This is a genomic window from Streptomyces sp. NPDC086023 (genome assembly GCF_044540325.1).
Lineage (GTDB): Bacteria > Actinomycetota > Actinomycetes > Streptomycetales > Streptomycetaceae > Streptomyces.
In genome coordinates, this window is sequence record NZ_JBITRX010000003.1 from 172,472 (window position 1) to 285,640 (window position 113,169).

Sequence of the window (113,169 nt, forward strand, 5' to 3'; positions counted from 1 at the left end):
CCCTCGTGCACCCTTCGCGTCCACCCCAACTCCCGCTGGTCAGCGCCTTCGGCGCGGCGCGAGCGCGCCCGGCCGGACACGGTGAGTGAGCTATGTTTGAACTCCCAGTGGGTCGAAAGGGAGGCGGACGGTGGCATCGGGCCAGCAGGAACGCGCACAGGCTGCCGCGATCACTCCCGGAGGCCAGCCCGTGGACGTCGAGCGCGCTCCGGCGGAACGCGTGCGCGGCCTCTTCGACGGCCGGCGGCTCTCCCCGGGCCAGCGGCGGATCGCCCAATACCTCATCGACCACCTCACCGAGGCGGCCTTCCTCTCGATCACCGAGCTGGCCGAGCGGGTCGGCGTCAGCCAGCCCTCGGTCACCCGCTTCGCCACGTCCCTCGGCTTCAGCGGCTACCCCGCCCTGCGTGACGCGCTCCAGCCGATCGCGCTCAAGGCGGTCGCCGGTGCGCCCGAGGGTGACGAGAACCGCCGCAACGAACTCCAGGCGGCCGTGGACGCCGAGATCGAGAACCTGGAGAACGTCCGCAGGCTGCTCGCCGACACCGACCAGGTGCTCGGCATCGGCCGCGACCTCGCCCGGTCCGTCCCGCTGACCGTGCTGGGCCTGCGCATCTCCGTCTCGCTCGCCGAGTACTTCGCGTACGCGGCCCGCCGCATCCACCCCGACGTGCGCCTGGTCACCCGCGGCGGCAGCGTCGCGTACGACGCCCTGCTCCAGTCGCGTGCGGCCGGTGGCACCTGGGTGCTGGCCTTCGCGATGCCCCGGCACGCCAAGGAGACCCTCGCCGCGATGCGCGCCGCGCGGAGCGCCGGGCTGCGGATCGCGCTGATCACCGACCTGACCCTCGGCCCGCTGGTGGACGAGGCCGACGTCGCCCTCACGGCCGGAACCGGATCCCGGCTCGTCTTCGACTCGTACGCGGCGCCCGGCGTGCTCGCCGCCGCCCTCCTGCAGGCCATGGCCGATGCCGACCCGGAGCGGACGCAGGCGCGGCTGGAAGGTTACGAGCAGGTGGCCGAGCAGCACAATTTCTTCCTGTAGGACCCGTTTCGCGGCGATTTTGCGGTCGGATTTTCATGCCTCGATGTCGCATGAAATTTTTCATGCCCTTGCGTACTCGACGGTATATATATTTACTCGGTACTGCGCTCGGGTCGTTCACCCGATGCCAGGGAGGACGATCCCCTACGTCCTCCTGGAACGCCGACGTTCCGACGCTCCCTCCTCGCGCCGGGCCGAGGCGTCCCTTACGGGCTCGCATCCCGCAGAGCGCCACCGGCGGCCCCGGTCACCCCTTAGACCGGGGCCGCCGTTCCGAGTCCCGCACCCTTGGAAGCAGCGACGAGTATGTCTATGTCGGCCACCATCACGCTCAGCCCCGACTGGCCCTGTCAGGTCAAGTCCCCCGGCAGTCACGACTGGGAGCGCACGGCGACCCGCTGGCTGCGGGACCTCCTCCCCGCGCGCTACGCGGGCTACTCGACGCTCACCCGGCACCACGTCCTCCTCGCCCGCCACGCGCAGCTCCAGATCCAGCACGAGATGCGCGCGGTGCGCGTCGCGCTGGAGACCAGCCGGGTCGAGCTGCCCGCGCTCGGCGTCGTCGACGCGGTCATAGAGAACACGATCAGGATGTACGCGATCGAGCTGGAGCAGCTCGGCCGCCTGGCCCGCGGCGTCCGCCTCGTCTCCGACGCCCTGCTGGCCGCCCAGCGCCGCCGCTGACCCCGCGCCGCGGGCCCGTCCCGCCGCAGGGTGCACAATCGTCCGGTGACCGACGACGACGCGTACCTGTGGCTGGAAGACGTGACCGGCGAAGCCGCCCTGGACTGGGTCCGGGCCCGCAACGCCGAGACCGCGGAGGCGCTGACCCGTAACCCCCTTTTCGACGGCCTCACCCGCGAGGTCCGCGAGGTGCTCGACGCCGCGGACCGCATCCCGTACACCCGCCGCAGGGGACCCCACCTCTACAACTTCTGGCAGGACGCCGAGCACGTGCGCGGCCTCTGGCGGCGCACCACGCTGGAGGAGTACCGCACGGAGCGGCCCGACTGGGAGGTGCTCCTCGACCTCGACGCCCTCGCGGCGGAAGAGGGGGAGGAGTGGGTCTGGGCCGGCGCGCAGACCCTCCGCCCGGACCACGACCGGGCCCTCGTCGAGCTCTCCCGGGACGGCGCCGACGCCGTCGTCGTGCGCGAGTACGACCTCGTGACGCGTGAGTTCACGCCCGGCGGCTTCGAGGTCCCCGAGGCGAAGACCACGATCGGGTGGATCGACCGCGACCACGTGTACGTCGGCACCGACTTCGGCCCCGGATCGATGACCGCGTCCGGCTACCCCCGGGAGGTCCGCCGCTGGCGCCGCGGCACCCCGCTCTCCGAGGCGGAGCCGGTGTACGCGGCGGACGCCGACGACCTGTCGGCCGGCGGCTGGTACGACCGCACGCCCGGCTTCGAGCGGCACTTCCTCTCCCGGCAGCGGGACTTCTGGCACCGCGAGCTGTTCCTGCTCGACGGCGCGGGCCCCGACGGCGGCGGCACGCCGCGCCGGATCGACGTACCGGAGGACGCGGCCGCGTACGCGCACCGCCAGTGGCTCGTCGTCACCACCAAGTCCCCCTGGCTGGGCCACCCCGCGGGCACCCTCCTCGCCTTCGGCTTCGAGGAGTTCCTCGCCGGCGGGCGGGACGCGACCGTGCTGTTCACGCCGGACGGCAACACCGCGCTCGCCGGCCACAGCTGGACCCGCGACCACCTCATCCTGCACACCCTGGCGGACGTCAGCGCCCGGCTGGAGGTGCTCACCCCGGCCGACGGCTGGCGCCGGGAGCCCCTGGCCGACGTACCGCCGCACGCCACGGCCACCGTCACCGACACCGACCCGGACACCGGGAACGAGTACTTCCTGGTGGTCAGCGGCTTCCTCCAGCCGGCCACCCTGTACCGCGGGGAGATCGGGGCCGGCAGCGAGACCCTCAGGCGCTCGCCGGCCCGGTTCGCGGCCGAAGGCCTGGCCGTGGCACAGCACTTCGCCGAATCCGCCGACGGCACCCGCGTCCCCTACTTCGTCATCGGACCCGAGGGCGGCCCGCAGCACCCCGCCGCCCCCGCACCCACCCTGCTCTACGGCTACGGCGGCTTCGAGGTCTCCCAGCTCCCCTACTACAGCCCGGTACGCGGCCGCGCCTGGCTGGCCCGTGGCGGCACGTACGTGGTCGCCAACATCCGCGGCGGCCGGGAGTACGGCCCGGCCTGGCACCGGGCGGCACTGAAGGCCGACCGCCCCCGCGCCTTCGAGGACTTCGCGGCCGTCGCCCGGGACCTCGTCGACCGGGGCTACACCACACCGGAGCTCCTCGGCATCGAGGGCGGCAGCAACGGCGGCCTCCTGATGGGCGCGATGCTCACCCGCTACCCCGAACTGTTCGGGGCGGTCGTCGCCACCGTCCCCCTGCTGGACATGCTGCGCTTCCACAAGCTGCTCGCCGGGGCCAGCTGGACCGCCGAGTACGGCGACCCGGACGACCCCGCGGACCGCCCGCACCTGGCGGACCTCTCCCCGTACCACCGCGCGCAGGCCGACCGCCCGTACCCGCCACTGCTCCTGCTCACCTCCACCCGCGACGACCGCGTCCACCCCGGGCACGCCCGCAAGATGGCCGCCCGGCTGCGGGACCTCGGCCACCGGGTGCACTTCCACGAGCACCTCGGCGGCGGCCACGCCACGTCGACCAACCACGACCAGACCGCCTGGAACGAGGCCCTGATCCACACCTTCCTGTGGCACCGGCTCACGGAAGGGTGAAAGGCCCCCGCACCGGCTCCGGTTCCGGTTCCTGAGAGGCTGTGGCTCCGTCAGCGGGGATCTACGGATGAGGGACGTTGCGATGCAGCCTCTGGGGGCCGACGACCCGCGCGCGGTGGGACCTGAGGCGGATGGTGCGCCGGCGCTCGGTCAGTGTCCCCGGGGCGCGTACATGATGACCGCCATGCCCGCCAGGCAGATCAACGCACCCGTGACGTCCCAGCGGTCCGGGCGGTAGCCGTCCGCGATCATGCCCCAGGCCAGCGAGCCGGCGACGAAGACGCCGCCGTACGCGGCCAGGATGCGGCCGAAGTTCGCGTCGCTCTGGAACGTGGCGACGACGCCGTACAAGCCCAGGGCCACGACCCCCGCCCCGATCCACGCCCAGCCGCGGTGCTCGCGCACCCCCTGCCAGACCAGCCACGCACCCCCGATCTCCAGCAGCGCGGCGAGGAGGAACAGGGCGGCGGAGCGGGCGACGTACAAGGGCCTGACTTTCTGGACGCGGGGGCGGCGGGGGACCGGGCGAGGGCCCGGCCCCCTCAGCCTAGGCGCGCGCGACGCCCGGCTCAGTACAGCGAGACCTTGTACTTCGCCAGGGCCTCCTTCACCGGCTGGTAGAAGGTGGTGCCGCCGGACGAGCAGTTGCCGCTGCCGCCCGAGGTGATGCCCAGCGCCTTCGTGCCGTCGTACAGGGCGCCGCCCGAATCGCCGGGCTCCGCGCAGACGTTGGTCTGGATCATGCCGCGGACCGTGCCGCCGCCGCTGTAGTGGACGGTCACGTCGAGGCCCGTCACGGTGCCGCTCCGGGTGCCGGTGGTGGAGCCGCTGCGCTTGACCGGCTCGCCGACGTACGGGTCGGCCGCGGTGTAGCCGCCGGGGTGGCTCAGGCCGGCGTTGTCGTACCGGACCAGCGCGTAGTCGTTGCCCGGGAAGCTGGACCCGACGGTGGGTCCGGCGAGCGTGCTCTGAGCGGAGTTGGTGTACCAGGTCTTGACGACGTTGCCGCAGTGGCCGGCCGTCAGGAAGTAGTACGTGCCCCCGCTGACGGCGTTGAAGGCGACCGAACAGCGGTACCCGCTGCCGTAGATGGCGTCACCCGGTCCCAGGAGCGGCGTGAAGGTGCCCGCCGCCCGCTCGACGCGGAGCGCGCCGGCGTCGGCGCCCGCGGTCCGCCGGATGTGCGCGAGTTCGGCGGCCGAAACCGTGCTGTCGGCGGTCACGACCACCGTGCCGGTGGCCCGGTCCACCCGCCACGCGGTGCCGCCGACGTCGGCGCGCAGGACGGCCTGGTCCAGCCTGGAGAGCTGTGCCGCGTCCGCGGCCGGGGCCGCGGCGGTGGCCGTCGGCGTGCCGAGTGCCGCGGCCGCCAGCAGGGCGGTCGCGGCGGCGGCGAGCGCGGCGGTCCGCGCCGTGCGCGTGCGCGTGCGTGTGGGGGTGGAGGTGGGGGCGGGGGTGGAAGCGTTGCGCGTGATCCTCACGGGTCTCCTCCTCGGAGCATCGGGGCCCCCTGGGTGGTGGGGCCCTGTGAGGCGCGTTCAGGAATGGCGTGTTCCTGACAAGCGCTGCCCGGTGAGTATGGCGAGGCGTCCGGGACGGGACAAGACCGCGTACGGCCGCCCGTACGGCCGCCTGCTCGGCCACCCGGGCCGGAACCGCGCGGGCGTGTCGGGCCCTCCCGGGCGGGGCAGCCGTAAGACGGGGGCGCCCGACGGGCCCCGCAGCCGGTGCACCACACTGGGGGACGGTTGTGACCAGACGGGGCCACGGGGGCCTCCGGTGAGAGGGATGACGTGATGAGCGAGAAGGCCCGCAAGCTGTTCGACGCGCTCGACCTGAACGCGGACGGACTCCTCACCCGCGCGGAGGTGATATCCGCCCTGCGCGACAAGGGGCCGACCCTCGCCGCCGGTGGTGACCTGCCGTTCTGGGGCCTGGGCGACGCGGACGCCTCCTCGGCGCTCTTCGACGCGGCCGACAAGAACGGTGACTCGGTGCTCACCTACGAGGAGTTCGCGCAGGAGGTGGACCGCCGATTCGGCTGGTAGCCGGTCAGCCGGTCAGCCGGTCGGTCGCCATGGAGGCCGGTGCGCCGTTGCGGACGCCCCGCCCCGCGCGGGCGGGGCGTCCGCCGTCAGCCGCCTACCGCTCCTGCGAGAGCCGGTACAGCTCGGCGAACGTGCCGTCCAGGGCCACCAGTTCGGCGAAGGAGCCCTGTTCCGTGATCCGGCCCGCCTCCAGGACCAGGATCCGGTCCGCCAGGCGGCAGTTCTCCATCCGGTGTGTGACGATCAGGGTGATCCGCTCGTCCTTCATCGCCTGCAGCCCGCTGAAGATCCGGTGCTCGCCCCGCGCGTCCATCGCCGAGGTCGGCTCGTCCATGATCAGCAGAGTGGGCCTGCGGTGGAAGGCCCGTCCGCACGCCAGCCGCTGCCACTGTCCGCCCGAGGGCTCGTGCCCGCCCCACAGCGAGCGCGCCAGCAGGGTGTCGAGGCCGTTCGGGAAGTCCTCGACGGCCTTCCGCATCCCCACCGCGTCCAGCGCCTCCCAGACCGCGGCCTCGCCCCGCTCCTCGTCCGGCTGCCCGAGCGTGATGTTCTCGCGTGCGGTGAAGGGCCAGTACGCGAACGACTGCGCCACGAGCCCGACGTGGGCCCAGAGGCTCTCCTGGTCGGCGTCCCGGGTCGGCACCCCGTCCCAGTACACCTCGCCCTCGCCGGGCAGCGTCAGCCCGGTCAGCAGCCGGATCAGGGTGGACTTCCCGGCGCCGTTCTCGCCCACCACCGCGATGATCTCGCCGCGCGACAGGGACAGGCTCACCGGGCCGAGTGCCGGTGCGTCCTTGCCGGGGTACGTGTACGCCGCCTCCTCCAGCACCAGCTTGGCCGGCGGCCCCGCCACCGCCTGGCCGCGCCGGCCCGACATCGACGCCGCCAGCTCCAGGAAGCCGCGGTAGTCCTCCAGGTAGAGCGCGTGCTGGAACATGTACGCCCCGTACACCACCAGCGAGGACAGCGCCGTGGCCGACGTGCGCATCGCCACGATCGCCGTGCCGGCGGCGGCCAGCGCCATGTACCCGCCCAGCACCAGTCCGGCGAGCGCCGCCCACGTACCCGCCTGGAACAGGCCGCCGAGCGCCGCAGCGACGAGGGACACGCGCAGGAACCGCGGCGCCGAGCCGATCAGCTTGGCGTCGATGCGCTCGCAGACCGTCGCGTACCAGTGGTGCGCGTACGGGCGCATCGAGTTGCACCGCAGCTCGTCGGCGAGCTTGTGGGTGGTGAGGTACCAGCGCATCATCCCGCGGATGTTGCGCGAGGCGTTGGTCTCGTTGTGCAGGGAGTAGTCCAGCCGGGCCGCGATCAGCGCGCCCAGGCCGCGCGGCACCACCGAGAGCAGCAGCAGGGGCAGCAGCGCGGGGTGGACCACGGTGAGCACCCCGGCCACGGCGACCAGGTTGACCAGCCCGTTGGTGAAGGCCATGGCGTCCTTCACCAGCATCGTGGACCGCGCGGCCCCGATCCCGGCGGCCTCGGAGCGGTCGGTGAAGCCCGGCTGGTCGTACGCGCCGACCTCCACGTCCATGTGCGCGTCCACCATCGCCAGGTCGGCCAGCGTGGCCAGGCGGGGGGTGAGCCGGCGCGCGGCGCTGCCCGACACGATCTGGGCCACCGTGCCGGTCGCGGCCGTCAGCGCGGCGGTGACCAGCGGTGCGGCCGCGGCCTCGATGCGGGACCCCGCGTCGCCGCCGGTGAGCAGCGGGCCCATCGCGTCGGACACCGCCGCGAGGGTGGCCGCCGTACAGATCCCGGCCGTGATCTGACCGGCGACCAGCCAGACCAGGGAGCGGGGGTCGGTCTGCCAGGCCATCCGCGCGGTCTGCCCGAGCGCGGACGGCAGCCGGGCGGCCATCCGGCGCAGGGAGAGCGACTCCATGACCTTGCTGTGCGTGCCGGCGGAGTAGCTGAACTCGGGCGGGTCGGCAGGCTTTTGCCGCTCCTCCCGGCCGGTCCGCTGCGCCTGTTGCCCCGGCTGTTCCTGTTGCCCCTGCCGCGCGTGCTGCGTCTGCGGTGTTCGTGACGCTTCCATCGGCTCCATCGGCTGCTCCTCACGCCTCGGTCCTCGGACGGCACCGGCCCCCGGGGCGCGTGCGGGCACGCCGGACCGCCCCGGTCCGCGGGTGTGCGGAACCGGGGGCGGGAGCCCCTGGGATCGGTGGAGTGGCGAGTACAGCGGAGCCGTGGGGGAGGAGCAGCGAGAACCGGCCGACCTGGCCGGCCGGGCGGGCCCGGGGCCCGGGGCGGGCACCCGTACCGGGGGCGCGGGCCGGCGGGGGCGAGAACGGCCGGATACCGACCCAGGGCGGAGGAAACCCCTTGCGCCGCGCTCGGGGCGCCCGGGAGCGTGTCGGCCGGGTCCGCGGAGAGCGACCCCGGCGGGTCCGAACGGCGCACCTCCGGATGTGCCGTCCCCGGACCGCCGCTCTACTGGTTCTGGGCCCCGCCGCGGGGCCCCGAGGAGGTGGAAGCCCCATGGCCGTGGTGATGTCGCTGCGCTGGGACGGGGTGCAGCCGGAGCAGTACGACGCGGTCCGCACCCGGGTGGGGTGGGAGGACGAGGTGCCGGACGGGGCGGTGCTGCACGTGGCCTGGTTCGAGGGCGGCGCGCTGCACGTCACCGATGTCTGGGAGTCCCCGGCGCAGTTCGAGGAGTTCTTCGGCAACCGCATCCTGCCCGCCGTGGAGGAGGCCGGCCTGCCCGGCGAGCCCGACGTGCTCCTCACCCCGCTGCACCGGCGGTTCGTCGCTCCGAAGGTGAACGGCGCCGCGTGAGGCGCGGTGAGTGAGGCGCGGTGAGTGAGGCACGGTGAGTGAGGCACGGCGCGTGAGCCGCGGGAGGCCGGCCCGGTCCGGGAAGCCGAAGGGCCCCCGCCGGGAGGCGGAGGCCCTTCGGATCGTGCCGGGGTCCGGCTGTGGCCGGATCAGTGGCAGGTGGTGTAGCCGCGGCCGTTCGCCCGCCAGGAGCAGCTGTCCTTCTTGGTGCCGGCCGGCGTGTACAGGTTCACCGAACCGCTGGAGTTGTTGAACCAGTAGTTGTCCTTCTTCCGGTAGACCGTGTACGCGGTGTTGGTGCCCTGGCCGTTGCGCAGGCGGACGGTCTTGCCCGCGCCCAGGGTGAAGGACCCGAACGTGTACACGTACCCGGACGCCGTCTTCACCTTGTAGTTCCGGAGCTGCACCGAGCGGCTGGTGTTGTTGTGCAGGTCGACGTACTCGGCGTTGAGCTTGGCGTTGGTGCGCGGCAGATCCGCACCGGGCCCGTCGAACTGGAGCGCGCCGAAGTGCAGTCCGCCCTGGTGGGTGGCGGCGGTGGCCTGCGGGACGGTGAACGCGGTGGCGGCCATGGCGGCGGCCGCGACGAGGACGGCGGTCTTCCTCATTGGGTGGGTCCCCCCTGCTGGTTGAAGGCTGCAACAAATCGGCAGCGGTCAACGTATACAGGATGATGATCTGAAGATTCGGTGGATCCGGTGATGTGCCAGGATCCGCCACCCCCGGCGCGACGTCAGACCACCGCCCGTCAGACCACCGCCAGCGGCACGATGAGCGCGTACGCGTAGCCCGCCTCGACCGCGTAGCCGTACATCGAGGGGTGCTGGACCGGCGCCGTCAGCAGCACCACGCTCTGCGCCGCGGTGGCGGCCGCCACCCACTCCTCCGTCGCGCCGAGCGACCCCTGGTACCAGGTCGCGCACAGCCCGGGACCGCTCACCACCAGCATGTCGTCCTCGCGCCGGTAGGCGGCGCCCCAGGACTCGGCCGGGACCGCCCAGCCGTCGTAGTCCGTGAAGGCGTACCAGCCGCCCTGCCGGATCGCCTCGTGGAACGGCCAGCGGCCCAGACCCTCCGGGGTGAGCGCGACCTCCTGGTCGTCGGTGGTGAAGTGCACCATCGGCAGCGGGTCGGGCCCCTCGCCCGTGCCGGCCCAGGCGTAGAGCGGGGAGAGGGCGGGCGGCTCCTGCCCGGCGGCTTCGTCGGCGTACTCCTGGGCGTACCCCTCGTCGTACTCCTGCTCCTGTCCGTGGTGCAGGCCCTGCTCCTGCCCGTACGCCGCGCCGCCGAACTCCTGCCCGTGCTGCGCCCCGTACCCCTGTGCGTCTCCCGGCCGCCCGTACTCCGGCTGCGGGTACCCGGGTTCGTACGCCGACGGGTACCCGGGCCCGTGGTCCGGCGGCGACTGGTCCATGTGGGGGAGGTGAGCGGTCATGCCCCGATTGTGGTCCATGGCCGTCAGGGCGCCGTAAACGCCCCCCTTCGGCCGGGTTCGGCCGCGCCGGAGCGCCGGGACGACGGCCCGTCAGGCGGCGGTTCGGTACGGGCCGTCCGGGCGCTCGGACGGCCGGGGGCCGGGCGGTACGGCCCTCAGCTTCCGTGGCTGCCGTGGTCCCCGAGGCCCCCGAAGCTCCCGTGCCGCCCCGCCCCCGCGGCGAACCGGTCGGCACCCGCCTGCGTCTCCCCGGCACCCAACGGCACCAGGCCGTGCCGGTATTCGTTTGCCAGCGCCTCCGGCTCGGGCAGCCCGTGCTGCTCCCGCACCGACAGCCGGTCGTGGCGCAGGCAGAGCTGCGGGAAGGCGGCGATCTGCCGGGCCAGTTCCTCGGCCTCCTCGCGCGCCCGCCCGGGCGGCACGAGGCGGTTGGCGAGCCCCATCGCGTATGCCTCGGCGGCCGGTACGGGCCGCCCGGTGAGGATCATGTCCATGGCGCGGCTCTCGCCCACGAGCCGGGGCAGCCGCACCGTACCGCCATCGATGAGCGGCACGCCCCACCGGCGGCAGAACACCCCGAACACCGCGTCCTCCTCGGCCACCCGCAGGTCGCACCAGAGCGCCAGTTCCAGTCCGCCCGCGACCGCGTGTCCGGCCACGGCGGCCACGACCGGCTTGCCCAGCCGCATCCGGGTGGGCCCCATCGGCCCGTCGCCCGTGGCCGCGACCGTGTTCCCGCGCTCCGTGCCCACGGCCTTGAGGTCGGCGCCCGCGCAGAACGTGCCGCCCTCGCCCCAGAGCACGGCGACGGCCGCGTCCTCGTCGGCCTCGAACGCCCGGAACGCCGCGGCCAGCGCTCCGGCGGTCGGCCCGTCCACGGCGTTGCGCGCCTCGGGCCTGCTCAGGATCACGGTGAACACCGGCCCGTCCTGCTCCACCCGTACCGCGGCCGTCTGCGCCGTCCCGTCCACCCCGTCCATCGTCCCCGCCCCTTTCGGTCGTCCGGGCCGTCGGCCGGCCCGCCGCCCGCCCGCCGGTACGGCCCCGTGGAGGATGCCGGCCCGGACGCCGGCCGGACCCCATTGTGCGGGGCGCCGGCCGGGCCGGGCTCGGCGGACAGCCGGATCAGTACGGCCCGTCGGCCGAATGCCGCAGCACGGCCAGGACCTGGTCGGCGATCGCCGTCTCGTTCTCCTCGAAGGCGGGGCCGGTGAGTTCGGCCGGATCGGCCGGCAGACCGGTCAGCACCGGGGTGTGCAGGTGGCCGCCCGGCAGGCCCGGGTCGAGCTCCAGGCGCAGCCGGTTGGAGCGGTACGCCACCTCGTTGGAGAGGTAACCGCCGCCCCCGCCCGCCACCGCGCGCGAGCCGGGAGTGGGGCCGTCGGGGCGGTCCGCCGGCCGGGTCTCCCCGGCCGGGATCTCGGTGACGGCGCTGTTCAGCCGTACCGGGAACGGCGCCTGCACGGCCGTCATCGGCCCGGTGGGCAGACTGGTCCGGATGAACTCGGCGCCGGGGCCCACCCCGGCGGGGACCACCGGGCGCTCGCGGGTGCCGCCGGACAGGGCGCGGGCGTTGTCCGGATACGGGTCGGCCGACCGGGCCCGGGCAGCCCACTCCTCCAGCGTGAACAACCCCGGGTAGCCCTGGCTGATGCTGGTGATCTGGTCGGCCGAGCGGGGTCCGGGGGCCATCCGCGGGCCGTACGCGCGCTCCACGATGCCCCGGTCGAAGTCGCCGTAGCGTACCGGCAGCACGACGGCGCGGATCTCGGCCCGGGTGCCGTCGGCGAGGGTGACGCGGCGGCCGTTGAGGCGGAGCGCCGCCGAGCCGGAAGGGTTGGCCCGGCGCAGCTCGGCGTCGAGGCCGAAGGGGTCGAAACCGCTGACGAACAGGCGCCGGACGCCCGGCGTGCCGCGGAAGGCGTTGCCGGTCAGGCCCCGGGAGGCGTCCTCGAAGGAGGTGCGCAGCGCGTCCCGGTCCACCGGGAACTCCGGCTGCCAGCGGGCCAGTCCGACGGTCATCGCCAGGCGGGCCCAGTACAGCGGGCGGTCGTCGCCCGGCGCCAGGTCGCCGCCGGGCCGCTGGCCCTGGGCCCGAGCCACCGAGGCCGCGAACAGGGCCTCGCCCCAGACCCGGACCAGCCCGTCGGCCCCGGCGGCGTCACGGGCGGTGCACAGCGCGGCGGGGAAGCGGCGTACGAAGGCGTCGAGGTCCCCGCGCTCGACCAGGGCCGCGGTACGCGGATCCGCGAGGCGGGCCTGCTCCGCGTCCGGCACCACGGCGGGGTCGGTGCGGCACGGGGAAGCGGCGGGCGCGTCGCCGGGCAGGGCGGCGCCGGCGGCGAGAGCGGGGCCGGCGGGAAGGGCGGCGGCGAGGGCGCCGAGGAGGGCGGCCGCGAGCGCGGCACGACGTAAGACCATCATGCGATGTGACATTACACAGGGTGGTCAACTCCTGTCAGGGGCGCCCGAGTCGGGCCGGCGGTGCCGCGCGGGCGGGAACGGGGCACCCGCGCGGCTCGCCTCCCGGCCGGCGGCCGGACCCCGGCTCAGTCGAGCTTGATGGAGCTCACGCGGTCGTTCCAGCCGGAGCGGAGCGCGCCTTCCTGGGCCCAGGGCGCGGTGTTGCCCGGGTACCAGTAGCCCACGCCGTCGTTGTGCTCGGCGAGGTGCGAGTAGCAGGCGCCGACCTTGTACGAGGACATCTGGTCGTTGAAGCCCCAGCCGCCCAGGTTCTGCCAGTAGCCGCGGTCGTAGAAGACCAGCCGGCGGCCGCCGTACCAGCCGTGCTCGAACAGCTCCAGCGGCGAGGAGCAGGCCGCCAGCGCCCCGGAGCCGGACCGCGCCCCCGCGCTCGCCGCGCGGGCGGCGAGCTTGGCCTCGACGGCCCGCAGTTCGCCCGGCGTCCGGAAGCACTCGACCGTGCCCGCCGCCCGCCAGACCAGGCAGGCCTTCGCCGCACCCCAGTCACCGGCCATGTCGAGGGTCCCGCCCTCGAAGGCGGCGATGGTGGAACCGGGAGCCGAGGGTAAGCCGGCCGGGTCCGCCTGTGCGGTCCCGGTGGCCAGGGTGGCGGTCAGGGCCGCCGCTGCCGCCGCGGCGGCCGTCCAGGTGCGCGTGCGGGATCCCGGTCCTCGAACGTTTCGCATCACGGTGCTCTCCTTGCGCGTCGGGCCGGCCCCACGGGTCGGGGCCGGTCTGCGCTCAGCACCATAGGAGGCCGCGGTGTGGCCCCTGGGTCGGCAGGGGCGTGCGGGGCGCGGAGTGCGGCGCGGGGCGGTCCCGGACCCGCGGGGCGGCTGTCCCGGACGCGGAACGCCCGCCGGCCGGAGGTCGAACGGAGTCCGGCTGGACGGGCGGTGGACGTCCGCTGTACCTGCGGTGGCGGGGGCGTGGGTGGGATGTGCGTGGGATACGGGTGGGATGCGGGCGCAGGGGCCGGACCCTGCCGCGCCACCGGGCGGGCCGGCGGGCAGCGCACTCCCGCGGCTCGGCGGCCGGCCACGCGGGGCCCTCGTATACAGGAACGGGCCTATCAGCGCCCGGCGGACCGGCACCCCGGCCGGCAGCGGGGTCGCTGCCTCCGGATCCGCGTGTCCTCGTGGCCGCCGGGCCGCCTGCTCGCATGACGGCGCCGCGCTCCGGACGTAGGCGGGTACGTCCCCTCGCGCGGGGGCCGCGGGCGGCCCCCGGCAGCCCCGGGGCGGGCCGTCGCATCCCCGGGACCCGGCTAAGTTGATGGTCACTCACCCCGCGGGGCGGGGAAGGCCACGGAGGAGGGGGAGGGCGATGAAGCTCGCGGTGTTCGGAGCGACCGGAGGGGTCGGCCAGGAGATCGTCCGCCAGGCACTGGCGGCGGGGCACGACGTGACGGCCGTGGTGCGGGATCCGTCCCGGCTTCAGGTGCAGGGCGCGGGCCTCGCCGTGCACCGTTCCGGCCTCGACGATCCAGCCGCGCTCGCCGGGGCCCTCGCCGGGCACGACGCGGTGCTCTCCGGGCTGGGCGCACGCAGCCGGGCCGACGCGGCCGGCGGCATCGCGGCCGCCCTCACCCGGGCCGTGCTCGCCGCCATGGAACCCGCGGGGGTCCGCCGGCTGCTGGTGGTCAGCGCCGCCCCGCTCGGCACGCCCCCGCCCGGCGAGCCGCTGGTGGACCGGATGGTGGGGGCACTGGTGAAGACCGTGTTCGCACCCGTCTACGCCGACCTCGCCGTGATGGAGTCGGAACTGGCCCGCAGCGGCACGGACTGGACCGCGGTCCGCCCCCCGATGCTGAAGAACCGCCCCGCGACCGGCCGTTACCGCACCGCCCTGGACGGCAACCCGCGCAGCGCCCGCACGATCGGCCGCGCGGACGTCGCCCACGCGATGCTGTCCCTGGTCAACGCTCCCGACACGCACCGCCGCGCCGTCGGGGTCGCGTACTGAGTCGACGGCGCGAGCGTCCTGAGGGGCCGGGCCCTGGGACGCCGACGGCCGCGGATCAGGCGGGGGCGGGGAGGAGTCCGGCCAGGAGTTCCCTGACGCGCCGCTCGGTCTCGACGCGGATCGGCCGGACCGCCGCGACCCCCTGCCCGGCGGGGTCGTCGAGCGGCCAGTCGAGGTAACGGCGTGCCGGGGAACCAGGAGCAGGCGTCGCCGCAGCCCATGGTGATCACCACGTCCGAGGACCGCACTGCCCCACTCCCGCCCCGGTGGTGAGGACCTTGGGGGTTTCGGCGGAGGTGTCGATGCCCGCCTCCGCACGGCCTCCACCACGGCCGGGTTCACGGTGGCGGCGGGAGCGGACCCGGCCGAGCGGACCTGGACCCGGCCCGCGCCGAGGCGGTCGAGGAAGGCGGCGGCCGTCTGGGAGCGGCCTGCGCTGTGCACGCGGACGCACAGCGCGCCACGCCGCGACGGCCCGCCCGAAGGGGGGCCGGGCCGGCGACGTCGGAGGAGAACGACACCGCCTGGTGCTGCGCCCCGCAGGACCAGGTGTGGTGACCGGCCCCGGCGGGGAGCCGTGGCAGGTCTACGTCGTCAGGGCCGATGCCGACCGGCTGGGCAAGGCCCCCGCCGCCGGCGGCGACGCCTGCTGTGCGGGGCGGGAGGAAGGCGCCCCGGCCGCCTGACCCCGGCCCCGCGGCCGGCGGCGAAGGGCGGCACGGGCACCGGCAGCCGAGCGCGACGCACGCCATCGTCCGCCCCGTCCGGCACTCACCCCGGGCCGGGGCGGACCGGTTCCGCGGCGAAGATCGCGGCTATCCTGCACCTCGGCCCGTGAACGCCACGCGGTCACCCGACACACACGCAAGACGATGCCGGCCCGCAGCGCGGCACGGCAGGAGACGGAGCCACGGTGGACGTGCAGCACTTCGAGCGGATCACCGCCTTCATCGAGGCCCGCCTCACCCCGGTCTTCGACCCGGCCGACGGCAACGACCACGGCTGGGGCATGGACGACACCTCCCGCGCCCTGCGCGCCCTCCGCAACACCGTCCTCGGCGCCTCCGCCATCAAGGGCATCATCGAACAGCGCGCCACCGCCGACCCGAAGATGCGCGGCATCATCGACCAGTCCCTGGAGCACAACTGGGACGTCCTGCGCGGCGTCGCCCGCCAGTGGGAGGACCACCCCGACTTCCGGCGCGAGTTCAAGCGCCACGCCTGGGAGCTCGAAGAGCTCGACGCCGCTCCCGCCCCGCAGGGCTGACACCCGGTCAGGAGCGGCTCCGATGGCCGAGTCCCGGCTGACCACGCCCTCGTACCTCGTGCTCGGCATCGTCGAGAAGCTGGGCGAGGCCAGCCCGTACGACGTGAAGGTCGAGGCGGCCCGCACCGTGGCCCCCTTCTGGTCCATGCCCCATGCCCAGGTCTACGCCCAGTGCGACCGGCTCGTGGCGGCCGGCCTGCTGTCCGAGTCGCGGCAGACCGGCGGGCGCAACCGGCGGCTGATGACCCTCACCGAGGCCGGCCGCACCGCCCTCGCGTCGTGGCTGGCGGACCCGGAGTTCGTCCCGGTCGAGGCCCGCGAACGCGGCATCCTCAAACTCTGGTTCGGGGCCCGGCCCGAGGTCCTCTCCCCGGTCCAGCTCGACGAGCACCACAAGACCCTCGCGGACTACGAGCAGCTGGCCGAGAGCGTGGGCGCCCTGCTCACGCCCGGCCAGCGCGAGGCCCTGGAGTTCGGCATCCGCTACGAGCGCATGATGGTCGAGTTCTGGCAGTGGGTCGCGGGCCGCGCACGCGAAGGCGACCGCGGCGAGGCGGCCGGGCACGCGAGCGAGAGCGGCGACGCACCCGGGCGGGACGAAGGCGACCGCGGCGGCACGACCGGACACTGAGGCCCGGCCGCACCGTTGACCCCGGACCGGGCTCCCCCTTACCTTCCCCATAGTCCAGAGAGGACTATCGAGGGGGAGTCGCCGTGCACCGACCGGGGAACGTCACCTGGGGCCGGGTGGCCGTGGTCACCGTCGTGGCCGTCTGCCTCGCCTACGCCCCCGTGGCCGCCACCGAACTGTGGCCCTACGCCCGCGCCGGCGCCCCCGCCCTCGGGGAACGCCTGCTCGCGGAGACGGTCTCGCCCGAGTACGTCGCCGAGGCCGTCGCGGACCGCACCGGCCCGTACGGCCGCAGCCTGCTGCCGCTGGTCCTCCACTCGGTGCTGGGCGGACTGCTGATGGTCCTCGGACCGGTGCAGCTGCTCTCCGCGCTCCGCCGCCGCCCCCGCCTGCACCGCGCCGCGGGCGTGCTCTTCGCGGTCACCGTGTACGCGTCCATGGCGGGCGCCGCGCTCTACCTCGCCAGGACCGCACCCGAGGACGCCTTCGGCGGCGCCGCGTTCTGGATCGTGCTGGCCACCATCCTGGTCGGCACCGTGCTCAGCGTGACCTACGGGATCATCGCCGCCCTGGGCCGCCACCCCGACCTGCACCAGCGCTGGATGCTGCTCTGCTACGGCTTCCTGATGACCGCGCCGCTGCTGCGCCTGGAGTGGGGCGCGCTGCCCCGCCTGATGCCGGGCCTGTCGATGGAGCAGGTCAACCAGGTCGCCGTCATGCACCTCGGCTCGGTCGTCGCCTTCGGGGCCCTGGCCGCCTCCCGTGCCCTGGACCGGCGCGCCGAGGTGCCGGGCGTCACCGGGAGCTGGGTGCCGGGACGGGTCCTGCTGGTGGCGCACCTGGCCGCGCTGCCCGCCCTGGTCTGGATCGGCGCCGCGTTCCTGGAGTGGGGTGCCGCCGGCCGCCGGCTGCTGCTGGGGTTCCTGCTGCCGTACGCCGCCACGTACGCGGTGATGGTCCTGCGCCAGCGCCGCGCGCACCGGCTGGGCCGCGGCTGGGCGCGCGAGGAGTGGCGCGTGCACCTGGTCGCCCTGCTGCTGGCGCCCGTGTTCTCCGGCGGTGCCGCCCTGCCCCTGGAGCGGCTGCTGGGCCTGGACCGGCCCACCGCGCTGTCCGCGGCCGTCGCCATCGGCTGCGGCGTCCTGGCCACCGCCGCCACCACCGTGGTGAGCCTGCGCGTGATGTACGCCCGGGAGCTCCTCAAGCGGACGCCCACACCCCAGTCCGGCGCCAGGACCCCGGCCCCGGCCGCGTAACCCCCCGGCACCACCCCACGGCACGGCCCGCCCCACCTCCACCGCAGCGCCGACCAGGGAGCCCCCGATGAGCGAGACAGCCGGAACCGGCACAGGCACCCCCACCGCAGGCCCCACCTCCGGGTCCACCCCCGCGCAGACGATCGGTGGCGGCGGCCGCGAACTCGCCCCCGCCGTGGCCCTGCTGGCCGTGACGGTCGCCGTCACCAGCTCCCTCACCGGCCTCCTCATGACCGTCGGCGCACTCGCCGGCCAGGTGTCAGGCCCCTGGACCTCACCCTCACCGGTCGGCCCGGGCCTGGTCGGCGCCGCCATGCTCGGCACCGCGCCCGGCCTCCTCGCCATCGCCCGCGCCCGGGTCTGGGAGGAGGCCCGCACCCTGGTGTTCCCGCTGGTCACGGTGCTGGTCGGCCTTTTCGCGGTCGGCATCACCAACGCCGGCCTGCTCCAGGCGGCCGAGGGCGGACCGCTGTTCCTGGCCCTGTTCAGCCTCGGCTGGGTCGGGGTGCTCGGCCTGCTCGCCTCGGCCGCCGTCCTCTGCGTGGCACGCCAGTACACCCGGCGCGCCACGCCCCTCCAGGGCCCGGCGGTACCGCCGCCCGCGTGGTCCAGGCCGCCCCTGGCGGTACTGGGCTCGTCCTGGCTCGGGATCGGCGCGGGTCTGCTGTTCCTGCCGGGCTTCTGGGCGCAGTTCGTCCCCTGGGAGGTGAACCGCGCCGACGCCCAGTCCCTCGGCGTCTGGGCCCTGGCCCTCGGCATCGGCGTCCTGGGCACGCTCGCCGAGGACGACCTCCGCCGCGTCCGCCCCGCCCTGATCTCCGTACCGGGCGTCGCACTCGCCGCCGGCGCCGTGCTCGCCGTACGCGCCGGAGACGTCGACTGGACCTCGGGCGGCGCCCTCTCGCTCGCCGCGCTCCTCCTGGGCCTCCTGGCCTCGGGCCTGACGGGCCACCGCCTGGCCGCCCGCGCGGACGCCGCATGACCGTGTAAATCGGCCCGGCCCACCGACCACACGGCGCCACCCACCTCACAGCCCACCCACCACACGGCGCCACCCCGTACCGGTCAGCTCTCCAGTTCCCGCTCCCACAGCCGTTCCGTCAGCCGCTTCACGCCCGCGGCCAGGTGGCGGCGGTACGTCGACATCGGGAGGTGCAGCAGGTCCGCCGCGCGCTGCTGGGTGCCGGCGGGCTGGAGGTACGTGTGGTGCAGCGCCCGGTACGCCCGGCGGTCCCGCGGTGCCGCCTCCAGCTCAGCGGCAGCCTCCCGCAGGGCGCCCGCCAGCACCGCGGCCCGCTCGTCCGGCCCGGCCTCCGGCCCCGCCCGGTCCGCCACCAGCCGGGAGCACAGCAGTGCGCATTCCCGCAGACCCCCGGCCCGGCCCAGCCCGCGCAGCGCCTCCCGCACCCCCTCGGCGAACGCGTCGTGGTCCAGCACCCGCAGCGGCACCGGTGGCGCCGGCGGGCCCACGGCGAGGGGGTCGGGCGCGGACTCCCGCTCGGTCAGCAGGCCCAGCCAGGCCAGCGGGGGAGTGACCCGCCAGTCGTGGACGAACATCCCGTACCCCCGGCCGCCCACCGAGAAGTCCGCCTCCGGCACCCGCCGGAAGTCGGTGTACGCGCACCCCGCCGCCCAGAACCCGGCATCCGCGAACGGCAGCAGCGTCACCGCCGGCCGCTGGTCCGTGAGGTAGTGATGGGTCAGCCGCAGGGTGATCAGGGTCTGGACGGGCGACACGTCCTGGTATCCGTCCCGCGCCAGCCAGCTCCGCACGAGCAGCGCCCGCTCCCCGGCCCGCAGCGCACCCTCGCCCGCCAGCCAGCCCCGGGCCGCCCGCACCGCCGGGTCCCCGGCGGTGCCCGGCTCCGCCGCCCCCTCCGGGCCGGTGTCGCCGAGGGCGAGCAGCAGGTAGAACCCCACCGGGCCCTCCCCGTCCGCGCTGACCGTCCCCCACGAGGCGGCCGGATGCCCCCACCAGCGGGCCAGCAGCCGCGCCGACTCCGCGCCCTCGTGCGCCTCCGCCATCGCCAGCAGGGCCGGCAGCTCGGCCTCCCGCGTGGGCGCGATGGACAGCGCGTCGAGCCGCGCCGCACCGGCCGCACCGCCGGTGACCGGCGCCAGCAGGGGCCCCACCAGCGGACTGTCCCGGTGCAGGTAGGCGAAGTCGGCCAGCACCGTCCGCTGCCGCGCCCGGTCCCCGTCCGTGAACAGCTGCTGGTAGTACGCACCGGCCCGCCGCCGCAGCTCCGCCCGCCGGCCGGGGTGCCGCCAGCGCAACTCGGCGTCCAGCACGGACCGGGCCAGGTCGTGCGGGTGGATGCCCCGGCTGCCGTACTCGGTGATTGACAGGGTGCACAGCCAGTCGAACAGGTCCCGCGCGTCCGGCACCCCGGTCAGTGCCGCCAGCAGCGGCTCACTGGTGACCAGCACCTGGGCGCCGGCCTCCAGCGCCGCCCGGTGCGCGGGGCTCGGCACGGCGTCCAGCAGCGCCTCCAGCAGGGTGGCCACCACCCAGGCCGGCTGGCCCGGACCCGGATCCTTCCCGGCCCCCTGCGCCCGTACGTCGGCGATCAGCGCCAGGGCCAGGGGATGCCCGTGGGCGAACTCCAGGGCCCGGCCGTGCTCCTCGTCCGGCACGCCACGGCGGCGCAGCAGCTCGCGGCTCTCCTCCGGCGGCAGCGGCCCCAGCCGCAGCGTGTGCAGCAGCCCCTGCCAGGCCGGATCGGTACGCCAGGCCAGCGGCGGCGCCTCCCGCCCGGCCAGGACGAGCACCGTGTCCGCCGGCACCTCCTCCAGCAGCCGCTCCGTGAGCGCCTCGGCTCCCTCCGCGTCGACCACCACCACCGCGCCCGGCCCCACGCGCAGGCCCTCCGCGTCCGCGCCGCCCACGGACACCACCGGCCGCCCCGCCCGGCCCGCGAGCCAGGCGAACCGGTGCAGCAGCGTGGTCTTGCCGATCCCCGCCGGGCCGTGCACGTGGACCACCGCCCCCAGCCCGGACGCCAGGATCCGCTCGAAGACGACGGTCTCCGCGGACCGCCCGACGAACCCCCGCGCCCGCGCCTCGGCGAACCGGTCGGCCAGCCGTGTCGTGGTCATCCCCTCGCCTCCCCCTCCGGTGATACCACCGCTTGGACCGGAAACGGACCCGATGGCCAGGTATTGAGCGGGAGTTGACCCCTTTTCGGCGTGTCGGACGGGCAGCGGCCGCTCCTACCGTGAGCAGTGCCGGGCGGAACCGGCCAGGACCCCGGCCACCACCTCCCACCAGGAAGGACACCCGAAATGAACACCACCGCGACGAAGAGGTCCGTGCTCGGGAGCGCCGCACTGAAGCGGTCGGCCTTCGCCACCGGCTTCGCGGCCGCGTGCGCCGCCGTCCTGCTGAGCACCGCAGGGCCGGCCGCCGCCAGCCAGTTCTACGGCGGCACCCTGCACCCGGGCGAGCAGCGCTGCGTCCAGCAGTACGCCGGGTACCAGGTGCGCGCGGACGGCCGGGCCACCGGCCAGGGCGCCAAGTTCAAGCTCCAGTACAACGGGGTCACCGTCGCCGGCTCCCCGGGCCTGGTCACCGCCTGGGCCGCGGAACTCCGCTCCTCCTGGGGCAACTTCCCCGGCGCCGGCTACTACACGGCCTGCGTGACCAACAACGGCACCGCGGACACCAACGTCCGCCTGGAGCTGAAGACCGACGGGGAGATCTGACCCGGCCCACGGGGGTACCCCTTCCCCGGGAACGCCGGAGCCCCGGCGGCGGTGCGCAACCGTCGCCGGGGCTCCGCCGGACGCCGCCCGTTGCCGGGTCCGGGACAGCCGTTCGTCAGCTGTTGACGGCGCCGTTGCCGGCCAGCACCGACAGGTCGTTCGCGATGTGCGAGATCGGCTCGTCGCCCTTGGCCTGGGTGGAGTTCTCGGCGCACTGCTGGGTCTGCGGCGCGGACAGGACCGGGATGTCCTGGACACCGACGTTGGCGATGATCGCCACCAGGGACTGCGCGTTGACCTTCGCGGGCACGCCGAGGCAGAGCTTGTTCGCGGTGCCCTGGATCAGGGCGGCCTGCGGGCTCATGAGGCCCTCGGTGGCCTGGTTGCCGTAGACCTGCTCCGCGCCGTTGCCGTTGACGGTCTTCACGCCGTCGTCGTTGCCGATGGCCATCGCGGGAGCGGCCACGGCGGCGCCCGTGCCGACCACCGCGGCGGTCGCAACGGCGGTGAGCATGATCTTCTTGAACATTTTGGGTCTTTCTCCTCGTCACGGGCCCCGTTCCTGGGGCGCCGTGACCAACGACGCGGACCCGCCGTGGTTCCGCCGCTTCACCCGCACAGCCCGGACAGACCGGACGGACCGGCACACGTACACACACCGCGGCGGGCGCGGGTACGACCACCGCGCCGGGCACGCGTACGACCACCGAGCCGGGCACGGGTGCGGCTCCCCGCGGCCGGCGTGCGCCGCGGGGAGCCGTACCGCCCGAGGACGACGGTCAGAGCGTCCTGAAGTCACAGGTCGTGGTGACCGTGCAGGGGAAGAGGGCGCTGTCGGACTCCTCCTCCTGAAGCCACTGCAGGGCCTCCACACCGACCTCCAGGTCGAGCTGCTCCATGGTGTTCACCTCCCTCCCTCGCTCGTCGGACGGGTGTCACCGCACCGCCGGCGGCCCGGAGCCGCGGACGGTGCGGGGCTCAGAGGGCCGCGTCCGGCAGCCACAGGCGCCGGCCGCCGTGCCGCAGCCGCAGCAGGAAGGCCAGGACGCCGCTCAGCCCGGTGCCGTAGTCGGCCACGACCGCCGCGCCGGTCTCGTCGGGCGCCACCGCACGGCCGTCGCGCAGGGCGTGCCGCGCCCGCAGGAACGCGGCCAGCTCGCGGGCCCGCTCCCGGTGCGACTCCTCGCCGGTGGCGTCGGCCAGGTCGAGCAGGAAGTCCCCGTCGCCGGCCAGGCCGTGGCACTGCGCGGGCGAGGCGTGGCGACGGGTGCGGTACGAGGCTTCGGCCGCCCGGCGCGCCAGGGACAGCAGCGTGCCGTCACCGTTCGCGACGCCCGCCCTCAGCAGGAAGGTGCCGATGCCGGAGGACCCGCTGCACCAGTGGGTCCGGTGCGCCGCCCGGGTGTCGTCGGCGGGCCAGTACGCCGCGCCGCCCTCCACCCGGACCGCACCGGCCAGGGTGCGCGCCGCGGCTCCGGCGAGCCGCAGGTAACGCTCTTCCCCGGTGCTACGCCCGGCCGCCAGCAGGAAGGTGCCGCAGCCCGCCACCCCGTGGGCGAACCCGTAGTGGCTGACCCCCGCGAGCGCCGAGTCGAAATCGGCCGGCACCGTCCAGCGGACCCCGCCGTCCACCTCCCCGGCGGCGGCCGCCACCGCGTCGGCGGCCTCCCGGGCCCGCGCCAGGAACCGCTCGTCCCCGGTCGCCTCCCAGAACCGCAGCTGGGTCAGGCCCGCCCCGGACGTGCCGTGGCAGACGTCCGGGTTCGGGGACACGACCGGCACCCGGAGGGCCAGTTCGAGGGCCAGCGCCTCCGTCGCCGGGTCGCCGAGCAGCCGGCCGGCCTCCAGCAGGGCCCACGCGGTGCCGGACCGGCCGAAGTACAGGCCGGGAAGGGCCCGTGGCTCGCGGTGCACGTGCCGCCCGATCCAGCCGGCCGTCGTGGCGACGGCCTCGCGCAGCGCCGGATCGACGGCGGCTGTTCCGGTGTGTGTGCCGGCGCCGGTGCCGGCAGCGGTGGCGGTCGCCGCGCGGACGAGCACGCCCAGGACACCGGCGGCACCGTGCTGGACCGTGAACGGGTCGGCCCGGCCGGCGAACGGGCCGGTCGGCCAGAGCCGGTCGGCGTTCGCCGGGTCCATCGTGGCCAGCAGGTGCTCCAGCGCGTCGGTGACCGCCCGCTTCAGCTCGTCCTCGCCGAAGCCCCCGGGTGCCGCTGCCGTGTCCGCCCGTCCCTCCTCCGCCCGTGCCGTGTCGGCCGGTTCCGCGCCGGCTCGTTCGCCCTTCGCCGGTACACCCCGCGCCCGTAGCGCGTCCAGCCGTGCCCGTACCGCGTCCAGCCGTGCCCGTACCGCGTCCGGGTCGGGGCGCCGCGCCGGGGCGTCGTCCAGCAGGGCGAGGAGCAGCGGCCCGAGCGCGCGGGCCGCGGCGTTGCCGGGGGCCAGCAGCTCCAGCCACCCGCCGATCCGCTCCCGGACCGGCCGCAGCTCGGGTTCGTCGGCCGGCAGCACCGGGTCCAGGCCGGTGGCCAGGCAGAAGAGGGTGGCACCCAGACCGTACAGGTCAGCCGCAGGGCCCGGCGCCGGGCCGAACGCGGGTGCCCCCCGCAGCTCCGGCGCGAGGTAGCCGGGCGTGCCCGAGCCCACCACCGGGTCTCCCGGCCGGGCCGCCAGCTCCAGGTCGATCAGCCGGGCCGAGCCCTCCGGGGTGACCATCACGTTGGACGGGGTCAGGTCCCGCAGCACCAGCCCCGCCGCGTGCACGGACGCCACGGCCGCGGTCAGGTCCCGGGCGAGCCGCACCGCGGATCCGGCATCGGGCCCCCAACACCCGCGGTCCGGACGCGCGTTGTCGGCCGCCCAGCGCCGCAGGGTGGTCCCGGGCACCGCCTCCTGCACGAGGAACAGGTCGCCCTGCTGCTCGAAGAGCCCCAGCGGGCGCGCCGTCACCCCGGTGTGCGCGAGCAGCTCCATCATCCGGGCCTCGTGCCGCCGCGCGTCCCGGGCATCACGGCCCGTCAGGTCCGCGGCAGCGTGCGCGCGGCCCTGCTTGACGATGACGTCGGCGCCGCTCGTGCGGTCCACGGCCCGGTAGACCCCGCCCTGGAAGGAGTGCCGCACCACGTTCCGCACCTCGTACCGTCCGTCGAGCAGCACCGCCCCGGCCCGCGGCCGCCGTACGCCGGCCCCGTCCCCGGCGGCGAAGGGGTCGCGCGGCGCCCAGGCGGGCGGCGCGTACCAGGCCTCCCGCGGATCGGGGGCCAGGGTCCCGTCGGGGGCGAGGAGCGCCGCCTCGTACGTCCCGTCGTTCCCGAGCACCGGCACGCCGGTGAACGCCCCGTACCGGTAGTGCACCAGGCTGCCGGGGCGGTACGGCCGGTCGGAGAGGATCCCGGGGCCCGGCAGCCCCTCGGTCGCGGCGTGCAGCTCCGCCGCCAGGCCTCGCAGCCGCGCCTCGTCCCCCTCGGGGTAGACGGTGAGGAACTTGCCGCCGCCCCCGCGCGGCGCGTGCCGGGACACCAGTTCCCGTACGCCGTCCACGGTCGCGGCGAACTTGAAGGCGCAGCCGTGCCCGATCAGCACCCGAGCCGCGCGGCCCAGCACCTCGGGCGCCGAGAGCGGGGTGGCGGACAGGTGCAGCTTCCAGCCCTGTACGCGGTGCCGGTGGCGCGGTGGGCTCACCCGGCACCAGAACCCGCCGGTCTCCACCCGCCAGCCGGTCGCACCGGCCCGGTTCAGCCGGGCGCGCACCGCGTCGGCGAGCGGGCCGTCGAGCGCGTCGGCCGGTGGGCCGTCGTTCGTGCCGGCAGGGATCGTGTCCATCGTGGCCCCCGCCGGTCAGGCGCGCGGGGCCGCGAACAGCGGGCGGCGCGCGATGCGGTCGAGGTCCTCGGGCGCGGCGAAGCGCTGGTCGAGCGCGCGGGCGGCCCGCGCCCAGCCGGCCATGGTGGCGACGGGGGAGAGGGTCTCGACCACGAAGGGGTCGCTCCAGCGCGCGACGGCGCGCCGCCACAGCTCGGCCGGCGGATCGGTCAGCAGGCTGCCGACGGTCCCCTCGTAGATGGGCATCGCCCGCACCGCGCCGTCGGGCTCGACCTGGAGGGCGTGGAACCCGCCGCCCGGGCCGGTCGCGACGTCGTACATCCACAGGAAGGAGTTGTCGGTGGTGCGGATCCGGAGGGTGTCGGGCACCAGGGCCTGGCAGCGGGCGGCCCGTGCGCCGTCGGCGAGTTCGGCGGCCTGGGCGTCGGAGATCAGCTCGTGCTCCTGGAAGCCGGCCCGGCTGGCCAGGCCGGCGGGCACGGCGGCACCGAAGAAGACGAAGCCGAGTTCGGGGAAGCGGCCGGAGACCGTGGAGCAGAGCTCCTCCAGCTGGTGGAAGTTGCTCCGCACGACCACGTAGTCGATGCCCAGCCAGGGTTCGCGCTCGCCGCTGCCGCGCCGCTCGCGGGCGGCGGCGTCCAGCAGGCCGAGGGCCTTCATGGCCCGGTCGAAGGAGCCGGCGCGGCCCCGTATCCGGTCGTGCACCTCGGCGGTCGCCCCGTCGAGGCTCACGCTGACGCGGGAGAACAGCCGGGAGATGGGGTCGGTCATCCAGGGGGAGAGCGACCAGCCGCCGGTGTAGAGGATCACCTCGATGCCGGCGCCGGCGAGCCGCTCCGCCACCTCGAACACCCCCTTGACCAGGAGGGGTTCGCCGCCCGCCAGCGCGATGCTGGCCGGGCCCAGCTCGATCAGGCCCTCGGCCACGCGCAGCAGCTCCACGCGGTCCAGCTGGCGCGAGGGCCGTCTGCCGGACTCCGAGTAGCAGTGTGTGCAGCGCAGGGGACAGGAGTAGGTGATGTCCCAGACGATCTGCGCCGGGCCGGTGGACGTGGCCGTCATGTCGATCCCCCCACGAGGTCGTGCGCCGCCGGTGGACCCCGACGGCCGGCCCACCTTCGCAGCGGCGCCGTCCCGGGCACATGGGGCAGGCGTCCCGACCATCCGGGACGCCTGCCGGGGGAGGACTCAGCCGAGGAAGTCCGCGAGGGCCGCACGGAACCGTGCCGGGTCGTCGAGCCACGGGAAGTGGCCGCCGCCCGGGAGCACGGTGAACTCCGCGGCCGGGAACAGGGCGGCGTACTCGGCGACGACGGCGGGCGGCGCGGCCGGGTCGGCCTCCCCGGCGAGCAGCAGCACGGGCACGTCGAGGGCGGCGAGCGCCTTGCGCGTGGCGGCCGGGTCGAAGGCGCCCTCGGCGGTGTGCAGGGCGGCGGCCGCGCCGTTGCGCTGACCCTCCTCGGCGGCCCGGTGCGCCCGCGCCTCCTCGTCCCAACGGCCGTAGCGGAAGGGGGCGATGGCCCGCACCGCGTCGGGCGTGACCCGGCCGGCGACCAGCTCCTCCAGGGCCGCGAAGGCGTCCCCGAACCACGGCTCGTCCGCCCGCAGCCTGGCGGCCGCGAGGCGCTGCTCACCGGTGATGACCAGGCCGGTGGCGAACACGCTGGGCGTGATCAGGGCCAGCCGGCCCACGCGCTGGGGGTGGCGGGCGGCGTAGAGGGCGGCCAGGTTGGCCCCCGCGGAGTGTGCGAGGAGGTCGAGCGTGTCGAGGCCGAGGTGCTCGCGCAGCGCCTCCACGTCGTCCACGAGCCGGTCACAGCGGTACGTGGTGGTGTCCGCCGGCACGGCGGAGGCGCCGGTGCCCCGCAGGTCGGGCAGGACCAGCCGCCGCTGCGCCGCCAGCCCGCCGAGGTCCCCGAGGTAGGCGGAGGCCTGCATGGGCCCGCCGGGCAGGCACACGAGCGGCGCCCCGTCCCCCGAGAACCGGCAGGCGAGTCGGGTCCCGTCGTGGCCGGAAAAGAAATTGATCATGATCGCGAACATGTCACCCGCCCCCGCCCCCGGGCAACCGCATTCCCCGCGCGAGCAGGAGGCCGACGCCGCCCGGACACCCCGGACGACGAGGCTCCGCGCCGGCGTGCGGTCGCGGCGGGCGGGCCCGGGCGCCAAGGCGTGTCTTGGGATGAGCCCGGGCCCGGGCCGGGAGTGGTCAGGAGGCGAGGTCCGGGAGGACCGTGGCGCCGGGGAGCAGTGGCAGGGTGCGGCCCGGCAGGATGAGCTTGCCGCGCCGCCTGCCGCTGCCGACCAGGACGTACGGGGCCCCGGCCACGGCCGCGTCGACCAGCAGCGGCCATCCGACCGGCAGGCCGACCGGCGTGATCCCGCCGTACTCCATGCCGGTCTCGGCGACGGCGGTGTCCATGGGCGCGAAGGAGGCCTTGCGCGCCCCGAGGTGCCTGCGGACGGCCGAGTTCACGTCCAGCCGCGTGTCGGCACGGACCAGGCACGCGGCCAGCGTGGTCTCGCCGCCCCGCTTCGCCGCGACCACCACGCAGTTCGCGGAGGCCTCCAGCGGCACCTGGTAGGCCTCGGCGAAGACCGCGGTGTCGGCCTTCTCCGGGTCGGTCTCCACGTACAGCACCGACCGCGCGGCCCCCGGGTCCGCCCAGTCCTGCAGGGCCCGGGCCACCGGGCCGGCCAGCCGGTCGGCGACCTCCAGCGCCGGGTGGGCGGCGTCGAAGTTCCCGAAGGGCGGCTGCACGAGTGGGGTCATGCCCCGACCCTAGGCCGTGTCCGCGTCCCCCGAGGCCGGGGTACGCGCCAGCAGGACCGCCACGTCGTCGCCCGCGACCCCGGTCAGCAGCCGGCCGAGGATGCCGTCGCAGACCTCCTCCAGCGGTCGCTCCAGGTCGCGCAGCGCACGCGACAGCTGGAGCATGCCCTGGTCCAGGTCCCGGTCCCGGCTCTCGATCAGGCCGTCGGTGTACAGCACCAGCACGCTGCCGGGCGGCAGCCGGACCCGCTGGGTGCGGAAGTCCTGGCCGCCCGTGCCGAGCGGCGTCCCCGGCGGACCGTCCAGGAACGTCACCGCGCCGCCCGGCAGGGCCACGGCGGGCGGCGGATGGCCGGCCCGCGCGATCACGCACTCCCCGGTCGCCGGGTCGTGGACGGCGTACACGCAGGTGGCCATCTCGTCCTCGCCCAGGTCGGCCACCACCGCGTCCAGCGAGCGCAGCATCCGTTCCGGCGGGATGTCGTGCCGGGCCAGGGTGCGCACCGCCGTGCGGAGCTGGCCCATGACGGCGGCCGCGTGGATGCCGTGGCCCATCACGTCGCCGATGACCAGTCCGGTCCGGCCGCCGGGCAGGCCGATCACGTCGTACCAGTCGCCGCCCACGTCGTGGTCGCTGGCGGGCAGGTACCGGCCGGTGAGCTCCAGCCCGGTCACCTCCGGCAGGGCGCTGTTGGTGAGGCTGCGCTGGAGGGTCAGCGCGGCCTCGCGCTGGCTCATGTACATCCGGGCGTTGTCGATGTTGAGGGCCGCCCGCGCGACCAGCTCGTCCAGCAGCACGTAGTCCTGCTCGTCGAACGGCTCGCGCTCGACGACCCGGGTCACCGTCACGGCCCCCAGCACGCGGCCCCGGGCCACCAGCGGGATCAGCCGGGCCGCCCCGAGCCGCTCCATGAGGTAGTTCCGCAGCTCGTCGGCGCGCGGGTCCTTGATCAGTTCCCGTACGTCGGACCGGAACAGGTTGATCGGCCGGCCCTCGGCGATGCCCTCCTCGTAGACCGAGCCGATCGGGACCTGGAAGGTCTGGCCGGCGGCCAGCTTCGCGGTGGGCGCCGTGGGGTCGGGGAAGGACACCGCGAGCCGGCGCAGCAGGCCGGGGTTGGCGCCCGCGTCGTCGGGGTCGAGCACGGAGGCGAGCAGCAGGACGTCGGCGGAGTCGGCCAGCCTCGGCACCAGCACCTGGACCACCTCCTCGGCGGTCTGGCGAAGGTCCAGCGTGGTGCCGATCCGGGTGCCCGCCTCGGCGAGCAGCGCGAACCGGTGCCGGGCCCGCTCGGCCTCGACCAGCGCCCGCTGGCCCTCGGTGATGTCGATCAGCGAGGCGATCACGCCGAGCCGCCGCCCGGCGCCGTCGACCAGCGGCGCGTACGAGCAGGACCAGGTCCGGTCGTGGTCGGGGTCGGCCGGCGTGCGCCCGGTGCGCCGGGCGTCGACCACGGCCTCGCCCCGGTCCAGGGCGCGCTGCATCATCGCCTCCAGAGCGGCCGCGTTCACCCCGGGCACCACCTCGGTCAGCCGGCGCCCGAGGTGATCCTCGGCGGGGACGCCGTTCATCCGGGCCAAGGCGTCGTTGACCCGGAGGAACCGCAGGTCGGGGCCGAGCGTGGCCAGGCCGATGGGGGACTGGGTGAACAGGCTCTCCAGCGCGGCCAGCGAGTCCCGCATGCGCAGGACCTCGGAGGTCTCCACGGCGATCAGCAGGGTGCCGGGCCGGCCGCTGCGGTCCACGGCCGGGACGATCCACATCTCCATGGTCACGGGGTGGCCGTCGCGGTGGCGCACGGACAGGGTGCCGACCACCGTCTCGCCCGCGGTCACGCGGCGGGTCAGCTCCTCGGCGAGCTGCCAGTTCCCCTCCGGTACGAGCACCTCCGCGGCGGACCGCCCGAGCACGTCCTCGGGGCGGTGTCCGAGCAGGTCCTGGGCCGCCAGGGACCACTCCGCCACCCGCCCCTCGGCGTCCTCCCGCCACAGGGCGATGGGCAGCAGCTCGCGGAGCACGCCCGCGTAGCCGACCGCCGTCAGGGGCTGCTCCGGCACCTCGCTCGTCGACCGGTAAGTGTCCAATGCATCGACCTAACGCCGGAGGCGCACATCTCTCGAATCACCCTAGCCGAGCCGCGCTCGCGGGGCCCCCCCGAGCGCGGCGCCGGTCAGGTGGCGTGCCGCATCGGGGTGAGCTGCTCGATGTCGTACCGGATCCGCAGGTCCGCGATGGCCTCGTGGTCAAGGGGTCCGGGAGAGTTGAGGATGGCGAACAGCTCCTCGAAGTACCGTTCGTGGTCCGGCGGCGGCGAGGCCTGGAAGAACATCCGGGCCGGGGTGCCGGAGCGGTTGGCGAACGCGTGCGGGCAGCCGGGCGGGACCACGATGACGGTGCCCTCGCCGGCCGTCACGGGGCGCCGGCCGTCCGCCGAGTGCCAGGTCCGCCAGTCGGTCGACGTGCGCACCCGGGGTTCGAAGGCCATCACCTCCAGTTCGCCGTCGAGGATGTAGAAGAACTCCTCGCTGTGGGTGTGGACGTGGGCGCCCACGTCGAAGCCCGGCGGCACCACGACCTCGAAGCACGAGGCCACGTTCGAGTGCTCCCCGGTGACCTTGAAGGTGACCTCCTGCACGGCCGAACGCAGGTTCCGGCCGTGCCCAGGCGGCACCAGCAGCCCGGTCACCAGGCCACCGGCAGGGCCTCGGGGCCCCGGATCAGCGCTCCCGGACGCCAGCGCAGCTCGTCCTCCGGCACGGCCAGCCGGAGCCCGGGGAAGCGCTCCAGCAGGGCGGACACGATCAGCTCCTGCTCCAGCCGGGCCAGCATCGCGCCCGGGCAGAAGTGCGGCCCGTAGCCGAAGGCCACGTGCGGGTTCGGGGTGCGGTCCAGGACCAGCTCCTCGGGCCGCTCGAAGACCTCCGGGTCCCGGTTGGCGGCCAGGTAGGACACGTACACCGCCTCCCCGGCCCTGACCTGCTGTCCGGCCAGCACCAGGTCCTCGGTGGCGATCCGGGACAGGCCCACGGAATTGCGGTGCGGGATGTAGCGGAGCATCTCGTCGACGGCGGTCGGCCGCAGCTCCGGCTCGGCCCGCAGCCGGTCCCAGACCCCGGGCCGGCTCAGCAGGATGTACACCATGTTGCCGGTGTTGTTGGTGACCGCCTCGCCGCCGATCTGGAGCAGCAGGGCAAGTCCCACGGCCTCCGTCTCGGTGACCTCGCCCGCGGCGACCGCCGCCGCCAGGAGTGCGATGACGCCCTCCCGCGGGGTGTCGCCGGGCTCCCGCACCAGCCGTTCGAAGTAGTCGCACATGCTCCGTTTGGCCGCTTCGCTCGCCTCGGCGCCCGCGGTCGAGGACAGGATCAGCGCGGTCCACTCGTGGACCATCGCCCGGTCCCGCTCGGCCACGCCCATCAGCTCGCACACCACGGCGAGCGGGAAGGGGGCCAGCAGCCGTTCCGTGAGGTCGGCCGGCGGCCCGTCCGCGAGGATGCCGTCCACCAGCTCGTCGAGCATCTCCTGGGCGCGCGTGCGCAGGGTCTCCACGCCCCGGGTGGTGAAGGCGGGCGCGATGGCCCTGCGCAGCCGCGTGTGGTCGGGCGGGTCCGCGAAGCCGACCGCCCCCTCCGCGGGGATGAAGTGCGGGGCCAGCCGGGTGACGTCGGCCGCGACGACCGCCCTCCGGCTGAACCGGGGGTCGTTGGTCACCATCCGCACGTCCTCGTAGCGGGTGACCAGCCAGGCCCAGCCGCTGCCGTTGGGCAGCTGGATCCGGGTGATCGGCCCCTCGCGCATCAGCTCCGCCAGCACCGGGTCGAAGTCGACCCCGGTCAGGTGCTGCGCGGGCCACGAGCGCAACGGCACGGGCCCGGTCGGGGGAGCGGTCGCCTCCAGCATGTGTTCAGTTCCTTTGCGCTGCGAAGGTCGGGTCGGGGATCTGCCAGCGGCCCAGCGAGATCTCGGCGGTGATGCCCGGGCCGAAGCCCGCCATCAGACCGCGGGCCTGGTGCGCGGCGCCGCCCTCGTCGAACAGGCGGCGCAGGGCGTCCAGGACCACCGCGCTGGCGATGTTGCCGTACTCGGTGAGCGTGGCCCGGCTGAAGCGGAACGCCTCCGGGGCGACGCCGAGGTACTTGCTCAGGTCGTCCAGGATCCGCGGCCCGCCGGCGTGGATGATGTAGAAGTCCAGGTCGGCGGCGTCCCAGCCGTGCAGCCCTGCGAGTTCCTGCAGGGCCGGTGCGAGGGGCTCCATCGTTCCCGGCACCCGCTTGTCCAGCTTGAAGTGGAAGCCGGTCGAGCGGACGTCGTACGCGATCCAGTCCTCGGTGTGCGGGACCAGGTGGGAACCGTTGCGCTCCAGCCGGATGCCGTGACCGCCCTCGCCGCGTACCACCGCCGCCGCGAGTCCGTCCCCGAACAGGCCGTTGGAGAGCAGGTTCCCGACCGTGAGGTCCGTCGGCTGGTAGCACAGCGAGCAGAACTCGCAGGCCACGATGAGGGCGTTGGACCCCGGGTACGCCGTGCAGAAGTCGTGCGCCCGGTTGATCGCGGCCCCGCCTGCCGCACACCCCAGCTGGGCGATCGGCACCTGCCGGGTGTCGGTCCTGAAGCCCATCTCGTTGATCAGCCACGCGGTCAGCGACGGCATCATGAAGCCCGTGCAGGACACGTAGATGATCACGTCGATGTCGGCGGGTTCGAGTTCCGCGGAGCTCAGCGCCTCGCGGATGACCGCCGGAACCCTCGCCTTGGCCTGCGCCTCGTAGAGGGCGTTGCGCTCGTCCAGCCCCGGGTGGCGGAGGGTCTCCTCGATCGGCTGGAGGATGTGCCGTTTCTCCACGCCGGTGTTGCGGATCAGCCGCAGGGCCAGTTCCAGCTGCGGGTGGTCCTTGTGGACCTCCCGGGCCAGTTCGAGGGTCTGCTCCATGGTGATCACGTGCTCGGGCACGGACACCGCAGGTCTACACAGAGTGGCCATGGGGGTGCCTTTCTCTTGCTCCTCCCCACAGGCTCACCGACCTTCCGCATTCCCGCTCGTTGGAGAACTCCCCCCGGACCGGGGGCGATCCGCCGGTGCACCCGCCTGGCTCAGCCGGACGGGTGGGGTGCCGCCGGCGGTGGAATGCTCGAAGGCGCTCACCGCTCGTAACTGCAACCGTGGGAGCCCCACCCCATGACGACTTCCGAGACCGTCGACGGCGCCGTCGGCGAGAACGCGCACTTCTGGCCGCTGGAGGACCTCCAGGCGCTGGACTTCGACCCCTTCCTGAGCCGGCTGATGCGCGAGGAGCCCATCGCGCGCATCAGGCTCCCGTACGGCGACGGGGACGCGTGGCTGGTCACCCGCTACGCCGACGTCAAACTCGTGACCACCGACCCCAGGTTCAGCCGGAAGGCCCTGGTCGAGCGGGCGGTCACCAGCTCCTCGCCGCACGCCATCGCCTCCAAGCACGCCGCGCTCAACTACGCCGACCCGCCCGAGGTCAACCGCATGCGCCGGGTCGTCGCCCGGGCCTTCACCGGCCGCAGCATGCAGCGCCTGCAGCCCCTGGCCCAGCGGACGGCCGACCGGCTGCTCGATGCCATGGAGCAGCACGGATCGCCCGCCGACCTGGTGGAACACCTGCACGGCCCGTTCCCGCTGGCGGTGGTCGCGGACCTGCTCGGCATCCCCGAGGAGAACCGCAGGGAGATGACCGGCTGGGCCAACCTGATCATGTCTCCCGGGCCGGCGCCCGAGAGCAGCAAGAAGGCCATGGCCACCGTCCGCGCCGCCATCGTCGACCTGCTCGAACAGCGCCGCGCCCACCCCACCGGCGAGGACCTGGCGGGCGTCCTGGCCCACGCCACGCAGACGGGTGAACTGCGCGACCAGGAGGCCGTGTCGCTGGCCACCGCCATTCTGGTGAGCGGCGCCCACGCCGTGCGCAACAACAGCGCCAACATGGTGTACGTCCTGCTCACCCGTCCGGAGCAGCTGGCCCGGCTGCGCGCCGACCGGGAGCTGATCCCGCAGGCCGTAGACGAGCTGATCCGCTGGATCCCGCACCGCAGCGGCGTCGGCATCCCGCGCATCGCCGTCGCGGACGTGGAGGTCGGCGGGGTGCTGATCCGGGAGGGTGAAGCCGTCTACACCTCGTTCCTCGCGGCCAACCGCGACCCGGCCGTCTTCGACGACCCCGACACCCTCGACTTCGACCGGGGCCCCAGCGCCCACATGTCCTTCGGCAACGGCCCGCACCACTGCGTGGGTTCGATGCTGGCGCGCATGGAGTCGGAGCTCATGCTGGCCACGCTGCTCGACCGGTACCCGCGCCTCGCCCTGGCCGTACCGCCCGAGCAGCTCGAATGGCAGGAGGGCGCCCTGATCCGGGGGCCCAAGGCCCTGCCGGTGACCTGGTGATACCCGACGGCGACGCGCACGTACGCGTCGTTCGCGGGACACCCAGCGAGGCGGAGCTCGCCGCCCTGCTGCTGGCCCTGACCCTGCTCGCCCGTTCACGCGAGGCGTCCCGGCACCACCACCGGGGCGCCCGCGCCCACCACGCCCACCGGGCCCGCTGGGACACCCCCATGAGCGCCCCCTTCCACCCCTGCCACTCCTGGCGCTCAGGCCCCCACCACTGAACCGCGGCACGGGCCCGGGGCCTTTCTTTCGGAGTACGTGCGTCCGCTTTCCCGGTGTGCCTCCCCCGACCGGCCGGGCCTGACGGTCCACACTGACCGGGCCCCACACCCCCCACGTACGGGAGTAACTGTGCCGCGTCAGCATCGCGCGATCCGCACCACCCTGCCCGCCCTGGCCGCCTGCGTCGTCGTCACGGCGGCGCTCGCGGCGTCCCCGGCCCAGGCTGCCGCCGCCCTGCCCGCCCACTGGTGTTACGTCAACGGAGTCGAGGCGCCCCCCGGGAACGTCAACGGCACCTCCGGCCCGGACACCATTCTGTGCGAGGGCGACGTCGAGAACGTCATCATCTGGGGCGGCGCCGGCAACGACAACATCCGCATCAAGGGCCTCCTGGTCGACGGCGAAATGCTCGGCGGCGAAGGCGACGACACCCTCCAGGTGAACAACCTCTACCCGCGCAAGGGCGACTCGATGGTCCGCGGCGGCGCGGGCAACGACACCATCATCACGGCCCTCGTGGTCGGCACCGCCGACCACGGAGCCACCGTCCACGGCGACCACGGCGACGACAAGATCACCACCGGCAGCGTGCTCGGCCAGCCGGGCGAGTACCAGCGCGGCGGCGGCCAGGTCTTCGGCAACGACGGCGCCGACGTCATCCGCACCGGCAACGTCGACCTCGGCGGCCGCGTGCTCGGCGGCAGCGAGGACGACGTCATCGAGCCCAAGTCGGTCGGTGCCGAGTCCGCGGGCATCGTCCAGGGCGGCCCCGGCAAGGACACCATCCGCGGCGTGGCCGACACCGTCCTCACCATCGGCCCCGGCTACGGCCAGCTCGAGGGCGGCCCCGGCGCCGACACCTGCAAGTTCGCCCACGCCTCGACCGGTGAGCGCATCCGCAGCTCAGTCGCCGGCTGCCCCTGAGGCCGAGCGGCCCTGCCCGGGGCCGGAGGCGACTCCGGCCCCGGCGGGCCCCCGCCCCGGGCCGCCCGGCCCGTGCCCCTTCGGACGCATCACCAGACCGGCCGGCAGCAGCCACCAGACGGCGGCCGCCCCGAGGACGAAGATCCCGGCGGCCACTGCGTACCCCGTGTGGTACCCCGCCACGGCGGCCTCCGCGGCCAGCTCGCCGGTGGCCGGCCGGCCCCGCAGGTAGGCCGCCGCGGAACCGGCGGCGAGCGTGCTCATCAGCGCCGTGCCCACCGAGCCGCCCACCTGCCGCATCGTGTTGACCGCTGCGGAGCCGACCCCGGCGTCCCGCGGCTCGATCCCGGCGGTCCCCAGGTTCATCGAGGCCGACATGATCAGCCCCATCCCGAGCCCCATCACCACCAGCGGTGGCATGATCCGCGTCAGGTAGGGGCTGTCCACCTGCAGATGGGTCATGCCGGCCAGTCCCGCCGCGGCGAGCAGCATCCCCACCGGGATCCGCGGCCGGGCGCCCAGCCGGGTGAACACGCCCCGGTTGCTCCCCAGCGCGCTCAGCAGGATCGACACCGACATCGGCATGAAGGCCAGTCCGGTCCGCGCGGGCCCGTACCCGCGGATCTCCTGCAGGTAGTACGTGAGGAAGAGGAACACCCCGAACATCCCCACCCCGGTGACGAACACCGACAGCAGCGCCGCCCCGCGCACCCGGTCCAGCACCACCCGCGGCGGCAGCAGCGGGTGCGCCGCGCGGCGCTGCCACGCGGCGAACGCGCCCAGCAGCAGCACCCCGGCGGCCATCAGCAGCAGGGTGCGCGGCGCCGCCCAGCCGCCGGAGCCGGCCCGGCCCAGCCCCTCCACCAGGCAGAACACCCCGCACGAGGCCAGCGCCGCACCCCGCAGGTCGAGCGCGGGACGCGGGCCGGGCGGCCGGTGCCGGAGCAGCAGCAGACCCCCGGCGACACCGGCGGCGGCCAGCGGCAGGTTCACGTACAGGGTGGAGCGCCAGCTCAGGTGCTCGGTGAGGACGCCGCCCAGCAGCAGCCCCACCGCGCCACCGGACCCGGCCAGCGCCCCGAACACCCCGAAGGCCCTCCCGCGCTCGGTGGGTTCGGTGAACGTGGTGGTCAGCAGGGCCAGTGCGGCAGGGGCCAGCAACGCGGCGCACACGCCCTGGAGCGCCCGCGCGGTGACCAGGACCCCGAACCCGCCGGCCGCCCCGCCCAGCGCGGAGGCGAGGGCGAAGCCGCAGAGGCCGGTGAGGAAGGCCCGCCGGTGGCCGAAGAGGTCCGCGAGCCGGCCGCCCAGGAGCAGCAGGCTGCCGAAGGCCATGGCGTACGCGGTGACCACCCAGGGGCGCTGGGCGTCGGAGAAACCGAGGCCGGCCTGCGCGGAGGGGAGGGCGATGTTCACGATGGTCGCGTCCAGGACGACCATCAGCTGGCCGAGCCCGATCACCGCCAGGATCCACCAGCGGCGGGGGTCGGCGGGCGGTGCTTCGGCGCGGGCCGGGGGAGGGGGGCCGGGCCGCAGGGGGTGAGTCGCCATGGACATACTCCACAGCGCCCCGTCCCCGCGGCCCGGCCGCCACGCCACGATGCCGCCGTACGGACGAACGGACGTACGGTCCGGACCGCACCGACCGCACCGACCGGGTGCCGGTCCGGACCGGCGATCCGTGCGGCGGCACGCGGCCGCGCGGTGCTCCGGCGGCTCCCGGTGCGGCTACGGCTTGGGCAGCACGCAGCCGGGGCGGTTGAGGTCGAAGACGTTGCCGGGGCCGACGCAGGCGACGATGGTGTACGTCTGCTGGGCGTAGTTGATGCCCTGGCGGACCGTCACGTTCCCGCTCTCGTCTATCTCGCACGGGTTGTTCACCGTGCAGCTCTGGCCGTCCTCGTTGCCGGTGTTGTTGACGGCCACGACCTTGCCGGTGGTGGTGTCGACGACCGGGGAGCCGGAGGTGCCGCCGATGGTGTTGCAGGAGGAGGTGTAGCGGACCGAGTCCTTCCAGGTCCACTCCCCTTCCTTCATGCGGTACACGAAGCCGTCGATGTTGCAGCTGTAGATGCGCTTCCAGTAGCCCGACACCACCTTGATCGCGGTGCCCTGCACCGGGTGGGCGTCGTTGAGCGTGAGCGGGCTGATCCCGTACTGGCTCTGGATCTGCGCGTAGGTCTTGGTCAGCTGGTAGACGGAGATGTCCGTGTCCGTCATCGTGGCGTACGCGATCTTGCTGGCGCGCACGGTTCCGGCCCGTGCGCCGGACGCGGTGAGCAGCGTGAAGGAACGGTTCGACGCCCGGTCCTTGACCACCTCGCCGGCGGCCGGGAATCCGGTCTCCAGACAGTGGCCGTTGGAGAGGACGAGTGCGGGGTCGCCCGGCTGCGAGGCGGGCATGCGCACCAGGGATCCGGAGCAGTTGCTGAGCGCGACGGTGCCCGCGAAGTTGACCGCGACGGCCGCCGCTGCCGTGCCCCGGGCGGCCGGGGCTGCGGCGGACGCGCCGGTGCGGGGGGCCGCGTCCGCGGGCGCCGAGGCCACGGCCGGCGCCGCCGCCGCTCCCGTGAGGAGCAGGGCGAGCAGGGCGCTGGCGAGAGGCTTCTTCATGTGGGGGTTCCCCTCTGATGTCAGTCCAACCGGAGGTCCTCCGATTGTCATGTGCATTGTTGGGGCGTGCGTGCTCAACGAGCAAGACCGCATGTGGAGTTGGTGGTCGCGGTGGATCGGCAGGACCTCGGGGCTCCCGGGGGGAGGGGCCTGTGTGGTGGTCGAGGTCGAGGTCGGGATTGCGGCATGGCGACCTGGTTCTCGCCGATGCCCTCTGCGGTGAACCCGGTGACGGCGCCGGCCGCGTCGCCGGCTCGTCCACGCCAGTAGGCGAGGTTGTGTCGGGTGGTGAAGGTGTGGGGGTGGTCTGGCCCCAGCACCCGCAGCTGGTCGGTCAGTAGCTCGGAAAGCGCGATGCCGGCACCTGCCACGTCCCCGGCTCTGGCTCGCCATCGCGCGAGATTGTGGCGGGTCATGAGGGTGCTGGGGTGGTCCGGTCCCAGCACCCGCTCCCGATCGGTCAGCAGCTTGGCGAGTGCGGCGGCGGCGCCCGCCGCGTCCCCTGCCTCGCCCCGCCAGTACGCGGGGTTGTGGCCGGTGCTGAGGGTGTCGGGGTGGTGGGGGCCGAGGCGGCGCCTGCTTTCGGCCGTGACGCGGTGGAAGTGGGCGCGAGCTGCGGTGACCTGGCCGGACTCGCCGAGGCTTCGCCCGGTGCGGTGGAGCACGGCATGGAGATCCGGTCGGTACAGAGCGCCTTCGGAATGGCTGATGAGGGTGGTGGTATTGGCGCGGAGTGTCTGGGCCAGGCCGGTTGCGCGCTCGACCGGGGGCCAGACGGTGACCAGGGCGGTGGCGGCGGTTCGGGCGAGAGAGTCGCGCTGGTCGGTGTCGAGGGTGTCCCGCACGGCGCGCTGGGTGCGCTGGTGGACCCGGACGGCCTGGTGAGGGGTGTCGGGAGCGTGTTCGATCAGGTGGAGCCTGTGGAGGGCACGCAGGGCGGCGGTCGCCTCGGCTTGGGTTACCGGGGTGGGTGGGTCTTCCGGGGTGGGAGTTCGGTGGGTGGCGAGGTAGCTGAGGGCAGGGGTGCTGGTCAGGACGGACTGGGGGATTCCGTTGGGGTCGAGGTAGGCGGCGAGCTGGAGCATGGGGCGGGCAAGGCCACGGGGGCGCAGGGTGTCGGCGCGGTCCAGGGAGAGGGTGAGGGCGGCGGCGGTGGTTTGGTTCTGGTCGTCGGGCAGGGTGTCCGGGCGGTGTCCGCGAGTGCTGTGGCGCGGTTGGCCAGCAGAGTCCTGTACGTGCGGATGGTGATGCCGGCATCGGCGAGGTAGGCCGCTGCCTGAGACAGGGCCAGTGGCAGGTGCCCCAGGTCCGTGGCGAGGGCGGCGAGTTGATGTTCGGGCTCGGCGCGGTCGTGGACGGCCAGTGCGTCGGACAGGTACGTGACGGCCTCTGCGTGAGTGAACAGACCAACCTCCATGAGACGACGGCCGGCGCCGGTGAGGGCGGCGTCGCGGCGGCGCGTGGTGACCAGGATCCGCCCCAGCGGGCTGGCCGGCGGCCACAGCCCGCGCAGGTCGTCCGGGTCGGCGACATCGTCCAGCACCACCAGCCACCGGCACGGGATCGCGGCCTGCTTGGGCGCCAGCCACGCCAGGAACGACACGGCGGCCCGGTCCGGATCTTGAGGATCGGCCCGGCACAGCTCGACGCCGGCCTGCGCGTACTGGGTCACCACGGCCGAGCGGCTCGCGGCTCTGACCCACACCAGCACATCCACCGTGCCGTCCCGCGATGCCGTGAGCGCGTAGTCCGCGGCGAGTTGGGTCTTCCCCACCCACCCATCCCGGCGAGCACCTGGCACAGCACAGCCGTGCCCCCGTCTTGCAGCGTCGCAGGCAGCCGGTCGGCCTCGCCGCGGCGCTGGAAGGATTGTGCCCGGGGTGGGATCGCACCGACCTGGTGTGGCAAGGAGGCCGGTTCCTGTGGCCCGCGATGGTGCACGGTCAGGCTTCCGGTGACCGCCACCGCACCGGGCCCGATCGCAATCGCCGGCCCGGTGCCGACGACCTGCACGGACGACGGCGCACGGTCGCTGCAGGGGACGGGGCCCCGGTAACCGGACACCGCCTGCCCGCCGGCCGCGGCGTCCGCGCCTCCGGTGTCCCGCGCACTCACCCGGGCTCCGGCCGCCGGCAGACTGCTGGCGACCCCACCACGGTCGGCTGAGGAAGCGCCCGGGTCGTCAGGTGTACTCGACACCAGTGCTTGCCTGACTGCCGGCGCCATCTGCGCGCGCGTCCCCGGTCCGTTCGGCCGTCGCGGAGCCGCTTGCTTCCCCTCCGTGACGCCGTACCCCGGTCCCGGCACTGCCTCCACCGGAAGCCTCGGCCTTGCCGGTCGAAGCCGCCACATCCACCGGCCCCTGGGCGGGGGACGGATGCTGCACCAGCGCCCAAGCGAGAGAGACGATCGCCACCGCCGCCTGAACACAGGCCGCGGCTACCTGGCTGGTGTCCGGGCCGTCGAGCAACCAGAGCAACGGTGTCGAGACGATACCCACCATCGCCACCACCACGACCGTGATCTTCCAACGTCGTGTCAAAGGCCCTCCCCGGAACCGGCCACCACCGGATCCGGCGGCTCCTTCACTGATAGGAGCAGCGCAATTCCGAGACCACAGGTTTCCCGGATCGGGGATCTGGTCGCTTCACTCAGTGCCAGTCACTGTCACACTGCACCGCGGTGCCACACCGTGTGGTCACGGGCGGCGCGGCGGGCCGCCATGCGGCGGGCCACGATGCGGCGGCGGTGGAAGAAGGCGCCCAGCAGCGCGGCGGCTCCGGCCGCCGTCACGGGCCAGGCCAGACCTTCCGCCCCCTCGTCAGCCGGCTTGCCGGACGCGGCCTGCGGGCCCGCCGCTCCTCTCGTGCCGGGCGCGTCGGCCGGGTCCGGCAGGCGCTCCACCGCCCCGCGGGCGCGCGGAGCCGCCGCGAAGCCCCAGTCGAGCAGGGCGCGGCTCTCCTCGTACACGGCGTTGGAGCGGTTGCTCCTCGGTCGCAGGAGGGTGACCAGCACCGTCCGGCCGCCCCGGCGGGCGGCGGAGACCAGGGTGTTGCCGGCCCGGCTGGTGTAGCCGTTCTTGACCCCGATCAGGCCGGGGTACGGGGCCACGCCGTGGGAGCCCACGAGCAGCCGGTTGGTGTTGCGGATGCCGAAGGAGCGGGAGCCGCCGGCGGCGGGGAAGCGGGCGGCCGTGGTGGCCGCGTACGTCCGGAAGTCGGGGTTCCGCAGACCCGCGCGGGCGAAGAGCGTGAGGTCGTACGCCGACGAGGTCTGCCCCGGCGCGTCGTACCCGTCCGGGGACCTCACGACCGTCTCGCGCGCGCCGAGCCGCTCGGCGGTGGTCTGCATCTCGCGGATCGTGTGCCGCCAGCCGCCGTTGAGCCCCGCGAGGGTGCGCACCGCGTCGTTTCCCGAGCTCAGGAAGACCCCCCGCCAGAGGTCGGCCACCGTGTACGTGTGCCCCTCCCTGACGCCGACCACGCTGCTGCCGGGTGCCACGCCGGCCAGGTCCCCGTACGAGACGGTGTGCGCGAGGTCGCCGCGCAGCCGCGGCAGGACGGTGACGGCGAAGAGGGTCTTGAGCGTGCTGGCGGGCGGCAGCGGCCGGTGGGCGTCCCGGGCCGCCAGCACCGCCCCGCTCTCCGCGTCCGTCACCATCCACGCCGCCGCCGACACCTGGGGCGGCGCCGGCACCCCCGCGGCCGTGCGGACGGCGGGGTCGGGGGCGGCCTGCGCCGTGGGCGCGGCGCAGAGCAGGACCGCGCACGAGAGGGAAAGGGCCGTCCCCCTGCGCGCTCTGACGGTGTACCAGAGACCGATCGCCATGACCACACGCTAGGAACTCCCCGGCCGCCGCGCTCGCCGGGCTACGCCACCCGGAGGCGGTCTGTCAGGCCGGTGCCGGTACGACGGCCACCGGGCAGTGCGCGTGCAGCAGCGCCGCGTTGGTGACCGACCCCACGAGCAGGGAGTCGGCGCGGAGCCGGGAGCGGTGCCGGCCGACGACCAGTAGCGCGGCCGTCTCCGACTGGCCCACCAGCTGACCGGCCGCGTCGCCCGGTCCGACCAGCGTGTCCAGCACGACCTGCGGGTACCTCCGGGAGAACGGTTCCAGCCGCTCGTGCTGGGCCCGTTCGATCTCGCGGAGCAGCGGCGCGGTGTCCTCGGGCAGCCCGGCCATCGGGGCGCCGATCAGGGGCAGGGGCGCCACCGGGTCCCGGAAGGCGGTCAGTGCGGTGAGGGAGTGGGCGCCGGCCGCGGCCTGCCGGAAGGCGAAGTCGACGACCTCGTCCGGGGTCTCGGTGGGTTCGAGGCCGAGGAGGACCCGGTTCGTCCCGGCCGCGCCGGCGTCCTTCTCGCCGGCGGGCTCCGGCCGTGCCACGCGGGCCGCGTGGGGGACGACGACCACGGGGCAGGGCGCGGTCGCGGCGCAGGCCCGGCTGGCGGAGCCGAGGAGGAGGCTGGTGAAGCCGCCCCGGCCGCGGGACCCGAGCACCAGCATCCCGGCTCCTTCCGCGGCCCTGTTGAGCGCCCCGGGCACCTCGCCGCCGAGGCTCTCGTACCGGACCCGCGGGAGGGCCGTGCGGCCCTGGAGGGAGAGCCGGACGTTCTCCGTGACGGGGTCCGGGGCCTCCGGAGGCTCGCCGACGACGGCCGTGCGGCGCGCCTGCCAGACCTGCGCGTGGTCCGGCAGCACATGCGCGACGACCACCTCGGAATCCGTGGCGGCGCCGGTCGCGAGGGCCCACTCCAGGGCCTTCAGGCTGTGCTCGGAACCGTCCACCGCGGCAATGATCTGACCCGGTTTCATGCCATTTTCGGTCATTGGTCCAGCATTGCACTGGTCCCTGCGGTGCGGGGTGACGGGGTGCCGGACGGGCGTGCCGTGCGGGGATGGCGCAGGGGCATGGCGCAGGGGCATGGCGCGGGGGGGCATGGCGCGGGGGTGGGCCGTGGGAGTGACCCGTGCCGGCGGGGGAGTGGCGGCGGGCCGCTCACGGGCGGTGGCGCGGAGGATGGCGGCATGTTCGTCGACGACGTGGCCGGCCGGCCGTGAGCGCCGGGTCCGGCGGCCACTCGGGCACGCCACTGGCCGGGAAGCTCGGCATCAGGGCCGGTGACGTGGTGCACCTGCGCCACGGGCCGGCCGACTGGCCGCTGCCCGGGCTGCCCGACGGGTGCCGGGTGGCCCCCGGAGGTACCAGGGGAGCGGCCGTCACGGTCGCCTTCTACCGCGAGTTCGCCGGCCTGGCCGCCGAGGCGGGAGCGCTGGTGCGGGACCTGGACGACGCGGCGATGCTGTGGATCGCCTGGCCGCGCCGGGCAGCCGGTCACGAGAGCGACGTCACAGAGAACGGGTTGCGGGAGCTGTTCCTGCCGCTCGGCGTTGTCGACGTGAAAGTCGCGGCGCTGGGAGAGGACTGGTCGGGGCTGAAGTTCGTGCGGCGCAAGGAGAACCGGCGGGGCTGACGCGGGGCGCGGGGCGGGGCGGCCGCCCGTGCGCCGGGGTGGCTTGCGGCGGGCGGTTCGCACCGGGTCGCTCGCGCCGGGTGGCTCCGGGGGAACCCCTGGGGGGACCCCAGGGTGGGGTCAGGGCCGGGTCAGGGTGATCACGGATGAGCAAGGGGGCTGTTCGGCGCCAGAGTTGGTGGTGCGAAGAACCGCGCGGACCGGCCCGGAGGGCGGACCGCACCGCACCGAACCTGGAGCCCACGATGACCGCTCGTCCCCGCAGCAACGCCCGCACGACCACGACCACGACCGCTCGCACGACCACGGCCACGGCCACCCGCACGGCCACGACCACCCGCACGGCCGCATCGTCGACCGCCCGCTCGGCCACGTCCCGGCGCCGCGCCCCCGTCGGCCGCTTCGCCGTGGCCGGCCTGGCCTGCGCCACGCTGGCCCTCGGGCTGAGCCCGACGGGCGCCCTGGCCGGCAGCGGGCCCGGGCTCCCGGTGCGGGCGACGCTGTCGTCCGGGGCCGGCGAAACGCCGTTGCAGTCCTTACTCGCCGGACTCCCCGACGACGTCACGGACGCCGCCGTCGTGCGGGTGTCCGGTGGGGGCCCGCGGGCCGCCTTCACGGGCGCCGCCGGACCCGTGGCCGGGGACGCCCGTTTCCCGGTCGGCAGCGTCACCAAGGTCTTCACGGACACCCTGGTGCTCGGCCTGACCGCCGAGCAGGGCATCGGCATCGACCAGCCGGTGCGCTGGTTCCTCCCGGACCTGGTGCCGGCTGCGTACGACGGGGTGACGATCCGTCGGCTGCTGGACCACACCAGCGACCTTCCCCGGGCGGCCCGGGTGCGGCTGGGGCCCGAGGCGCTGGTACGGGCCTCCTTCGCGCGGGACGCGGCGGCCCGGTCCGGCCGCATACCGGCGCCCGGCACGGCGCAGCAGTACAACGGCCTGAACAGCTTCCTCGCCGGCGTCCTGGTGGAGCGCCTGGCCGGCCGCCCGTACGCCGACGTGCTGGCCGACCGGATCCTGACGCCCCTGAAGCTCACCCGCACCGGCATGTCGGCGCACCGGGACGTCGCCTGGGCCTGGGCGGAGGGGGGCCTGGAGTCGACCACTGCCGACCTGGACCGTTTCCTGTCCGCACTGCTGGGTGGGGAACTCCTGCCCCCGGCGGCGCAGCGCCACCTCTTCGAGATACCGGACGTGCCGGGGGCTCCGGGGAACACCAGCTGTCCTTCCCGGACCGCGTGCTTCAGCGCGGGCGGCCTGATGCGGGTGCGGCTGTCGGACGGCAGCCGGGTCTGGGGCAAGACCGGATCCCTCGGCGGCTGGACCAGCGGGGTGTTCGCCACCGCGGAGCAGCCGCAGCCGGTGGCCTACGCCCTGCGTCCGGACGCTAAGGCCGGCCCCAAGGCCCAGCGGGACCGGGTCCACGCCCTCGTGGACGCCGCGCTCTGACCCGTCGGTGGGGCGGCCGACCGTCAGCAGGCCTTGCGGACGTAGCCGGTGGTGCCCCGGGGCCGGAGGTCGCGGTCGCGCTGGATGACGGAGAGCCGGTCGCCCCACGCCGCGCAGGCCTTGGTGAAGTCGCGGGAGCGGTACTCGACGACGAACACGCGGGAGCCGTACGCGCTGACGTAGCCCCCGCACTCGTCGTACCGTCCGCACTCCTCGGCCACGGCGAAGTCGAAGCCGATCCGCCGTCCCTTCGGGGCCAGTTCAACGGTGTTCTTCTGCGCGACGGCCAGGCCCGCCGCATGGGCCCGGGCGGTCAGGAGGCGGGCGAAGGCGACGTTGTCCGCTGTGGAGAGCAGTCTCTTGGACCTCTCGTACGAGTCGAGGTTGTCCGGCTCCACCGCCTTGAACCCGTCCCGGGCGCAGCCGTCGAACCAGCGGCCGACGACGGCGGCCAGCCGGGTCCGCTTGGCGGCCGTGGACGTGTCGAGCAGCACCTCGTTCCAGTCCTCGTCGACCACGTGGCGGCCGTTGGCGTCCTTCAGCAGCAGGCTCGGGTGGTTCCGCTGCCACCAGCGCAGCTCCTCGGCCTGGGCCTGGAAGGCGTTGACGTAGCAGACGTTGTAGACGCCGGCGGCGACCCGGTCCGAGCGGTCGCGGACCACGACCTCGACCCCGCGCCGCGGCGGGTAGGCGCCGCCGAGCTGGTAGTCGAAGCCGGAGTTGCCCCGGGGCGGGGTCACGGTGGCCGCGGCGGCCTCCGGCCCGTCGGCCGCCTCGGCGGCAGCGGGGAGCCCCGCCGCGAGGGCGCAGACCGCGGCGACGGCCAGGCCGGCCCGGGGGAGCCGGCGGGGGCGGGACGGAAGGGGGTGCGAGAGCACGGAGTGGACTCCTCGACGACAGAGCTCTCCTCGGGAGAGCGGACGGAGCGGCCGGAAGGTGGTGATCAGATCACATCATCGTTTCGGGTGGGGGAGGTTGACGGAAGATCCAAGCGGGTTGGGGGAGCGTGGCGGACCCGTTCACGCCGTCCGGGCGGAGGAGGCGGGCAACACGGCGCAGGGACGCGGTAATTCGGGTGCCGCGGAACGGGCGGGCTGCCTACACTCGGCTCGCGCGCCGCTGAGGAAGCCGCCGCGCGCCCGTCGTCGAGTGAAGAGAAAGGGGAACGGGGCCATGTGCCGCAACCGCACCGCCGCCTTCGTTCCCCCGTCGCGGTTCGACGTGATCCCGGTGTCCCGGGGCGCGCGGTGCCGGCTGCGCGGCCGCCACCGTATGCCCGTGACGCACGTCTGAGTTCCGCCGGCCCCGCCCCGCCCGTCCCGCCACTCCCCGGAACCTCCGGAGGAGCAGGCCCGACGTGCGTGTACCCGCGGGGGCCGTGGCCGTCCGCCGCGTCCGGGAATCGCGCCGCCCAATCTCCTCAACTCGCGAAAGGCCCCGGGCCATGCGCACCATCCGCACCACCACGACCGTTCCCGCCCTCGCCGCCGTCCGCAACCTCGGTATCCTCGCGCACGTCGACGCCGGCAAGACCACGGTCACCGAACGCATCCTGTTCGCCACCGGCACCGTGCACAAGCGTGGCGAGGTCCACGACGGCACCACCGTCACCGACTTCGACGCCCAGGAACGCGACCGCGGCATCACCATCTTCGCCGCGGCCGTGAGCTGCTCCTGGTCGGGCCACCGGGTCAATCTGATCGACACGCCGGGCCACGTCGACTTCGCCGACGAGGTCGAGCGGTCGCTCCGGGTGCTCGACGGCGCGGTCGCCGTGTTCGACGCCGTCGCCGGCGTCGAACCGCAGAGCGAGTCCGTGTGGCGCACGGCGGACCGCTACGGCGTCCCGCGGATCGCGTTCGTCAACAAGCTCGACCGCGCGGGCGCCGACCTCGACTCCGCCGTCGCCTCCCTCCGCGACCGGCTGGGCACCGTACCCCTGGTGGTACAGCTGCCCATCGGCCGCGAGGACTCCTTCACCGGCGTCGTGGACCTGGTCCGGATGCGCGCGCTGCTGTGGAGCGGCGACGACGGCACGTACACGACGGGGGAGGTCCCGGCCGACCTGCGGGAGGAGGCCGTGCGCCGCCGCCGGGAGCTGGCGGAGACGGTGGCCGGAATGCACCCGGCCGCGCTGGAGGAGTTCTGCACCACGTCGGAGCTGTCCGCACCGACGCTGACCGGGGCGCTGCGCGACCTCACCCTGTCCGGCGAGGGCGTCGTCGTGCTCTGCGGCTCGGCCTACCGCAACCGCGGCGTCGAACCGCTGCTGGACGCGGTCGTGGCGTACCTGCCCTCACCCCTCGACGTGCCGCCCGTGCGCGGCACGTACGGGGGTGAGGAGCGGGAGCGCGCCGCCGACCCGGCGGAGCCGTTCACGGCCCTGGTCTTCAAGGTGGCCGCCACCGCCACCGGCCGGCTGACCTACCTGCGCGTCTACGCCGGCACCGTCCGCAAGGGCGACCAGGTGCGGGACGCCGGCACGGGGCGCACCGAACGCGTCGCGCGCATCCTGCGCGTCCAGGCCGACCGCCACGAGGAGAGGGAGGAGGCAGTGGCCGGTGACATCGTCGCCGTCGTGGGCCCGAAGGCCGCCCGCGCGGGCACGACCCTCTGCGCTCCGGCGGCGCCGCTGCTGCTCGAACCGCCCGTGGTGGCCGAGCCGGTGGTGTCCGTCGCGGTGGAGGCCGGCCGGAGCACCGACACCGGCAGGCTCACCACGGCCCTGGCGCGGCTCGCGGAGGAGGACCCTTCGCTGTCCGTGCGCTCGGATCCCGAGACCGGGCAGACGGTCCTCTCCGGCCTGGGCGAACTCCACCTGGAGGTCGCCGTGGAGAAGCTCCGCAGCGGCGGGGTCGAGGTGGCGGTGGGCCGCCCGCAGGTCTCCTACCGGGAGACCGTGGTGCGCGGGCTGGCCGGCTTCGTCCACCGGCACGTCAAACAGGACGGCGGCGCGGGCCAGTTCGCCCACGTCGTCCTCGACGTCGAGCCGCTGGGCGAGCCCGGCTTCGAGTTCCGGTCCGCGGTGACGGGCGGCCGCGTACCGCAGGAGTACGCGCGTGCCGTGGAGGCCGGATGCCGGGACGCCCTCGTCGAGGGCCCCCTCGGCGGATACCCGGTGACCGGGGTGCGGGTGGTGCTGACCGACGGCGCCACCCATGCCAAGGACTCCTCGGAGCTCGCGTTCCGTGCGGCGGGCCGGTTCGGGCTGCGCGAAGCCCTGCGCCGCTGTGCGCTGGAGCTGCTGGAGCCGGTGGCGGAGGTGACCGTCACCGTCCCGGACGACGCGGTCGGCGGGGTGCTGGGCGACCTCGCGGCCCGCCGCGGCCGGGTCTCGGGCTCCACCGCCCGCGCCGGCACGGCCGTGATCACCGCGAGCGTGCCGCTGGCCGAGCTGTTCGGCTACGCGTCCCGCCTCCGGGGCCGTACCAGCGGCCGGGGTACGTTCACCACCCGGCCGGCCCCGCCCGCGCCGGTCCCGGCGTCGGTCGCGGCCACGCTGCTGACCGGCTGAGGCACCCGCCCGTCCCGTCCCGTCCCGCCCCGGACGGCGGGACGGGGCGGACGGGGCGGACGGACCGGGCCCGCTGAAGGGCCGACGGACGGTGCAGGTCCGGAGACGGGCCTGCACCGCGCCGCCGCGTCAGACCATCGGGTGCAGGGGCGAGGGCGCGGCGGCCGCGTTCCCGCCCTCGGGGGACAGGGCGCTGCCGGCGCGCCAGCGCGACCAGTCCAGGTTCCAGTCGCCGAAGCCGTTGTCGAACGGGGTCATCCGCGCACCCCCGCTGTTGACCACCGTCACGATGTCGCCCTCGCGGACCGTCCCGAAGAACCACCTGGCGTCCTCGGTGCTCATACCGGTGCAGCCGTGGCTGACGTTCTCCTCCCCCTGGGCCTCCTCGGACCAGGGCGCCGCGTGCACGTACTCGCCGCTCCACGTGACGCGGGTGGCCCAGTAGACCGGCAGGTCGTAGAACTCCGAGGTGCCGCGCCGGATGCCGATCGAGTCCCCGCGCATCCGCACCTTGCGCTCCTTGCGCAGCACCACCTTGATTCCGCTGCGGGTGCGGAACCCCTCCTTGCCCGTGGTCACCGGAAGCGTGCGCAGCAGCAGGCCGTTGCGCCGTACGGTCATCCGGTGGCGCGCCGAGTCGGTCACCGCCTCGACCCGGTCCCCGATCCCGATGCGCAGCGGCTCCGAAGGGCCGCCCACCCGGCCGTCCCCCAGCACCACCCCCTCCAGGCCGCTGCGCACCGCGACCTCGGTGTGGGCCGGCCAGAACGACCGGGGCCGGTAGTGCAGCGTGCGGTCGTCCACCCAGTGCCAGGAGCCTTCGACCCGCGGCCTGGAGGTCACCTCCAGCGCCCCCTCGACCAGCGCGCGCCGGCGTCGCTGTGCGGCCGGGACGGGGTGGCTGAGCTCCGCGGTGATGACCTGCCCGGCCCCGTACGTCCCGCTGCCCGGCCCGAATTCGACCGTGAACCGCTCGCCGGGAAGCCGTTCCTCGGGCGCGGTGCTGAAGGCCAGGGTGACCCCCACCGGTCCGCCCCCCGGATGCTGCGCGCGGACGTGCACCGCGTACGGCTCACCCGCCCGCAGCGGGGCCGCGGTCCGCCACACCGCGCCGCCCCCGCCCGCCGTGCCGGCGATCCGCCGCCCGTGCGCGTCCTGCACGGTCACGTCGGTGAGCCGCGCCGGCTCGGCGACGGCGATCCGCAGCGGGCCGCCGGCGCTGGTCAACGGGCCCGCCGGGCCCGGCGCGGTGGTGAGGGCGGCCAGTTGCGCGGCGTCCAGGGCGCGTTCACCGCCCGGGACGGCCTGCACGGTCTGCTCGTGCCAGCCCCCGCACTGCCTGCTCCGCAGGCTCCCGGACGTACAGCCCGGTCCCGCGCCGTCCAGGACCCGGCCGACCAGCACGGCCAGGGACGGCGAAGCGGCCGACCGGGCGGCGGGCGGCCCCGGCGCCGCGTCCGGCGCGGCCGCGGCGACCAGCAGGACCCCCGTCACCCCCGTGAGCGTCCGCCACACCAGCCGTCGTCGTGCCCGTGACACCGTCACGCTGCCCTCCTGCACTCGCTCGTAGCCGGATGGCAGTATGAAACGATCTTGGTACTCCCGGACGCTGGCCGCCTCGCCCGCTGCTCCGAACGGGACCGGAGAACACACCCGGCCGGTCCAACCCGCCGCGCCGGCCCCGTCCCGGCACCACACACGTCCGCCTGGCCTGCGGATATTCGCTGGTGGCCGATGCCCGCCCCGGGGGACGATGACGCATCACCCAAGGGAGGGACCCATGAGCCAGGACCGCCTGACTCTCCATGAACTGCTGCCGCCGGACGAGCTGTCCGCCGCGGTCGACGCGGGACACGTCACGCGCAAACGCCACCCCGAGCTGCCGCTGTCGCTCTACACGTACACGCGGACGTGCCAGTACGAGCAGATCTGGAACCGGGTCACCACCCGCTGCCGCGGTCTCGTCGCCGACGACGCCACCGGCGAGATCGTCGCCCTGCCGCTGCCCAAGTTCTTCAACGTCGGCGAACACGAGTCGGGCCGCCCGTACGCCCCGCCGCTGCCCGACGAGCCGTTCGAGGTCTACGACAAGGTCGACGGCAGCCTCGCCGTGGTCTTCGCCTACGACGGCCGCTGGCACGTCGCCTCCAAGGGCTCCTTCACCAGCGAGCAGGCCACCTGGGCGCAGCGCCGGCTGGACCGCGCCGACACCTCGGCCCTGCTGCCCGGAGTGACGTACCTCGCCGAGATCCTCTACCCCGGCAACCGCATCGTCGTCGACTACGGCGACCGCCGGGACCTGGTGCTGCTCGCGGCCTTCCGCACCGACGGCACCGAACTCCCGCTGGCCGACGCGGCGCCGGCCTGGGACGGCATCGGCTCCGTCGTGCGGACCTGGCCGGCGATGCCGCTGGCCGACCTGGTGAAGCTGACCGAGAACAACACGCTGCCCGACGGGTCCGCCGCGACCGGCACCGACGCCGAGGGGTACGTACTGCGCTTCGCCTCGGGCGTGCGCGCGAAGGCGAAGATCGCGGAGTACGTGCGGCTGCACAAGGTGCTGACCGGCGTGACCGAGCGGGACATCTGGCGCAGCCACGGCGTCCAGCGGTTCGCCGGGATGTCCGTCAAGCGCCTGGCGCAGGGCCTGGGTTACCCGGTCGCGGAACTCGGGGGAATCCGCTCCACGGGCGGCCGCCCGCTGGACGCTCTGCTGGAGCAGGTGCCGGACGAGTTCGACGCCTGGGTGCGCGGCGTCGTCGACCGGCTGGAGGACGCGGCGGCCGCCCGCGAGCGGGCGATCGACGAGGCGTACGCCCGGGTCGCCCACCTCGCCGACGACCGCGGCTCCTTCGCGCGGGCCGTGAAGACGCTGCCCGTCGACCCGGAGATCAGGTCCGCCCTCTTCCTCCGGCTGGACGGGCGACCCACGGACGTGCTGGTGTGGCGTTCCGTACGGCCCGAGAAGGCCGACCCCTTCACCACGGACCAGGAGAACTGAGCAGTGCCCGTAGTACACGTCATGACGGGTCTGCCCGCCTCGGGCAAGACCACGGAGGCCCGCCGGCTCCAGGAGGAGTCCGACGGCCGGATGCGCCGCGTCAACCTCGACGACCTGCGCAGGATGCTGGACGTCCCGGGACCCGAGCGCGGCCGTTCGCACGCGCACGAGAGGACCGTGCTCGACGTCCAGGACGCGGCCGTCAGGTCGGCCGTCGAGGGCGGCTTCGACGTGGTGGTCGACAACACCCACCTCACCCCGCACATCCCCGGCCGGCTGAAGGCGGCCGTGACCGGCCTCGGCGCGTCGTTCGTCGTCCACGACTTCACCGGCGTGCCGGCGGAGGAGTGCATACGGCGCGACGCCGCGCGGGAGCGGCCGGTCGGCGAGGAGATCATCCGCATCCTGGCCGACAAGCACGCGAAGGCCACGCGGGGCGGCTGGCGGCTGACCGCGGAGTGGCTCGGTGCCGGAGCGGCCGGCGCGCCGTACACCGCCGACCCCGCGCTGCCGTCGGCGGTGCTGTGCGACATCGACGGCACGCTGGCCCTGCGGGGCGACCGGGGCCCGTACGACTTCACCCGCTGCGACCAGGACCTGCTCAACGTCTCGGTGCGGGGCGCCCTGCACTCCTTCCGGCGGGCGGACGGCGACAGCATCGTGCTGCTGTCCGGGCGCAGCGAGGACCATCGCGAGATCACCGAGGCGTGGCTGGCGCGACACGAGGTGCCGTACGACGAGCTGTGGATGCGGGCCTCCGACGACGGCCGGAGCGACGACATCGTGAAGGCGGAGCTGTTCGACCGGCACGTACGGCACCGCTACGCGGTCCGCGTCTCGCTCGACGACCGCGACCGCGTGGTCGCGCTGTGGCGCCGGATGGGCCTGCCGACCTGGCAGGTCAACTACGGCAACTTCTGACGGCTGCCTGCGCGGCGTCGGCGCACACGGCGCCGGGCGCCCCGGGGGAGACCTACCAGGGGCGCGCGGCGCCGTTCGTCCGGCGCCCGCCATTGCACCGCGGTGCCTAGTGCCGGGTGCCGGGGGCCCGGTGGCGGGTGCCTAGTGCCTAGTGCCGGGTGCCGGGTGCCGGTGCGGGTGTCCCGTCCTTTCCTGGGGGCCGGCCGGACCGGTACACCGGTGACCGGCGCGCGGTGCTCGGCTGCGGGCGGACCGGACTCGCGGGAGGCCCGCGAGGCCGGCGGGCGATCCGGGGCTCGACCCCACGGGAGGGCCGACAGGGCCTCGCCGGCCTGCCGGCTGCGCCTGAGCACCTCTCACGGGTGGACGGCCCGGGCCCGAGCGGCACGGCGGCCGGGGCCCGGTGGCGCGGGAGCCCAGGACGCCGGAGGATCGGTAGGGGAGGCCGAGCGGAGGCATCCGATGCACGTACAGCGTTACGAACTGGTCTTCCCCGGCGGTACCGGCGACGGCGATGACTCGGTGGTGGTCACCCGCACCGAGATGTCGGGCCCCGGCGGGCATCCCGTCTACGCGGACGCCACGGGCATCGTCCGGGCGGAGATCAGCGACCGCGGCGAGGTCCGCGTCCTGGCCTCGGGCGGCCACCAGAGCCCGCCGGCGGGCGTCCAGGCCCGAGAGCTTCCGGAGTGACGCGGCCCCCGGGGAGACGGACGCGGGCCCGGGAGACGGACGCGGCTTACGTGCGGCCCTGGCCCGCGTGCGACCCTGGCCTGCGTGCCCGCCCGGCCTTTGCAGGCGGGGCCCCGCGCCGGGAGCCGCCCGGCTCACGTGTGTGGCCGTCCTGACGCTGCCGGGCTGAGCCCTGGGGGGCCGCCTCGTGGTGCGTGGGTCCCCTCGGTGCTTGACGGGGCATGGCCTGCAGGCCCAGCGGCAGGCCCACCCCTGGGGCTTCGGGGCTTCGCCCTGGCCTTCGGCCACCCCAGGCCCGGGCCTGCCTCCGGACCAGCCTGCCATGCCCCGTCAAGCACCTCCCCCACGCACCACGAGGCGGCGGCGTCGAGGCGCGTGGCCGCGCGGACGGGCCACCTCAGACGCCACCCGGCACCGGCTGGGTCGGCGAAGGCGGACGAGGAGGCCCCGCATGTGGGCCGGCCTTGGGCGCATCTGGCCGCGGGTCCCACCGGGAGGCGCCGGCCACCTCAGACGCCACCCGGCACCGGCTGGGTGGGTGAAGGCGGACGAGGAGGCCCCGCATGTGGGCGGGCCTCGGGCGCACCTGGCCGCCGGTCCCACCGGGAGGCGCCGGCCACGTGTCGCTCGCCCGGCTGCCGGGCGGAGCGGGACCGTGCCTGTGAGGCGTGCGGCTCGCCCGTCTGGGACACAGTCCGCATGCGGTGGCGGTTCCGGGCCGGGAACGGGCGCGGGGAAAGCCGGCGGTCCCCGCGTGACGCCGGTCCGGGGCGGACGTGATGAGAACGCGCCCCCGGCCGTTCGGAGGCGGCGGCCGTGCGTGGTCCGCGGAGGCGGCCCCCGGGGGCGAGGGTGGCCGGGCACCTCCTAGGGGCCCGGCGCGGGCCGAGGCCGGCGGTCCCGCGTGTGAGGCGGACTCCTGTCCGTGGCCGGTTCACGGGTGACCGGGACGCGCCCCCTGGCCGCGGCGGGGGGCGGGGACGGGGGCGCCGGCCCGAGGGGCCCCGGCCCGCAGAGGGCCCGGCGGTGCGGTGGTCAGCGGCGGCCCTGTGACGGGGCCGTGGGCGGCTCCGGGGCGGGGCGGAGCCAGTGTTCCTCCGTGGTCCAGCCGAGGAGGCGCCGGCCGCGGCCCCGGAGTGCCGTGCCGCGGGAGCCGAAGGTGCCGCCCGCGCAGACCAGGCGCAGGCCCGCCAGGGCCGGCGCCAGCCGGGCCGACACGTGCCACGGATGCCGCACGACCTCCTCGGTCAGCCACCACAGCACGGCCTCCCGTTCCTCCGGCCCGCACAGCGACAGGTGGAACACCATCTGCCGCCACGCGTACGCGGCGTCCTTGATCGTGGCCAGCGGCCACCGGTGGCCCTGGATCCGCGCCGTCAGCCGGCACACCGTCGTGAAGCACCGACGGGCCAGGTCGTCCCAGCCTGCCCCGGGCCCCGGGTCGATGCCCGCCCGGGCGACCAGCACCGCCAGGTTGTGCGTGGTCAGGATCTGCGCCTGCTCGATCACCTTGCCGTTGGCCGCCACCGACCACCGCCCGCCCGTGACGCGCGCCCGTTCGTGGCACAGCTCCCCGAAGCCGGCCGAACTGCGCGGCTGCGGGCTCCGCTTCGAGGCGCCGGCGGCCTCGATGACCGCGAGGTTGCGCACCGCCGCGTAGTCGATGCCGTAGTACCGCTCGTACACGCTGCCCGCCAGCAGCTCGCCCGCGATGCGCGCCGCGGTCAGGAACTTCGGCGTGAACCCGCCGGTGAAGATGTCCGCCGCCAGCTCCTCCACCAGCGGCGCGCCCAGCCCGGCCTGCCGGGCGAGCACCGACAGCTCCCGCACCAGCGGATTGGGCAGCACGGTCGCCGGGAAGGCCCGCACGGCCAGTCCGCCCAGCTCCCGCAGCAGCTCCCGGGCGCCGTCGCTCGCGGCGGCGTCGTCGCGCCGGCCGGCGACCGCACGTACCCAGGGCAGTTCCTCGGCCCGCACCTGGTGCTGGAGGTCCAGCAGCAGGAGGGACCGGCGGTTGCCGAACGCCCGGTGGTTGGCCGCCATCAGCGTCCGCAGCGCCGGGTCCTGGTACGCCCGGGCCGTGGTCGCCGCCACCAGCTGCGGCACCAGCTGCGCCAGCACCTCGGCCGACGGCACCACACCCCGCTCCACCAGCGTGGCGACCGGCGCGCTCAGTGCCGCCTCCACGGGCCGCCGTACCGCGTCCGGCACCCGCGCTCCCGCGGGCAGGCCGGTTTCGACGGCCTCCTCCTCGCCGACCGGGGCGACCAGCGGCGCCGGGTCGGCCACCCCCGCCCCCTGAGGGAGGTCCGCCATGCGCCGCAGCACCAGCTGCGCGAACGCGTGGTGCGAGGGCAGTGCGGCCTGCGCGGTCTGCGCCCCGCGCAGCGCGGTGTGCGCGGCGGAACCTGGCAGCCCGCGCCGGCGCACCATCGACCCCACGGCGTGCCGCAGCAGGCCGAGCAGCCGCCGGTCCAGGGGCCGGCCCGCGACGCACTCCTCCAGCGCGCCCAGCAGGATGCCGAGGTTCTCCTTGGGGTTCCGGTGCTTGCCGCAGAGCGGGTGCGCGGCGGCCAGCTCCCGGTACCGGCGCAGCAGCGCGGCGCCCCGCGCGGGCCAGCCGGGCTCCGGCGCACGGTCGGACACCGCCTCCGGCATCCGGGCCGTCCCGGCCGTCTCCAGCCAGTGCGCCAACACCGCGTCGCCGAAGGGCGCCCAGACGGTCAGCGCCTCCCGCTGCGCCTCGACGCGCGGGTGCGGCCGGCGCCGTGCCAGGGCCTCGCCGGCCTCGCCGGCCGTGCGCCGGTGCACGGCGGGGGAGTCGGGGAACGGCTCCGCCGCGGGACGGGGCGTGAAGCGCAGCCGGTCTGCGAAGGGCGCGAGCTCGGCCACGAGCGCCCGGGCGGCCGCCAGATCGCCGGCGCGCACCAGCCACGCCACGGTCGGCAGCGCGGCCTCCTCGGGCAGCGCCACCTCGTACCGGCCGCTGTCCAGCAGCTCCCACAGCCACGCGAGTCCGGGCCCGGTCAGCCAGTGGTCGAACAGCGCGGCGCGGGTCGCGGGCACGCCGGCCCGCCGCGCCGCCTGCTCCTCGTACGGCTCCAGCGGTCCGCCGGCGCGGGCGGCGCCGGTGGCGAAGCCGCCGTGCACCACCTCGGGCGTCACCCAGGCGGGCAGGCCCGACGCCGGAGTCCGCGAGCCGACCGTGATCCGTCCGTCGGACATGCCGCCCAGTACGGCGCGCCAGCGCGCCACCCGTTCCTCGGCGCGCAGCCGGGTGGCCGCGTCCTCGTGGGTCAGGGCGGTGGCGGAGGCGGCGGCCAGCCGGCCCGCCGCGAAGGACAGGCCGGGGCTGAGGAGCTGCTGGTCAGCGTGATCGTCCATAAGCCGGTGCGGCAGGTTCTGCCCCTGCGCCCTCCGGGTAGGAAGCCCGGCGCTCTTCTGCTGAGCTACGCACCGCGTGCCGTGACGCTAGCGGCCGCAGCGGCGTGCGCTCAACGCGTTTTACGCCGAGGGGAGGGACGGCAGGGGGCCGGCCCCGCCGCTCCGGTGCGGGACCGGAACGGCGCACGGGGGCCCGGGAGTTCGGCTCCGGCGGCAGCCGGCTCCGGGCCGCGCCGGTGGGCCCGCTCCAGCAGTGCCAGCTCCTCCCCGGTCAGCCGGAGCGCACCGGCGGCCACGTTCGCCTCCAGGTGGGCCGGGTCGCCGGTGCCAGGGATGGCCAGCACGTGGTCCCCGCGGTGCAGGGTCCAGGCGATCCGCACCTGTGCCGGGCTGGCGCCGCGGCCCTCGGCGACCACCAGCACCTCGGGGGTCTCGCCGCTGCCGGCTCCCGCCTCGCGGCCGGTGCCGGCGATGGCGTAGAACGGCACGTACGCCACGCCCTGCTCCCCGCAGCTGCGCAGGAAGGCGTCCTCCTCCTCGGGCCGCAGCCCGATCCCGTACCGGTTCTGCACGCACACCACCGGTGCGATCGCCCGTGCCTCGGCGAGGTGCGCGGGCGTGACGTTGGATATCCCGAGGTGCCGGATGAGCCCCGCCTCGCGGAGTTCGGCGAGGGCGCCGAAGCGCTCGGCGATCGACGCGGTGCCGAGGACGCGCAGGTTCACCACGTCGAGGTGGTCCCGGCCCAGCTGGCGCAGGTTCTCCTCGACCTGGCCGCGGAGTTCGCGGGGACCCGCGTGGGCGGCCCAGTTGCCGGAGGCGTCTCGGGCCGGTCCGACCTTGGTCGTGATGACCAGGTCCTCCGGGTACGGGCCGCCGAGCGCCCGGTTGACGAGTTCGTTGGCGGAGCGCAGTGAGGAGAAGTAGAACGCCGCGGTGTCGAGGTGGTTCACCCCGAGCTCGACCGCGCGGCGCAGCACGCCCACCGCCTCCTCGCGGTCCCGCGGGAGTGCGTCCGGCGCGAAGGCCTCGCCCTTCTGGGGCAGGCGCATCGTGCCGAAGCCGATCCGGTTGACCTTCAGGTCCCCCAACGTCCAGGTGCCCGAAGCCGCTGCTGTGATCGTTTCTGAGGTCATGCGGGCATGATCACCCCGCCCGAGACTGTCCGCAACGCGATACATCCGTACCCGACTGTGCTACGGGGAACGGAAGTTGACCGGCGCCGAAGCGGTCGCCGGCGGGGCCTCAGCCGCTGCGGGGACCACGCCGCAGCGGGAGGGCGCGGTCGCCGGTGAGGACGAAGAGCACCTCGCGCGCGAGCTCCCGCACCGCCGTCCAGGCCGGGTCGGTCTCCAGGGCCTCGTAGGTCCCCGGGTCCGTCGGCCGCTCACCGCACATCTCCTCGAAGTGGGCCTCGATCGTGCGGAGTTCGTCCATCACCGCGATCGCGCCGAGCTCGTCCGCCTCTTCGCGCGCGTAGATCGGCAAGGCGTCGTCGAAGTCGTACAGCAGCTCGTCCGTGCAGACCGGGAACGGGAACTCCAGCCACCTCTGCTGCGCCGTGGCGTCGGCGGCCAGCCGGCTCAGGGCGGCGATCATCATGCGGCGGGCGGGGGAGCCGTACCAGTCGGGGTACACGGCGGCATTCTCCCCGGTGCGGCGGGGGTGGTTCCGGCCGGGGTCAGTGCGTGACGTGGAACTCGTTGCCGGCGGCGTCGAGGTACTCGCCGGGTGTGCGGTCGGGCCGGGTGACCTCCAGGCGGAGCCTGTTGCGGCCCGTCTTCGGCGCCGCGGGCGGTCCCATCACCAACGAGACCGGGCCGGTGGGCGACGGCCGGAGCCGGACGCCCCAGTCGTGGGACTCGACCGCGTGCCAGCCGGCCTGCGCCTCCCAGAAGGCGGGCTGTGCGGGACGGTCCTCCTCGGCGATGTCGAGGCAGATCGCGACGAGTCCGGAGTCGGCGAGCACGCCGGGGTGCCCGGGGCGCAGGACGCAGAACTCGTTGCCCTCAGGGTCCGCCAGCACGTCCCACGGGACGTCCCCCTGGCCGATGTCGGCCCGCGTCGCACCGAGCGCGAGCAGGCGCGACACCTCGGCCTGCCAGTCCGGCCCCCCGGCCAGGTCGAGGTGGAGCCGGTTCTTGCCCGTCTTCGGCGTCGCCGTCGGCATGCACCGCAGCCGCAGGCCGCCGGTCCCTCCCCGGGTCGCCTCCTGCCAGAAGCGGTCCATGCGGGCGACGTCCAGCGCGTCGATCACGATTCCGGTCAGCATCCCGTTCCCCCAAGCCGTCGGAGCGTACGCACAGCCTCGCCGAGCAAGATCACCCGGCGCAACCCCCCGCGCCGCCCGCGACCGGCCAGGCCCTCGCAGAGGATCCGGCGGGACCTCTCGCGCGCGTCCGGCGGGCCGAAGCCGAGCCGGTTCTCGTCGAGGGCGTGGAAGACCGTCACCCGGCCGGTCCCGAAGGCGAAGTGGACGTCGACACCGCCCTGTGCCGGGTCCGGACACGTCCGGTCGGGGCGCTCGACCGAGGTGAGGGCGAGGCCGGCCAGGGCCTGGTAGGCGGGGAGCGGCCCGGCACGCCACTCCAGTTCGAATGCGGCCACCCACGGCGGAACCCCGGGCGACCGTGTTTCCGCGTCAGGGCGAGAGGCCGTCGAACCTCCGGTGGTCCACCTCGGCCCGCTCGCCGTCTTGGAAGCCGGACACGACCGGGCAGTGGGGAACCCTCGTCGTCCCCGCGGTCCCGGACCGGCCGGACGCTCGTCAGGGTCCGGCCGCCGGGGGCCCGCGGGGGTGAAGCCGGTGCTCTCCGTACGTCCTCGTCGCGGCCGTGCTGCCGGGCAGGCCGGCAACCGCGCCGGCCGAGGTCGAACACCCCGCCGTCACGTCAGGACCCGTCGTACGGCCCCTCGTCGTCGGCGTCGTCGGCCGGTGGCGACGGTGTGTCCTCCGGCGGCTCGGCCGGGACACCGACCCATCCGACCACCGGCGGCGTCGGCCGGGCCGCCCCGGTGTCCGCCTCGACCGTGATGCACACGGCCGTGGCCCGCGCCACCGGCCCCCGCAGCCGGAGCTGCTGGTCGCCGGAGCCGCCGAGCAGCCCCGCGGGCCGGTAGGCGCCGTCGTCGCTGAACCACATGGCGTACGCCTTGCCGGCCGGCAGGGCCGGCAGGTCGCTCGCGAAGAAGGCCGCCGCGTTCTCGCTCCGGGCCACGGCGACGGTGCCGCGGCCCTGCCCGGCCACCGGCCGGGTGCCCAGCTGTACGTCCGGGGCGGCCAGTACGTCCGCAACCGCCGCGGCCTGCGCGTCGGCCCGCTGGAGGGCGGCCCGGGCGTCCTGGGTCTGCCCGTGCTGCCATACGGCGGCGACGCCGCCGGCCGCGAGGGCGGCGGCCGCCACGGCCGCCAGCGCCACCGCAACCCGCCGCCGCACCGGCCGCCCCCCGAACACCTCGCCCACCCCGGGCACGCCCGACACCCCGGCCACCTCTGCCCCGGGTGCACCAGCCGCCGTACCGTCCCCGGGGGCCGTACCGGGCCCCGGCGCCGTGCCTGCGCCGGGCGTTGTGCCCGCGCCGGCCGCCGTCGCCGCGGCCGCCGCCGCCGCACCCGCATCGGTCGGCACCGCTGCGGGCGTACCCGCCCCGGTGGGCGTGCCCTGCCCGGCCGAGGTACCCGGTTCGTTGGGGGTGCCCGTCCCGGTGGGACTGCCCGTCCCGGGCGTGCGGGCAGCGGCCCACGGCCCCGCGCCGGTACCGGCACCTGCATCCGCGGTTCCCGCCTCGGGCACGGCACCCGGCGCCCGCGCCGGCTCTGCGTCCACCGCGGCCAGCACGCGCTCCCGCAGGCCCGGTGAGGGATCGGCCTCCACCGCGTGTCCGAGGGCGGCGGCCGCCGGCCTCAGCTCCGCGAGTTCCGCGGTGCACCGCGCGCACCCCGCGGCATGGGCCTCGAAGGCGCGCAGCTCGTCCTCCGGCAGGGCGTCGAGCACGTACGCGGCCACGGCATCGTGCGGAGCACCGCTCTCGGCGCCGCCCACCTCATGCGGCGGAGCGCCGCTCGCCGCGCCGCCACCCGGGGGCGGCGGAGCACCGCTCTCCGCACGGTCGCGCGTGTACCGCTCACGGCCGGCCGCGCCGCTTGCCTCGCGGGGAGGCCCGCCGTTCTCCGCGGCGCCTCCCGCGTGCGGCGGACGGGCGTTGTCAGCACCGTTTCTCGGGCGCGGCTCGTGGCCGTCTGCGCCTCCTGCCTTCTGGGACGGGCTCTCCGCGGCGCCCCCCGCATGCGGCGGACGGGCGTTGTCGGCAGGGTCCCTCGTGTGCGGCTCGCGGCCGTCTGTGTCGCCTCCCGCGTGCGGCGACCCGCCGCCCTCGGCACGGTCTCCCGCGTGCGGCGACCCGAGGCCGCCGGCGTCGCCCCCCGGGCCAAGCGACCCGCCGACCCCGCGCGGCGGCCCGGCGGCAGGGCGGTGCGCCCCGTCCCCGGCCATCACCGTCTCCCCAGGCACGTGCCGAGCAGCCGCAGACCGCGCCGGAGGCGGGCCTTGACGGTGCCCACCGGTTCGGCCAGGGCGGCAGCCACCTCGCGGTACGTCAGGCCGCCGTAGTACGCCAGGACCACGCACTCCCGCTGGGCACGGGACAGCTCCGCCAGGCACCGCCACACCTGCTCGTGCTCCAGGTGCCGCTCGACCTCCTCGGCCACCTGGTCGAAGGGCCGCTGCCACTCCCGCACCGCCGTACGGCGTTCCCGCTCGCCTGCCGCGCGGGCGGCCCGTACCCGGTCCACCGCACGCCGGTGCGCCAGCGTCATCACCCAGTTCATAGCGCTGCCCCGCTCGGGCCGGAAGCGCCCGGCGGTGCGCCACACCTCGACGAGCACCTCCTGGACGACTTCCTCCGCCTGCGCGGCGTCCCGGACCACGGTGGTGACCAGACCCGTCACCGGGCGGCTCACCGCCTCGTAGACACGCTCGAACGCCTCCCGGTCGCCCCCGGCCACCCGGCACAGCAGGACGTCCAGGCCGGGCCCGGCCGCCCGGTCCCCGGGCGGGGGCTGCGGACCACCGGCGGACACGTCCACGGAACCTCGCTTCACGGCCGGCGGCTCACGGCACCTCCCCCTCTCCTCCATGCGAGCACCGATCGGCCGGTGCCGCATCACGGTGGCCGGCCAGGGCCGCCCGGCACCGGCCGGCTCCCGCGCGTCACCACTTGTGGCAGGACCAGTGGCCCTTCACCCAGTGCGTGTCCCAGTGGCCGGGCACGTGGACCCAGACCCAGTGGCCCTTGTGGTGCACCTTGAACCACTCCCAGTGACCCGGGTGCCACTGCCCATGGTGGTCGTGGTGGCCCTTCTTCCACTGCTTGTGGTGGGACCACCAGCCCTTGTGCCACTTCTTCACCCAGTGGCCCTTGACCCACTCCTTCTCCTTGTGCCCGTGCTTCCAGACGCACCTGGGGGAGTCGCCCGGGTCGTGCGACGTGACCGCCACCGGGGTCTGCGCGGGCGCGGCGGCCGCCGCTGCGGCGCCGCCCAGCGTTCCGCCGCCCGCCAGCAGCCCCGCGGCGGCGATCCCCACCGCCACCTGCCGGGTCCGCATGCTGATGCCCTGAGCCATGTCCGGCACCTCCTCGTCCCTCCGGCCCGGAAATCGGAACCACCTGTGATTCGTAGCCGCGGCCCGTCCGGACGTGGCGTGTCGGCCCCGGCCTCCCCGGAGTGGGAACCCGGGACCGGCATCGTGGAGCCCGCAGCCGACGGACACGGAACACGGAACGCGGAACACGGACACGGACGAAGGGGCGAGGACCGGGCCATGAAGGCGACGGACGTACTGGCGGACGGCTTCGGACGGATCCGCGAGGAGGTGCACCAGGTCCTGGACGGCCTCTCGGACGAGCAGCTCCACGCGCGCGTGGACCCGGCGGCCAATTCCATCGCCTGGCTGGTGTGGCACCTGGCACGCGTCCAGGACATCCAGGTCGCCGCCCCCGCCGGCCTGGAGCAGGTCTGGCACTCCCAGGGCTGGGACGAGCGTTTCGGCCTGCCGCTGCCCGCCGATGCGACGGGCTACGGCCACAGCCCGGAGGAGGCCGGGAAGGTACGGGCATCGGGCGACCTGCTCGGCGGCTACTACGACGCGGTACACGAGCAGTCCCTGACCTGGCTGCGCACCCTCACCGCCGCCGAACTGGAGCGGGTGGTCGACCGGCACTGGGACCCGCCCGTCACCCTCGGGGTCCGGCTCGTCAGCATCCTGGCCGACGACCTCCAGCACGTGGGCCAGGCCGCGTACGTGCGGGGGCTGCTCGAACGCCGCTGAGCGCCGGCCGCACGCCGTCGGCCCGGCCCTCTGATCAGCCGTCAACGCGACGCGTCCATACTGGAGTTGATTCGGGGCCATCCTCCCGGTCGACGGAGCGCCAGCCCCCGGGCTGACGCGCGCCGGGTGCGTCGGCGGGCACGCTTCGGGGCATGGCTCACCTCAGCAGGGCGGCCGCCGCCGCCGCACTCACCCTGTCGCTGTCTCTGCCGCCCGTCCTCGCCGGTCAGGCCGCCGCGGCGGCGCCCGCCGGCTCCGTGGCCCTGCGCCCCGCCGTCTCCCCGGCCGCCACCGGCCCCCTCGGCGCGCCCGCGCCGCTCTCCGGGCCCGCCGCGCACGCGGACCCCGTGCGGCGGGCCGGGGCCGGGCCGGAGCTGCCGCGCCCCACCGGCCGGTGGGCCGTAGGCCGCTCCGTACTCCACCTCGTCGACCGCTCGCGCCCCGACCCCTGGGTGCCGGCCGCCGGCGCGCGGGAGCTGATGGTCACCGTCGACTACCCGGCCGCGCGCTCCGGTACGGGCGCGTCGGCCCCGTACGCGAGCACCGACGAGGTCCGGGCCATGCTGGAGGGGTACGGGCTCGCCGACGCGGTCCCCGCGGCGGAACTGGCCGCGATGCGCACGTACGCCCGTCCCGACGCCCGGCCCGCCCCCGGCCGGTACCCGCTGGTCCTCCTCTCGCCGGGCTTCACGGTCTCCCGCTACACCCTCACCGCCCTCGCGGAGGACCTGGCGAGCCGCGGCTACGTCGTGGCCTCCGTGGACCACGCGTACGAGTCCCTCGGCATCCGGACCCCCGACGGCCGGCTGCTCGGCTGCGAGGTGTGCGGCCCCGTCAGCGAGGGGCGGGTGCCGGAGAGCGAGATCACCGCGGGCCGCGCCCGGGACGTGTCGTACGTGCTGGACCGCCTGACGGGACGGCATCCGGCGTGGAAGTACGCCCGGACCACCGTCGACCGGAAGCGCGTCGGCATGGCCGGGCACTCCATCGGCGGCGCGAGCGCCGCCACGGCGATGGCGGCCGACGGACGGATCCGCGCGGGCGTGAACATGGACGGGGCTTTCCACGGCGAACTGCCGGAGGGAGGTCCGGGCGGGCGGCCGTTCATGCTGCTGGGCACGGACGACGACATGCACCGGCCCGGCGGCAGGGACCACACCTGGGACACCGCCTGGGACCGCTTCGGCGGCTGGAAGCGCTGGCTCACGGTCGCCGGCTCGGACCACTTCACCTTCTCGGACGCGCCGGCGTTCCTCGACCACTACGGCGTGCCGCGCGCCCCGCTCCCGGCGGACCGGGCGCTCGGCACCACCCGGGCGTACGTGGCGGCCTTCTTCGACCTGCACCTGAAGGGCGCCCCGCAGCCGCTGCTCGACGGTCCGTCGGCGGCGCACCCCGAGGTGGTGTTCCACAACCCGTGAGCCGGCGAGGGGTCCGCGGACGCACTTCGTCCGCGGACCCCTCGCCGCGCGTCCCCGAGCGGGGAGTCCTACCAGATCGCCTCGACCCACTCCGGGTGGTCGATGAACGGGTTCCGGTTGTGCTGGTAGGTGTCGAAGATGATCTGGTTGCGGCGCTGCTCGAACGCGTCCGGCGGGTCTATGTCGTTCCACTGCTTCAGCACGCTGATGCGGCCGTGCCACGGCACCGAGCCGTTGATGGAGTCGTTGACCTCCAGGTTCGCGAAGCCGTCACCGCCCTCGTAGCGGACGGCCATGTACAGGATCATGCGGGCGACGTCGCCCTTGACCTCGTCGCGCGGCTCGAAGGAGTTGGAGTCGGTGTAGCTGTCCGTGGTCTCGGCGACCAGGGTGCCGCCGAGGTCGAAGTCCTTGTTGCCGCGGATGCTGTTGACCGTGACGTCCTCGGGGCGGATGTGGTGCAGGTCGGTGCCCGGGCCGGCGACGGTGCCGAAGTCGCCGTGGCTCTGGGCCCACACGTGCTCGCGGTTCCAGTCGTTGGCGTTGCCGCCGTTGGTCGACTTCGACTGGGAGCGGCCCGAGTACAGCAGGATCACGTTCGCGCTGTTCGCGGGGTCCTGGTCGGTGACCTTCAGGGCCTCCCAGACCGCGCTGTACGAGATCTTGGACTGGTTCTTGATGATGCCGTGCAGCGCCGACTTGAGCTCGGCGCCGGTCTTGCCCTGGGCGGCGGCGTAGTAGTCCGCGGCGGTGGCCTGGTGCGCCGGGAGCGCGAGGAGGACCAGCGAGGCGAGGGCCGCTCCGGCGGCAGCCCAGCGCGAGCGGCGAGGGGTGGTCTTCACGTGGGGGAAACCTTTCGGCACGCAGAGGTCCCGCCCGGGTGGGACCCGGCGGGCTTTCGTCGTCGAGGGGGAGGTTCACACCGCGTCATGCCGTTCACGTGAAGCTCACGCGACATGAACATGACGAGCTTGCGTGGTGAAGGTACACGGAGATTTCCGGCCATGGAATCCCCCAGGTCACGGCAATGCATCGCGCGTAGACATCACGCGTAGACACCCCGCGTAGATGACGCGCGTAGACGACACGCGTAGATAACTCCTGGTCGGAGGTGTGGAATTAGCGATTCCGGTCGGTGGCGACATGCGGGGCCGCCGGCGCGGAACTACGCTTTCCGAGTGAGTGGGTCCCTCCAGGAGGTGGCGCGATGTCCCTGTTCCGGGGTGTGGCAGCCGGTCTCGGAGCCTGTGCCCTCGGCGGGCTCCTCGGCGGGCTGGCGGCCGCTCCGGCGGCCGCGGACGACAACGGCATCGCCGACCGGAGCGCGACGACGATCGCCGAGAAGGCCCGCGAGGCCATGGCGGACGCGAAGTCGATGACACTCGACGCGCGCATCACCGACGCGACGGGCACCACCACGCTCGACCTGCACCTCGACGTGGACGGCAACTGCGCAGGGACCGTCGGGCTGCCGAGGAACGGCGGTCACGCGGACCTGATCAAGCGAGGCCAGGACGTCTGGATGAAGCTCGACGACACCCTCCTCAAGTCCCAGGTGCCGGGCCCGGCGGGCAACGCGGCCATCGCCCTGATCAACGGGCGCTACATCCACGGCACCGTCCAGAACGCGCTGCTCCGGGACTTCACGGACTTCTGCGACCTCTCCAACTTCAAGGACACCTTCGCCGGACGGCCGGTGAACGAGAAACTGACCAAGGGGCGGCGCACCACCGTCGGCGGCGCGCCCGCGATCACGGTCACCGGCCGGCACGACAAGCAGACCGCGACCTACTACGTGTCCACCGAGGACACCCCGTACCTGCTCAAGGCTGAGGTGCGGGAGCCCGGCAAGCGGGACGTCGCGCGCTTCGGCGACTTCAACGAGCCGGTGCCGGCGAAGACCCCGGCCCCGGCCGACACCATCGAGTTCTCCGACCTCCAGTAGACCCGCCGCCCGGCTCCGCCGGCGCAGCCGGGTGCCCGGCACCAGGTCGGGACCAAGGGGGCGCTCCGGTTTCCCCGAGCGCGCCGCCACGCCCCCGCGCACCTCCCCCCGTGCGGAACACCCCGTAGCCGACCGCCCGACGGCCGACTAACTTCCCCGTCGCCGGTCCGCGCCGTCGGCCGGGCCGCGGTGACCCGAGGGGGAGAGATCCACGTGAACGCAACGCAACCGCAAGCCGGTTGGCGCACCCGCGCACTGGCCCTGACCGCAACCCTGGCCCTCGCCGGAGGCACGGCGGCCGTGACCGCCACGCCCGCCCACGCGGTGGGCAGCCTGGGGCGCGCCTACGTCTGGGCGAACTCGCCCTCCCACGCGCTGAACACCCCGTACGCCCCCTCCGCCGCCTACAGCCGCAACTCCACCGGCGGCGCCAACAGCGTGGTCCGCACCGGTACCGGCCTCTACACCGTCCGGCTGGCCAACCTCGGCCGGACCGGCGGCACGGTCCACGTGACCGCGTACGGCGCCACCAGCAACACCTGCGCGGTCCGCGACTGGAACCCCGTCGGCAACCGGCTCGACGTCCGGGTCAGCTGCTTCACCCGCACCGGCCTCCGCGTGAACACCCCGTTCACGGCGAGCTTCGTCAACACCTCCGGCCTCGGCGGCTCCCGCTTCGGGTACGTGTGGGCCAACAACCCGACCAGCGCGGCGTACACGCCCTCGACCGCGTACCAGTTCAACTCCGCCGGTGCGCTCAACGCCATCACCCGCTCGGGCACCGGCCGGTACACCGTCCGGCTGCGCTCGATCGGCTCGGCGGCCGGACACGTCCAGGTGACGGCGTACGGCGACACCTCGGCCCGCTGCAAGGTGGGCAACTGGTTCGTCTCCGGCGCCGACCAGCTCGTCAACGTCCGCTGCCACGACCGCCTGGGCAACCTCAGGGACCAGCGCTTCACTTTGACCTACGCGCGCGCCACCGGCATCCAGCGCGCCGTCCCGGCCGCGTACGCATGGGCCAACCTGCCGGGCTCGGCGGCGTACAACCCCGCCGCCGCGTACTCGTACAACTCCTCCGGCGTGGTGAACCGCATCCGGCGCGTCAGCCAGGGCGTCTACCGCTTCCACCCGCCCAACCAGCAGCTCTCCAACGGCAACGTCCAGGTCACGGCCTACGGCGTCGACTCCAAGTTCTGCAAGGTGGAGCGCTGGAACCCCACCGAAGGCGTCCAGGTCCGCTGCTACACCGTCGCCGGCGCCCTGACCGACACCTACTACGACGTCTCCTTCCAGCGCTGACGTCCCACCCGCACGCCGCCCCGGGGCCGGGCGGCCCCCGCGACCCCCTCGCGGTGACCCGGCCGGCCTCACCCTCCGTGCCGATAAGATGCGGACCGTGACGGTACGTGTCAGCGTCGTGGAGCGGGCGGGACGACGATGTCCCGCTCGCTCAAGCTCACGAGGAGAGTGACCCCGTCATGGGTGGAATGCAGAACAAACGCCAGCAGCCCGGCATAGGCCGCGAGGAGCAGGAGCGCTCCGGGCGTGACCGCCAGCAGGACCGGGACAACGGCCAGCGCAGGCCCGGCGAGGTCTCCCGGGACCGCGACGAGGACATGATGCGCGACGAGGCGGACGACCGCCGCGACATGCGCGACGACCGCTGACGCGTCGCCCCGCACCCAGGACCCCGGCCAGGACCGACAGTCACCTGCGGCCGGGGTCCTGGCGCGCTCCGGTCCGGAGCACGCGGTCGCCGGCAGGTGACGGGGCCGGGTCAGGCGGTGCGGACCTGCATCGTCTCGCGGAAGTTCGCCATGCACTCGGGGCAGTGGCGTTCGGTGGTGTGCTCCTGGCCCGGTGCGGGCACCGGCTGGCCGCACAGGGTGCGGGTGTCGTTCTTGGCCGCCACGTGCCAGACGGGGTGTGTGTCGGTGAGGGCAGTGCCCGCGCACATCACGTACATGTCGCCTCCCTGATCGCGGGACTTGCTGGTACCGACCAGCAAACCCCGATGGCCCCCCGTGCGGGCAGGTGGACGCGTCCGTACGGGTGACAGGCCGCAAGGCGCCGGGCCGCCCGCGGCAGCCGTTTCGGCCCGCCCCGCCAGGGCAGACGCGCCCCACGGACGGCGCCGATCCGGAGGTGGCCCGTGGAGCCGAACCCCGACCGCATCGCGCGCCCCTGGGGCGACCGCACCCCGTACCCGGCGGGCGGCACCTGGCCGGCCAGGACCGACACCCACCTGGCCGAAGGGCTGGGCCCCGGCGACGTGGACCGCTGGACGAAGGCCGCGTCCGTCCTGCACTCCAACGGCGACGCCATGGACGTCGCCGTCCGCGACGGCCGGATCGTCGGCGTCCGGGGCCGCGCCGCCGACCGCGTCAACCACGGCAGGCTCGGCCCCAAGGACCTGTTCGGCTGGCAGGCCTGCCACTCCCCCGACCGGCTCACCCGCCCGCTGGTGCGCGACCGGGGGCAGCTGGTGCCGTGCTCCTGGGACACCGCGATGGACCGGATCGTCACCCGCACGCGTGAACTGATGGCCGGACCCGGCCCGGAGGCCATCGGCTTCTACACCAGCGGGCAGCTCTTCCTGGAGGAGTACTACACGCTCGCGGTCATCGCCCGCGGCGGCCTCGGCACCCCCCACCTCGACGGCAACACCCGGCTCTGCACGGCCACCGCCGGCGAGTCGCTGAAGGAGTCCTTCGGCAGCGACGGCCAGCCCGGCTCGTTCACCGACGTCGACCACGCCGACACCCTCGCGCTGTTCGGGCACAACGTCTCCGAGACCCAGCCGGTGCTGTGGATGCGGATCCTCGACCGGCTGACCGGCCCGGACCCGCCCCGGCTGGTCTGCGTCGACCCCCGCCCCACCGCCGCGGCGGGCCGTGCCGACGTGCACCTGGCGCCCCGCCCCGGCACCAACCTGGCCCTGCTCAACGCCCTGTTGCACGAGACCGTCCGCACCGGGCGGGTGGACCGGACCTACCTCGACGCACACACCGTCGGCTTCGAGGAACTCGCCGAGCGGGTCGCCCCCTGCACGCCCGAGTGGGCCGCCGGCATCTGCGACGTACCGGCGCGGGAGATCGTACGGGCGGCGGAACTCCTGGGCGGGGCGCGGCGGCTGGTGTCCACCGTCCTCCAGGGCGTGTACCAGTCCCACCAGGCCACCGCGGCCGCGGTCCAGGTCAACAACCTGCACCTGCTGCGCGGCATGCTGGGCCGGCCCGGGTGCGGAGTGCTCCAGATGAACGGCCAGCCCAGCGCCCAGAACACCCGCGAGTGCGGGGCGGACGGCGACCTGCCGGGCTTCCGGAACTGGCAGAACCCGGACCACGTCCGGGAGCTGGCCGGGATCTGGAACGTCGACCCGGAGCGGATCCCGCACGCCGGGCCGCCGACCCATGCCATGGAGATCTTCCGGCTGGCCGGCGAGGGCGGCATCGGACTGCTGTGGATCAGCGGCACCAACCCGGCCGTGTCCCTGCCCGAACTCGCCCGCATCCGGGGCATCCTGGCACGCGAGGGCCTCGTCACCGTGGTGCAGGACCTGTTCCTCACCGAGACCGCCCGGCTGGCCGACGTGGTCCTGCCGGCCGCGACCTGGGGCGAGAAGACCGGGGTCGTCACCAATGCGGACCGCACGGTGCACCTGTGTGAACGCGCCGTCGACCCGCCGGGCCTCGCCCGCCCCGACCTCGACGTCTTCCTGGACTACGCGCGGCGCATGGACTTCCGCGACCGCGCCGGCGCACCGCTGGTGAGCTGGCACGACGCCGAGTCGGCCTTCGAGGCGTGGAAGCGCTGCAGCGCCGGACGGCCCTGCGACTACACCGGGCTGAGCCACCGCCGGCTGCACGAGAGCGCCTCAGGCATCCAGTGGCCCTGCGACGCGGAACACCCCGACGGCACCGAGCGCCTCTACACCGACGGCTTCCCCTGGGCGCACCCCGACGTCTGCGAGTCCTACGGCAAGGACCTCGCCACCGGCGACCCGCACGACGCCGACGCCTACCGGGCCCTCAACCCGGACGGCAGGGCGGTCATCAGGTCCGCCGCGTACGAGCCGCCGCGCGAGGAGCCGGACGCCGCGTACCCGCTGCGGCTGACCACCGGGAGGACCCTCTACCACTTCCACACCCGCACCAAGACGGGCCGCGCTCCGCAGCTCGACGCCGCGGCACCGGAGGTGTGGGTGGAACTGTCCGCCGGGGAGGCGGCGGTACGCGGACTGGCCGAGGGCGACCTGGTCGAGGTGGCCACCCGGCGGGGCGCCCTGCGCGGGCGGCTGCGGGTCACCGCCATCCGGGACGGGCTGCTCTTCGTGCCCTTCCACTACGGCTACTGGGACACCCCGGGCGGCACCGGCGGCGGGGACGCCCCGGGCCGGGCCGCGAACGAGACCACCGCCACCGACTGGGACCCGGTGTCGAAGCAGCCGCTCTTCAAGACGGCCGCGGCCCGGCTGACCCTCGTCGAACGCGGCGACGGCCGGCCGTCGCGGGCCCCCACCACCACCGCCTCGGCCCCGCTGGACCCGACCGTCCCGCCCACGGCCGGCGGCCCGGCGGCCCGTGCACGCCAGCGCCCCTGAGCCGGGCCCGCCGATGCTCCGAGCCCGGTCCCGCGGACCGCCCGAGCGGACGCGCCGTTACTCGAAGCGCTCGGTGTCGCCCGAGCCGCGCCGCACGATCTCCGCACCGCCGCCGGAGAAGTCGATGACGGTGGTCGCCTGCGTGCCGCAGTCGCCCGAGTCGACCACCGCGTCGACCACGTGGTCCAGGCGCTCCTTGATCTCCCAGCCCTGCGTCATCGGCTCGTCCTCGTCCGGCAGCAGCAGGGTGGTGGACAGCAGTGGCTCGCCGAGCTCGGCCAGCAGCGCCTGGGTCACCACGTGGTCCGGGATCCGGACGCCGACCGTCTTCTTCTTCGGGTGCAGCAGCTGGCGCGGCACCTCCGAACTGGCCGGGAGGATGAACGTGTACGCGCCGGGCGTGGCGCCCTTGATGGCCCGGAACACCGCGTTGTCGATGTGCACGAACTGCCCCAGCTGGGCGAAGTTCTGGCAGACGAGGGTGAAGTGGTGCCGCTCGTCGAGCCGCCGGATCGTCCGCATCCGTGCGAGGGCCTCCCGGTTGCCGAGCTGGCAGCCCAGGGCGAAACACGAGTCCGTCGGGTATGCGATGAGCGACCCGGAGCGGACCAGGTCCGTGACACTGCTGATGGTGCGCGGCTGAGGGTTCTCAGGGTGCACGTCGAAGTACTTCGCCATTCGCCGAGGGTACGCCGCGCACGGCGGGCCGGTCGCGCCGAGCCCGGCCCGGCAGCCTCCGTTCCGCCGGAACCCGGTTGCCCGGAGCGGGGCGGAACGCGGAGGATCGTGGCTGCGCGGCGGAGCACACCGGGTGCAGCAGGACGGCAGCGGGAGGCGCCGATGGCCGAGGCCGAGTTCTTCACCCACCCGCACGGAACCCTGGAGGTCTGGGGGGTCCGGGTGGACGGGGTGGACCTGCGGGAACTGGTGGCCCGCGCCACGGCCCCGCTCTGGGAGCCCGAGCTGCTGGAGGGCGAGCCCGGGAGGACCCCCGAGGGGCGCGCCCGGTTCGTCCTCGGCCAGCACCGGGGGCTGGACCGGGACGACGTACCGCGTCCGTCGGAGCACTTCACGGGGCGGCCCTCCCCGGCGTTCCGGGAGGTCGCCGGCGGACGGTCGGTGCTGCTGGGCTGCCCGTGCGGGGTCTGGGAGTGCTGGCCGCTGTGCGCGCACATCGAGGTGGCGGACGACACGGTGACCTGGTCCCGGTTCCTCCAGCCGTACCGGAGCGAGGAGTGGGGCGAACTGCCCCTCGGCCCGTACGTGTTCGACCGTGCCCGGTACGAGGCCTCCCTCGCCCACCCGCTCCGCCTGACCGCCGACCCGCTCGCCGCACGCCTCCACGACGAGGCGGAGGAGGCGCCGGACGGAGACGCAACGCCGGACGGCACGTACGGCGCGGACGGCACGTACGGCGCGGACGGCGCGGAGGCCGCGGAGGCCGCGGACGGCACCGAGGGCTGAAGGGCGCCCCGCACACGTCACGGCCGGCCGGAAGCGCCGTACGGTGGCCGTCGGGGCGTCACCGCCGGGCGGCCCACCCAGGCCGAAGACCCCCGTCCGGACGGGACTCCGGACGGGGGCCTCCGCTGCGAGCGTACGGGCCGGGACTCAGGCCGCGGGCCGGAACTCCTCACCCAGCTCACGGAAGACGGCCGTGTTGAAGGCGAAGGCGCTGTTGCACTCCTCCACGATCCGCCGCTTCTCCAGGTCGTCCACCGCTATCGCGTCCAGCAGCGCGCGGTACTCGCGCTTGAAGGCCGCCGGGTTCCCGACCTGCTCGAAGACGTAGAACCGCACCCCGTCGCCCTTGCGGGCGAAGCCCCAGGTCTTCTCGGCCGTGCCGCGGATGATCTGACCGCCCGACAGGTCGCCGAGGTAGCGGGTGTAGTGGTGCGCGACGTACCCGGCGGGCCAGTTCCGCGCGCACTCCTCGACGCGGGCCGCGTACGCACGGGTCGCCGGCAGGGCGGTCGCGGTGGACCGCCAGTCCGCGCCGCGCAGATGGGCGAGGTCCCGCTCCAGCTCCGTGACCCGGAACAGCTCGGGTCGGATGAACGGGCCGGCCACCGGGTCCGCCGCCAGCTCCCGCGCGGAGTCCTCCAGAGCGCGGTAGACGAACCACAGCTGCTCGGTGTACCGCGCGTACGCGTCCATCCCGAGGCGCCCGCCGAGCATGTCGCTCATGAACCCGGAGTTCTCGGCCTCGGTGTGCTGGGCGTGCGAGGCGGTCCGGATCAGCTCGGAGAACGGCGTCGGCCCGGCCGGGGCGGGGGCGGCGGACGGGGCGGCGGGGGCGGCGGGGGTGCCGGCGGGGTCCAAGAGGGCCTCCAGGGAGAAGAACGGGCATGCGGAAGCGACGCGGCCGCTGCCCGTTCAGGGCGGCGCGCCGACTCTCCGATCCTCTGACTTAGGTTTACCTAAGTCAACTGTTTGCCGACGGTCTGTCGGAAAACCTTCCGTGTATGTACCCGGCCCGCCCGGCAACCACACACGTGTCCGGCCCGTCCCGTAGGGCATGCACCCGATCACGGCGAGCACGGCGCGCTTCCTCAGGCAGCTGGCGCTGTTCGGCTGGACGCAGGTCCGCGCCTGCCTCTTCGCCGGCGCGCTGTTCTGCGGCATGGCCCTGTCCACCGTCCTCCCGGACCTGCCCGTGGCGCGTTACGACCTGCTGCTCGGGTACGGGATCCTGCTCACCGCCGCCTTCCTGGTCCTGCGGTGGGAGACGCGCCGGGAGGCGGCGGTCATCGCCGTCTGCCACCTCCTCGGGCTGGCCTTCGAACTGGTGAAGGTGCGGGTGGGGTCGTGGAGCTACCCCGAGCCGGCCCTGACCAAGGTCGCCGGGGTGCCGCTGTACGGGGGCTTCATGTACGCGGCCGTCGGCAGCTACGTGTGCCGCGCCTGGCGGCTGTTCGGCCTGCGGGTCACGGGCTACCGGGTGCGCGCGACGGCCCTGGTGGCGGCCGCGCTGTACGCCAACTTCCTCACCCACCACTGGCTGCCGGACCTGCGCTGGGCGCTGGCCCTGCTGCTGCTCGCCGCGACGGCCGGGACCGCCGTGCACTACCGGGTGGGGGAGCGGTGGTGCCGGATGCCCCTCGCGCTGGCCTTCACCCTGATCGGCTTCTTCCTGTGGGTGGCCGAGAACATCGCCACCTACCTCGGGGCCTGGAGCTACCCGTCACAGCTGGGCGCCTGGGAAGCGGTCCCGCTGTCGAAGTGGGCCTCCTGGGCGCTGCTGATCAGCGTCACCTTCGCCCTGGTCCACGCGCTGGTCGCCCGGAACGCCGCCCGGCCCTCCGGCACCGATCCCGGCCCCGGCGCGACGCCGGGCCAGGGCCCGGGCGCCGGCGCGGATCCCGGTACCGGCCCCGGTGGTGCGGCGCCCGCGGAACCGGTCGCCGCGGAACCGGTTCCCGGCCCGCCGGCGCCCGCCCCCCGCGCCGCCGGTCCCCTCCTGCGCCTCGCCCCGGCCCTGCTGCTGACCCTCCTCCTCACCCTCCCCGGCCTCGTGCCCAACACCGGCCCGCGGGCCGGCAGCCTGCTCGACACCTTCCTGCCCTGGCTCGGCCTCGGGGTGCCGGTCCTGGCCGGCCTCGCCCTGTGGCGGCGGGCACCCGACGCCCTCTGCGCCGCTCTCGTGCCGGCGGCCGCCTGGGCGGCGCTGTACGGCACCCAACTGCTCCCGCGCGCGGACGCCCCGTACGACCTCACCGCAGTCCAGCACAACGCGAGCGACGAGAACCCCGACCCCGCGGCCACGGCCCGGCGCATCCTCGACGCGGAACCCTCGCTCGTGGCCCTCCAGGAACTGACCCCGGCGACCTCGCCGGGCTTCGCCGCCGCCCTCGGCCCCGTCCTGCCCCACCACGCGGCCACCGGCACCGTCGGGCTCTGGTCCCGATTCCCCCTCACGGACGTGCGCCCGGTCCCCATCAGACCCCGGGGCATCGGCGAGGGCTGGGACCGCTGCCTGCGGGCCACCGCCAGGACCCCCCACGGAGACGTCGCCGTCTACGTCGCCCACCTCCCCTCCCTCCGGCTGAGCCCGTCCGGCGGCTTCGGCTCCGCCCGGCGCGACGAGAGCGCCGCCCTGCTCGGCGCGGCGCTCGCCGCCGAGCCCCTGGAACGCGTGGTCCTGCTCGGCGACCTCAACGGCACCCTGGACGACCGGGGCCTGGCCCCCGTCACCTCCCGCCTGGACCCGCCCGCACCCGCCTTCGCCTTCAGCTGGCCGGCGGCCTTCCCCGTGGCACGCATCGACCAGGTCCTCACCCGCCGCGCGGCGGTGACCCGCCTGCGCCTCCTCGACGCCACCCCGAGCGACCACCTCCCGCTGGCCGCCCGGATCCGCCTCCACCCCGGACCACCGGGCGGGTGACGCGGGGGCACAGGGGTCAGGGGGCCGGGTCGGCGTCCGCGGTGAGGAGCTCCAGCAGCCCGGCGAGGCCGCCCTCGCGGTGGGCGCGGAGCTGGCGCTCGGCCGCGGTCCCGCGTTCCAGCAGGCGTTCGACCAGGCAGCCGACCTCCCTCAGGTCGCCGGAGCGCTCCAGCTCCGGGGCGGTGTGGTCCAGGAGTTCCCTGACCACCGCCCGCGCCGGGCGGGAGGAGCCGTGCGGGGAGAGCAGCGTGTGGGTCAGCCCGTACCGGGCGGCGTGCCAGTTGGCCGCCTGGATGAGTTCCGGCGGCCAGTGCGGCACGGGCCGCCCGGCGTCGTGGTCCGCGATGGCCCGGCCGACCAGCCCGCGCACGAGGCCGGCCAGCATCACCGTGTCGTGGACGCACAACTGCGCGTCGGCGCAACGCACCTCGATGGTGGGGTACCGGTCCGACAGCCGGGCCTGCCAGTACAGCTGCCCGGTGTCGCGCGCCACACCCGCCGCCAGCAGGTCGCGGGCGCGCCGGTCGTAGTCGGCCGCGTCGGCGAACAGCGGCGGCGGACCACTGACCGGCCAGCGCCCGAACACCACCGTGCGCCAGCTCGCGAAGCCGGTCTCCCGGCCGTTCCACAGCGGTGAGTTGGCGGCCATCGCCACCAGCACCGGCAGCCAGGGCCTGATCCGGTTGAGCACCGCGACGCCGACGTCCCGGCTCGGCACCGCCACGTGCACGTGCGTGCCGCAGACCAGCTGCTCCGCCACCAGCTGCGGCGCGCGGAGGGACAGATCGCGGTAACGGGGCGCGTCCGTGACGTCGGGCGAGCGCGGATTGCGCGGCGGGGTGCCGCACGAGGCCAGCCGGCAGTCGTGGTCCTCGGCCGCCTGCCCCAGCGCCCGGCGCAGCCTCAGCAGGTGCCCGGCGGCCTCGGCCAGCTGGCTGCACACGGGCGTGGCGACCTCGATCTGGCACTGGAGCAGCTCGTGCTGGAGCTCCGCCCCCTCCACGCTCGGCTCCAGGCCGGCCTCGGCCATCACCGGGTCGGCCCGGGGCACGGGCATGCCGGCCGCGTCCAGGAGCACGTACTCCTCCTCCACCCCGATGGTGAGCACGGGTGCCTTGGGGGCGGGAGGGGGATCCGCCGTGGCGGGGTCGGGTTCCGCGCCGGGTTCCGGCAGGCACGGCAGGGGATCGGCGCCGCCGGGCGCGTGGGGGGAGGGTCCGGTTCCGGTCGACACGTGCCGATCATCGTCGGGTCGCGCGCCCCCTGCCGTGCGCAGGGCGCGGTGCTCACGCGAACGGCCCAGGACTGCCACCCACCGGGAGGGGGCCGCCGCGCGGACGGCCGCCTCCCGGTGGACGGTCAGGCGGGCCCGGAGGGGGCGGCGACCGGCTCCTTCGCGGCGCGGCGCCGCACCGCGTCGGCGTCCGTCCGCGCGTCGTACGTGATCAGCTTCGGCAGCAGCGCGGCCAGCGCGGCCACCGACGCCACGCAGGCCAGCCCGCCGGTCCAGAAGGCGGCGCGCGTGCCCGTCCAGCCCGCCATCGTGCCCGCCCGCACCTGGCCCAGCTGCGGGCCGACGCTGTACGACAGCACCTCGATGCCGGCCAGCCGGCCCCGCAGCTCGTCCGGGATGGTCTGGTTCCAGATCGTGGCCCGGCCCAGTCCGCTGAGCATGTCGCCGGCGCCCGCGACCGCCAGGCACACCAGCACCAGCCAGATGCTCGACGCCCGGCCCGCGGCGGCGACCGCCAGGCCCCAGCCCGCCGCACCGCACACCACCAGCAGCCCGTGCCGCCGGATCCGGGAGGTCCAGCCGCTGGTCAGCCCCAGGAGCAGCGAACCGACGGCGCCCGCCGCGTACATCAGGCCCAGCGCCCAGGTGGCGTCCAGCTCGTCGGCCAGGAAGGGGAAGATCGTGTTCGGGAAGGCGAAGAACATGGCCGCCAGGTCGACGGCGTACGTGCCGAGCAGCACCGGCCGGCTCCACGCGTACCGCGCCCCCTCCGCGATGCCGCGCAGCGAGGGGCGCTCCGCGTCCCGGGCGGGCGGCGCCGGGGCCAGCCGCGCGCAGAGCAGCACCGACAGGACGAAGCCGGCCACCGTGACGGCGTACGCGGGGGCGTAGCCGGCGTACGCGACGACCAGGCCGGCCAGCGCCGGGCCCGCGATGGCGCCGATCTGGTACCGCACCGCGTTGAGCGCGGCGGCGGCGGTCATCTGGTCGTGCGGCACGATCCGCGCCATCAGCGAGTCCAGGGCCGGACGCTGGAGCCCGGCCAGTGCGGACACGCCGGCCGCCACCACGTACAGCGGCCACAGCAGCGGGTCCGGCAGCAGCGCGTTGACCAGCAGCACCACGGCGAGCAGGCCGAGACCCGCCTCGGTGAGGAGGATCAGCCGGCGCCGGTCGACGGCGTCGGCGAGCGCCCCGCCGTACAGGCCGCACACCACGAGGGGGACCAGCTCGACGGCGCCCATCGCGCCGACCGCCAGGGGCGAGCCGGTCAGGTGCTTGATCTGGAGCGGCAGGGCGATCATGGCCATGAACGAGCCGAAGAAGGTCACCGTGCCCTGGTAGAAGAGCAGCCGGAAGTCGCGGCTGGAACGCCAGGGGCTGAGATCGGGCACGATCGAGGACAAAAGGGTCTTGCTCACAGCCGTCGATCGTCGGGGACCGGCCGCCGCCCGGGCAACCGATTATTCGGGCGCGGGCCGCGGTTCGGGCCGGGTCCGGGCGGCGGTCCGGGCCGGTGTCCGGGCGAGCCGACAGCACCCGGTGCCGCCCCCCGGGGGCGGCCGAGCCGGGGGTAGTCGCACCCGCGCCGGGTAGCAGCGGGTGCACGGCCTCGAAGCACGAGCCGCCCGACCCGGAGGTGACCGCCATGCGCATCCGCTGGACGGCTGCCCCGCAGACCCGCAGGGGAGACCCCCGCCCGCTCCGCGGCGGAGTGCGGTCGCCGGGCCCCGGCGACCGGCGCGAGAGCCCCGACGAACGCGCCGACCGGCTGTGGTGCGAGCTGCTCCACGAGGTGCGGGTCGCGCTCACCGGCGTGCAGCTGCTGCTGGCCTTCCTGCTCGCCGCCGCGTTCACTCCCGCCTTCGCACGCCTGGCGGCCACCGACCACAACCTGTACGTGGCCTGCGTCGTCTTCGGCGCCGCGGCCACCGGCGCGCTGACCGCCCCGGTCTGCGTGCACCGGCTGGTCACCGGCCTCGGCGTGAAGCCGGAGGCGGTGGTGTGGGCGGCGCGGCTCACGGTGGCCGGCCTCGTGCTGTTCCTGGCCATGGTCGCGTTCGCGCTGCTGCTGGTGCTGCGGCTGGTCCTCAGCCCGGGGGCCGCCCTCCTCGCCGATGCCGCCCTGCTGCTGTGGTTCGGGGGCTGCTGGCTCGTACCGGCGGTCATGCTGCGCCGTACGGCCACGCTGCGGCGGGCACTGGCGGAGACGTCGGCGCCGGGCTGAGCGGCGGGCCGGGCGGCGCGGCGCGGGTGTCAGGCCAGGTGGATGGAGGGGGCACTGGTGGTGGTCGCCCGGGTGTGGTGCCAGACGAGCTGGCGGCTCGCGGGATAGCTGAGGTCGGTGATCGCGAGCGGGCGGCCGTCCTGGTCGTGCACCGTCCGCCGGACCGCCGGGGCGGGCTGGTGGCCCGAGCGGTGGGGCGCCGGGATGCTGATCGTGTCGGTCACCCGGGCGGCCAGCCCCTCGCGCTCGAACCAGGCGTGCAGGTGGCGGAGCTCGGCGTGGTCGGTGGGCGCCTCGCGCAGGTGCCGGCGCAGCTCCGGGACCGCCTCCACGGCCGTGGGAGAGAACCAGGTGCGGGCCTGCTGGAGCAGGACCCCGTCCCCGTCGACCAACTGGTGCTGGTGGACGAGCACCTGCCGGCCGGCGGCCAGGCCCATCGCGGCGGCCGGTGCGGCCGGGAGCCCCGCGATGCGCAGCAGGGACCGGGTGGTGGTGCCCGGCCGGGGCGCGAGGCCGCCGGGGAAGTCCGGCGCGCTGGGGCGGCGTACGGGCGGGGCGGCGGCCGCGGCGTTGTACGTTCCGCGGCGGTCGGTGCTGACCAGGCCCTCCGCGCGCAGCAGCTGCAGCGCGGCGCGCACGGTCTGGCGGTTGGCGCCGAAGCGTACGGACAGCGCCCGCTCGGCGGGCAGCCGGGCGCCGGGCGCGATGGAGCCGCCGAGCTCGGCGCGCAGGGCCGCGGCGATGCGCTGGTACGCGGGCGTGGAGTCGGCCCGAGGGCCGGAGAGATGGGTGGTGGACACGGCGGACCTTCCGGTGACCGGGGGTGATCGGACGTGTGGGGAGTGCAACCACTCTAGCAGTGGTCTATACCTCTTCGGCGTCGGGGGCCCGCGGTTGACCGAAAACGCTCCCGGGCCGCGCCCCGCCCCGTGCGGGCGGGCCGCCGTGCGGGCCGGTCACCCGCCGGAGGATGTCCGGAAACCATTGGGTACCGGCCGCGTCGGGCCGGGGCGTACGGGCCCCCTCGGACGGGTGTGGGCCGTGCGGGCCGGGGTAGCCGCGCGGCAGACCCACCCGATCTCCAGCACCGGAGGCGACAGAATGTCCCAGCTCATCCACGAGGTGATGACGGAGCGCCCGGTGACCGTGGCACCCCAGGTCTCGCTGAGCGAGGCCGCCCGGAAGATGCGCGACGCCGACATCGGAGACGTCCTCGTCGTCGACGACGGCATGCTCCGCGGCATCCTGACCGACCGGGACCTGGTCGTTCGTGCCATGGCGGAGGACAGGGACCCGGCGACGACCGACGTGCAGACCGTCTGCAGCGGGGAGCCCGTCACGGTGGGGCCGGACGACGGCATCGACCGCGCGGTGGCCCTCATGCGCGAACACGCCCTGCGGCGCCTGCCGGTGACGGACGACGGGAAGCTCGTCGGCATCGTCTCCATCGGCGACCTGGCCCTCGACAAGGACCCGTCCTCGGCACTCGCCGACATCTCGTCCGCGGAGGCCAACACCTAGCGAGGGGCCGGCCCGCCGGACCGCGCGGCCGCGCCCGCTCGGGGGCCCGCGTGGGAAGTCGTGCGGGCCCCCTTCCCGTCGTCTACTGGAAGGAGCCAGTCACCCGACGCCCAGGGGAGAGCCCGTATGAGGCCCGTCACCGCGCAGCTGTTCATCTCGCTCGACGGCGTGGTCGAGGCGCCGGACCAGTGGCACTTCCCCTACTTCAACGACGAGATGGGCCAAGCCGTCGACGCCACCCTCGGCCGGGCCGACACCCTCCTCCTGGGCCGCCGTACGTACGACAGCTTCGCCGGCGCGTGGCCGGGGCGGGAGGCGGCCGGCGGTGAGGACGCGCCCTTCGCCAAGGTCCTCGGCGACGCCCGCAAGATCGTCGTCTCGCGCAGCCGGCTGACCTTCGACTGGCGGAACTCGGAGCAGCTCGACGGCGAGCTCGCCGGGGCGGTCGCTGCCCTGAAGGCGGAGCCGGGCGGCCCCGTGTGGATCAGCGGCTCGATCTCGGTCGTCCGCCAGCTGCTGGCCGCCGGGCTGCTCGACCGGCTCCACCTGCTGGTGCACCCGATCGCCGTACGCTCGGGCATGCGGCTGTTCGAGGACGACGGCCCGGCGGTCCCGCTGGAGCTCGAATCCGCCGAGACGTTCACCACCGGCGTGCTGAACCTCTTCTACACCCCCGCCGCGGCCCCCGGAACGGGCACCTACGACGACGCCAAGACCCACCTGCCGCAGCACGAGGGGTAGCTGAACTTCCGCGCCTACGGCGCGTGCGACCAGCGCGGCCGCAGGTACGCCCGGCCGGCCACTGCGGAGGAACCGCCCGACCCCGCCCGGCGGCCCGTCGACCGGGCCACGGCGAGGAGCCCCTGCCCGACGAGGGCCCGCCGGCGATCCAAGCCGTGTTCCGGCCGCCGAACGGCCCTTCGCTGCCCGCGCTTTGGCTGGACCTCCCCCTGTTCCGCCGTGCCCGGCCTCCCTACGATTCCGGCACCGGCCCGCACGGGCCGGCGTCCCCCATGGCGCACACAGCCATGCCCGTTCCAGTTCCGTTTCGAGTTCCGCTTCCGGTCCCGCGCACAGGACCGCGACGTCCGGCCGCCGTCTCCATGGCCGGTCGCACCCCCCACTCCCGCGGCACGCCCGCAGCTGCCCGCGAGCCGCCCGGAACCGCAGCAACGGATGGGAGAGAAGACATGGCCGGTGGTTTCCTGGTGAGCGGCGCGATCGGCGCCCTGCTCACCGCCGCCCTGCCCGCGCAGCCCAGCCCCTCCACCATCGTGGACCCGCCGCCGGACCGGATCGTGATCGACGTCGCGACGGTCAACGGATCCGGCTGCCCGAAGGACACCACCGCCCTGGCGGTGTCCGAGGACAACACCGCGTTCACCGTGACGTACAGCCAGTACATCGCCCAGGTCGGCGGCGGTGCGCCGCCGACCGCAGCCCGCCGCAACTGTCAGCTGAGCCTGGTCGTGCACGTGCCGCACGGCTTCACGTACGCGATCGCCAGCGCCGACTACCGCGGTTACGCAGCCCTCGCGCCGGGCGCGACCGGCACCGAGAAGGCCTCGTACTACTTCCAGGGCTCCCCGCAGACGGCAGCGCGGTCGCACGACTTCCGCGGCCCGTTCGACGACAACTGGCAGGCCACGGACGAGACCGACTGGGCCCAGCTGGTCTGGGCGCCCTGCGGCGTGCAGCGCAACTTCAACATCAACACCGAGCTGCGGGTCGCCCGGGGCAACTCCGCTCCCGGCGCGACGAGTTACATGACCATGGACTCGACCGACGGCAACATCAGCACCATCTACCACCTGGCGTGGAAGGAGTGCCCCGGGACCTGATCCTCAGTCCTGCGGGACGGCGCCGACCGCGAGCAGCGCGTGGTGCAGGCGGTCGGCGTCGACGTAGCGCGGGGTGGCCGGGTCGGGGCGGCTCAGCCAGGTCGCCGAGGCGGCACTGTGCGTCCCGACCGGGACCAGGAGCCACGTCCCCTTGTGCAGCACGCGGCTGCCCGGGGCGGCACAGCGGTGCCCGGTGCCGGCGGGCACCTGGACGATCAGCTCCAGCCGTACGTAGTCCGCGAGCACCGGGAAGCCGCCCGCCAGGGGCAGGCGCAGGTGATCGAGGCCGGCCAGTCCGCGGGCCAGCGGTGCGACGACCGCGTCCCACGCGGTGCCGCAGGCGACGAGTTCCGGCCGGCGGGTGCAGGCGGACCAGGTCGTCCGGTGCGCGGGGTCCGGTGTCAGGTGGTCCGTCCAGCACACCGGTGTGCGGGGGTGTGGCAGGGGGGGAGCGGGCATCGCCGCCTCCAGAGGGGCTTGCGGGACCACATGAATGTACGTCCACCCCTGCCCAGAACGCCACGATTGAATGTTTAAGCATGTTTCCACCCCTGCTCGCGGGCGCGGCGCACCTGCGCGGAACCAGGTCGCCGGGAGGCTCAGGGAGGGACTGGGCGGCAGAGGCCGCGGGGGCTGCGGGGGCTCGGGGGCGGCAGGGGCTCCGAGGGGCCCTCCCGAGCCGCCCGGGAGGATCGGGCCGGCCCGCAGGCCCCGGACCTGGTCCCGGCCTGGCCCGCCGCGCCCGCGTCGGCGGCCCCGCACCGGCTCCTCCGCACCCGCACAAGCGGCCCGCCCCCACTTGGGGCCTTCCGGCCCGGCTCCCCAGGACCTCTGCCTCGTCCCGCGGCCCGCCCGCGGCGGTGCAATGGGAAGTGCGGGGTCCCGGCACGACCGGCCGGCCCCGGAGCGGATCGGAGGCCGGACGGTGGTTGAGGAGAAGCACGGGTTCTGCACCCTCTGCAAGTCGCGGTGCGGGGCCGTCTTCACTGTCGAAGGCGGCCGCATCACCTCGGTCCGGCCCGACCCCGAGCACCCCACCGGCGCCGCGATGTGTCCCAAGGGCCGCGCCGCCGCCGAGATCGCCCACGGCAGCCGGCGCCTCACCACGCCCCTGCGCCGCACCCGGCCCAAGACCGACCCCGACCCCGGCTGGGAGCCGATCGGCTGGGACGAGGCGCTGGACGAGATCGCCGCCCGCCTCACGCGGATCGCAGCGAAGGACGGCCCGGAGGCCGTCGCCTTCGGCGTCGCCACCCCCAGCGGCACCATGGTCTCGGACGCCACCGAGTGGATCGAGCGCTTCGTACGCCGCTTCGGCAGCCCCAACACCGTCTACAGCGCCGAGATCTGCAACTGGCACAAGGACTCCGCCCACGCCTTCACCTTCGGCGGCCCCCTCCCGCCACCCGACTACGACAATGCGGACCTGGTCCTGCTGTGGGGCTTCAACCCGGCCAAGACCTGGCTCGCCCAGTCCGCCGCCCTCTCCGCCGCCCAGGCCCGGGGCGCCCGCCTCGCCGTGGTCGACCCGCGCCGGTCCACCAGCGCCCTCCGCGCCGACCACTGGCTGCGCGTCCGGCCCGGCACCGACGCCGCTCTCGCTCTCGGCCTGGCCCACCTGCTGATCGAGAACGGCGCGTACGACGAGGACTTCGTCCGCGCCTGGACGAACGGCCCCCTTCTGGTCCGCCTCGACGACGGCCGCTTCCTGACCGCCGCCGAACTCCCGGGCGGAACCCCGGACGGGCTCCCGGGCGGACCCCCAGGGGGAGCCCCAGGGGGAGCCCCGGACGACGGCGCCGGTTTCGCCGTCTGGGACGAGGCGGCCGGCACCGCCGTCCCCTGTGACACCGCCCGCCCCACCCCGCACCCCGAGCGCCTCGCGCTCCGCGGCACCCGCCGGGTGCGCCTCGCGGACGGCAGCACCACCGACTGCGCCCCCGCCTTCGAGCAGTACGCCCAGGCCTGCGCCGCCTGGCCCGCGGACCGGGTCGCCGCCACCACCTGGATCCCGGAACCCGAGGTCCGCGCCCTGGCCGAGCGGATCGGCGCCGCCCGTGCGGTCACGTACTACGGCTGGACCGGCGTCGGCCAGAGCGCCAACGCCACCCAGACCGAACGCGCCCTGGCCACCCTCTACGCCCTCACCGGCTCCTTCGACGCCCCCGGCGGCAACCGCCCCGCGCCCCCGCCGCCGTACCGCCCCGCCTCGACCCCCGCCGACTTCCCGCCCGGCGCCCGCGACAAGGCCCTCGGCCTCGACCGGCACCCGCTCGGCCCGCCCGCGTCCGGGTACGTCAACGCCGGCGACCTGTGCCGGGCGATCGAGGAGCACCACCCGTACCGGGTGCGGGCGCTGATCGGCTTCGGTTCCAACCTCGTGGTGGCGCAGCCGGGTTCGGACCGCACCGCCCGTGCCCTGCGCTCGCTCGAGTTCCAGGTCCACCTCGACCTGTTCCACAACCCCACCAGCGCCACCGCCGACATCGTCCTCCCGGTGAACAGCGCGTACGAGCACGAGGCCCTGCGCTTCGGCTTCGAGACCGGCCACCGCGCCCAGGAGCAGGTCCAGCTCCGCCCCCGGATCGTCGAACCGCTGTCCGGCACCCGCTCGGACACCGAGGTCGTCTTCGAACTCGCCCGGCGGACGGGCCTGGGCGGCGCGTTCTTCGACGGCGACCTGGAAGCCGCATGGAACTGGCAGCTGGAGCCGCTGGGCCTGACCACCGACGCGCTCCGCGCGGCCCCCGGCGGGATCCGCGTCCCGCGGGAGCGCACCGAGCGCCGGTACGCCGCCACGGCTCCCGACGGCACGGTCACCGGCTTCGCCACCCCCACCCGGCGCGTGGAGCTGTACTCCCAGCGCCTGATGGACCACGGCTACCCGCCGGTCCCCGAGCACCGGGACCCGGCACCCGTGGATGAAACCTTTCCGCTGGTTCTGACCTGCGCCAAGCACGGCTACTACGTGCACAGCCAGCACCGCGGGATCAACGCACTCCGCCGCCGCGCCGCCGAGCCGTGCCTGGACCTCAGCCCGGCCACCGCCGCGGCCCGGGGCATCACCGAGGGCCAGTGGGTACGCGTCTCCACCCCGCTCGCCTCGGTGCGGCTGCGCGCCCGCTTCGACGACTCCCTGCACCCGGGCGTCGTGGTCGGGGAGTACGGCTGGTGGCAGGACGCCCCGGACCTCGCCCTGCCCGGCTCCGACCCCCTCACCCCGGCCGGCAGCAACTACAACCGGCTGGTCGACCACACCACCACCGATCCCCTGAGCGGCTCCGCGCCGCTGCGCGCGGTGCCCTGCCAGGTCGCCCCGGAGCCGGCCGACGGCACCTGGCCCGGCACCCGCGCCTTCACCGTCATCGCGACGGGGGCGGAAGGCGACGGCGTACGGACCCTCCGGCTGGCCCCCGCGGACGGCGGCCCCCTGCCCGACCACCTGCCCGGCCAGCATCTCACCGTCCGCCGCGAGGGCGCGGACCCGGCCCAGGCGCGCAGCTACTCCCTGACCTCCCCGGCCACCGACCCGGCCCGCACCGCGTACGCCCTGGCCGTGCGGAGGCAGCCGGACGGCCGGCTCTCGCCCTGGATCCACGACCGCCTCCGGCCGGGTGACCGGCTCGAAGTCACCGCGCCCTCAGGGGTGTTCCGCATCCCGGCCGACACCGACACGCCCGTGGTGCTGCTGGCCGGCGGCATCGGGATCACCCCGTTCCTGGGCTACCTGGAGACCCTGGCCGCGAGCGGCGGCACCGTCCCCGAGGTGGTCCTGCACTACGGGGTCCGCAACGGCGTCGACCACCCGTTCCGCGACCGCCTCGCCGAACTCGCCCGCCGCCTCCCGGTCCTGCGTGTCGTCACCCACTACGCGGACCCGGCCCCCGGCGACCTGCCCGGCCGGGACTACGACCGGCGGGGCCGCATCACCGCCGCCCACGTGGCGGACGGCCTGCTCGCCCGCCGGGCCCGATTCCACCTGTGCGGCCCCGCCCCGATGCTGGACGCCCTGACGGAGGGCCTCACGGCCCGGGGCGTACCGCCCTTCGAGATCTTCGCCGAACGCTTCCGGGCCGTGCCGCGCGCGGCCACGATCCCGGACGGCGCCCGGCACACCGTCCGCCTGGCCCGCAGCGGAAGGAAGCTGACCTGGACCGAGTCCGCCGGCACCCTCCTGGAACTCGCCGAACGCGAAGGCGCCCGCCTGCCCAGCGGCTGCCGGGTGGGCCAGTGCGAAAGCTGCGCCTGCACGGTCCTGGAAGGCGAAGTCACCCACCTGACCCCCACCCCACCCGACCTCCCCGACTCCACCACCCTCACCTGCCAGTCGATCCCCACGACGGACCTGGTCCTGGACGCCTAGGGAGCGCTGCCCCCGGGATCAGGGCCGGCCCGCCGGGGCGGGCGGGAACCTCAGGAGGCCGTCGGGCAGCGGAGGGTGTTGCCTCTCACCGGGGCGCCCTCGGCCACGTTGCGGTCGTACGTCACGTGTTTGACCTGCGGTTGGTGGCGGCCGATCGTGACGTCGAAGACCGGGCCGTGGTCCGGTGCCGGCCGGAGGAGGGCGCCGGGGAGTGCCGCCGCGAGGGTGGCGGCGTCGTCCTCCTCGCCCGGGGCGTAGCGGATCACCGGCGGGCCGTCGGGGCGTACCGCCGGGGCCGTGGCGGAGGTGTCGGTGACGACGAAGCCGTTGCCGCGCAGCGCGGCGGCCACCTTCGCGTCGTCCACCCGGACCTTGATGCCGGCCGGGTTGGTCAGGGCCGGGGTCTCGGGCGCGGGCTGGATGCGGGTGTCGCCGGTGATGGGACGGTCCGCGGCAAGCGCGGCCCACAGTGCGGCGGACCGGGACGCGTGCCACACCAGGGTGGAGCCGACCCCGGGCACCCGGTGGTCGAAATCGGTGATGGGTACGGTCGCGAACTCCGTCTGGTCCGCCCGCAGCCGGCCCACTGCCCACCCGATGCGGACCAGGTCCAGGAGGTCCGTCCCGGAGTCCGTGCGCACCGACTTCAGCAGCGTGCGGGCGGTCTTCGCGGCGTTCCCCGGATTCGAGAGCGCGCCCTTGGCCGTCAGCCGGCCCAGCAGGTCGCCGACCGTGCGCTGCTGGCGGCGCATCCGGCCGAGGTCTCCGGACCGGAGGATGTGGCGGGCGCGGACGTAGCGCAGGGTGGTGTTGCCGTCGGTGTGGTGCACGCCGGCGGTGATGTCGAGCCCGGAGTTCTCGTCCTGGAGCGGCCGGTCGGTGCAGACCGTCGCACCCCCCAGGTCGTCGACCGCCCGCTCGAAGCCGGTGAAGCCGGTCTCCAGGTAGTGGTCGACGTGCAGGCCCGTGACCTTCTCCACGGTGCTGACCGCCATCGCGCCGCCGCCGAGCTTGTACGCGCCGTTGATCTTGCCCCAGCGGCCGGCGCCCGGCCCGCCCGTGTACTCGACGTACGAGTCCCGCGGGATCGAGACCACGCTGGCCCGGTTCCCGTCCGCGGACAGGTGGACGAGCAGCATCACGTCGGTGCAGTTGCAGCCCTCGCCGCCCACGTGCAGCCGGCGCTTCTCCGCCGCCGACAGGCCCGCGCGGCTGTCGATGCCGACGACCAGGATGTTCGTGCCCCGGCCGGACGCGGGGGAGGGCGCGCCCTCCGCGGAGACGGCCGGCCCGGTGCCCAGCAGGGCGCCTGAGGCGAGGGTGGCGAGCAGGGTCAGGGCAATCGTGAGTCGGCGCAACGCACACTCCCGGGATCGTCCGAATCTGGTGCAAAACAGACCACGACTCGTGCGAGGCGCGCCCGGTTACACGCCGGGCGGGCCCCCGGCTGCCGCACGCGCCTCCCCGTAATGGGCGGCAGGGGACGGGGAGGCAGCGGCCGGTGCCGGTGGGCAGGGCGGTTCCGCGCGCGGGGGCGGTGCCCCGTCCCGGTGCGGCCTGGCGTCCGCGTAATGCGCCGTCAGGTTGTCGCGGGCGGGCCGGGCACGGCCCGCCGGGCCCGCTGCGAAGGCCCGCAGCACGTTCTCGGTGACGATGCGGGTGAACCGGCCGGCATCGGCCCCGAGCCCGTGGTTCGACTTCCCGCCGCCCGGCCCCTGCGCGTCCAGCGCCTCCACCCACCGCATCGTGCCGGTCGCGAACACCCCGGCACCGCCCGGCAGGGTGGCGTAGGCGGTGTCGGCGTACGAGGGCCGGCCCTTGCAGACCACCGGCGAGTGCGCCAGCACCTCGACGGGCCGCAGGGTTGCCCGGCTCGTGGGCACCCGGTCGAACTCGACGCCCACCAGGTGCGCGAACGAGTCGCCGGGCCGCACCCCGGTACCGGCGAGCAGCCAGTGCCCGGCCTCCGACACCACGTACGGCGCGTCCACCGGGAAGCCGTCGTAGAGCACGCCCAGCAGCGAACTCTCCGGCTCGGGCAGGGGCCTGCTCCGGAAGTCGTTGGTCGGCGGCTCGCCGCGCCGGAAGCCCGGGTCCGCGGCGTAGTCGTCCTTGTAGCAGACGACCACCCGGTCGGGTCCGACCGGCGAGCAGTCGTAGCGCACCCGCCGGTAGCAGCAGTTCGCGCCGAAGACCGCCAGGTTCGTCCCCGCGTCCCGGGCCCGCGTCACGTGCAGCCGCTGCGCCGGGCTCCAGTACTCGTCGTGCCCGAGGGACAGCACGGCCAGGGCCCCGTCCAGCAGCCCCGGTTCGCGGGCCACGTCGACCCCCGTGGCGTAGGCCAGCGGCAGGCCCAGCCGCTCGGCGAGGGCGATCAGCGGGGCCTCGTACCGCAGGAACTGGCCGGACCCCGACCCGCTGCGGTACGGGCGGTCGAAGCTGACCGCGAGGGACCGCGTGCGGTTCCTGAGGTCAGGGCCCTTGTAGAGGTCGGCACCGCCCCAGGGGTTGTACGCCTGCCAGGTGGCCACCGAGTTCACCACCACCATCCGCCCGGCGGCCGACGCGCCCCGCACGGTGACCGGCACGAAGCGCCGCCCCTTGCCGTCCGTGGTGGCCAGGCGCAGCAGGTAGCAGCCCTCGGGCCAGCCGGAGGTGTCCAGCTCCACCGTGCGCCGCCAGGCCGTCCGCACCATCCGGGTGGCCGGGTCGCGCACCGGCCCGGGCTGCCGCTCGCCCCGGATCGGCCCCGAGCGCCACACCAGCCGGGCGCGCGCGCCGCCGTACCAGCCCATGCGGTACGCGGAGACGGTGTACGCGGCCGACGTGGTCGACACGTGGAGGCCCAGGGTCTCGCCGGCACGGACGCTGACCCGGTCCGCGAACCCCTCGACGGAGGAGGCCGGCCCGGCCCTGGTGATCCGCCAGTCCATGGCGCCGGGACGGGCGTTCTCGGCGCACACGTCGAGCGGGCAGGCGGGCGGCGGCTGCCGGCGCGCGGGCGCTGCGGTGGCCGTGGGCGTGCCGAGCCAGCCCGGCGGGGCCGCGAGCGCGGCGGCCGCGATGCCCAGCACCCGCCGGCGGCCCGGCCCGCGCCGGTCCGGCCCGGTCCGCCCGGCACCCGCGCCGTCCCCGCCGGCGCCCGTGCCGGGGCCCGGGCCGCGTCCCCGGGACCCGGCCGGACCGAAGGGGACGTCTCCGGACCCGTCCGGATCCGCGTGGGATCCGCCGGGCTCGTCCGGACGCGGGCCGGTTCCGTGGGACCCGGCGGGACCGGAGCGGGCCTTTCCGGACCAGGCCGGAGCCGAGTGGGCTCCGTCGGGGCCGCCCGGACCCGAGCCGGTTCCTGCGGGGCCGCCCGGACCCGAGCCGGTTCCCAGGGCCTCACCCGGGCCGGCGCCGGCTCCCCGTGTCGCATCCGCACCCGGGCCGTCTCCCACGGAGCCACCCGGACCCGCGCCGTCTGCTCCGGCCCCACCGGGACCTGTGGCGTCCACCATGCACATCACCTCGGCGTTGCGGCCCCCGCGCTTCCGGTCGTCGCATCCTGTGTAACCCGGGAGCCCGGCCGCGCCCGGCACGTCACCGAGCCCGGGCGCGCCGCGTACTCCGCCCGCGCGGGGCACCTGCGCCGGTTGCCCGCGCCCCCACTCCGGCCGTGTGGGGTACGCGGGTGCCCGGACGCGAAAGACCCCGGCGCCCGCGCGTGCCCGGCACTCGGCGACCGCCGTCGCGCGCCCTCACCCGACACGGTCAGGCCCCCGAAACGCTCAGGCCCCGGCACACTCAGCCCAGTACGTCCGCCAGTACGCCGGCCAGCGCGTCCAGCGCGACCGGGAAGCCGTGCCCCGAGGCCGCGGCGAAGCCGACGAGCAGGCCCGGCGGCGCGCCGGCCGCCCGGTGGTACAACTCCGCGGAGCCCCGCAGCGCGATGCCCCGTTCCGCGCACGCCGCCAGCACCTCCGGCTCGCCGGGGCCCCGGCCGTGCCAGGTGACCAGTGTGTGCAGACCGGCCGGCACCCCGTGCGGCCTGACGGCCGGGAGTTCCGCCAGCCGGCCCGTCAGCAGCTCCCGGCGCCGCCGGTACCGCAGCCGGGCGGCACGCACGTGGCGGTCGTACGCGTGGGAGGCGATGAGATCGGCCAGCACCAGCTGCCCCAGCGTCTCGGTGTACAGGTCGGCCTCCCGCTTGGCCGCCACCACCGGGCCCACCAGGTCCGGGGGCAGCACCATCCAGGCCAGCCGCAGGGCGGGGCCCAGCGACTTGGACGCCGTACCGCAGTACACGACCCGGTCCGGCGCGAGGCCCTGGAGCGCGCCGACCGGCCGCCGGTCGTAGCGGAACTCGCCGTCGTAGTCGTCCTCCACGACCAGCCCGCCGGTGGCCCGCGCCCAGGAGCACAGCTGCCCGCGGCGCTCCGGGTGCAGCGGAACGCCCGTCGGGTACTGGTGGGCGGGGGTGACGACGGCCGCGCCCGCCTCCGGCCCGAGGTCCCCGACCCGCGCCCCGTGCCCGTCCACCGCGAGGGGCACGATGGCGAGCCCCGACCGCCGCACCGCCTCGCGGTAGAGGTCGTGCCCGGGGTCCTCCATGGCCACGGCGGTGTCGCCGCGCGCCGCGAGCACCCCGCCGAGCAGCCGGACGGACTGGTAGAAGCCCGAGGTGATCACGACCTGGTCGGGCGTGGCCAGCACCCCGCGGGTCCGGCCCAGATGGCCGGCGAGCGCGGCCCGCAGCTCAGGCCGCCCCCGCGGGTCGCCGGCGCCCAGTACGTCGGCTCCGGCGGTGGCCAGCACCCGCCGGGTCGAGGCCAGCCAGGCGCGGGCGGGGAAGGCCCGTACGTCGGGGAGGCCCGGACGCAGGTCGTGCCGGGGGAGTACCGCGGAGGCGGCGGGGGCGTTCGGCGGGGCGCCCGCAGCCGGCAGGTCCGTCACGGTGGTGCCGGAACCTGGCCGCGTCGAGAGGTGGCCCTCCTCCGCGAGCTGCGCGTAGGCCGCGGTCACCGTGCCGCGCGAGAGGCCGAGCCCGGCGGCGAGCGCCCGGGTGGACGGCAGCCGGGCGCCGGCGGCCAGGCGTCCCGTACGGACCGCCTCACGCAGGGCGGCCTCCAGGCCGGCGCGCCGCCCGGGCCCCCGCCCGGCGAGGTCGAGGTGCAGGTCGGCGGCGGAACTGGACCACTCTTCCGGCATGGAACCGGATCTTACGTGCGGTCCGCGGCCCGCCTAGTTTCGGTGACCGGAAGACCCGCGCCGCCCACGGGCGCGGCACGACAGGAAGCAGAGGACCGGCCGTGGCCTCCGTCATCGCCCACCTGAGCGACATCCACGTCTCCGACGAGCGCAGCGCCGCGCGGACCCGGGCGGTGCTGGACCATCTGAACGGCCTGCCCCACGACCTCGACGCCGTAGTGGTCACCGGGGACATCGCCGACCACGCGCTGCCCGAGGAGTACGCGAAGGCCAGGGAACTCCTCGCCTGCCGGCACCCGTTGCTCGTCTGTCCGGGCAACCACGACGACCGGGCCGCCTTCCGGCAGGGCCTGCTCGACGCCCCCGGCACCGCGGATCCGGTCAACCAGGTGCTGCACGCCGCGGGTTTCACCCTCGCGCTCTGCGACTCCTCGGTGCCGGGCAAGGACGAGGGGTATCTGGAGGACGAGACGCTGGAGTGGCTCGCGGCGGTCCTCGCGGCAGCGCCCCGGGACCTGCCGGCGCTGGTGGGCTTCCACCACCCGCCGGTCCCGCTGCACACCCCGTACGTCGACGGCATCCGCCAGTACGGCGAGGAGCGGCTCGCCGAACTGGCGCACCGGCACCCGAACCTGACGGCCTTCCTCTGCGGCCACGCGCACACCGCGGCGGCCACCACCTTCGCCGGCCGCCCCCTGCTGGTGGCCCCCGGCGTGGTCTCCGCGCTCCGGCTCCCCTGGGAGCACCAGGAGCACCCGGGCCACCACGTGCACCTCGACCTGCCGCCCGCCCTGGCCTTCCACGTCCTCGACGACACCGGCCGGCTGACCACCCACTATCGCGGCGTGGCGCCGGCCCGGCCGGGGGAGGGCGGGCGCGGGTGACGGGTAGGCCCCGTACCGCCGGCCGGACGGGCCGTCACACCGGGCAGGGGTGGTACTCCAGGCTGAGCTCGCGGTCGACGGCGTAGCTGGTCCGCATCGAGGCCTCGGCGACCTGCTGCCAGCTGCCGTACTTGGCGAAGAGCTGGTCCGCCGTCGGGCCGAGCGGGTTGCCGTACTTGGCCGTGTTGCGCTCCTCCAGGATCCGCACCTCCTCCGGTGTCATGCCCGCGCGGGTGATCTCCTTGGCCTGGTTGCGCATGTCCACAAGCTCCCTCGCGACCTCCTCGTCGGTGGCCCGCGCCTCCCGCATCGCGGCGGCCGTGCGGTGCATGTCCTCCAGGAGGCCGTGGTACCGCATCCGGGTCCGCTGGGCCTCGACCTTCTCGCCCCACGGCAGGACGCGGATGCGGCAGACGACCGGGTCGGTGCTGGGACAGGGGCCGTCGGCGCACACGGGCGCGGCGAGCGGCGCCGTGATGATCGAGCCGCACCGCTCCACGGCGGCGGCGGAGGACGCGGCGAGGGTGGCGGACAGGGCGAGGGCTGCCAGGACCGGGACGAGGACCCGGCGCAGCGGGGCGGTGGAGGTATGCATGCCGTCATCCTCGGCAGCCCCGGCGGACCCCTTGGTCCCGGAGCGGAAATGATCACCCGCACGGGGAGCGGGCCGTCAAGCCGGGCCGCTCCCCGCGGTGTTGCGCCGAGCCGAGCGGAGGTGCGGCCGGGGATGCGGGCCGGGTCAGGCGGTGCCCGGCTCCGCCAGGAGGTCGTCGACGATCTCCAGCCGGGTCTCCGGGAACCCCTCCGCCACCGCGTCGCGCATCATCGCCAGCCCCTCGGGGTCGGGCGTGCCGCACGCCTCCCGGGTCCCGGCGTCCGGCCAGCGGGCGTACGCCACCCAGGTGCCGTCGTGGGCGGTGTGCAGGCGGGAGCCGTAGCTCCCGCACCGGGCGCGGATGGCCTCGGTCACCCGGTGCCAGCCGTCCGTGAACTGCTGCTCCTTGCCCGGTACGAGCCGCCACCGGTAGATCACTGCGAACACTTCCGTCTCCCCTTCCGGATCATCCGGTGATCACCTTATGCGCGGCCCCGGACCGTCAAGTGGCGCAAACGGACGCGCGTTTCACGGGTCATTCCGCGCCGGACACGACGGTTGCCGCGTACGGGATCCGCTTCAATGGGCCGGGGCGGTCCGCCGGTACGGGGCTCCGCACCCGGCCGCAACCGTCCCCGGACCCGATCGGAGCAGCTTTCGTGAACTGGACGCTCGAGGTCGTCCCCGTCCCCGTCACCGACGTGGACCGGGCCAAGGAGTTCTACGCCGACCGGCTCGGCTTCGCCGTCGACCTCGACGCCGAGGTCACGCCCGGAGCCCGGGTCGTCCAGCTGACCCCGCCCGGCTCGCGCTGCTCCGTCGTACTGGAGCAGGGCATCCCCCCGGCCCCCGGCACCCGCGCCATGACCCCCGGCACCCTGCACGGCCTCCAGCTGTGCGTCACCGACATCGAGGCCGCCCGCGAGCAGCTGGCCGCGCGCGGCGTCGACGTGTCCCCGGTACGGCATGTCGGCGCCGACGGCTGGGCGGACGGGAAGGGCGAGACCTGGAACTCCTTCCTCACCTTCGCCGACCCGGACGGCAACGGCTGGGTCGTCCAGGAGGCCCCGTCCGAACTCTCCGAGCGCTGACCGCCGCTCGGCCGACCGCGCCCCGCCACCCCGGGCCCGTACCGGCCGCCCTGCCACCCGGGCCCGTACCGCCCGCCGCCGCCCCCGGGCCCGCCGCCCCCGGGCCCGCGGTGCCCGCGCCCCCGCCGGGCCCCGATCGAGACCCTCGCCTTCGACCGGGAGGGGGCCCTGGCGGCCGCCGCCGAGCGGGAGATCCTCGTCCTCGACGTCACCGCACTCCGGCTGCCCTGACCCGGGACCCGCGGAGCGTCACCGCCGCGTCGGGCACTGCTTCCACGCGAAGTGGTAGACGGTTTCCAGGCTGCCGTCCGTGGAGTCCATCGTCATGAAGCTGGTGGTGTTCGCGGTGTCGGACGTTCCGCCGTCCACGCGGAGTTCGGTGTTGATGTTGAAGTTCCGTTGCGCCCCGCAGGGCGCGAACTCCAGGGCCTGGATCTCCGTGGTGTCGCTGGCCTGCCAGTTGCCCTCCTGCGGCCCCTTGAAGGTGTGGGTGCGGACGGCCGTGCCGGACATGCCCTGGAAGTAGTAGCTCGCCAGCTGCTTCCCCACGGCCCCCGCCTCCAGGCTCGCGAAGCCCCGGTAGTCCGCGCGGGCGATCGCGTACGTGAAGCCCTGCGGAACGTTCACCCGCAGCCCGAGCTGGCAGTTCTTGCGGAACTCCGTCGGCTTGGCGCCCTTGCCCACCTGGGCCAGGTACTCGCTGTACGTGACCGTGAAGGCGCTGTTGTCCGCCGCGACCGAGGCAGTGGCCGAGCCGGGGCGGCAGCCCGAGCCGTTGACCTGGACGAGGTCGACCGTGACCCGGGCGGCGGGCACCGGGTCGGCCGCCGGGGCGGCCCCGGCGACGGGGGCCTGCGCCCCGGCGGCGAGCACCGCGCCCACGGAACCGATCAGCAGCTTCTTGAGCATCTGGACGTCCTTCCGATCACTCGATGCGGCCCGCCACACCTCCGGGCCGGTGACGATGAGTGAGCTTAGGTGGCGTTCCGTGATGCCGCGCCGCGCCGCCCGAGCCGGGGGCGGAATACCCCCGGTCGGCCCTCAGGAGGGGATCAGGACGGCTTCACGGAGGACCAGGCGGTGACGGTCGCCTTGTCGTCGCAGAAGGCGAACACCCCGTCGTCCATGGCGATCTGGTGCTTCCCGGCACCCAGGACGCCGATCACCAGCGTCGGGTACGTGGCGGGCGTCGCGCCGGACTCGCAGTAGCCGTCGGCCTCGCCCTGGACCTGCACGAAGGTGAGCTTCGTCCACGCGCGGGCGCCGGGGGCCAGGAGCACGTTCGCCGCGGCCGGGCCGGCGTGCGTGGTGGCCAGCGGCTTGTTCTTGTGGGGCGAGCCGTTGCCGGCCGCCGCGACCGTCGGGTAGCCGTACACCTTGCAGGCGGACGCGGAGGTGTTGGTGACCGACACGACGGCGGCGCCCGTGCCCGTACCGGGCGGGCGGACGTCGGCCTGGTGGCCCTCCGACATCTCGACGTCGTCCGAGGTGCAGGGCTTCGCGACGGTGCCGGTGCCGCCGGTGGACGAGCCGCCCGTCGTGCCGCCGGTGTCCCCGCCCGTCCCCGAGCCGCCGGTGGACGAGCCCCCGCCGGTCGAACCGGCCGTGGACGAGCCCCCGTTGGCGGTGCCGCCCTTGTCGCCGCCGCCCGTCGGCTGCGGCGCCGACGGCCCGGAGGCCGCGGGCGGCGTCGACGGGTCGACGGTCCCGTCGTCCCCGGACGGGGTACAGCCCGTCATCAGGGCGGCCGCCGCCAGGGCCGTCACCAGAGCCGCCGCGGACCGGCCGACGCGCGCTGTGTACTGCATTGGGTGCTCCCCGAGGTTCACGACCGGTCCCACACCGGCACTCGCGTGCAGGTACACGGCGCCCTGCCGGGGACAGGTTCCCGCCGCACGCCGCTGTGGCCGTTCCGTGACGCGCCCATGACGAACGGGATCACCCCGGGGGAGGGCCGCCCATCATGGCCAGCATCCGCCGGCCGCCGGTGCGGAGGAAGCGGACCACGAGGGCCGCGGACAGGAGCAGGAAGAGGATGTTCAGGTAGGTGGTGTAGTTCCAGCCGATGCCGTCCGTCGGCACCTGGGCCTCCGACCGGTCCGGGATCAGGCCGAGGGCACCGAAGAGGAGCTCGACCGCGAACCCCGCCGACGCCATCGCCGCGTAGAAGGTGACGAGCAGGTACCGCGCCATCCCCTTCCCGTAGTACTTCCGGTAGATGCTGAGGATCGGGATGATCAGCAGGTCGGCGAAGATGAAGGACACCACCCCGCCGAAGCTGATCCCGCCCTGCCACAGCACCACCGCCAGCGGCACGTTCCCCACCGAGCAGACGAACGACACCAGGGCCACCACCGGGCCGATCAGCGGGCCCCACACCTTGGCCGCCACCGGGTGCCCCTCGAAGAAGAAGGCCTCCCAGAAGGAGTCCGGCACCCACGCGGCGACCGCCCCGGCGATCAGCAGGCCGAGGACCAGGTCGCGCAGGATCGCCGCCCATTCCATGACGAACACGTGGGAGACGGAGGTGAAGCCCTCCGCGGAGAACAGCCGCGCGGAGAAGGAGCCCTCCTTCCGCACGGACATGTCCATCGCCGCATGGCCCTCCATGGACCCGGCGACGCCGCGTTCCGCCTGCCGCCGCGCCCCGTCCAGCAGTCCCTGCCGCAGGGTGAACCGGAAGAGCACGGCCAGCACCGCGATCATCAGCGGGCCTCCGGTGAACTCGGCCAGCGTGAACTGCCAGCCCATCAGGAGGGCCAGGATCACGCCGAGTTCCACCACCAGGTTGGTCGACGCGATCTCGAAGGCCATCGCCGCGGTGAAGTTCGCGCCCTTGAGGAAGAGCGAGCGCGCCAGCGCGACGGCCGCGTACGAGCAGGAGGACGAGGCGGACCCGAGCAGCGCGGCCGTGCCGAGCGTGCGCGGCCGGTCGTCGCCCAGCAGGCGCACGACCGTCGCCTTGCGCACCACCGCCTGCACCACGGCCGACAGCGCGAACCCCAGGATCAGCGCCCAGGTGATCGCCCAGGTCATCGACGCGGTGATGGACAGGGCGTGCAGCACGGCGTGCAGGGCGGACATGGGGCGACCCTAGGGATCCGCGCGGCGGCGGACGGCGCTGCCGCGCGGGACGGTCGGCCGGATGGGCGCGCGCTCCGCAGGCCGCGCGGCCCGTCTCGCGCGGGAGGGCGCGGGACGGCGGGGGCCGGTGCGGGAGGGCGCCGGACGGCGCGGGACGGCGTACGGGCGGTCACTCCCCGGCCCTGGCCGCGCGCAACGTGCGGTCGTTGCGCATCAGCAGCGCGTACAGGCCGGCGGCGACCAGCATTCCGGCCGGCAGGGAGAGGTCCACGCCGCCGAGGGCGGCGGCCACGGGACCGGTGTAGAGGGTGTTGACGCAGAGGGCCGCCGCCGTCACGCCCGCGCACAGGGCGGTCGCGCCCGCCCGGTTGACGCCGCCGGTGTACCAGAAGGGGCTCGCGGGGCTCTCGTCCGAGAGGGCGGGGCCGTCGTACCGGTTGCGGCGCAGCACCACGTCGTTACACGGCCATCAGGGGGCCGACCAGGGCCACGATCACCTGGAGTGCGTTGCTGACGGTGTCGAGGAAGCCGGAGGCGAGCAGCCCGTACAGGGTGAGGGCGACGGCGACCGTCCCGTCGAGGAGCACGCTGACCGTGCGGCGGACGGGCAGGCCCACGGCTTGGAGCGCGAGGCCGGCGCTGTAGGCGGTCAGGGCGTTGACGGAGATGGTGCCGAGGACCAGGGCCAGCAGGAAGACGGGGGTGAACCAGCCGGGCAGCAGCTGCTGGAGGGCGCTCTGCGGGTCGCTCATGTCCACCACGGTCGCGGCGAGCACGCCGAGGGAGCTGACCAGGACGCTGGGCACGAAGGCGCCGAGCGCGGTCCAGCCCGCGAGGGCCCGGCGGGACGCGGAGCGCGGCAGGTAGCGGGAGAAGTCGGCGCTGGTGGTGTACGACAGGGGGCCCGAGGCGATCAGTGTGACGCCGGCGAGGAGCACGGCCCACAGATCGGTGCCGGTGAGGGGCTCGGCCGGTCGGTGGGAGAAGTCCGCGTGCCGGACCACGGCGACGGCCACGACCGCGAAGGCGGCGGTGAGGGCCAGTGTGATCGGCAGGTAGAGCTTCATGATCATTGCGTGGCCGTAGACGCTGATGGCGAGGGTCAGGGCGGCGATGACCACGATCACGGTCGCCTTGACCCCCGTGGTGGCCGTGATGCCGGCCTTCTCGACCAGGGCGAAGGCGGCGGTCGCGGCGGCGGCGAGGTTGAGGGCGAAGTAGCAGACGGAGACCAGCCAGCCGCCGACGGCGTTGTTCACGCGGTTGCCGATGACTCCGTACAGCGCCCGCGTGATCACTTCGCTGGGGGCGCCGGCGGCCGGGCCGGAGGTGGCGAGGAGGCCGGTGAGCACCCAGAAGAGGTTGCCGGCCACGATCACGGCCAGGGACTGCCAGAGGCCGAGCCCCATCAGGACCAGTGCGCCGCCGATGACCAGGCTGAGGTAGTTGACGTTGGCCGCCGCCCACACGGAGAACAGGTCCCGGGGCCGGCCGTGCCGCTCGGCGTCGGGGATGTGGTCGATGCCGTGGGGCTCGATGCGGCCGGCCCGCTCGGAGTCCGGCCGGCCCGTCTCGCGTGCGAGGCCCGGGACGGTGTGCGGATCGGGGAACGTGGACGTCATGCGGTCCTCCGGGGTGCGGGTCGGATCCCACCTGCTTGCTTATTGGTCGCACACTCAATAGCATCCCCGGTATGTCGTCAAGCGTCCCGCGCAAACGAGTTCGCAAGTCCCCGGAGGCCCGCAGGGCGGAGATCGTCGAGGCCGCCACGGCGGTGGCCCTGACCGAGGGCCTGGAGTGCGTCACCCTCCGCCGGATCGCCGAAGAACTCACCGTCAGACCCGGTCTGATCAGCCATTACTTCCCGTCGGCCGAGGACCTGGTGGCCGAGGCGTTCGGCAGTGCGGCCACCGCCGAACTCGACCGCCTGGTACCGGCGGTGGCCGCCGCAGGGGCACCCGGCGAGGCTCCCGCTGCCCCGGCCGGAGGCGGTCCGGCGGACGCCGCAGCGGTTGCCGGGGCGCCGCCCGGAGCCCCGGCCGAGACCCCCGTACGCCGGCTCGCCCGCTTCCTCGCGCAGACCACCGGGGAGGCGTACGACGACATCAGCCGCCTCTGGATCAACGCCCGGCACCTCAGCCGCTACCGGCCCGTCCTCCGCGACCGGGTCATCGCCCAGCAGGCGGCCTGGCGCGGCCGCCTGGAGGCGCTCGTCCGCGAGGGTGCCGAGCGGGGCGAGTTCCGCCCGGCGGACCCGTACGTCGCCACGATCGCGATCCTGGTCGTGCTCGACGGCCTCGGCTCCCACGTGAACACCGGGACGGGCGACCGCCCCGACGCCGTCCTCCGGATGGCCGTCACCACGGCCGAACGCGAACTCGGCCTGGCGCCGGGCACGCTCGACGCCCCCGCCGCCCCGGCACCGCCGGCCGGAGCCCGGTAACCACCGCGCCGCCCGCGGGCCCCACGACCGTGACCGCGCCGCCGGCCAGGATCCCGTAGCCCCCACTGCGCCGCCGAAAGGCCCCACGACCCTGCCCACCCGGCCGGGGCCCCGGTGGCCGACCGCGGCGGCCGCCGGCCCCGTAGCCGCCGAACCCCCCGCCACAGCCCCCTCCAAGGAGCACCCGTGCGCCCACGTCTCGTCCTGTACTCCGCCCGCCTGCTCGACCCCGCGACGGGCGGATTCCTGCCGGAGACCGCGCTCGCCGTCGGCGAGGACGGCCGGATCGCCGTGCTCGGCGACGACCGGGAGGTACGCGCCCTCGCCGGCCCCGCGACCACCGTCGTCGGCCTCGGCGGCGCCGTGGTCACGCCCGGCCTCGTCGACGGGCACGTCCACCCCGTCTCGGGCGCCGAACTCACCCACGGCCTCGACCTGTCCGGCTGCGTCGCCCTCGACGACGCACGGGCGGCGCTGGCGGAGCGGGTGCGTTCGCTCGGGCGCGGCGAGTGGCTCTTCGGCTGGGGCCTCGACCCCAACGTCTTCGGCGACCGGCCGGTCGCCGTCGAGCCCTTCGACACGGTGCTCGACGGAGTGCCGGCCTTCCTGCTGCTCTTCGACGCCCACTCGGCCCTGGCCAGCCGCCGGGCCCTCGAACTCGCCGGCGTCGACGGACCGCGCACCTTCGACCAGGCCTCCGCCGAGGTCGTCTGCGATGCCGACGGCCGCCCCACCGGCCTGCTCCAGGAGGACGCCGCCTGCGAACTCGTCGAGCGGGCCGCCCCCCGGCCCACGCACGAGGAGCGCCGCGACCGCCTCGCCGCCGCCCTGCGCGCGATGGCCGCGGCCGGCCTGACCGGGGGCCACGCCATGGACGCCAACGGCGAGAGCCTCGCCCTCTACGCCGAACTCGACGCGGCCGGTGAGCTGCCGCTGCGGCTGCGTGTCGCCCCCTGGTGCCAGCCCGGCACCGACGCCGACGGGGTGCGGGAGCTCATCGCCCGGCAGGGCGCCGGCGGCGCCCTGTGGCAGGTCGCCGGCGTCAAGCTGTTCATGGACGGCACCATCGACAACGGCACCGCCTGGCTCGAACGGCCCGACTGCCACGGCGAGTCCACGCACGCCTTCTGGCCCGACCCGGCCGCCTACACCGCGATCGTGGGAGAACTGCACCGCGCGGGCGTGCCCACCGCCACCCACGCGATCGGCGACGCGGCCGTACGACACGTCCTGGACAGCATCGAGAAGGCCCGGGCGACGGGCGGGTCGCCCGGCGTACGGCACCGCGTGGAGCACATCGAGACCGTCCCGGACGACACGCTCGGCCGTTTCCGGGAGCTGGGGGTCATCGCCTCCATGCAGCCCACGCACTGCTGCGACTTCACCCGGGCCGACCACACCGACAACTGGTCCCGCAGGCTCGGCGAGGAGCGGGCCGCCCGCGCCTGGCGCTGCCGGGACCTGTGGGACTCCGGCGCCACCGTGGTCCTCGGCTCCGACTGGCCGATCGCGCCGTTCCCGCCCCTGGCCGTGATGGCCGGGGCCCGGCACCGCCGCCCCGGCCGCGACCTGACGCTCCCGCCGCACGGCCCCGAGCAGGCGCTGACGGCGCTGGAGGCGCTGCGCGGGATGACGACGGCACCGGCGTACGCGGCGGGCGAGGAGGACCGGGCCGGCCGCATCGCCCCGGGCCACCGGGCCGACCTCACGGTCTTCGCCGAGGACCCGCTCACCACCCCGGCCACCGACCTGCCCGGCCTCCCGGTGCTCCTCACGGCCGTGGCCGGCCGCCTCACCCACCGCGCCCCGCAGCTGTGACGCCGTCCCCGGCGGCGCGGCCGCCACGGCCGCCTCGCCGGGGAAGCACACCCCGTCGGCAACGTGCACCACGTGGTCGCCGCCATCGTCCCGCCCGTACGCGCGACCGCGCCCGCCCCTCCGGGCAGACGCGGGGTGGGGCCTTCGCGGCGGTCGGTCAGACCGCCTTGGCGGCGCTGCGGATCACGTCCAGGACGACCTCGGGCCGGGAGAGCATCGGGACGTGCGACGAGTCCGTCTCGACCACCGTCGCGCCCATCCGCTCCGCGGAGAAGCGCTGGAGGTCGGGGTTGACCGCGTGGTCCCGGGTGGCCAGCACGAACCAGCTGGGCTTGGACCGCCAGGCCGGGTCGTCGGTCGTCGACCCCAGGACGGCGGCGTTCGCGGAGCCCTGGGTGGCCCAGACGAGCTGCTGGTCGGCCTCGGACAGGTCCCCGCAGAAGTGCGAGATGCCGTCGCGCGCGATCCAGAGCCGCCCGTCCTCGTCGTCGAGGTGGCCGAAGAGCGGCGGCGTGTCGAACCGGCCGATCAGGTCCTGCGGGGTCTCCCCGGCGTCCGGGGCGAGCGCCGCGATGTAGACGAGCCCGGCGACGCGGTCGTCCGTACCCGCGGCGGTGATCACGAAGCCGCCCCAGGAGTGGCCGACGAGGATCGCCGGCGCGCTGACGCGCGCGAGCGCGCGGCGGACGGCGTCGACGTCGCCCTCCAGGGAGTCCAGCGTGTTCTGCGCGGAGACCACCTCGTGGCCCTCCTGCTGGAGGACGGGGATCAGCTTGCTGTAGCAGGAGCCGTCGGCCCACAGGCCGTGGGCGAAGACGATGCTGGGCTTGCTCGGCGACATCGGTGCGTTCCTCCACTGGACGGACCCCCCCGGGCACCCCGAGTCCACACCAGGCGGCGGGGGCGCACACCCGGGGCGGCCCGAACGGGTCACCGCGGACCCGTCGCCGCGTACGGGTCACCGGGCACGGATCGCCGCGGACCTGACGCCGCGTACGGAACGCCGCGTACGGGTCACGGCGTACGGGTCACGGCGTACGCGCCCCCGCACCCTGGCCCGCCGCGCACGGCCCCCCGCTCACGCCCGCCCCGCCGCGCAGTCCGGGCACAGGCCCCGGTACGTCACCTCGGCCGCGGACACGCTGTAGCCGAAGCGCTCCGAGGCGGGCAGCGCCGCCAGCGGATCGCCCTCGGGGTGGACGTCCCGGATCTTCCCGCAGCCGGAGCAGACCAGGTGCTGGTGGGGGCGGTGGGCGTTCGGGTCGTACCGCTTGGCGCGCCCGTCGGTGGTCACCTCGACCACCTCGCCGAGCGCCACCAGCTCGCCCAGCGTGTTGTAGACGGTCGCCCGCGACACCTCGGGCAGCCGCGCGGTGGCCCGCGCCAGCACCTCGTCCGCGGTCAGGTGAACGTGGTCCCCGTCGAGCACCTCGGCCACCACCCGCCGCTGCGCCGTCATCCGCCAGCCGCGCTCCCGGAGCCTTCCCAGTAGATCGCTCATCCCCACCCAGCCTAACTGTGCATGACTTCTGGCCTATGAATCCGTACGGATCTGGTCACTGCATTGACTTGGACAGAGTCCATCGTAGGATCTGTTCCGGCGCACACAAGAGGGACAGGACAACAGCAGGGGAGTGCACGTGACGGTTCAGGAGACCGGGCCAGTGCCCCTGACTGCTCCACGGCCCGCAGTTCCTGAGCACAGCGATCCGCCTGAGATCCGGAAGGATTCCCATGCCTGAGAACCATGACGCAATCGTCACCGACCCCAAGCCGGAGGGCGTAGGGGGCTGCCCGGTGGCGCACGGCCGTGCCGCGCACCCGACCCAGGGTGGCGGCAACCGCCAGTGGTGGCCGGAGCGCCTCAACCTCAAGATCCTCGCGAAGAACCCCGCCGTGGCCAACCCGCTCGGCGAGGACTTCGACTACGCCGAGGCCTTCAAGGGCCTCGACCTCGCCGCGGTCAAGAGCGACATCGCCGCGACCCTCACGACCTCGCAGGACTGGTGGCCGGCGGACTTCGGCCACTACGGCCCGTTCATCATCCGGATGGCCTGGCACAGCGCCGGCACCTACCGGATCAGCGACGGCCGCGGCGGCGCCGGCGCCGGCATGCAGCGCTTCGCCCCGCTGAACAGCTGGCCGGACAACGCCAACCTCGACAAGGCCCGCCGCCTGCTGTGGCCGGTCAAGAAGAAGTACGGCCAGAGCCTCTCCTGGGCCGACCTCATGATCCTCGCGGGCAACGTCGCGCTCGAGTCGATGGGCTTCGAGACCTTCGGCTTCGCCGGCGGCCGCGCGGACGTCTGGGAGCCCGACGAGGACGTCTACTGGGGCCCCGAGACCACCTGGCTCGCCGACGAGCGCTACACCGGCGACCGCGAGCTGGAGAGCCCCCTCGGCGCCGTCCAGATGGGTCTGATCTACGTCAACCCCGAGGGCCCGAACGGCAACCCGGACCCGCTCTCCGCGGCCCGCGACATCCGCGAGACGTTCCGCCGCATGGCGATGAACGACGAGGAGACCGTCGCGCTGATCGCCGGCGGCCACACCTTCGGCAAGACCCACGGCGCCGGCTCGGCCGACCACGTGGGCGCCGACCCCGAGGCCGCCCCGCTGGAGGCCCAGGGCTTCGGCTGGCAGAGCACGTACGGCTCCGGCAAGGGCGCCGACACCATCACCAGCGGTCTCGAGGTCACCTGGACCACGACGCCCACCCGCTGGAGCAACAACTTCTTCGAGAACCTGTTCGGCTACGAGTACGAGCTCACCACGAGCCCGGCCGGCGCCCACCAGTGGGTCGCCAAGGACGCCGAGGCGGTCATCCCCGACGCCTACGACGCCTCGAAGAAGCACCTCCCGACCATGCTGACGACGGACCTCGCGCTCCGCTTCGACCCGGCCTACGAGCAGATCTCCCGCCGCTTCCTGGAGCACCCGGAGCAGTTCGCCGACGCGTTCGCCCGTGCCTGGTTCAAGCTGACCCACCGTGACATGGGCCCCGCCGTCCGCTACCTCGGCCCCGAGGTGCCCGGCGAGACCCTGCTGTGGCAGGACCCGCTGCCGGCCCGCACCGGCGAGCTGGTCGACGACGCCGACGTCGCCGCCCTCAAGGAGCAGATCCTCGGCTCGGACCTGTCCGTGTCCCAGCTCGTCTCCGTGGCCTGGGCCTCGGCCTCGTCCTTCCGCGGCAGCGACAAGCGCGGCGGCGCCAACGGCGCCCGCATCCGCCTCCAGCCGCAGGCCGGCTGGGAGGTCAACCAGCCGGACCAGCTCGCCACGGTGCTCCGCACCCTGGAGGGCATCCAGGAGTCCTTCAACGCCGCCCAGACCGGCAGCAAGCACGTCTCCCTGGCCGACCTGATCGTCCTCGCCGGCTCCGCCGCCGTGGAGCAGGCCGCCAAGGACGCCGGTCACGACGTCCGGGTGCCCTTCACCCCGGGCCGCGTGGACGCCACGCAGGAGCAGACCGACGTCGAGTCCTTCGCCGCCCTGGAGCCCGTCGCCGACGGCTTCCGCAACTACCTGGGCAAGGGCAACCGCCTGCCGGCCGAGTTCCTGCTCGTCGACAAGGCGAACCTGCTGAACCTGTCCGCCCCCGAGCTGACCGTCCTCGTCGGCGGCCTGCGTGTCCTGGGTGCGAACCACCAGCAGACCAAGCTGGGCGTCTTCACCGACACCCCCGGCACCCTGACGAACGACTTCTTCGTCAACCTGCTCGACCTGGGCACCACCTGGACCCCGGTCTCCGAGGACCAGACCACGTTCGAGGGCCGCGACGACGTCACCGGCGAGGTGAAGTGGACCGGCACCCGCGCCGACCTGGTCTTCGGCTCGAACTCCGAGCTGCGCGCCCTGGCCGAGGTCTACGCGAGCGACGACGCGAAGACGAAGTTCGTCAACGACTTCGTCGCCGCCTGGACGAAGGTCATGGAGCTCGACCGCTTCGACCTCGTCTGATCCCGGCGGACCGGGCTCGCTGAACCGCGGACCCCACCCGGCACGACGTGCGGGCCGGCCCTTGATGGGCCGGCCCGCACGTCCGTCGTGGTGCCGCGGCGCTACTGCGCCATCTCGTACGCGCCCGCCAGCGCCTCCACCCGTGCCCAGACCCGCTCCGAGCGGCCGGCGTCGACGACCGGGCGGCGGACCGCGCCCAGCGCCCACTCCTGCTGCGCCTCCGTGGCCGAGTCCTTGCCGTGCAGCTCGACCGCGTGCGCGGAGAAGTCGCGTACGAGCACGGCGAACAGCTCGTCCAGCACGTCCTGGTCCAGGCCGGTCAGGCGCGCCTGCTCCAGGATCAGCTGGCCGTGCACGACCAGCGCGAACAACTGGCCCACGGCCAGCAGCAGGTCCAGGTCGCGGCTCTGCTGCTCGTCCGGCGCCGCGGTCCGCACGAAGTCGCACAGGGCGTCGGCCTGCTCGCGGAACCGGGCCACGTTCGGCAGCTCGGCGTACGCGTCGAACGCGGTCCGCCAGTCGTGGAAGCGCACCGACCCCAGCCCGCGGGCCGGGCCCTGGCGGAACAGGAAGTCGTCGTCGGCGGCGTCGAGGCGGGTCGGCACCGGCGCGAACTCCACCGGCTCCAGCAGGTGGTTGCGCATGAACTTCAGGATCAGGGCCAGGTTGACGTGGACCGTGCCCTCCAGCTTGGGCAGGCCGCGGATCTCGACGGCCGCCTGCGCGAAGTAGTTGTCCTTCTCGAAGCCCTTGGCGGCGATCACGTCCCACATGAGGTCGATGACCTTCTCGCCCTCGGTGGTCACCTTCATCTTCGTCATCGGGTTGAAGAGGAGGTAGCGGCGGTCCTCGGGACCGGCGGTGCGGAAGTAGTCCACGGCGCGGTCGCTGAACAGCTTCATGCCGACGAGGCGGACGTACGCGTCGGCCAGCTCGCGCCGCACGTGCGGGAAGGCGGTGACGGGACGGCCGTACAGGATGCGGTTGTGCGCGTGGGTGACGGCCTCGTACATCGCGTGCTCGCAGATGCCGATCGACGCCGTGCACAGGTTGAACTTGCCGACGTTGACCGTGTTCAGCGCCGCGTCGAAGGCGGCGCGGCCGGTGTGCAGCACGTCCTCCGCACGGACCGGGTAGTCCTCCAGGCGGAACTCGCTGACGTACTTCGAGGAATCGACGACGTTCTTCACCAGGTGGTAGGCCGGGTGCCGGCTGTCGGCGGCGAAGAACACGTAGCCGTCGGGACCCTCGACGTCCGTGCGGCGGCCGAAGACGGACACCAGGCCGGCTGCGTTGCCGTTGCCGATGTAGTACTTGGAGCCGGTGGCCCGGAAGCCGCCGTCGCCGGACGGCTCCAGCAGCATGTCGGTGGAGTAGATGTCCGCGCCGTGGGTCTTCTCCGACAGGCCGAACGCGAACACCTCGCCCGACGCCAGGAGTTCGGCGGCACGGGCGCAGGCCGCCTCGTTGTCGCTCTGCCAGACCGGGCCGAGACCCAGGATGGTCACCTGCCAGGCGTACCAGTAGTCCAGCCCGTAGAAGCCGAAGATCTCGTTCAGGGCGGCGATGCGCGCGGTGTCCCACCGCTTGTCCTGCTCGCCTTCGCCGGCCGCCGCGGCCGGGGTCAGGAAGGCCGCGAACAGCCCTTCCTTCGCCTGGAACGCCAGGAAGTCGGCCAGCCAGGCGCGCGAGCGGTAGTCCTCGATCAGCCGGCGCTTGCCGCGCTGCTCGAACCAGTCGACGGTCGCGCGCAGCAGCCTGCGGGTCTCCGGGTCGAAGTGCGCCGGGTCGTAGGTGCGCGGGTTGAACAGCAGCGGGTCGGTCATGGACCTTCGCCTTTCGGGTTCGAGGTGCGGATCGAGGGCGCAGCGGAGGGGGGAGGGGGCGCTGCGGGTCAGCTCCGGGCGAGCCGGTGGAGGGTGGCGAGCACGTCGTCGAGCCACGCGAGCATCATCCGCTCGTACGCGATGCCGCCGCGCAGCACCACGTGCTGGAGCTCGCGGGCGGCCCCGGGCCGGAGCTCGTGGGAGGCTCCGGGCGCCGCCGGGGCGTCCGGTCCGGTGAAGTCGCGCAGCTCTCCCGCGAGGTAGTGCACGAGCCGGTCGGCGTGCGCCCGGTGGTGCAGCTCGACCTCGCGGATCAGGGCCGCCGGGTCGTCGAAGGCCGCGCCGCGGATCTTGACGGCCAGCTCGTGGCGGACGCTGTCGGGCTGGACCGGTTCGTGCAGCCAGGCCGCGAGGGCCTCCCGGCCGGCCGGCGCGACGGAGTACTCCTTCTTGTCCGGCCTGGCCTGCTGCGGCACGTCCCGGGCGTCGACCCAGCCGTTCCCCTCCATGCGCTTGAGCACCCGGTAGATCTGCTGGTGGGTGGCGGTCCAGAAGTAGCCGATGGACCGGTCGAAGCGACGGGCCAGCTCGTAGCCGGAGCCGGGCTTCTCCAGCAGGGAGACGAGGATCGCGTGCTCAAGCGCCATGCCGTCGATCTTCTTATGCAACTCGTTGCATAGACAAGCGTGAGCCGCCGGGTGAGACGCGGCTCACCCGGCGGCCGGCCCGAGGGGCCCGTGGGCCCTCGCGGCCCCTGCGTGCTGTCCTGCCCGCGCTACGCCTTCGGCGCGGGCGCGGCGGCGGTCCCGGCCGGCGTGCCCGGTTCCACGGTCCCGGCCGCCGGAGCCCCGGCCTCCTGGGTTCCGGCCTTCGGCGGCTCCGTCGGCTCGGGGCCGCAGGTGACCTCGTCGCGCGGGGTGTAGTGGGTCTTGTAGGTCTCCCGCTTGACCTCCTCGCCGCCCTGGACGAAGACGCGGTCGACGCTGACGTCGAAGCCCTCCAGCGGCGTCTGCACCTCGCAGGTCTCGCCGGTGCCGGTCCGCTTGCCCGGGGGCACCACGTTGGTCCGCTCGCTCTTGGTCGCGCGGATCTCGTCGTACTTCCTGGTGCCGAGCAGGGAGATGGTCACCGAGGTGTCCGTCGACTCCGCCTTCACGTAGAGCGCGTGCCCGGTGTCGTTCTGCCAGCGCAGGTCGAGCGTGCCCCAGGCGACGGTCGCCTCGCGGCCCTCGGGGTAGCGCTCGATGTAGAACGAGTGGGCGCCGTGCTCGACCGGCTTCACCCCGGCGAAGAACGCGGCGTTGTACATGGTCGTCGCGACGGCGGAGACACCGCCGCCGGGCGACTTCACGTACTGCCCGCCGTTGATCATGATGCCGTCGACGAACCCGTTCTCCTTGGTCCGCTCGCCCACCGTGTCGTTGAAGCTCCAGGTCTGGCCGGGCATGACCACCGAGCCGTTGATCAGCTCCACGGCGCGCGCGATGTTGGTGATCCGGTACGGCGCCGCCGGGAAGTTCACGGTGAAGGAGGAGACCTTCTCCTGGATGCCCAGGCGCTGTGCCTCCGCGGTCGTGAGCCGCGGCTCCACGCTCGTGGTCTCCAGCGTGCCGGTACGGGCGTCGCCCGACCGCGTCAGCAGGGCCAGGACGGTGTCGCCGAAGGCCTTCTCGGTGAAGCGCACACCGGCACGGCCCGCCTCGGCGACGACGGCACGGCCCTTCGCGTCGACGCGGAAGGTGGCGTCCCGGGGCTCCGGAGCGGCCGCGGCGACCTGCCGGGCGACCTCGCGCTCCGCCAGCAGCCCGGCGGTGTCCAGCTGCGGCGCGAGGCGGCCGGCGGCGTCGGCGCGGAACGTGAGGTGCCTGCCCAGCACGGTGGGGGAGAGGGTGACGGGCTTGCCGGCAATACGCACGGTGACCGGAGCGGACATCGCGGGCTCGGCGAACTCCCGCAGGGCCCGCTCCGTCTCCTGGGCCCCCACCTTCGGGGCCTGCTCCTCCACGGGCATCGCCACGGGGCCGGTGCCGGGGCGCAGGTAGGCGGCCCGGACCGCGTCGGCGGCGCGGTCGGCACGCAGGGTGACGCCGGTGACGGGGGCGGCGGCGCGCGCCGCGCCGTCCTCGAAGGTGACGGCGCCGTCGCGGGGCGGCCGGGCGGTGGCGGCGAGCCGCTCCGCGGCGGCCGTGCCGGCGGCCCGGTCCACGCGGACCACGGGCTCGACGGCCCCACCGCGCGGCGGGGAGACGACGCGGCCGATCACGGAGACCGGGTCCGAGCCCGAGGGGGCGGCGCGTTCGACCGTGGCCCGGGGGTCGAAGGACAGGCCGAAGGCGGCGGGGGAGACGCTCTCGACCCGGTCGCCGACCTTCAGGGCCATCGGCGCGGTCGCGGCCTCGCCGAGCCCGTGGCGCAGGGCCGTCTCGGCCTCCGAGCGGCTCATGCCGCCTATGGCGACGCCCCGGACCGTGGTGCCCTCGGCGATGCCGTCGGCCCCGAACGCCAGACCGGCGCCGTAGAGGCCGCCGAAACCGAGCACGGCGGCCCCACCCACCAGGGGCAGGGTGATCCGCCAGTTGTTCGCCCAACGGGGTACGGGTCGCATGTCTCTCCTGGTGCTTGCGGGCACGATGGCACGGGTCCGGTGGCCACCCCCGCACCTCCCCGTGCGCCGGACCAGGAACCAGGATGAGGTGAATAGTCCTAAATGGGGGAAAAATGTGCGTGTTCTCACGATCGGCGGAGAACGGGAACACGGCCCCGGTCTCAGTGCCCGTTCGCCGAGAAGTGCTGGTAGTCGGGGTCGCTCCAGTGCCCGCCCCACTCCCACCCGGCCTCACGGAACGCGGTGGCCAGGGCACCGTCCGCGAGGATCACCCCCGGCCGGGACGGCTCCCGGTCCACCAGGTGGCCGGCTGCGGCCGGCGGGTGGACGGTCCCGTTCAGGTCCACGTACGGGTTCTCGGCAGGGTTGACGTCCACGGCGTCGCCGTACGCGTGGCGCGACTGCCGTCCGGGCCGCCCCGTCACGGCCCGGCAGTTGAAGGCGGAGGTGTTGTCGTCCGCCATCGCGGCCCGGTCGTCGCCCCCGTACGCCGCCATCGCGCGCATCCGGCGGATCGGGAACCGGTCGCGGAAGGCCTCGCCGAAGGCGTCCAGCACGGGGCCCACGGCGTCCTCGTGGACCACCATCTCACCGCGGTGCACCCGGCCGTCGAAGCCCCAGTGGTTCATCCGGATCAGCCGCAGCCGCTCGGGCGGCACCGGGCAGCCGGGGCGGTACGTGGCGCCGACGAGCTCCGGCGGCACCGCGGTGACCCGGGCCGCGAGGGCGGGCGTCGCCGGGTCGCCCACGCGGGCGGCGGCCACCTGTGCGGACCCCGCGGTCGCGTGCGCCGACGGGGCCCACCCGGGCGCGGCCGAGCACAGCACGGCCAGCAGCGCCAGGGCGGTCTTGGGCCGACCCACACGTCCAACGTAGGCGAATCCCGCGCCGTGCGCCGTCCGGCGGGGAGAGGGCCCGGCGGTCCGGCCCGCTCCCGGCGGTCCGTTGCCGCAGGAGTGTCGAAGGGCGGGCCGCGGGCGTCCTCTAAGGTGACCACCGGACGGCCACGACCGCACGGGCCGGCAAGAAGTGTGGGGGCAGGGGGAGTTGGTGGAGTCTCTGGAACCCGGCGACCCGTCGGAGGTCGGCGGTTACCGCCTGCTGGCGCGGCTCGGCGCGGGCGGCATGGGCGAGGTGTTCCTGGCCAGGACGCACTCCGGCCGGCCCCTGGCGCTGAAGACCGTGCACCGGGACCTGAGCCGGGAGCCCGGCTTCGCCGAGCGTTCGCCCGGGAGATACGCACCAACGACCGGGTGCGCTCCCCGTGGACGGTCTCGGTGGTCGACTTCAGCCCGCCGGGCGCGGCACCGCAGTGGCTGGCCACGGAGTACGTGGCCGCACCCTCGCTGGGCGACTGGGTGGGCCGGCACGGGCCCCTCGCCGGGCCCGTCGTCCACGCGCTGGCCCGCGAACTGGCCGCGGCGCTGATCGCCGTACGGGCGGTCGGCGTCGTGCACCGGGACATCAAGCCCGGGAACGTGCTGCTGGGCCCGGAGCGCCCGTACCTCATCGACTTCGGCATCGCCCGCGCCGTACAGGACCCCCGCCGCACCCGCACGGGCACGGTCCTCGGCACGCCGGGCTACCTCGCGCCGGAGCAGGCCACCGGGGAGGTCGCGGGGGCGCCGGCGGACGTGTTCTCGCTGGCCGCGGTGCTGGTGTACGCGGCCACCGGCCGGGGGCCCTTCCTGGCCGACGCCGAGGAACCGAGCCTGCCGGCCCTGCTGTACCGCGTCGTGCACGACGAGCCCGGGCTCATGGGAGTGCCGGACACCCTGCTGCCCCTGCTACGGGACTGCCTCGCCAAGGCGCCGGAGGACCGGCCCACCGCCGAGGAGGTGTGCGCGCGGCTGGGCGGTCCGGCGGCCGAGGGGGCGTGGGCCGCGGCGGTTCCGGCCCCGCTGGCTGCGGAGGCCGCGCGCCGGGCGCAGGAGCTGGGGCACCTGCTCACGGAGCCGCTGCAACGGGCCGCGGAGGCGGGGGCCGCGGAGACCCTGGCCGACGGGCCGGGCGCCGAGGGTGCCGCGGCGCCGACACCGACGGCGCCCGGTATGCCGCCGCCCGGCCCCGGCCCTGCTCCCGCTGCCGGCGCGCCGGCGGCTTCCGCTGGCGGTGTGCCCGTGGCTCCCGGTACGCCCGCACCCACTCCCGTACCCGGCACGCCGCCGTCCGGTCCTGTCGCGACGCCCACCGGCCCCGGTGGGCCCGCAACCCCGCCCGTTCCCGGCATCCCGGCGGGGACCCGGACCCCGTCCTCCCGGGGCCGGGTGATCGCAGCCGTGGCAGGCGCCGCCGCACTCGCGGTGGCGGTGACGCTGGCCGTCACCCTCCCCTGGCGCGGCGGGGACGACGACGACGGCGCCAAGGGGGCGAAGGGCGGGAGGGGCGGCACGTCTCCCACCCCCTCCGTGGCGGCTCCGGGGGCTGCGGCCTCCCTCCCGGCGTCCTGGGTCGGCACCTGGACCGGGGTCGGCCCCGGCACGCCGAAGGCGGACGGCCTGACCCGGGCCCGGACACGGCAGTTCGAGGTCACGGTCACCCTCCAGGGCGGCGCGGTGGGCGAAGTGGTGGGGCGTCAGGTCAGCAACCTGGAGGAGATCGGCACCGGCCGGAACCTGGGCTGCACGGAGGCGCTCGAACTCCGCCAGGTCCGCGGCGACACCGTGTTCCTCCTGGCCGCCACCAGCCATCCCACCGACAGCACCGCCCCGCTCACCTGCCCCAAGGGCAACCTGTACGTGGTGACCCTGAGCGCACCCGACCGTGTGAAGCTCGAATCGGAAGGGGCCCAGTCGGCCGGCGCGCCCGGCACCCTGACCCGGAGCCGCTGACCGGCGCGGCACCTCCCGAGGCGCCCCGTTGCCGTGGCCCGTTGCCGTGGCCCGTCACGAGGCGGGCCGTCCTGGCGGGGCCGTCGTGAGGCGGTCTGGCCCGGGACCGCCCGGCGCGGGACGATGGGCGCCCGGCCCGCGACCACCGGGGGGAGACGTCATGGCCGTCGAGATCGTCTACGAGACCCACTCGATCACGGAGGACAACGAGCGCGGCATCGCCACCGGCCGGCTCCCGGGCCGCCTCTCCGAGCGCGGCCGCCGCCTCGCCGCCCGGCTGGGCGAGCGGCGCCGCGACGACGGCCTCGCCGCCGTGTACTCCTCCGACCTGCACCGGGCGGTCGAGACCGCGCGGATCGCGTTCGCGGACACCGGCATCCCCCTCCGCCAGGACCCGCGGCTCCGGGAGCGC

Annotated in this window: 98 protein-coding genes, 1 tRNA gene and 3 pseudogenes (1 of these 102 running past the window's edge); 42 read left to right on the top strand and 60 right to left on the bottom strand. The window is 74.9% G+C overall.

The window, feature by feature from the left end; genetic code table 11:
* Window positions 1–130 precede the first annotated feature (130 nt).
* From ACIF6F_RS07405 to ACIF6F_RS07415, 3 genes are all read left to right on the top strand, one after another.
* Complete coding sequence (locus ACIF6F_RS07405; RefSeq protein WP_399942577.1) at window positions 131–1,045, top strand: MurR/RpiR family transcriptional regulator; 915 nt, start codon at window positions 131–133, stop codon at window positions 1,043–1,045.
* Between the two features lie 306 nt (window positions 1,046–1,351).
* On the top strand, window positions 1,352–1,729 hold the full coding sequence (locus tag ACIF6F_RS07410; protein ID WP_399942580.1) for a hypothetical protein: 378 nt from the start codon (window positions 1,352–1,354) through the stop codon (window positions 1,727–1,729).
* Between the two features lie 45 nt (window positions 1,730–1,774).
* The gene (locus ACIF6F_RS07415; RefSeq protein ID WP_399942583.1) at window positions 1,775–3,808 is read left to right on the top strand and encodes a prolyl oligopeptidase family protein; all 2,034 of its coding nucleotides are present in this window, start codon (window positions 1,775–1,777) and stop codon (window positions 3,806–3,808) included.
* A 150-nt stretch (window positions 3,809–3,958) separates the two neighbouring features.
* Here ACIF6F_RS07415 and ACIF6F_RS07420 read toward each other — a convergent pair whose 3' ends face one another.
* Entirely contained in the window at window positions 3,959–4,294 is a 336-nt protein-coding gene (locus tag ACIF6F_RS07420) for a YnfA family protein (protein WP_399942585.1), read from the bottom strand.
* Between the two features lie 83 nt (window positions 4,295–4,377).
* On the bottom strand, window positions 4,378–5,283 hold the full coding sequence (locus tag ACIF6F_RS07425) for a S1 family peptidase (protein WP_399943449.1): 906 nt from the start codon (window positions 5,281–5,283) through the stop codon (window positions 4,378–4,380).
* Between the two features lie 321 nt (window positions 5,284–5,604).
* Here ACIF6F_RS07425 and ACIF6F_RS07430 point away from each other — a divergent pair, with 321 nt between their 5' ends.
* Window positions 5,605–5,856 carry an EF-hand domain-containing protein gene (locus tag ACIF6F_RS07430; RefSeq protein WP_399942588.1) on the top strand — a complete coding sequence of 84 codons (252 nt, stop codon included), beginning with the start codon at window positions 5,605–5,607 and terminating at the stop codon, window positions 5,854–5,856.
* A 94-nt stretch (window positions 5,857–5,950) separates the two neighbouring features.
* Here the strand turns inward: ACIF6F_RS07430 and ACIF6F_RS07435 are convergent, their stop codons facing one another.
* A complete protein-coding gene (locus tag ACIF6F_RS07435; protein WP_399942591.1) occupies window positions 5,951–7,906 on the bottom strand; it encodes an ATP-binding cassette domain-containing protein in 1,956 nt (651 codons plus the stop codon).
* A 434-nt stretch (window positions 7,907–8,340) separates the two neighbouring features.
* Here ACIF6F_RS07435 and ACIF6F_RS07440 point away from each other — a divergent pair, with 434 nt between their 5' ends.
* Window positions 8,341–8,640, top strand: a complete 300-nt coding sequence (locus ACIF6F_RS07440; protein WP_399942594.1) for a hypothetical protein — start codon at window positions 8,341–8,343, stop codon at window positions 8,638–8,640.
* A 149-nt stretch (window positions 8,641–8,789) separates the two neighbouring features.
* Here the strand turns inward: ACIF6F_RS07440 and ACIF6F_RS07445 are convergent, their stop codons facing one another.
* From ACIF6F_RS07445 to ACIF6F_RS07465, 5 genes are all read right to left on the bottom strand, one after another.
* Window positions 8,790–9,248, bottom strand: a complete 459-nt coding sequence (locus ACIF6F_RS07445; RefSeq protein ID WP_399942597.1) for a lamin tail domain-containing protein — start codon at window positions 9,246–9,248, stop codon at window positions 8,790–8,792.
* 140 nt (window positions 9,249–9,388) lie between these two features.
* Window positions 9,389–10,075 (bottom strand): hypothetical protein, encoded by a 687-nt coding sequence (locus ACIF6F_RS07450; protein ID WP_399942600.1) that lies wholly within the window; start codon window positions 10,073–10,075, stop codon window positions 9,389–9,391.
* 155 nt (window positions 10,076–10,230) lie between these two features.
* Entirely contained in the window at window positions 10,231–11,055 is an 825-nt protein-coding gene (locus tag ACIF6F_RS07455) for a crotonase/enoyl-CoA hydratase family protein (protein WP_399942603.1), read from the bottom strand.
* A 145-nt stretch (window positions 11,056–11,200) separates the two neighbouring features.
* Window positions 11,201–12,499 carry a pyroglutamyl peptidase gene (locus ACIF6F_RS07460; protein ID WP_399942606.1) on the bottom strand — a complete coding sequence of 433 codons (1,299 nt, stop codon included), beginning with the start codon at window positions 12,497–12,499 and terminating at the stop codon, window positions 11,201–11,203.
* Window positions 12,500–12,624: 125 nt separating this feature from the next.
* Window positions 12,625–13,224 (bottom strand): hypothetical protein, encoded by a 600-nt coding sequence (locus tag ACIF6F_RS07465; RefSeq protein WP_399942607.1) that lies wholly within the window; start codon window positions 13,222–13,224, stop codon window positions 12,625–12,627.
* 640 nt (window positions 13,225–13,864) lie between these two features.
* Between ACIF6F_RS07465 and ACIF6F_RS07470 the strand changes: the two genes are divergently transcribed.
* Entirely contained in the window at window positions 13,865–14,503 is a 639-nt protein-coding gene (locus tag ACIF6F_RS07470) for an NAD(P)-dependent oxidoreductase (RefSeq protein WP_399942610.1), read from the top strand.
* Between the two features lie 55 nt (window positions 14,504–14,558).
* On the opposite strand, the pseudogene ACIF6F_RS07475 reads toward ACIF6F_RS07470, so the two are convergent.
* Window positions 14,559–14,959: pseudogene (locus tag ACIF6F_RS07475) on the bottom strand (phosphotyrosine protein phosphatase).
* 71 nt (window positions 14,960–15,030) lie between these two features.
* On the opposite strand from ACIF6F_RS07475, the gene ACIF6F_RS07480 reads away from it, so the two are divergent.
* From ACIF6F_RS07480 to ACIF6F_RS07500, 5 genes are all read left to right on the top strand, one after another.
* A complete protein-coding gene (locus tag ACIF6F_RS07480) occupies window positions 15,031–15,189 on the top strand; it encodes a hypothetical protein (protein ID WP_399942613.1) in 159 nt (52 codons plus the stop codon).
* 227 nt (window positions 15,190–15,416) lie between these two features.
* Window positions 15,417–15,770, top strand: a complete 354-nt coding sequence (locus ACIF6F_RS07485) for a hypothetical protein (protein WP_399942616.1) — start codon at window positions 15,417–15,419, stop codon at window positions 15,768–15,770.
* 22 nt (window positions 15,771–15,792) lie between these two features.
* Complete coding sequence (locus tag ACIF6F_RS07490; protein WP_399942618.1) at window positions 15,793–16,401, top strand: helix-turn-helix transcriptional regulator; 609 nt, start codon at window positions 15,793–15,795, stop codon at window positions 16,399–16,401.
* Window positions 16,402–16,484: 83 nt separating this feature from the next.
* Window positions 16,485–17,657, top strand: coding sequence for a DUF2306 domain-containing protein (locus ACIF6F_RS07495; RefSeq protein ID WP_399942621.1), 1,173 nt, complete (start codon window positions 16,485–16,487; stop codon window positions 17,655–17,657).
* Between the two features lie 67 nt (window positions 17,658–17,724).
* Window positions 17,725–18,639, top strand: a complete 915-nt coding sequence (locus ACIF6F_RS07500; protein ID WP_399942623.1) for a hypothetical protein — start codon at window positions 17,725–17,727, stop codon at window positions 18,637–18,639.
* An 83-nt stretch (window positions 18,640–18,722) separates the two neighbouring features.
* On the opposite strand, the gene ACIF6F_RS07505 is transcribed toward ACIF6F_RS07500, so the two are convergent.
* Window positions 18,723–20,756: a hypothetical protein gene (locus ACIF6F_RS07505; RefSeq protein ID WP_399942626.1), complete on the bottom strand. Its 2,034-nt coding sequence runs from the start codon at window positions 20,754–20,756 to the stop codon at window positions 18,723–18,725.
* Between the two features lie 186 nt (window positions 20,757–20,942).
* Here ACIF6F_RS07505 and ACIF6F_RS07510 point away from each other — a divergent pair, with 186 nt between their 5' ends.
* A complete protein-coding gene (locus tag ACIF6F_RS07510) occupies window positions 20,943–21,362 on the top strand; it encodes a hypothetical protein (RefSeq protein ID WP_399942629.1) in 420 nt (139 codons plus the stop codon).
* 115 nt (window positions 21,363–21,477) lie between these two features.
* Here ACIF6F_RS07510 and ACIF6F_RS07515 read toward each other — a convergent pair whose 3' ends face one another.
* The 9 genes from ACIF6F_RS07515 to ACIF6F_RS07555 all read right to left on the bottom strand — a co-directional run bounded on the left by ACIF6F_RS07515 (window position 21,478) and on the right by ACIF6F_RS07555 (window position 32,936).
* On the bottom strand, window positions 21,478–21,891 hold the full coding sequence (locus tag ACIF6F_RS07515; RefSeq protein WP_399942632.1) for a rodlin: 414 nt from the start codon (window positions 21,889–21,891) through the stop codon (window positions 21,478–21,480).
* 449 nt (window positions 21,892–22,340) lie between these two features.
* On the bottom strand, window positions 22,341–25,181 hold the full coding sequence (lanL, locus tag ACIF6F_RS07520; RefSeq protein WP_399942634.1) for a class IV lanthionine synthetase LanL: 2,841 nt from the start codon (window positions 25,179–25,181) through the stop codon (window positions 22,341–22,343).
* 15 nt (window positions 25,182–25,196) lie between these two features.
* Window positions 25,197–26,243, bottom strand: a complete 1,047-nt coding sequence (locus ACIF6F_RS07525) for a radical SAM protein (RefSeq protein WP_399942635.1) — start codon at window positions 26,241–26,243, stop codon at window positions 25,197–25,199.
* A gap of 126 nt (window positions 26,244–26,369) precedes the next feature.
* Window positions 26,370–27,212, bottom strand: a complete 843-nt coding sequence (locus ACIF6F_RS07530) for an alpha/beta fold hydrolase (RefSeq protein WP_399942636.1) — start codon at window positions 27,210–27,212, stop codon at window positions 26,370–26,372.
* Window positions 27,213–27,390: 178 nt separating this feature from the next.
* Window positions 27,391–27,954, bottom strand: coding sequence for a YbaK/EbsC family protein (locus tag ACIF6F_RS07535; RefSeq protein ID WP_399942637.1), 564 nt, complete (start codon window positions 27,952–27,954; stop codon window positions 27,391–27,393).
* 9 nt (window positions 27,955–27,963) lie between these two features.
* Entirely contained in the window at window positions 27,964–30,039 is a 2,076-nt protein-coding gene (locus tag ACIF6F_RS07540; protein WP_399942639.1) for a SpoIIE family protein phosphatase, read from the bottom strand.
* Window positions 30,040–30,125: 86 nt separating this feature from the next.
* Entirely contained in the window at window positions 30,126–30,641 is a 516-nt protein-coding gene (locus ACIF6F_RS07545) for a cupin domain-containing protein (protein ID WP_399942641.1), read from the bottom strand.
* Entirely contained in the window at window positions 30,638–31,855 is a 1,218-nt protein-coding gene (locus ACIF6F_RS07550) for a cytochrome P450 (RefSeq protein ID WP_399942642.1), read from the bottom strand. The genes ACIF6F_RS07545 and ACIF6F_RS07550 overlap by 4 nt, the downstream gene beginning before the upstream one ends.
* Window positions 31,856–31,859: 4 nt before the next feature.
* Window positions 31,860–32,936, bottom strand: coding sequence for a type III polyketide synthase (locus ACIF6F_RS07555; protein WP_399942645.1), 1,077 nt, complete (start codon window positions 32,934–32,936; stop codon window positions 31,860–31,862).
* A 195-nt stretch (window positions 32,937–33,131) separates the two neighbouring features.
* Here ACIF6F_RS07555 and ACIF6F_RS07560 point away from each other — a divergent pair, with 195 nt between their 5' ends.
* From ACIF6F_RS07560 to ACIF6F_RS07570, 3 genes are all read left to right on the top strand, one after another.
* The gene (locus ACIF6F_RS07560) at window positions 33,132–34,361 is read left to right on the top strand and encodes a cytochrome P450 (RefSeq protein WP_399942648.1); all 1,230 of its coding nucleotides are present in this window, start codon (window positions 33,132–33,134) and stop codon (window positions 34,359–34,361) included.
* On the top strand, window positions 34,358–34,585 hold the full coding sequence (locus ACIF6F_RS07565) for an acyl-CoA carboxylase epsilon subunit (protein ID WP_399942650.1): 228 nt from the start codon (window positions 34,358–34,360) through the stop codon (window positions 34,583–34,585). The genes ACIF6F_RS07560 and ACIF6F_RS07565 overlap by 4 nt, the downstream gene beginning before the upstream one ends.
* 130 nt (window positions 34,586–34,715) lie before the next feature.
* Window positions 34,716–35,510: a hypothetical protein gene (locus ACIF6F_RS07570; RefSeq protein WP_399942653.1), complete on the top strand. Its 795-nt coding sequence runs from the start codon at window positions 34,716–34,718 to the stop codon at window positions 35,508–35,510.
* Here ACIF6F_RS07570 and ACIF6F_RS07575 read toward each other — a convergent pair.
* From ACIF6F_RS07575 to ACIF6F_RS07605, 7 genes are all read right to left on the bottom strand, one after another.
* Window positions 35,490–37,067 carry a DHA2 family efflux MFS transporter permease subunit gene (locus ACIF6F_RS07575; protein WP_399942656.1) on the bottom strand — a complete coding sequence of 526 codons (1,578 nt, stop codon included), beginning with the start codon at window positions 37,065–37,067 and terminating at the stop codon, window positions 35,490–35,492. The genes ACIF6F_RS07570 and ACIF6F_RS07575 overlap by 21 nt on opposite strands.
* Window positions 37,068–37,238: 171 nt before the next feature.
* A complete protein-coding gene (locus ACIF6F_RS07580) occupies window positions 37,239–38,123 on the bottom strand; it encodes a serine protease (protein ID WP_399942659.1) in 885 nt (294 codons plus the stop codon).
* 74 nt (window positions 38,124–38,197) lie between these two features.
* Window positions 38,198–39,208 (bottom strand): tetratricopeptide repeat protein, encoded by a 1,011-nt coding sequence (locus tag ACIF6F_RS07585; RefSeq protein ID WP_399942661.1) that lies wholly within the window; start codon window positions 39,206–39,208, stop codon window positions 38,198–38,200.
* Window positions 39,154–39,897, bottom strand: coding sequence for an NB-ARC domain-containing protein (locus tag ACIF6F_RS07590; RefSeq protein ID WP_399942663.1), 744 nt, complete (start codon window positions 39,895–39,897; stop codon window positions 39,154–39,156). Before ACIF6F_RS07590 ends, ACIF6F_RS07585 begins: the two co-directional genes overlap by 55 nt.
* Window positions 39,898–40,305: 408 nt before the next feature.
* Window positions 40,306–40,638, bottom strand: coding sequence for a hypothetical protein (locus ACIF6F_RS07595; protein WP_399942665.1), 333 nt, complete (start codon window positions 40,636–40,638; stop codon window positions 40,306–40,308).
* 152 nt (window positions 40,639–40,790) lie between these two features.
* A complete protein-coding gene (locus tag ACIF6F_RS07600) occupies window positions 40,791–41,951 on the bottom strand; it encodes a D-alanyl-D-alanine carboxypeptidase family protein (protein WP_399942668.1) in 1,161 nt (386 codons plus the stop codon).
* Window positions 41,952–42,015: 64 nt separating this feature from the next.
* Window positions 42,016–42,909 (bottom strand): universal stress protein, encoded by an 894-nt coding sequence (locus ACIF6F_RS07605; RefSeq protein ID WP_399942671.1) that lies wholly within the window; start codon window positions 42,907–42,909, stop codon window positions 42,016–42,018.
* Between the two features lie 269 nt (window positions 42,910–43,178).
* On the opposite strand from ACIF6F_RS07605, the gene ACIF6F_RS07610 reads away from it, so the two are divergent.
* Together ACIF6F_RS07610 and ACIF6F_RS07615 are read left to right on the top strand one after the other, a co-directional pair.
* Entirely contained in the window at window positions 43,179–43,595 is a 417-nt protein-coding gene (locus ACIF6F_RS07610; RefSeq protein WP_399942674.1) for a DUF3052 domain-containing protein, read from the top strand.
* A gap of 245 nt (window positions 43,596–43,840) precedes the next feature.
* Entirely contained in the window at window positions 43,841–45,046 is a 1,206-nt protein-coding gene (locus ACIF6F_RS07615; protein ID WP_399942677.1) for a serine hydrolase domain-containing protein, read from the top strand.
* Between the two features lie 23 nt (window positions 45,047–45,069).
* Here ACIF6F_RS07615 and ACIF6F_RS07620 read toward each other — a convergent pair whose 3' ends face one another.
* Window positions 45,070–45,924 (bottom strand): endo alpha-1,4 polygalactosaminidase, encoded by an 855-nt coding sequence (locus ACIF6F_RS07620; protein WP_399942680.1) that lies wholly within the window; start codon window positions 45,922–45,924, stop codon window positions 45,070–45,072.
* A gap of 566 nt (window positions 45,925–46,490) precedes the next feature.
* On the opposite strand from ACIF6F_RS07620, the gene fusA reads away from it, so the two are divergent.
* On the top strand, window positions 46,491–48,560 hold the full coding sequence (gene fusA, locus ACIF6F_RS07625) for an elongation factor G (RefSeq protein ID WP_399942682.1): 2,070 nt from the start codon (window positions 46,491–46,493) through the stop codon (window positions 48,558–48,560).
* Window positions 48,561–48,689: 129 nt separating this feature from the next.
* Here fusA and ACIF6F_RS07630 read toward each other — a convergent pair whose 3' ends face one another.
* Window positions 48,690–50,105: an Ig-like domain-containing protein gene (locus ACIF6F_RS07630; RefSeq protein ID WP_399942684.1), complete on the bottom strand. Its 1,416-nt coding sequence runs from the start codon at window positions 50,103–50,105 to the stop codon at window positions 48,690–48,692.
* Between the two features lie 235 nt (window positions 50,106–50,340).
* On the opposite strand from ACIF6F_RS07630, the gene ACIF6F_RS07635 reads away from it, so the two are divergent.
* The 3 genes from ACIF6F_RS07635 to ACIF6F_RS07645 all read left to right on the top strand — a co-directional run bounded on the left by ACIF6F_RS07635 (window position 50,341) and on the right by ACIF6F_RS07645 (window position 53,175).
* The gene (locus ACIF6F_RS07635; RefSeq protein ID WP_399942686.1) at window positions 50,341–51,561 is read left to right on the top strand and encodes a T4 RnlA family RNA ligase; all 1,221 of its coding nucleotides are present in this window, start codon (window positions 50,341–50,343) and stop codon (window positions 51,559–51,561) included.
* 3 nt (window positions 51,562–51,564) lie between these two features.
* Window positions 51,565–52,482 (top strand): AAA family ATPase, encoded by a 918-nt coding sequence (locus ACIF6F_RS07640; RefSeq protein ID WP_399942688.1) that lies wholly within the window; start codon window positions 51,565–51,567, stop codon window positions 52,480–52,482.
* Window positions 52,483–52,944: 462 nt separating this feature from the next.
* Window positions 52,945–53,175: a DUF6296 family protein gene (locus ACIF6F_RS07645; RefSeq protein WP_399942691.1), complete on the top strand. Its 231-nt coding sequence runs from the start codon at window positions 52,945–52,947 to the stop codon at window positions 53,173–53,175.
* A gap of 1,035 nt (window positions 53,176–54,210) precedes the next feature.
* Here ACIF6F_RS07645 and ACIF6F_RS07650 read toward each other — a convergent pair.
* The 9 genes from ACIF6F_RS07650 to ACIF6F_RS07690 all read right to left on the bottom strand — a co-directional run bounded on the left by ACIF6F_RS07650 (window position 54,211) and on the right by ACIF6F_RS07690 (window position 62,183).
* A complete protein-coding gene (locus ACIF6F_RS07650) occupies window positions 54,211–56,559 on the bottom strand; it encodes a hypothetical protein (protein ID WP_399942693.1) in 2,349 nt (782 codons plus the stop codon).
* A 3-nt stretch (window positions 56,560–56,562) separates the two neighbouring features.
* A tRNA-Gly gene (locus ACIF6F_RS07655) sits at window positions 56,563–56,634 on the bottom strand.
* Between the two features lie 35 nt (window positions 56,635–56,669).
* Window positions 56,670–57,695 carry an aldo/keto reductase gene (locus tag ACIF6F_RS07660; protein ID WP_399942695.1) on the bottom strand — a complete coding sequence of 342 codons (1,026 nt, stop codon included), beginning with the start codon at window positions 57,693–57,695 and terminating at the stop codon, window positions 56,670–56,672.
* A 109-nt stretch (window positions 57,696–57,804) separates the two neighbouring features.
* Entirely contained in the window at window positions 57,805–58,197 is a 393-nt protein-coding gene (locus ACIF6F_RS07665) for a hypothetical protein (RefSeq protein ID WP_399942698.1), read from the bottom strand.
* Between the two features lie 43 nt (window positions 58,198–58,240).
* Window positions 58,241–58,831, bottom strand: coding sequence for a VOC family protein (locus ACIF6F_RS07670; protein ID WP_399942701.1), 591 nt, complete (start codon window positions 58,829–58,831; stop codon window positions 58,241–58,243).
* A complete protein-coding gene (locus ACIF6F_RS07675; protein WP_399942704.1) occupies window positions 58,825–59,166 on the bottom strand; it encodes a hypothetical protein in 342 nt (113 codons plus the stop codon). The genes ACIF6F_RS07670 and ACIF6F_RS07675 overlap by 7 nt, the downstream gene beginning before the upstream one ends.
* 284 nt (window positions 59,167–59,450) lie before the next feature.
* A complete protein-coding gene (locus ACIF6F_RS07680; RefSeq protein ID WP_399942707.1) occupies window positions 59,451–60,566 on the bottom strand; it encodes an anti-sigma factor domain-containing protein in 1,116 nt (371 codons plus the stop codon).
* A 485-nt stretch (window positions 60,567–61,051) separates the two neighbouring features.
* Window positions 61,052–61,660, bottom strand: a complete 609-nt coding sequence (sigK, locus tag ACIF6F_RS07685; RefSeq protein WP_399942710.1) for an ECF RNA polymerase sigma factor SigK — start codon at window positions 61,658–61,660, stop codon at window positions 61,052–61,054.
* A 109-nt stretch (window positions 61,661–61,769) separates the two neighbouring features.
* Window positions 61,770–62,183 (bottom strand): hypothetical protein, encoded by a 414-nt coding sequence (locus ACIF6F_RS07690; protein ID WP_399942712.1) that lies wholly within the window; start codon window positions 62,181–62,183, stop codon window positions 61,770–61,772.
* A 198-nt stretch (window positions 62,184–62,381) separates the two neighbouring features.
* Between ACIF6F_RS07690 and ACIF6F_RS07695 the strand changes: the two genes are divergently transcribed.
* Window positions 62,382–62,888, top strand: coding sequence for a DUF664 domain-containing protein (locus ACIF6F_RS07695; protein ID WP_399942714.1), 507 nt, complete (start codon window positions 62,382–62,384; stop codon window positions 62,886–62,888).
* A gap of 152 nt (window positions 62,889–63,040) precedes the next feature.
* Entirely contained in the window at window positions 63,041–64,309 is a 1,269-nt protein-coding gene (locus ACIF6F_RS07700) for an alpha/beta hydrolase (RefSeq protein WP_399942717.1), read from the top strand.
* Window positions 64,310–64,377: 68 nt separating this feature from the next.
* Here the strand turns inward: ACIF6F_RS07700 and ACIF6F_RS07705 are convergent, their stop codons facing one another.
* Window positions 64,378–65,151, bottom strand: a complete 774-nt coding sequence (locus ACIF6F_RS07705; protein ID WP_399942720.1) for an endonuclease I family protein — start codon at window positions 65,149–65,151, stop codon at window positions 64,378–64,380.
* Window positions 65,152–65,516: 365 nt separating this feature from the next.
* Between ACIF6F_RS07705 and ACIF6F_RS07710 the strand changes: the two genes are divergently transcribed.
* The 3 genes from ACIF6F_RS07710 to ACIF6F_RS07720 all read left to right on the top strand — a co-directional run bounded on the left by ACIF6F_RS07710 (window position 65,517) and on the right by ACIF6F_RS07720 (window position 67,924).
* Window positions 65,517–66,254, top strand: coding sequence for a hypothetical protein (locus ACIF6F_RS07710; protein WP_399942723.1), 738 nt, complete (start codon window positions 65,517–65,519; stop codon window positions 66,252–66,254).
* A gap of 213 nt (window positions 66,255–66,467) precedes the next feature.
* Window positions 66,468–67,556, top strand: a complete 1,089-nt coding sequence (locus tag ACIF6F_RS07715) for a hypothetical protein (protein WP_399942725.1) — start codon at window positions 66,468–66,470, stop codon at window positions 67,554–67,556.
* A gap of 179 nt (window positions 67,557–67,735) precedes the next feature.
* Window positions 67,736–67,924, top strand: coding sequence for a hypothetical protein (locus tag ACIF6F_RS07720; RefSeq protein ID WP_399942727.1), 189 nt, complete (start codon window positions 67,736–67,738; stop codon window positions 67,922–67,924).
* 110 nt (window positions 67,925–68,034) lie between these two features.
* Here ACIF6F_RS07720 and ACIF6F_RS07725 read toward each other — a convergent pair whose 3' ends face one another.
* Entirely contained in the window at window positions 68,035–68,223 is a 189-nt protein-coding gene (locus ACIF6F_RS07725) for a hypothetical protein (RefSeq protein ID WP_399942730.1), read from the bottom strand.
* Window positions 68,224–68,409: 186 nt separating this feature from the next.
* Here ACIF6F_RS07725 and ACIF6F_RS07730 point away from each other — a divergent pair, with 186 nt between their 5' ends.
* Window positions 68,410–70,860 (top strand): molybdopterin oxidoreductase family protein, encoded by a 2,451-nt coding sequence (locus tag ACIF6F_RS07730; RefSeq protein ID WP_399942733.1) that lies wholly within the window; start codon window positions 68,410–68,412, stop codon window positions 70,858–70,860.
* A gap of 57 nt (window positions 70,861–70,917) precedes the next feature.
* On the opposite strand, the gene ACIF6F_RS07735 is transcribed toward ACIF6F_RS07730, so the two are convergent.
* Window positions 70,918–71,538: an L-threonylcarbamoyladenylate synthase gene (locus ACIF6F_RS07735; RefSeq protein ID WP_399942735.1), complete on the bottom strand. Its 621-nt coding sequence runs from the start codon at window positions 71,536–71,538 to the stop codon at window positions 70,918–70,920.
* A gap of 162 nt (window positions 71,539–71,700) precedes the next feature.
* Between ACIF6F_RS07735 and ACIF6F_RS07740 the strand changes: the two genes are divergently transcribed.
* Complete coding sequence (locus ACIF6F_RS07740) at window positions 71,701–72,324, top strand: hypothetical protein (protein WP_399942738.1); 624 nt, start codon at window positions 71,701–71,703, stop codon at window positions 72,322–72,324.
* Window positions 72,325–72,471: 147 nt separating this feature from the next.
* Here the strand turns inward: ACIF6F_RS07740 and ACIF6F_RS07745 are convergent, their stop codons facing one another.
* Entirely contained in the window at window positions 72,472–73,101 is a 630-nt protein-coding gene (locus tag ACIF6F_RS07745) for a heme oxygenase (biliverdin-producing) (protein WP_399943452.1), read from the bottom strand.
* Between the two features lie 277 nt (window positions 73,102–73,378).
* Between ACIF6F_RS07745 and ACIF6F_RS07750 the strand changes: the two are divergent.
* Window positions 73,379–74,059 (top strand): annotated as a pseudogene (locus tag ACIF6F_RS07750) (DUF817 domain-containing protein); the annotation flags it as partial.
* A 261-nt stretch (window positions 74,060–74,320) separates the two neighbouring features.
* The gene (locus ACIF6F_RS07755) at window positions 74,321–75,244 is read left to right on the top strand and encodes an endonuclease/exonuclease/phosphatase family protein (protein ID WP_399943455.1); all 924 of its coding nucleotides are present in this window, start codon (window positions 74,321–74,323) and stop codon (window positions 75,242–75,244) included.
* Window positions 75,245–75,260: 16 nt separating this feature from the next.
* Here the strand turns inward: ACIF6F_RS07755 and ACIF6F_RS07760 are convergent, their stop codons facing one another.
* The gene (locus ACIF6F_RS07760) at window positions 75,261–76,352 is read right to left on the bottom strand and encodes a glutamate--cysteine ligase (RefSeq protein ID WP_399943458.1); all 1,092 of its coding nucleotides are present in this window, start codon (window positions 76,350–76,352) and stop codon (window positions 75,261–75,263) included.
* Window positions 76,353–76,603: 251 nt separating this feature from the next.
* Window positions 76,604–77,899, bottom strand: coding sequence for an MFS transporter (locus ACIF6F_RS07765; RefSeq protein ID WP_399942740.1), 1,296 nt, complete (start codon window positions 77,897–77,899; stop codon window positions 76,604–76,606).
* Between the two features lie 227 nt (window positions 77,900–78,126).
* On the opposite strand from ACIF6F_RS07765, the gene ACIF6F_RS07770 reads away from it, so the two are divergent.
* Window positions 78,127–78,705, top strand: a complete 579-nt coding sequence (locus tag ACIF6F_RS07770; RefSeq protein WP_399942743.1) for a DUF6328 family protein — start codon at window positions 78,127–78,129, stop codon at window positions 78,703–78,705.
* A gap of 29 nt (window positions 78,706–78,734) precedes the next feature.
* On the opposite strand, the gene ACIF6F_RS07775 is transcribed toward ACIF6F_RS07770, so the two are convergent.
* On the bottom strand, window positions 78,735–79,505 hold the full coding sequence (locus tag ACIF6F_RS07775; protein ID WP_399942746.1) for a GntR family transcriptional regulator: 771 nt from the start codon (window positions 79,503–79,505) through the stop codon (window positions 78,735–78,737).
* Window positions 79,506–79,806: 301 nt separating this feature from the next.
* Here ACIF6F_RS07775 and ACIF6F_RS07780 point away from each other — a divergent pair, with 301 nt between their 5' ends.
* The 3 genes from ACIF6F_RS07780 (at window position 79,807) to ACIF6F_RS07790 (ending at window position 82,067) form a co-directional block, all read left to right on the top strand.
* Window positions 79,807–80,226: a CBS domain-containing protein gene (locus ACIF6F_RS07780; RefSeq protein ID WP_399942748.1), complete on the top strand. Its 420-nt coding sequence runs from the start codon at window positions 79,807–79,809 to the stop codon at window positions 80,224–80,226.
* A 126-nt stretch (window positions 80,227–80,352) separates the two neighbouring features.
* Window positions 80,353–80,967 carry a dihydrofolate reductase family protein gene (locus ACIF6F_RS07785; protein ID WP_399942750.1) on the top strand — a complete coding sequence of 205 codons (615 nt, stop codon included), beginning with the start codon at window positions 80,353–80,355 and terminating at the stop codon, window positions 80,965–80,967.
* Window positions 80,968–81,416: 449 nt separating this feature from the next.
* A complete protein-coding gene (locus ACIF6F_RS07790; RefSeq protein ID WP_399942753.1) occupies window positions 81,417–82,067 on the top strand; it encodes a DUF4360 domain-containing protein in 651 nt (216 codons plus the stop codon).
* A gap of 3 nt (window positions 82,068–82,070) precedes the next feature.
* Here ACIF6F_RS07790 and ACIF6F_RS07795 read toward each other — a convergent pair whose 3' ends face one another.
* Window positions 82,071–82,526: a hypothetical protein gene (locus ACIF6F_RS07795; protein ID WP_399942756.1), complete on the bottom strand. Its 456-nt coding sequence runs from the start codon at window positions 82,524–82,526 to the stop codon at window positions 82,071–82,073.
* A gap of 466 nt (window positions 82,527–82,992) precedes the next feature.
* Between ACIF6F_RS07795 and ACIF6F_RS07800 the strand changes: the two genes are divergently transcribed.
* Window positions 82,993–86,430 carry a molybdopterin-dependent oxidoreductase gene (locus ACIF6F_RS07800; protein ID WP_399942758.1) on the top strand — a complete coding sequence of 1,146 codons (3,438 nt, stop codon included), beginning with the start codon at window positions 82,993–82,995 and terminating at the stop codon, window positions 86,428–86,430.
* A gap of 50 nt (window positions 86,431–86,480) precedes the next feature.
* On the opposite strand, the gene ACIF6F_RS07805 is transcribed toward ACIF6F_RS07800, so the two are convergent.
* The 3 genes from ACIF6F_RS07805 to ACIF6F_RS07815 all read right to left on the bottom strand — a co-directional run bounded on the left by ACIF6F_RS07805 (window position 86,481) and on the right by ACIF6F_RS07815 (window position 91,620).
* On the bottom strand, window positions 86,481–87,788 hold the full coding sequence (locus tag ACIF6F_RS07805) for an LCP family protein (protein ID WP_399942760.1): 1,308 nt from the start codon (window positions 87,786–87,788) through the stop codon (window positions 86,481–86,483).
* Window positions 87,789–87,854: 66 nt separating this feature from the next.
* Entirely contained in the window at window positions 87,855–89,504 is a 1,650-nt protein-coding gene (locus tag ACIF6F_RS07810) for a N,N-dimethylformamidase beta subunit family domain-containing protein (RefSeq protein ID WP_399942763.1), read from the bottom strand.
* A 712-nt stretch (window positions 89,505–90,216) separates the two neighbouring features.
* Window positions 90,217–91,620 carry a PLP-dependent aminotransferase family protein gene (locus ACIF6F_RS07815; protein ID WP_399942766.1) on the bottom strand — a complete coding sequence of 468 codons (1,404 nt, stop codon included), beginning with the start codon at window positions 91,618–91,620 and terminating at the stop codon, window positions 90,217–90,219.
* Between the two features lie 101 nt (window positions 91,621–91,721).
* Between ACIF6F_RS07815 and ACIF6F_RS07820 the strand changes: the two genes are divergently transcribed.
* Entirely contained in the window at window positions 91,722–92,504 is a 783-nt protein-coding gene (locus ACIF6F_RS07820) for a metallophosphoesterase (RefSeq protein ID WP_399942768.1), read from the top strand.
* 34 nt (window positions 92,505–92,538) lie between these two features.
* Here the strand turns inward: ACIF6F_RS07820 and ACIF6F_RS07825 are convergent, their stop codons facing one another.
* Entirely contained in the window at window positions 92,539–93,099 is a 561-nt protein-coding gene (locus ACIF6F_RS07825; protein ID WP_399942771.1) for a hypothetical protein, read from the bottom strand.
* 144 nt (window positions 93,100–93,243) lie between these two features.
* Window positions 93,244–93,546, bottom strand: a complete 303-nt coding sequence (locus ACIF6F_RS07830) for a hypothetical protein (protein ID WP_399942774.1) — start codon at window positions 93,544–93,546, stop codon at window positions 93,244–93,246.
* A gap of 212 nt (window positions 93,547–93,758) precedes the next feature.
* Between ACIF6F_RS07830 and ACIF6F_RS07835 the strand changes: the two genes are divergently transcribed.
* On the top strand, window positions 93,759–94,190 hold the full coding sequence (locus ACIF6F_RS07835; protein ID WP_399942777.1) for a VOC family protein: 432 nt from the start codon (window positions 93,759–93,761) through the stop codon (window positions 94,188–94,190).
* Between the two features lie 249 nt (window positions 94,191–94,439).
* Here the strand turns inward: ACIF6F_RS07835 and ACIF6F_RS07840 are convergent, their stop codons facing one another.
* The 4 genes and pseudogenes from ACIF6F_RS07840 to ACIF6F_RS07855 all read right to left on the bottom strand — a co-directional run bounded on the left by ACIF6F_RS07840 (window position 94,440) and on the right by ACIF6F_RS07855 (window position 98,896).
* Entirely contained in the window at window positions 94,440–95,099 is a 660-nt protein-coding gene (locus ACIF6F_RS07840) for a DUF4360 domain-containing protein (protein ID WP_399942780.1), read from the bottom strand.
* A 143-nt stretch (window positions 95,100–95,242) separates the two neighbouring features.
* Entirely contained in the window at window positions 95,243–95,998 is a 756-nt protein-coding gene (locus ACIF6F_RS07845; protein ID WP_399942783.1) for a DUF4232 domain-containing protein, read from the bottom strand.
* A gap of 130 nt (window positions 95,999–96,128) precedes the next feature.
* Entirely contained in the window at window positions 96,129–97,265 is a 1,137-nt protein-coding gene (locus tag ACIF6F_RS07850) for a permease (protein ID WP_399943460.1), read from the bottom strand.
* 178 nt (window positions 97,266–97,443) lie between these two features.
* Window positions 97,444–98,896, bottom strand: a pseudogene (locus tag ACIF6F_RS07855) (purine-cytosine permease family protein).
* 71 nt (window positions 98,897–98,967) lie between these two features.
* On the opposite strand from ACIF6F_RS07855, the gene ACIF6F_RS07860 reads away from it, so the two are divergent.
* Window positions 98,968–99,717 (top strand): TetR/AcrR family transcriptional regulator, encoded by a 750-nt coding sequence (locus ACIF6F_RS07860; RefSeq protein WP_399942785.1) that lies wholly within the window; start codon window positions 98,968–98,970, stop codon window positions 99,715–99,717.
* Window positions 99,718–99,903: 186 nt separating this feature from the next.
* On the top strand, window positions 99,904–101,535 hold the full coding sequence (locus ACIF6F_RS07865) for an amidohydrolase (protein WP_399942787.1): 1,632 nt from the start codon (window positions 99,904–99,906) through the stop codon (window positions 101,533–101,535).
* Window positions 101,536–101,692: 157 nt separating this feature from the next.
* Here ACIF6F_RS07865 and ACIF6F_RS07870 read toward each other — a convergent pair whose 3' ends face one another.
* Entirely contained in the window at window positions 101,693–102,376 is a 684-nt protein-coding gene (locus ACIF6F_RS07870; protein WP_399942790.1) for an alpha/beta fold hydrolase, read from the bottom strand.
* Window positions 102,377–102,613: 237 nt separating this feature from the next.
* Window positions 102,614–103,036: a Fur family transcriptional regulator gene (locus ACIF6F_RS07875; protein WP_399942793.1), complete on the bottom strand. Its 423-nt coding sequence runs from the start codon at window positions 103,034–103,036 to the stop codon at window positions 102,614–102,616.
* A 233-nt stretch (window positions 103,037–103,269) separates the two neighbouring features.
* Here ACIF6F_RS07875 and katG point away from each other — a divergent pair, with 233 nt between their 5' ends.
* Window positions 103,270–105,495, top strand: a complete 2,226-nt coding sequence (gene katG / locus ACIF6F_RS07880) for a catalase/peroxidase HPI (RefSeq protein WP_399942796.1) — start codon at window positions 103,270–103,272, stop codon at window positions 105,493–105,495.
* Between the two features lie 101 nt (window positions 105,496–105,596).
* Here katG and ACIF6F_RS07885 read toward each other — a convergent pair whose 3' ends face one another.
* From ACIF6F_RS07885 to ACIF6F_RS07900, 4 genes are all read right to left on the bottom strand, one after another.
* Entirely contained in the window at window positions 105,597–107,321 is a 1,725-nt protein-coding gene (locus ACIF6F_RS07885; protein WP_399942800.1) for an acyl-CoA dehydrogenase family protein, read from the bottom strand.
* 68 nt (window positions 107,322–107,389) lie between these two features.
* Window positions 107,390–107,968, bottom strand: coding sequence for a PadR family transcriptional regulator (locus ACIF6F_RS07890; RefSeq protein WP_399942803.1), 579 nt, complete (start codon window positions 107,966–107,968; stop codon window positions 107,390–107,392).
* A 128-nt stretch (window positions 107,969–108,096) separates the two neighbouring features.
* A complete protein-coding gene (locus ACIF6F_RS07895; protein WP_399942806.1) occupies window positions 108,097–109,926 on the bottom strand; it encodes a VanW family protein in 1,830 nt (609 codons plus the stop codon).
* Between the two features lie 161 nt (window positions 109,927–110,087).
* The gene (locus tag ACIF6F_RS07900; RefSeq protein WP_399942809.1) at window positions 110,088–110,789 is read right to left on the bottom strand and encodes a M15 family metallopeptidase; all 702 of its coding nucleotides are present in this window, start codon (window positions 110,787–110,789) and stop codon (window positions 110,088–110,090) included.
* Between the two features lie 168 nt (window positions 110,790–110,957).
* Between ACIF6F_RS07900 and ACIF6F_RS07905 the strand changes: the two genes are divergently transcribed.
* Window positions 110,958–112,757: a protein kinase gene (locus tag ACIF6F_RS07905; RefSeq protein WP_399942812.1), complete on the top strand. Its 1,800-nt coding sequence runs from the start codon at window positions 110,958–110,960 to the stop codon at window positions 112,755–112,757.
* 160 nt (window positions 112,758–112,917) lie between these two features.
* On the top strand, window positions 112,918–113,169 hold the beginning of the coding sequence (locus ACIF6F_RS07910; RefSeq protein WP_399942816.1) for a histidine phosphatase family protein. The gene runs 351 nt beyond the window's last position; the window shows 252 of its 603 coding nt (coding positions 1–252); the start codon lies at window positions 112,918–112,920; its stop codon lies off the right edge, out of view.

What these genes read in the sequence shown, in the direction of transcription:
- ACIF6F_RS07410 (WP_399942580.1), top strand. Translation starts at nt 1,352, where the DNA reads ATGTCTATGTCGGCCACCATCACGCTCAGCCCCGACTGGCCCTGTCAG.
- ACIF6F_RS07430 (WP_399942588.1), top strand. Translation starts at nt 5,605, where the DNA reads ATGAGCGAGAAGGCCCGCAAGCTGTTCGACGCGCTCGACCTGAACGCG.
- ACIF6F_RS07435 (WP_399942591.1), bottom strand. Translation starts at nt 7,906, where the DNA reads ATGGAGCCGATGGAAGCGTCACGAACACCGCAGACGCAGCACGCGCGG.
- ACIF6F_RS07440 (WP_399942594.1), top strand. Translation starts at nt 8,341, where the DNA reads ATGGCCGTGGTGATGTCGCTGCGCTGGGACGGGGTGCAGCCGGAGCAG.
- ACIF6F_RS07445 (WP_399942597.1), bottom strand. Translation starts at nt 9,248, where the DNA reads ATGAGGAAGACCGCCGTCCTCGTCGCGGCCGCCGCCATGGCCGCCACC.
- ACIF6F_RS07450 (WP_399942600.1), bottom strand. Translation starts at nt 10,075, where the DNA reads ATGACCGCTCACCTCCCCCACATGGACCAGTCGCCGCCGGACCACGGG.
- ACIF6F_RS07455 (WP_399942603.1), bottom strand. Translation starts at nt 11,055, where the DNA reads ATGGACGGGGTGGACGGGACGGCGCAGACGGCCGCGGTACGGGTGGAG.
- ACIF6F_RS07460 (WP_399942606.1), bottom strand. Translation starts at nt 12,499, where the DNA reads ATGATGGTCTTACGTCGTGCCGCGCTCGCGGCCGCCCTCCTCGGCGCC.
- ACIF6F_RS07465 (WP_399942607.1), bottom strand. Translation starts at nt 13,224, where the DNA reads ATGCGAAACGTTCGAGGACCGGGATCCCGCACGCGCACCTGGACGGCC.
- ACIF6F_RS07470 (WP_399942610.1), top strand. Translation starts at nt 13,865, where the DNA reads ATGAAGCTCGCGGTGTTCGGAGCGACCGGAGGGGTCGGCCAGGAGATC.
- ACIF6F_RS07490 (WP_399942618.1), top strand. Translation starts at nt 15,793, where the DNA reads ATGGCCGAGTCCCGGCTGACCACGCCCTCGTACCTCGTGCTCGGCATC.
- ACIF6F_RS07500 (WP_399942623.1), top strand. Translation starts at nt 17,725, where the DNA reads ATGAGCGAGACAGCCGGAACCGGCACAGGCACCCCCACCGCAGGCCCC.
- ACIF6F_RS07505 (WP_399942626.1), bottom strand. Translation starts at nt 20,756, where the DNA reads ATGACCACGACACGGCTGGCCGACCGGTTCGCCGAGGCGCGGGCGCGG.
- ACIF6F_RS07510 (WP_399942629.1), top strand. Translation starts at nt 20,943, where the DNA reads ATGAACACCACCGCGACGAAGAGGTCCGTGCTCGGGAGCGCCGCACTG.
- ACIF6F_RS07515 (WP_399942632.1), bottom strand. Translation starts at nt 21,891, where the DNA reads ATGTTCAAGAAGATCATGCTCACCGCCGTTGCGACCGCCGCGGTGGTC.
- lanL (WP_399942634.1), bottom strand. Translation starts at nt 25,181, where the DNA reads ATGGACACGATCCCTGCCGGCACGAACGACGGCCCACCGGCCGACGCG.
- ACIF6F_RS07525 (WP_399942635.1), bottom strand. Translation starts at nt 26,243, where the DNA reads ATGACGGCCACGTCCACCGGCCCGGCGCAGATCGTCTGGGACATCACC.
- ACIF6F_RS07530 (WP_399942636.1), bottom strand. Translation starts at nt 27,212, where the DNA reads ATGATCAATTTCTTTTCCGGCCACGACGGGACCCGACTCGCCTGCCGG.
- ACIF6F_RS07535 (WP_399942637.1), bottom strand. Translation starts at nt 27,954, where the DNA reads ATGACCCCACTCGTGCAGCCGCCCTTCGGGAACTTCGACGCCGCCCAC.
- ACIF6F_RS07550 (WP_399942642.1), bottom strand. Translation starts at nt 31,855, where the DNA reads ATGCTGGAGGCGACCGCTCCCCCGACCGGGCCCGTGCCGTTGCGCTCG.
- ACIF6F_RS07555 (WP_399942645.1), bottom strand. Translation starts at nt 32,936, where the DNA reads ATGGCCACTCTGTGTAGACCTGCGGTGTCCGTGCCCGAGCACGTGATC.
- ACIF6F_RS07560 (WP_399942648.1), top strand. Translation starts at nt 33,132, where the DNA reads ATGACGACTTCCGAGACCGTCGACGGCGCCGTCGGCGAGAACGCGCAC.
- ACIF6F_RS07575 (WP_399942656.1), bottom strand. Translation starts at nt 37,067, where the DNA reads ATGTCCATGGCGACTCACCCCCTGCGGCCCGGCCCCCCTCCCCCGGCC.
- ACIF6F_RS07580 (WP_399942659.1), bottom strand. Translation starts at nt 38,123, where the DNA reads ATGAAGAAGCCTCTCGCCAGCGCCCTGCTCGCCCTGCTCCTCACGGGA.
- ACIF6F_RS07585 (WP_399942661.1), bottom strand. Translation starts at nt 39,208, where the DNA reads ATGCTCCAGCTCGCCGCCTACCTCGACCCCAACGGAATCCCCCAGTCC.
- ACIF6F_RS07600 (WP_399942668.1), bottom strand. Translation starts at nt 41,951, where the DNA reads ATGGCGATCGGTCTCTGGTACACCGTCAGAGCGCGCAGGGGGACGGCC.
- ACIF6F_RS07615 (WP_399942677.1), top strand. Translation starts at nt 43,841, where the DNA reads ATGACCGCTCGTCCCCGCAGCAACGCCCGCACGACCACGACCACGACC.
- fusA (WP_399942682.1), top strand. Translation starts at nt 46,491, where the DNA reads ATGCGCACCATCCGCACCACCACGACCGTTCCCGCCCTCGCCGCCGTC.
- ACIF6F_RS07635 (WP_399942686.1), top strand. Translation starts at nt 50,341, where the DNA reads ATGAGCCAGGACCGCCTGACTCTCCATGAACTGCTGCCGCCGGACGAG.
- ACIF6F_RS07645 (WP_399942691.1), top strand. Translation starts at nt 52,945, where the DNA reads ATGCACGTACAGCGTTACGAACTGGTCTTCCCCGGCGGTACCGGCGAC.
- ACIF6F_RS07650 (WP_399942693.1), bottom strand. Translation starts at nt 56,559, where the DNA reads ATGGACGATCACGCTGACCAGCAGCTCCTCAGCCCCGGCCTGTCCTTC.
- ACIF6F_RS07660 (WP_399942695.1), bottom strand. Translation starts at nt 57,695, where the DNA reads ATGACCTCAGAAACGATCACAGCAGCGGCTTCGGGCACCTGGACGTTG.
- ACIF6F_RS07670 (WP_399942701.1), bottom strand. Translation starts at nt 58,831, where the DNA reads ATGCTGACCGGAATCGTGATCGACGCGCTGGACGTCGCCCGCATGGAC.
- ACIF6F_RS07690 (WP_399942712.1), bottom strand. Translation starts at nt 62,183, where the DNA reads ATGGCTCAGGGCATCAGCATGCGGACCCGGCAGGTGGCGGTGGGGATC.
- ACIF6F_RS07695 (WP_399942714.1), top strand. Translation starts at nt 62,382, where the DNA reads ATGAAGGCGACGGACGTACTGGCGGACGGCTTCGGACGGATCCGCGAG.
- ACIF6F_RS07700 (WP_399942717.1), top strand. Translation starts at nt 63,041, where the DNA reads ATGGCTCACCTCAGCAGGGCGGCCGCCGCCGCCGCACTCACCCTGTCG.
- ACIF6F_RS07710 (WP_399942723.1), top strand. Translation starts at nt 65,517, where the DNA reads ATGTCCCTGTTCCGGGGTGTGGCAGCCGGTCTCGGAGCCTGTGCCCTC.
- ACIF6F_RS07720 (WP_399942727.1), top strand. Translation starts at nt 67,736, where the DNA reads ATGGGTGGAATGCAGAACAAACGCCAGCAGCCCGGCATAGGCCGCGAG.
- ACIF6F_RS07725 (WP_399942730.1), bottom strand. Translation starts at nt 68,223, where the DNA reads ATGTACGTGATGTGCGCGGGCACTGCCCTCACCGACACACACCCCGTC.
- ACIF6F_RS07735 (WP_399942735.1), bottom strand. Translation starts at nt 71,538, where the DNA reads ATGGCGAAGTACTTCGACGTGCACCCTGAGAACCCTCAGCCGCGCACC.
- ACIF6F_RS07740 (WP_399942738.1), top strand. Translation starts at nt 71,701, where the DNA reads ATGGCCGAGGCCGAGTTCTTCACCCACCCGCACGGAACCCTGGAGGTC.
- ACIF6F_RS07770 (WP_399942743.1), top strand. Translation starts at nt 78,127, where the DNA reads ATGCGCATCCGCTGGACGGCTGCCCCGCAGACCCGCAGGGGAGACCCC.
- ACIF6F_RS07780 (WP_399942748.1), top strand. Translation starts at nt 79,807, where the DNA reads ATGTCCCAGCTCATCCACGAGGTGATGACGGAGCGCCCGGTGACCGTG.
- ACIF6F_RS07785 (WP_399942750.1), top strand. Translation starts at nt 80,353, where the DNA reads ATGAGGCCCGTCACCGCGCAGCTGTTCATCTCGCTCGACGGCGTGGTC.
- ACIF6F_RS07790 (WP_399942753.1), top strand. Translation starts at nt 81,417, where the DNA reads ATGGCCGGTGGTTTCCTGGTGAGCGGCGCGATCGGCGCCCTGCTCACC.
- ACIF6F_RS07795 (WP_399942756.1), bottom strand. Translation starts at nt 82,526, where the DNA reads ATGCCCGCTCCCCCCCTGCCACACCCCCGCACACCGGTGTGCTGGACG.
- ACIF6F_RS07815 (WP_399942766.1), bottom strand. Translation starts at nt 91,620, where the DNA reads ATGCCGGAAGAGTGGTCCAGTTCCGCCGCCGACCTGCACCTCGACCTC.
- ACIF6F_RS07825 (WP_399942771.1), bottom strand. Translation starts at nt 93,099, where the DNA reads ATGCATACCTCCACCGCCCCGCTGCGCCGGGTCCTCGTCCCGGTCCTG.
- ACIF6F_RS07840 (WP_399942780.1), bottom strand. Translation starts at nt 95,099, where the DNA reads ATGCTCAAGAAGCTGCTGATCGGTTCCGTGGGCGCGGTGCTCGCCGCC.
- ACIF6F_RS07845 (WP_399942783.1), bottom strand. Translation starts at nt 95,998, where the DNA reads ATGCAGTACACAGCGCGCGTCGGCCGGTCCGCGGCGGCTCTGGTGACG.
- ACIF6F_RS07860 (WP_399942785.1), top strand. Translation starts at nt 98,968, where the DNA reads ATGTCGTCAAGCGTCCCGCGCAAACGAGTTCGCAAGTCCCCGGAGGCC.
- ACIF6F_RS07870 (WP_399942790.1), bottom strand. Translation starts at nt 102,376, where the DNA reads ATGTCGCCGAGCAAGCCCAGCATCGTCTTCGCCCACGGCCTGTGGGCC.
- ACIF6F_RS07875 (WP_399942793.1), bottom strand. Translation starts at nt 103,036, where the DNA reads ATGAGCGATCTACTGGGAAGGCTCCGGGAGCGCGGCTGGCGGATGACG.
- katG (WP_399942796.1), top strand. Translation starts at nt 103,270, where the DNA reads ATGCCTGAGAACCATGACGCAATCGTCACCGACCCCAAGCCGGAGGGC.
- ACIF6F_RS07885 (WP_399942800.1), bottom strand. Translation starts at nt 107,321, where the DNA reads ATGACCGACCCGCTGCTGTTCAACCCGCGCACCTACGACCCGGCGCAC.
- ACIF6F_RS07890 (WP_399942803.1), bottom strand. Translation starts at nt 107,968, where the DNA reads ATGGCGCTTGAGCACGCGATCCTCGTCTCCCTGCTGGAGAAGCCCGGC.
- ACIF6F_RS07895 (WP_399942806.1), bottom strand. Translation starts at nt 109,926, where the DNA reads ATGCGACCCGTACCCCGTTGGGCGAACAACTGGCGGATCACCCTGCCC.